Genomic DNA, 111616 nt, shown 5'->3' on the forward strand with positions numbered 1-111616 from the left:
CGCTGGAACATCGGCGCCGCCACCTTCTTCATTTTCGCCTGCGCCATGGCCGCCGGCTTTACCAGCATGCGGCGCGCCATGCCGGCGATGGTCGGGGTGATCCTGCTCGGCCTGCTGGCCTCGCTGCTGGTCGAAGGGAGACAGATGCGCTTCATGTTCCTGATGCCGCTCCTGACCATCAGCCTGCCGGTGGGCCTGGGCGCGATCATGGATGCGCGCCTGCGCCGTTCGCGCCAGGAGCTGCTGCGCAAGCAGGAAGAAGTCGAGCACATGGCCACCATCGCCGAACGCGAACGCATCTCGCGCGACCTGCACGACCTGCTGGGTCACTCGTTGTCGCTGATCGCGCTGAAGGCCGAACTGGCGGGCAAGCTGGCCGAACGCGATACGGTCGACACCAGGGCTGCCTGCCGGCGCGAGATCGCCGACATCGAGGCCGCCGCGCGCCGCGCGTTGGCCGAGGTGCGCACCGCCGTCACCGGCTACCGCGAGAGCGGCCTGGCCCATGCGCTGGCCAGCGCGCGCGCCAGCCTGGCTGCAGCCGAAGTGGAACTGTGCGAGCGGGTCGAACGCGTCGACCTGGCGCCGGCCGCCGAGCACGTGGTGGCGCTGGCCCTGCGCGAGGCGGTCACCAACGTCGTGCGCCATGCCGGCGCGCGTCGCTGCACGCTGTCGCTGGCGCTGGAAGACAACGAGGCGGTGCTACGCGTCAGCGACGACGGTGCGCGCCTGCGCGGCGCGGGCGACCTGCGCCACGGAAACGGCCTGAGCGGCATGCAGGAGCGGGCGGCCGCGCTGGGCGGCCGGCTGGCCCTGGCGGTCGGCGCCGGGCTGGCGCTGGAGCTGCGCGTGCCGGCGGGGGCGGGCGCATGATCCGCATCCTGCTGGCCGAGGACCAGGGCCTGGTGCGCGGCGCCCTGGCGGCGCTGCTCGGGCTGGAACCCGACCTCGAGGTGGTCGCCACCGCCGCCGACGGCGTCGAGGCGCTGGCGCTGTGCGAGCAGCACACCCCCGACATCGTGCTGACCGACATCGAGATGCCGCGCATGACCGGGCTGGAGCTGGCCGCGCAACTGGCGGCGCGCGGCGCGCCAGGCCGGGTGATGATCGTCACCACCTTCGGACGCAGCGGCTACCTGCGGCGCGCGCTGGCCGCCGGCGTGCGCGGCTTCCTGCTGAAGGATGCGCCGGCCGACGCGCTGGCGGCGGCGATCCGCACCGTGCATGGCGGCGGGCGCGCGATCGCGCCCGAGCTGGCCCTGGAGAGCTGGAGCGGCGCCCAGGACCCGCTCACCGAACGCGAGCGGCAGGTGCTGCGCCTGGCGGGCGAGGGCGCCACCAGCGCCGACATCGCGCGCCAGATCCACCTGTCCGAAGGCACGGTGCGCAACTACCTGTCGGAGGCGATCAGCAAGCTGAACGCGGGTAACCGGGTCGAGGCCTATCGCCTGGCACGCGATGCCGGTTGGTTGTAATCGAAGGCCCAGTTTCCTCTTTCGTCCTCGAACCGCCGAGCGATGCGCCATGCATCTTGCTTAGATGGCATTATTCGTCGGAACGGTTTGGAGGTGACAATGGCGTGGTGGGAACAAAGCTGGCTGACGATACAGCAGGAATTTTCGGACCTGGGCAATCCGGAGGACATCACGCGCATCGTGGTGCGCCTGCTGGTGGCCCTGGCCCTTGGCGCCGTGCTCGGCTACGAGCGCGAGTCGGTCGGCGCCTCGGCCGGCCTGCGCACCCACATGCTGGTGTCGCTGGGCTCGGCCCTGTTCGTGCTGATCCCGCTGCAGGCCGGCATGCAGATCGAGGACCTGTCGCGCGTGCTGCAGGGCATCACCGCCGGCATCGGCTTCCTCGGTGCCGGCGCCATCCTGAAGCAGACCGACAAGAACGACATCCGGGGATTGACCACGGCCGCCAGCGTCTGGCTGACCTCGGCGGTCGGCATCGCCGCCGGCATGGGGCGCGAAGCCACCGCCGTGGTGAGCGCGCTGTTCGGGCTGGTGGTCTTGGCGATCCTGCGCGGCGCCGAGAAACGCTGAACGCGTCGGCAGGCCCGGCTTGGATGCTCTCAGGCAAGCGGGCGCTACGTCATGCCTGGTTTGCTAGGATATTTCGCCTCGTAACAAGCGGTTGAGGCAAATTGATGTCAGGAAGTAAAAAAACGGACCCGCGGACCAACCCGGCCACGGCGGCCCACGTCGACGAGGCCTTGCGCCTGTGGCGCACGGACGGGGTCTGCCCGGCCTTCGAATTCATGCAGCTCGTCGGTGTGCCGAAGACGGTGGCGATGCGCCTGCTGTGTTCTCCGGGACAGCACCGCAAGACGGACCGGCGCCGTAGCGTGCGCTAGGAACACCTCAGCCCACACCATCCCTGGCTGGCGGAGGCAAACCGGGCTGGTCGGCGTCGCCTGGGCGACGCGGGGCGAGGAACCCGAAATCGAGCCGCGGGCGGTCGAATTCGACCACGGCTGCCGGTTCCAGCCCGCTGGTGGCATCGAAGCGGTCGACCTCGGCCTTGACCGCGGCGAGCGCCTGTCCGCCCTCGTCGCCGGCAAAGCCGATCTCCAGCCGCGCGCGGCCATGGGTGGCAACGGAGCTGATGTCGGACAAGCCCGGTAGCCGCGACAGCCGGCGTTCCAGCGGCGTCACCAAGCTCTCTTCGATATGTTCCGGCGACTGGCTGGCCACACGGTATTCGACGGCGACCACGGCCGGCGCCGCCTGCGTTTGCGCCGCACAGGCAAGGGGCAGCAGCGAGGCGGCCATCAGGAATCTGGAAGCTTGCGGCATGGTCGGTCCTGTCTGTTTGACTTTCGGTTAATCAGCCCCGATCCTGCCATGGCTTGCCGTCATCCACAAGGGCGCCGCGAGGCCCCTCAATGCGAAAAGCCCGCGCAGGCGGGCTTTCGTTGTTCCATCTACGCGGCCCCGCCCATGCTATCTGCGGGGTGCGCGCCGCATTGTCATCCAGCGATCAGATCGCGCGGATGTTCCCAGCTTTTTCGCCTTTTGGGCCGGTCGAGCGCTCGAACGAAACGCGCTGGTTTTCCGCGAGGCTCTTGAAACCTTGCGATTGAATGTCCTGGAAATGGGCGAATAAATCGCCACCGCCTGCGTCAGGGGTGATGAAGCCGAAGCCTTTCGAATCGTTGAACCATTTTACGGTGCCGGTTTGAGTAGTCATTTACATTCCTTTTAGATTTGCATGGGCAACAATACCCGATATGCACATTCGACCAAGAAAGGGTGTGACGGGAGGAAATCAAACAGGACCGCCGGAAGGCGAGACGAGAAAGAAAGACCAATAATTACAACAACTTGATGCAGTGCGAAACCGAAGATACAGGGGTTCTCCATATTCTCCTAATGATTTCGAATTTATTTTACTTTTGTGGGTTTTCCTCGTTCCGAAATTGAAGTAAGGAAATGACTGTTATTATGGACGACCCATTTTCGGCGATTCGTCGAATCGGGATATATAAAGGTTTCATGATAATGACGCAATACCAATTAGGACCCTTTATTTGCGACAATATGGAGCCGATCCTGCAGGCATGGGAGGACTTCGCACGCACGATCGAGCCGCCCGCGTTGACAATGAACGACACCGACTTGCGCGACCATGCTCGCCAGATGCTGCTGGCAATCTCGGCAGACCTGGCCACGCCGCAGACGGAACACGAGCGATGTGTGAAATCGCGCGGCCTTGGCAAGCGCGGCGAGGACGATACGGCCGCCGAGATCCATGCCGAGGCACGGCTGCTGTCGGGCTATACCGTGGTGCAGCTGGTCTCCGAGTACCGGGCCCTGCGTTCGAGCGTGCTCACCTTGTGGGCCGCCGGCATCGGTGGCGACTCCCACCCGGCCCACATGGACGATGTCACGCGCTTCAACGAAGCGGTCGACCAGGCGTTGGCAGAGTCGGTGGCGCGCTACGAGTTCATGATCAAGCAGACGCAGAACATGTTCCTGGCCATCCTCGGCCACGACCTGCGCAACCCACTGGGCACGGTCGTGACCGGATCGACCTTCCTGATGCAGGCGGACGATCTTGCGCCGAAATACGTGCTGGTCGCAACACGAATGTTCAACAGCGCGAGGCGCATGAGCAAACTGATCAACGACTTGCTCGACTTCACGCGCACCCATCTCGGCCCTGGCATGCCGATCCGGCTCAGGCAGGGCAGCCTGGTAGCCGTGTGCGAAGAGGTGGTCAATGAATTGCGCACCTTCCATGCGGAGCAACTGATCCAGCTCGAAGTGCCGCCCCATCTGGATGCGATTTTCGACGAGGGACGCATTGCCCAGGTACTATCCAACCTGATTGGCAATGCCATCCAGTACGGCCACCCGGATGCGCCGGTGGTGGTGCGCATGAGCGCCGGCGAAGCCGACGTCGTCATCTCGGTCACCAACCATGGGGAACCGGTCGCGCCGGACAAGCTCGCGGCCATCTTCGATCCGATGGTGCGCATCGCCGCCAGCGTCAAGAGCGACGGCGACGACTGCATCGAGCGCACCAGCCTGGGCATCGGCCTGTACATTTCGCGCGAAATCGTCCACGCGCACGGCGGCAGCATCGCACTCGCGTCGACCGTCGCCGACGGCACCACCTTCACGGTGACGATACCGCGCCTGCCCAAGGGATTCCAGGCTGCCGACGCGACCAGGCGTCCGCCAGCAGCGAAGGAGCCGCCATGCAGCTTGCAGTGAATGCCTCGCGCTGCGCCGGCAAGGGGCGCCCTTCCATCACAGGATTACCCGACGCGTTGCGGAAAGAGGCCGCACCGGCGGCTGGCCGCGTGCTGCGGAAAGTGCTGGCGGTCGACGACGAGCGCGATCTGGCCGACCTGGCCGAAGCATTGCTGTGCGGTCATGGGCTGGAAGCCAGGGCCGCGTACTCGGCCATGGAAGCCCTCCGGATCCTGGAGGACGATCCGGAAATCGATGCCGTCTTTACCGACGTGATGATGCCAGGGATGAACGGCTTGCAACTGGCGGAGACGGTCAGAAGCATGTTCCCGGCCATCAGTATCGTGCTGACCTCAGGATTCATCCCGCCCGCCTTGATGGAGAGGCATGGCCGGCCCTATCTGTACGTTGGCAAGCCCTACAGTATCGAGACGGTGATCAGGTTGCTCCAGTCCGGGCAAGCGCCTCCTGCCCGGGGCTGATCGACTCAATGCGCCATGCTCTTCGAAAACAGGTTAATCACCAGCACCCCCGCAATGATCAGCCCCAGGCCGAGCAGGGCCGGCAGGTCCAGGCTCTGCTTGTAGACGATCCAGCTGACGATCGAGATCAGCACGATCCCGACCCCCGACCAGATCGCGTAGGCGATCCCGGTCGGCAGCACCTTCAGGCTGAAGGTCAGCAGGTAGAACGAGGCGGCATAGCAGGCGACGGTCAGCAGGCTGGGCCACAGCCGGGTGAAGTTGTCGGTGGCCTTCAGCGCCGTGGTGCCGATCACCTCGACGACGATGGCGAGGGCGAGGAAGAGGTAGCTCTGGGTCAGGGTCATTGGGATTGCGAATAAAAAAGCGGCCCGCAGGCCGCTTCGGTTGGCATCTTCGTGTTTATTGCTGCTCGCGGTGCCAGACCTGCGAACGGCCGAACATCGGCGCGCCGATGTAGCCGCGCACCTCGAGCTTCTGGCCGCCGTCGCGCAGCGTCGCCTTGCTCTTGTAGACCTTGCCCTTGGCCGGGTCGAGGATCTCGCCGCCGGTGTACTCGTTGCCGTCCTTCTTCAGGCCCGACACGATGGTCATGCCGACGATCGGCTGGTTCTTGCGCGAATCGGTGCAGGCCACGCATTTCGGGTTCTGGTCTTCGTTCGGCTCGCGGAACAGCTTTTCGATCTTGCCTTCCAGCGCGCCGTTTTGCTCGGTGATGCGCACCAGGGCCTTCGGCTTGCCGGTTTCGTCGTCGACGGTCTTCCATAGCCCGACCGGCGAGGCGGTCTGCGCCCACGCGGCGGGCATCGCGAACATCATGGCAATCAGGCTTGCCTGCATCAACTTACGCATCTGGTGTCTCCTGGATTCATTATTGATAGCGCAGAGTGTAGCAAACAGTCTTCTCGACGGGGAAAGCGAATTGTGAGGAAATATTCCAATTTCCGTCCCCGGCATCCTGCAGGGCCAATGAAAAAACGCGGCCCGAGGCCGCGTTCCGAATGACCGGTCTGGCCGGATCAGGCCGGCAGCTTGGCCAGCTGTTCGCGCATCTTGTCGAGCGTCGCGGTGAAGTTCGCCAGGCGTTCCTTCTCCTGCGCCACCACGGCGGCCGGCGCGCGCGCAACAAAACTCTCGCTCGACAGCTTGCCGCTGGCCTTGGCGATCTCGCCCTCGACGCGCGCGATCTCCTTCGACAGGCGTTCGCGCTCGGCCTTGACGTCGATCTCGACCTTCAGCATCAGCTTGGTGGTGCCGACGATCGACACCGCGGCCGGCGATTCCGGCAGCGCGTCGACGATTTGCACCTCGGCCAACTTGCCGAGCGAAGCGATGTAGGGCGCGAACAGGGCCATGTTGGCGCGGTCGCCCTCGTTGCCCGGCTCGACGATCAGCGGCACGCGCAGCGACGGCGCGATCTTCATCTCGCCGCGCAGGTTGCGGGTCGCGTTGGTCAGGTCCTTCAGCTGGGCCATCCAGGCTTCGGCCGCTTCGTCGATCGCATCCGGGTTGGCGACCGGGTAGGGCTGCAGCATGATCGAGTCACCCGTTTTGCCGGCCAGCGGCGCGACCGCCTGCCACAGCGCCTCGGTCACGAACGGGATCACCGGATGCGCCAGGCGCAGGATCACTTCCAGCACGCGCAGCAGGGTGTGGCGGGTGGCGCGCTGTTGCGCTTCCGTGCCTTGCTGGACCTGGACCTTGGCCACTTCCAGGTACCAGTCGCAGTACTCGTCCCAGACGAACTTGTAGATGGCGTTGGCGATGTTGTCGAAGCGATAGTCCTCGAAGCCTTTCGCCACTTCCTGCTCGGCGCGGTTCATCAGCGAGATGATCCACTTATCGGCCTGCGACAAGTCGGCCGCATCCGGCTGGCCGCAGTCCTTGCCCTCGGTGTTCATCATCACGAAGCGCGTCGCGTTCCACAGCTTGTTGCAGAAGTTGCGGTAGCCTTCGGCGCGGCCGAGGTCGAAGTTGATGTTGCGGCCCAGCGAAGCGTAGCTCGCCATCGTGAAGCGCACGGCGTCGGTGCCGAAGGCCGCGATCCCGTCCGGGAATTCCTTGCGGGTGGCCTTGGCGATCTTCTCGGCGTCGCGCGGGTTCATCAGGCCGGTGGTGCGCTTGGCGACCAGGGTCTCGAGGTCGATGCCGTCGATCAGGTCGATCGGGTCGAGCGTGTTGCCCTTCGACTTGGACATCTTCTGGCCTTGCGAGTCGCGCACCAGGCCGTGCACGTAGACGGTCTCGAACGGCACTTTACCCGTGAAGTGCGCGGTCATCATGACCATGCGCGCGACCCAGAAGAAGATGATGTCGAAGCCGGTCACCAGCACCGACGACGGCAGGAACATCTTCATGTCCGGCGTCTCGTTCGGCCAGCCCATGGTCGAGAAGGGCACCAGCGCCGACGAGAACCAGGTGTCGAGCACGTCGTCGTCGCGGCGCAGCTCACCCGTGACGCCCTGCGCTGCGGCCTTGGCCTTGGCTTCTTCCTCGGTGCGGGCAACGACGATCTCGCCGTTCTCGCCGTACCAGGCCGGGATGCGGTGGCCCCACCACAGCTGGCGCGAGATGCACCAGTCCTGGATGTTGCCCAGCCACTGGTTATAGGTGGTGGTCCAGTTCTCCGGCACGAACTTGATCTCGCCGTTCGCGACCTTTTCCAGCGCCACTTCGGTGATCGACTTGCCCGGATTGAAGGTGCCTTCCGGCGCCGGTTTGGTCATGGCGACGAACCACTGGTCGGTCAGCATCGGCTCGATGACGACGCCGGTGCGGTCGCCGCGCGGGACCATCAGCTTGTGCGGCTTGACCTGCTCGAGGAAGCCCTGCGCCTCCAGGTCGGCGACGATCTGCTTGCGCGCGGCGAAGCGGTCCAGGCCCTGGTATTGGCTTGGTGCGTTTTCGTTGATCTTCGCGTCGAGGGTGAAGATATTGATCGGCTCGAGGCCGGCGCGCTGGCCGACGGCGTAGTCGTTGAAGTCGTGCGCCGGGGTGATCTTCACGCAGCCGGTGCCGAATTCCTTGTCGACGTAGCTGTCGGCGATGATCGGCACTTCGCGGCCCGTCAGCGGCAGTTTCAGGAGCTTGCCGTGCAGGTGGGTGTAGCGCTCGTCGGTCGGGTCCACGGCCACGGCGACGTCGCCCAGCATGGTCTCGGGACGGGTGGTGGCGACCGTCAGCTCGCCCGAACCGTCGGCCAGCGGATACTTGATGTACCACATCGAGCCGTCTTCTTCTTCCGACACCACTTCGAGGTCGGACACGGCCGTGCCCAGTTTCGGGTCCCAGTTGACCAGGCGCTTGCCGCGGTAGATCAGGCCCTGCTCGTACAGGCGCACGAAGACTTCGGCGACGACCTCGGAGCGGGTCTCGTCCATGGTGAAGTATTCGCGCTTCCAGTCGGCCGAGGCGCCCAGGCGGCGCATCTGGCCGGTGATGGTGTTGCCCGACTTTTCCTTCCACTCCCAGACCTTCTTGATGAATTCGTCGCGGCCGAGGTCGTGGCGCGAGATCTTCTGGGCGTCGAGCTGGCGTTCGACGACGATCTGGGTGGCGATGCCGGCGTGGTCGGTACCCGGCACCCAGGCGGTGTTATAGCCGCGCATGCGGTAGTAGCGCGTCAGGCCATCCATCACGGTCTGGTTGAACGCGTGGCCCATGTGCAGCGTGCCCGTCACGTTCGGCGGCGGCAGCTGGATGCTGAACGACGGCTTGTCGGCATCGAGGGTGGCGGTGAAGTAACCGCGCTGCTCCCACTCGGTGCGCCAGTATTGTTCGATGTCGGCTGGCTCGAAAGACTTGGCTAATTCCATGATTTGATGGCGTTTTGATTGGCGAAAAGGGTCATTATAGAGGAGGAGGGCGGGGCTGCGCGTGGGCAGTGACGGGATTTTCGGTCGGGATCGTGGCGCCGTTGCGTGAGCCGTTATTTTCGGGGTTTCGTATGAACTCGCCGTTAGCGGTGACCGTAGGGTGGGCTCTCGAGCCCACGCGGATTCCGAACACCACGAACGGCACACGCAACAGCGCCACTGACCTCGCCCATCCGCCCGCATATCGCATAAATTTTTCTTGCCAACGCCACAACACGGGCTATAATCCGCCCGCTGCTTCAACGCAGCAAAACGCTAGGGGTCCTGCCATCGAAACGATGCGCGGGTGAGAAATACCCTCTGAACCTGATCTGGATAATGCCAGCGAAGGGAAGCTTCCGAGATGCCGCGGTCGTGCGCCTGCACGCGCCTGCAAATCTCCGCCTCCTTTGCTGGCTCCTCACGCAAAGGAGCCACATGAATGCCCCGCTGAAATTCGACGCCGCCACCGCCCGGGTGGACAGCGCCGCCATCGAACCCTTCCCGAATTCGACCAAGGTCTACATCGAGGGCAGCCGCCCCGACATCCGCGTGCCGATGCGCGCGGTCGCGCAAAGCGACACACCGGCCAGCTTCGGCGGCGAGCCCAATCCGCCGGTCTTCGTCTACGACACCTCGGGCCCCTACACCGACCCCGCTGCGCAGATCGACATCCGGCGCGGCCTGCCTGCCCTGCGCCGCGGCTGGATCGACGCGCGCGGCGACACCGAGGAACTGCCTGGGCCGAGCTCGCGCTACGGCCAGGCACGCCTGGAAGACCGCGGCCTGGACGCGCTGCGCTTCGAGCTGACGCGCAAGCCGCGCCGCGCAAAAGAGGGCGCGAATGTCACCCAGATGCACTATGCGCGCCAAGGCATCGTCACGCCCGAGATGGAATTCATCGCCCTGCGCGAGAACCTGCGTCGCAAGGATTACCTGGCTTCGTTGGAGGCGAGCGGCCCGATGGGCAAGCGCACTGCCGAACTGCTCGGGCGCCAGCATCCGGGCCAATCCTTCGGCGCGTCCATCCCCCTTGAAATCACGCCGGAATTCGTGCGCGACGAGGTGGCGCGCGGACGCGCCATCATCCCCTGCAACATCAACCACCCTGAGAGCGAACCGATGATCATCGGCCGCAACTTCCTGGTGAAGATCAACGCCAACATCGGCAACTCGGCCGTGACGTCCTCGATCGGCGAGGAAGTCGAGAAGATGACCTGGGCCATCCGCTGGGGCGCCGACAACGTGATGGACCTCTCGACCGGCAAGCACATCCACGAGACGCGCGAATGGATCATCCGGAACAGCCCGGTCCCGATCGGCACCGTGCCGATCTACCAGGCGCTGGAAAAGGTCAACGGCAAGGCCGAAGACCTGACCTGGGAGATCTACCGCGACACCCTGATCGAGCAGGCCGAGCAGGGCGTCGACTATTTCACCATCCACGCCGGCGTGCGCCTGGCCTTCGTGCCGATGACGGCCAAACGCCTGACGGGCATCGTCTCGCGCGGCGGCTCGATCATGGCCAAGTGGTGCCTGGCCCACCACCGGGAATCCTTCCTGTACACGCATTTCGAGGAGATCTGCGACATCATGAAGCGGTACGACGTCGCCTTCAGCCTGGGCGATGGCCTGCGCCCCGGCTCGATCTACGACGCCAACGACGAAGCGCAACTGGCCGAACTGAAGACCCTGGGCGAACTCACGCAAATCGCCTGGAAGCACGACGTACAGGTGATGATCGAGGGCCCGGGCCACGTGCCGCTGCACCTGATTCGCGAGAACATGGACTTGCAACTGGCGCAGTGCCACGAGGCGCCGTTCTACACGCTGGGACCGCTCACCACCGACATCGCGCCCGGCTACGACCACATCACCTCGGGCATCGGCGCGGCCAACATCGGCTGGTACGGCACCGCCATGCTGTGCTACGTCACGCCCAAGGAGCACCTGGGCCTGCCCGACAAGCAGGACGTCAAGGACGGCATCATCACCTACAAGATCGCGGCCCACGCCGCCGACCTGGCGAAAGGCCACCCGGGCGCCCAGATCCGCGACAACGCCTTGTCGAAGGCGCGCTTCGAGTTCCGCTGGGAAGACCAGTTCAACCTCGGCCTGGACCCGGACAAGGCGCGCGCCTTCCACGACGAGACCCTGCCGAAGGAGTCGAGCAAGGTCGCCCACTTCTGCTCGATGTGCGGCCCGCATTTCTGTTCGATGAAGATCACCCAGGAAGTGCGCGAATACGCCGCAGCCAAGGGCGTCGGCGACGACCAGGCGCTGGCACGGGGCATGCAGGAAAAGGCGATCGAGTTCGTGCGCGGCGGCGCGAAACTGTACCGCGAGGTGTGAATGCTGGAGATCGAACTGAACGGAGAAGCGCGCCAGGTGCGGCCTGGCGCTTCGGTCGGCGACCTCGTCGAGCAGCTCGGCATCGCCAACCAGGCGGTGGCGCTGGCCGTCAACCGCCAGGTGGTGCCGCGCCAGCAGTGGAACGAACGCCTGCTGGCCCGGCAGGACAAAGTGGACATCGTGCGCGCCATCGGCGGCGGATAAGGACAAGACAATGAACGAAGACTTCCTCACCATCGCGGGCAAGCAGTACCGCTCGCGCCTGCTGGTCGGCAGCGGCAAGTACCGCGATCTCGATGAGACCCGCGAGGCCACGCTGGCGGCCGAAGCCGAGATCGTGACCGTGGCGATCCGCCGCGTGAACATCGGCCAGGACCCGAACGCGCCCAGCCTGCTCGACGTGCTGCCGCCATCGCGCTACACGATCCTGCCGAACACCGCCGGCTGCTACAACGCGAAGGATGCGGTGTACACCCTGCAAATGGCGCGCGAGCTGCTGGACGGGCACAAGCTGGTCAAGCTCGAAGTGCTGGGCGACGAACAGACCCTGTTCCCCCACATGCCCGAAACCCTGAAGGCCGCCGAGACCCTGGTGCGCGACGGTTTCGACGTCATGGTCTACTGCAGCGACGATCCGGTGCAGGCGAAAATCCTGCAGGAGATCGGTTGCGTGGCCGTGATGCCGCTGGCTTCCTTGATCGGCTCGGGCATGGGCATCCTCAATCCCTGGAACCTGTCGCTCATCATCGAGCAGGCATCGGTGCCGGTGCTGGTCGACGCCGGCGTCGGCACGGCGTCGGACGCCACCATCGCGATGGAGCTGGGCTGCGATGGCGTGCTGATGAACACCGCGATCGCCGCGGCGCGCGAGCCGGTGCGCATGGCGCGCGCGATGAAGCTGGCGGTGCAGGCCGGGCGCGAAGCGTATCTTGCCGGACGCATGCCGAAACGCTTCGCCGCTTCGCCGTCTTCGCCGCGCGAAGGGCGCATCACGTGAACGGTGCCGCAGTGCCGGCAGTGCTGGTCTTCGCCGGGCTCGACCCCGGCGGCGGGGCCGGCCTTGCCGCCGACGTGCTGGCCATCGCCGCGCAGGGCGCGCACGCGCTGCCGGTGGCGACCGCGCTGACCGTGCAGGACAACAACCGCGTGCATGCCGTGCAGCCGGTCGACGCCGGCTTCGTGCTGGCCCAGGCGCGGGCGCTGGTCGACACGGTCGATATCCGGGCCGTCAAACTCGGCATTCCGGGCAGCCGCGCCAACGCCCGCGCCATCGCCGGCCTGCTGCGCGAGCTGCGCGCGCGCGATCCGGCGCTGCCGGTGGTGCTCGATCCGGTGCTGGCCAGCGGCCACGGCGATGCGCTGGCCGAGGACGATCCGCTCGAGATCGTCGGCGAGCTGCTGGCGCTGGCCACCATCGCCTTGCCGAACGAGCCGGAGGCTTGCGCCATCGGCGAGTTTCCCTGCGAGCACCTGCTGCTCACCGGCGGCCATGGCGAGCGGCGTTTCGTCGAGAACCGCTGGAGCCGGCACGGGCGCCTGGTGCGGCGCTGGCGCTGGCCGCGCCTGCCCGGCGGCTTCCACGGCAGCGGCTGCACCCTGGCCGCCAGCCTGGCCGGGCGCCTGGCCCTCGGCGAATCCATGGAGCAGGCGCTGGGCGCGGCCCAGGCCTATTGCCACGACGCGCTGGCGCGCGCGTTCGCGATCGCGCCGGGCCAGCGCATCCCGCGCCGCTTCTTTCATCCCCCTATCTAAAGGAACACCATGCGAGGCCTGTATCTCGTCACCCCGAACTGGAACGACACCGAACGCCTGCTCGCCGGCACGGAAGCGGCGCTGCGCGGCGGCGCATCGCTCGTGCAGTACCGCCACAAGGAGGCTGGCGCCACCCTGCGCCTGGAGCAGGCGAGGGCGCTGCTGGCGCTGTGCCGGCGCCATGGACGTCCGCTCGTCATCAACGATCACCTGGACCTGTGCATGGAGCTCGACGCCGACGGCGTGCACCTGGGCGGCACCGACCTCGCCATCGAGCATGCGCGGCGCCTGCTCGGTCCGGACAAGATCGTCGGCGCCTCCTGCTACGGCCAGCTGGCGCTGGCGCGCACGGCCCAGCTGGCCGGCGCCAGCTACGCGGCCTTCGGCGGCTTCTATCCCTCCCTGGTGAAGAAATACGATTTCGTCACCGAGCCGGCGCTGCTCGACCAGGCGCGTCTCGAGCTGGCGCTGCCGCTGGTCGTCATCGGCGGCATGACGCCCGCGAACGCAGCGCCGCTGGTGGCGCGCGGCGCGCACATGGTGGCTGCGATCACGAGCGTGTACGGCGAGGCCGATCCGGAAGGCGCGGCGCGGCGTTTCGGGGCGCTGTTCGCGATGGACAGGGCATGAACGCCTCCGGGATCGCTTATGCGTTAGCCGTCGGCCCGGCCACGCTTAGTTGCAACAGCGAGACAGGGAACGACCTCGTTCCGTATTGCTGGTTTATTGCCGCAAGGCAAAAATATATAATGCGCGGAACTCTTCACTTATTTCGACTGGACCGCACATGGACACTACCTTGATGAGCGATGGCGTGCTCGAAGCACTGGCTTTCAAGCTTGGCAACGAAGAATACGGCATCAAGATTTTGAAAGTGCAGGAAATCCGCGGCTACGAATCGGTGACGCGCATCGCCAGCGCTCCCGAGCACGTCAAGGGCGTGGTCAACCTGCGCGGCACCATCGTGCCGATCGTCGACATGCGCATCAAGTTCAACCTCGGCACGCCGACCTACAACCAGTTCACCGTCGTGATCATCCTAAACATCCAGGACCGCGTGGTCGGCATGGTGGTCGACTCGGTCTCGGACGTGATCTCGCTGACCGCCGAGCAGATCAAGCCGGCGCCGGACATGGGCGGCGCCCTGAACACCGACTACCTGATCGGCCTGGGCACCGTGGACGAGCGCATGATCATCCTGGTCGACATCGACCGCCTGATGTCGGCCGACGAGATGGGCGTCATCGACAGCATCGCCGCCTGACGCGGCCCGAAAGGGGAGACGATGAAACAACTGAAGGTAGGGACCCGCCTCGCGCTGGGTTTCGCGCTGGTGCTCGTCATGCTCCTGGCCGTGATCGTGCTGGGCATCGCGAGGCTAGGCGCGCTCAACGACGGCACCAGGATGATGGCGCTTGACGCCTATCCCAAGGTGGTGGTGGCGCAGGACCTCGCCGACCGCGTCAACCGCACCGCGCGCACCGTGCGCGACCTGCTGCTGCTGGACGAGCCCGAGGCCAACAAGAAGAACCTGGCGGCGCTGGCCACCAGCCGCAGGGAAGCCGACGAGATGTTCGCCCAGCTCGACAAGCTGATCGTCTCCGAGAACGGCGTGAAGAACCTGCGCACCTACCGGGCCGCCTATGGGCAGTACATCGGCGCCATCGACGAGGTCCTTAAGCTGCATGCCGCCGGCGAACGCGAAGCGGCGGTCGCGCTGCTCCTGGGCCCGGCGCGCAAGCTGCAAAGCGCCGTCTTCATCGCTTCGAATGAAGTGATCGAGCACCAGGGCGGCACCATGCAGGCCACCTACGAAGAAGCGGAAGCAACCTATGGCGCCGCGCGCAACGCGATGCTGGCGCTCGGCGCGCTGGCGCTGCTGGGCGGCGCGGTGGCCGCGACGCTGATCACCCGCACCCTGCTGCGCCAGCTCGGCGGCGAACCGGCCTATGCGGCGCAGGTCGCGGGCGAGATCGCAGCCGGCAACCTGGCGGTCGCGATCGAGACGGGTGCCGGCGACCGCGCCAGCCTGCTGTACGCGATCCGCGGCATGCGCGACAGCCTGGCCGCCATCGTCGGCCAGGTGCGCAGCGGCACCGACGCCATCGCGGTTTCTTCCAGCGAGATCAACGCCGGCAACCAGGACCTGTCGCGCCGCACCGAACAGCAGGCTTCGTCGCTCGAGGAAACCGCCTCGTCGATGGAAGAGCTGACCTCGACCGTGCGCCAGAACGCCGACAACGCGCGCCAGGCCAACCAGCTGACGGCGGCCGCGTCCAGCGTGGCCGTGCGCGGCGGCGAGGTCGTGGCCCAGGTGGTCGAGACCATGGGCGCGATCAACGATTCATCGCGCCGCGTGGTCGACATCATCGGCGTCATCGACGGCATCGCCTTCCAGACGAATATCCTGGCGCTGAACGCGGCCGTGGAAGCGGCGCGCGCCGGCGAGCAGGGGCGCGGCTTCGCGGTCGTCGCCTCCGAGGTGCGCAGCCTGGCCCAGCGCTCGGCCGCGGCGGCCAGGGAAATCAAGGGCCTGATCGGCGACTCGGTCGAGCGGGTCGACGCCGGCAGCGTCCTGGTGGCCCAGGCCGGTGCGACGATGCAGGAAGTGGTCGAGAGCGTGCGCCGCGTGAGCGACGTGGTGGCCGAGATCAGCGCCGCGACCTCCGAGCAGGGCGAAGGCATCGAGCAGGTCAACGGCGCGATCGCGCAGATGGACCAGGTAACCCAGCAGAATTCGGCCCTGGTCGAGGAAGCCGCGGCCGCGGCCGAGGCCATGCAGGACCAGGCCGCGCGCCTGAACGCGCTGGTGGCGGTGTTCCGCCTGGGCGAGGGGCAGGGCGCCGTGGCGCCGGCGCACGCGGCCGCCGTGCCGCGGGGCCATGCGACGGCGCGCATCCAGCCGGCAACCGCCGTGCGCGGAACCGCCCCGCCGCCGGCCGCCGCGCCGCGCAGGGAACCGGTCATCGCCGCGGACGAGTGCTGAACCCTGGTCCGATTCCGTTCATCCGAACCCGCCCGCTACGGCGGGTTTTTTCTTGTCCTGCGCATCGTGCCCGGCCGGCACGGCGGTTTGCATACAATAGGCGCGTCTCCATGTTCACGAAGAGAAGCCGATGCGCCTGCTCCGCCTGCTTGTCCACACCCGGCGCCACCCGTCCGCCATCCTGCTGATGGCCCAGCTGCTGGGCATGCTGCTGTATCCCTTCCTGGAAAAGACCCAGTTCGGGCACGTCGCCTTCAATGCCTTCGGCATCGTCATCCTCACCTTCGCCACCAACATGGTGCGCCGCACGCCCGGCCACACCTGGATCAGCGTCACGATGGCGCTGCCGATCATCGCGCTCTTGAGCGCGCAGATGCTGTTCGGGCTCGCCTGGCTGCAGCCCTGGTCCTCGGCCCTGGAATCGCTGTTCTATTTCTACGCGGCCGCCAGCCTGATCGCCTACATGCTGGAAGACCGCAAGGTCACGCGCGACGAGCTGTTCGCCGCCGGCGCCACTTTTACCCTGCTGGCCTGGGGCTTCACCCACCTGTACATCGTGGTGCAGGCGCTGGTGCCGGGCTCGTTCGCCGCCGCGGTCAATCCCGAGCTGCCGCGCAGCTGGAGCGAACTGAATTACCTCAGCTTCGCGCTGCTGTCGAGCACCGGGATCGGCGACGTGATTCCGCTCACCGTGCATGCGCGCGCTCTGACCAGCATTGAGATGTTCGTCGGCGTCATGTACCTGGCGGCGGTGGTGGCGCGCCTGATCGGGCTGACGATGCAGCCGCATAAATGAAAAATGCCGCCCGGCGTGCACCGGGCGGCATTCCGTTCTCAAGCGATCCGCTTAGTTACCGCAGCCCAGCGACTTGATACGGTCGTAGGCCGCTTTTGCCTGCACCAGGCCGAAGCCGTACTTGGTGTCGCGGCCGGCGGTGCCCAGGTCGAGCGCGCTCTTGCCCAGCGAAGAGCGGATCTGGACGGCGGTGCAAGCCGGGAAGTAGCTCCAGACCAGTGCCGCGACGGCCGACACGTGCGGCGTGGCCATCGAGGTGCCGTCGTAGTAGGCGTAGTTCGAGGTCTTGATGCCGACCGTGGCGCTCTGGCCCAGCTGGGCTTTCATCGCCGCGCCGTCCACATCGGTGGCGGTGACCGACGGGATGTTGGTCACGGTGGTGCCCAGCGTGCCGCCGAAGGCGCCGGCCGCGTTGTTGTACACCACGGCGCCGACGCCGCCGCTGGCCTGGCAGTTCGAGACCTTGGTCGAGAAGTCGACCGTGCCGCGCTGGATCAGGCAGACCTTGCCCGATACGGCGGTGTTGACCTTGTCGCCGATGCCGAAATCGGCCAGCGGCGCGGTCGCGGTCTTCACCGGCGAACCTTCCATCGCGCCCGGCGCGTAGGTGCTCGAGCCGACCGTCAGGACGGCTTCCTGGCCGGCGCCCATCGGGACGGTCGACAGCACGCCGACGCCCGGGCCTGCCAGTTCGACCTTGCTGTTGTACTGCGAGAAGGTGGCCCACTGCTTGTTCTCGTCGACCGCGCCGACCGAGACCACGCTGGCGTAGCCGGCCGGGTAGGACGCGCGGGTGTTGCCGTCGTTGCCGGCGGCGGCGATGCTCAGGATGCCGGCCGCTTCCAGCGAGGCAAAGGTGTTCTTCTCGGTGTTGTTCGACACCGAGCCGCCCAGCGACATCGAGATGACGTTGGCGCCCGCGGCCTTGCACTTGTTGGCGGCCGAGGACAGGGTCGACGAGTAGGCCCAGGCATCATTGCCGAAGACCTTCACGATGTGCAGCTTGAGCTGTTTGTTGGCGTTGACGCCGACCACGCCGGTGCCGCTGTTGTTGATCCCGGCGATGGTGCCGGCGACGTGGGTGCCGTGGTGGTTCTCGTCGGTGTACCACCAGCCGGTGCCGCTGTCGTATTCGCCGGTGACGGTGTTGCCCGACAGGTCTTCGTGGCTGTTGTCGTAGCCGGAGTCGATGATGCAGACCTTGCGGTTGGCGGCGACGGAGTCGCTCAACTGGTCGGCCTGGACCATCTTGATGCCGTACGGGACCAGCTGGCCGGTGGCATACGGCGTGCCGGTGGAGGGGCTGGTCAGTGCCAGCGGATAGCGTTTCGCATCTTCCTCGACGTACTCGACGTTCGGGTTGTTCTGCAGACCCTTCAGGGCGGCGACCGGCACTTCGATGGCCATCGCGTTGGTGCCGAAGATCTCGTGTTTCACTGCGCCCTTGGCCGCGGTGACCGCGCCTTTCATGGCCGCTTTTGCGCCGGGCTTGAATGCGACGATGACGCGGGTGGTTTCTTCCTGGGCGGCACTGGCCGGGTTGCAGACCGTTGCGGCTGCCGCCGCAAGGATGCACAGGCTGAAGGTGCGTGATGCGCGGGTGAATCGTTGAACCATGTGACTTCTCCGTATGAAAGCCTATAGGAATGCCGCTTTCTCTATGGTCGCGTGCACGTTTGGTACAAACGTTGATTGCCGTAAAGACGGCTCAGCCAGTGTAGGCACGGAGGTATGTATGTGGCAATTGTGAACTCAAGCGTGCAGTACCCATGTTGCAATGTTGCGTCAGAGCACAATTGAAAACCGTATAAACCAAAAAACGGTGTTATATTTTTGCCCCTCTTCGATGTGCGGTTGCAGCATTTCCGGAGGCGGGCGGACGGCAAGGATCGTGCTGGCTTGGTATGATGGCAAATTCACCCATCTCATGTAGAGGAACCCACATGAAAACCAAGGCAGCGATTGCATGGAAGGCGGGTCAGCCGCTGACGATCGAAGAAGTCGACCTCGAAGGCCCGCGCGCCGGCGAAGTGCTGGTCGAAGTCAAGGCCACCGGCATTTGCCACACCGATTACTACACCCTGTCGGGCGCCGATCCGGAAGGCCTGTTCCCGGCCATTCTCGGCCACGAAGGCGCGGGCGTCGTGGTCGACGTCGGCCCGGGCGTCACCAGCGTCAAAAAGGATGACCACGTCATCCCGCTGTACACCCCCGAGTGCCGCCAGTGCAAGTTCTGCCTGTCGCAAAAGACCAACCTGTGCCAGGCGATCCGCTCCACCCAAGGCCGCGGCCTGATGCCCGACGCGACGTCGCGTTTCTCGCTCGACGGCAAGCCGATCTACCACTACATGGGCACCTCGACCTTCTCGAACTACATCGTGGTTCCGGAGATCGCGCTGGCCAAGGTCCGTTCCGACGCGCCTTTCGACAAGATCTGCTACATCGGCTGCGGCGTCACCACCGGCATCGGCGCCGTGATCTTCACGGCCAAGGTGGAAGCGGGCGCGAACGTGGTCGTGTTCGGCCTGGGCGGCATCGGCCTGAACGTGATCCAGGCGGCGAAGATGGTCGGCGCCGACAAGATCATCGGTGTCGACCTCAACCCGGCCCGTGAAGAGATGGCGCGCAAGTTCGGCATGACCCACTTCGTCAATCCGAAGGAAGTCGGCAACGTGGTCGACGCCATCGTGCAGCTGACCGATGGCGGTGCGGATTATTCGTTCGAGTGCATCGGCAACGTCAACACCATGCGCCAGGCGCTCGAGTGCTGCCACAAGGGCTGGGGCCAGTCGATCATCATCGGCGTGGCCGAAGCCGGCGCCGAGATCTCGACCCGTCCGTTCCAGCTGGTGACCGGCCGCGAATGGAAAGGTTCGGCGTTCGGCGGCGCACGCGGCCGCACCGACGTGCCGAAGATCGTCGACTGGTACATGGAAAACAAGATCAACATCGACGACCTGATCACCCACCACCTGCCGCTGGACCGCATCAACGAAGGTTTCGATTTGATGAAGTCGGGCGAGTCGATCCGCTCGGTCGTGGTCTACTAAGTTTCGCCCGTTTTGCCGCCTGTCCCGCGAATCGTGCCGTTCGTCGCACGGCGCGGGCAGGCGCCAGCTGCCTGTCCTATTCTTTCTCCATCGACAAACCGCCCATGGAGAAGATCATGCAGGACACCCGCTTTGCCTCCCCGTTTGCATCCCGCTCGCTGAAACGCCCATTGCTGCTGGCCGCCCTGGCCGCTGCCTGCGCGCTGCCGCTGCTGCCGGTCCAGGCTGGCGACGGCATCACCATCAACCGCACCATCCAGGCCGCCGACGGCGGCGAGCCCTACGCCCTGGTGCGCGGCGCGGATAGCGCGATCACCGGCGACGCCGTCGCGAGCAAGCGCGTCAAGGAACTCAAGCGCAGCGTGCAGGGCGACTTCCTCTGGTTCCGCGACGGCGGCAAGGAATACGTCGTGCAGGATGCGGCGGCCCTGAAGCGCGTCGGCGACGCCTGGGCCCCGATGGAGGCGATCGGCGCCCAGATGGGCGGGCAGGGTGCGGAGATGGGCCGCCACGGCGCCTCGATGGGCGCGCTCGGCGCGAAGATGGCGCTGGCCGCTGTCACCTTCAACGAAGAAAAGATGGAAGCCCTCGGCAAGCAGATGGAAGCCGCCGGCAAGCCGATGGAAGCGGCCGGCAAGAAGATGGAAGACCTGGGCAAGAAGATGGAACAGGAGCAGCGCAAGGCCGAGGCCGTCACGCGCGGCGTGATCCAGGAGTCGTTGCGTAACGGGACCGCCAGGCCGGTGGCGGTACGCGGCTGATTTTCATTACGTTGACCACAAGGGCCGGGCTGCATGCGCATCCCGGCCTTTATTTTTGACGACGGCGCATCCCGTAGGGTGGGCACGCAGTGCCCACGCGGAAGCGTGAACAGTGTTGACGGTTGATCTGTCGAGAATGACGCCGGTTGCCGACGTATCAAAAGCGTTTCGTTAGCGTGTCAGGTGATGTTCCGCGTTTCGGGCGACAACCCGCAGTCGCCGACTACGGATGCACACGTAACGCGTGGGCACAGGGTGCCCACCCTACGATTACCGCAACAATAAAAAAGCCGGGGGTGCGCAAGCATCCCCGGCCTTTCGTTTCACACCGTTCCAGCGCTTACTTGCCCATCACTTGCCCATCACTTGCGCATCGCCGGCACGAACTCCTCCATCACCGCCTTGCGCAGCAGCGTCGGCGGCACCAGGCCCTGGGCCAGCACGAAGTCGTTGAATTTCTGGCGGTCGAACTTGTCGCGCAGCGCGACCTCGGCGGCCTGGCGGGTTTCCATCAGGCGCTGGTAGCCGTAGAAGTAGGAGGTCGCCTGGCCCGGCGCGCGGAAGGTGTAGCGCTGCACTTCCTGGGTCGCCATGCCTTCGGACAGGCCGACGTCCTGCATCAGGAACTGCTTCACGCCATCCGGGGTGATCTCGCCCAGGTTGACCATCGGGTCGAGGAAGGCACGCGCGGCGCGCATGGCGCGCGCCTGCAGGGCGAACAGCTGGCCGTCGAGCGGCTCGTAGGGCTGCACCTCGGCCTCGGCATACAGGGCCCAGCCTTCGACGTTGACGCTGTTGAAGGCGAACACCGCGCGCGCGGTCGAGACGCCGGTCTCGATCATCTTGGCAAACTGCAGCTCGTGGCCGGGGCGCGCCTCGTGCGCCGTGATCGACCAGGTGCCGGCTTCGTGGGTGAAGTCGTCGAACACCATGCGCTTGCCCGAGGCGTCCGGCGGCATGCCGGTGGTCAGCACGAACTCACCATACTCGCCGGTGTTGCCGATCAGGCGCGGCGGGCTCATGTGCGGCGCCGGCTGCTGGGCGTTCTCGGCCATCGTCGCCAGGCGGATCACGGCCTTGCGCTCGGGCAGGGTGACGATGCGGTTCTGGCGCGTGGCCTGCTCGAGCGCGGCCAGGCGCTCGGCATAGATCGGCATCACCTTGTCGAGCGGGATCTGGTCCTTCTTCAGTTCGAGCATGACGGCGCGGTAGTCGGCGTCCTTGAAGCCGCGTTCCCTGGCGATCAGCTTGGCCGTGATCTGCATCTGGTTGCGGATCTCGGCGAACGAGGTCAGCGACTTGGCGATCAGCTCCTGCGGGCCGATGTCGACGCCGAATTCGCGCAGGTTGTTGGCATACACCTCGGCCGGCAGGCGGTGATCCGTACGGGCGCGCGGCAGCAGTTCCGTCTTCAGGCGCGCGTTATACGCGAGCAGCTGCTTTTCCAGCGTGTCGAAGCGCTGTTCCCAGCCTTGCAGGCCGCTCTTGGCCAGCAGCTCGCGCATGCCCTTGAGCAGGGTCGGGGCGTCGTTCAGCGACTGCTCGATCTCGCCCTTGTAGGGGCCGAGCAGGTTCTTGTTGGCCTTCAGGCGCTCCTGCAGGCGCTCGTGCGCCAGTTCGGTGACCGGGCGGTAGCCCTTGGCCAGGCCGGCATACTTGTCGAGGCGCACCAGCAACGCCTGCTGGCGCTCCTTCGGGATGCGCGGGTCGAGCGTCGAACGCATCACGCCGAACATCATGCCGGTCAGGTCGATGAAGGGCATGAAGTACTTGCGCTCCAGCGCGGCGGTGCGCAGCTGGTCGTTGGCCTTGTTGATCAGGATTTCCAGGTCCTGCTTCACCTTCGGGTCGGTCTCGACCTTCAGGCGCTTCTGGTACTCGGCGATTGCCGCGCGCAGGTCCTTGTTGGTGGCTTCGAACTGGTCGCGCGAGAGGTCGCTGATCTGTTCGTCGTAGCCGTTCACGCCCAGCGTGCTCGCGCTTTCCGGCGAATACTTGGCCAGGACGTTCAGCAGGACCTGGGCGTTCTCGTTGCTCTTGGTGACCCAGGCCGGCTCGGCGGCAAAGACAGGCGAGGCGAGGGCGGCGGCGAGCAGGCCGGCAAGGGCGGTACGGACCAGGGGACGGGTAGGCAGCATGACTTTCCTTTTCTACGTGGCGACTGCAAAAACGGCTGCACCACGCGATACGCCGCGCAGCCTGGACGGTATTTTTCGTGCAAGCGCCAGTATGCCCGTTTTTGAACGAGGCATTGCTCATATGCATGTACAAAAACACAAAAAGTTGCCTTTTGGGCAAATATGTTTCTGTGGTCTATCGAACATCGAAAAACGGCTCAGCTCCGTATAATCGGATCGATTACGGTAGGCGGTTCGCGGGCTCAGCGCATGATTTGCGGCCGCGTTCGCTTCGTAAGTTCCGCGTGCCGCTTCCGCGCGACATGCACACGTCGCGACGGACGAAACGCTGGACCAATTCGCCGCAAGAGATGGCTACTAAAATAGTTAGGATGATCAAATGACAAAGAATATCGCCATTGTAGGCGCTGGGTTTTCCGGAGCTGTCATTGCAAACCAGCTCGCACAAGCCGGCCACAAGGTCGAAGTATTTGAATCGCGTCCGCATATCGCGGGCAACTGCCATTCCGAACGTGACGCCGAGACCGGCGTCATGGTGCACGTCTACGGACCGCACATCTTCCACACCGATAACGAGCGTGCCTGGGAGTTCGTCAACCGCTACGCCGAGTTCAAACCATATGTGAACCGCGTCAAGGCCATCACCGGCAAGCGCGTCTTCACGCTGCCGATCAACCTGCTCACCATCAACCAGTTCTTCGGCAAGACCATGCGTCCGGCCGAGGCCCAGGAATTCCTGGCCGAGCTGGGCGACAAGTCGATCGAGAACCCGCAAACCTTCGAAGAGCAGGCCCTGCGCTTCGTCGGCCGCGAGCTCTACGAAGCCTTCTTCAAGACCTACACCGTCAAGCAGTGGGGCATGGAACCGTCGGAACTGCCGGCGAGCATCCTCAAGCGCCTGCCGGTGCGCTTCAACTACGACGACAACTACTTCAACCACAAGTACCAGGGCATGCCGGCCGAAGGCTATACCGCGCTGGTCGAGAAGATCCTGAAGGTCGACGGCGTCACCGTCCATCTGAACACCCGCTTCGACCCGGACCAGAAATCGCAGTACGACCACGTCTTCTACAGCGGTCCGATCGACGCCTGGTTCAAGCACGTCGAAGGCCGGCTGCCTTACCGCACCCTGGACTTCGAGATGTTCCGCGACAAGGGCGACTACCAGGGCAATGCCGTCGTCAACTACTGCGACAACGAGCAGCCCTACACCCGCATCACCGAGCACAAGCATTTCTCGCCCTGGGAACAGCACGAAGGCACGGTGCTCTACAAGGAATTCAGCCGCCAGTGCGGCGAGGACGACATCCCCTATTACCCGATCCGCATGGCGCGCGACAAGGAGCAGCTCGAGCGCTACATCAAGCTGGCGCAGGGGGAAAGCAACGTCACGTTCGTCGGCCGCCTGGGTACCTACCGCTACCTGGACATGGACGTCACCATCAACGAGGCGCTGATCACCTCCGACAAGTTCCTGGAAGCCGCACGCGGCGACGGGAAGATGCCGGCTTTCGTGATCGATCCGCTGGCGTGATGTCCAGCTGCCCGGCTTCCATGAGCAGCTGATTCAAGGAGAGGCCGCTACCTTGTCGGGGCAGCGGCCTCTTTGTTTTCGTGCCGCCTGCGCCCGAACGCGTTACATATGCCAGCGCATCGGCGAGACGATCCGGATGCCCGTCGCGTAGAACAGGACGAAGAAGGCGAGGCCGACGAGCAGGGCCACGAGCAGTGCCACGCCCACCTGCATCGGGCGGCTGACATCCGGCGCCTTGCGGCTGTACAGCCACGCGATCAGCACCCATTGAAGCAGCGTGAGCGGAAAACTCACCCGGGTATCGAGTGCATAGCTGACGACGTCCCTCGAATATTCCTGCCCCGCGAACAGGAGCGGATACATGGCCAGTACCGGTTTGTCGAATACCAGCATGAGGAGCCCGAGACCGACAGGCATGGTGAACACCGCGATCAGGTAATACACCGGGCCGGTCAAGGCGGCAACCAGCAACATCGATACAAATGCTTGCTTCTGGGGTGGACTCATAGGGGACGTCATCTCATGATAGTGGCGCTTGCCTGGGAACGGCAAAACCGCGCCTGAGTATGATGCAGTATTGACAGCATGGCAATCGCTTGATGTTGCTTAGGCAATATTTCTGTGTCAGCATGGGCGATCACTTTTCCGGGATTCCCTCCATGTTGCACCTCACCCGCATTGCATTGGCCATGTCGTTCGCCGGCGCCGCCACCTTCGCCTCGGCCCAGACGTCGCCGGCTCCCCAATCCGAGCGCCCGGCCACCACGTTTCCCTACACGCCAGGCCTGGACGTGAACTCGATGGACAAGAACGCCGACCCCTGCGTCGACTTCTACCAGTACGCCTGCGGCGGCTGGATGAAGAACAACCCGGTCCCGGCGGACCAGGCGCGCTGGTCGGTCTACGGCAAGCTGGCGCAGGACAACCAGCGCTACCTGTGGGGGATACTCGACGGGCTGGCGAAACAGAAGGAAGGCCGCAGCGCGACGCAGCAGAAGATCGGCGACTACTTCGGCGCCTGCATGGACGAGAGCGCGATCGCCAAGCGCGGCGCGGCGCCGCTGGCGCCCTGGTTCGATCGCATCGACGCGATGACATCGACCCGCGACCTGCCGGCGGTGCTGGCCGCGCTGCAACTGGCTTTGTCCGACGACGACTTCTTCTTCGGCTTCAGCGCGAACCAGGACTTCGGCGACTCGACCCGCGTGATCGCGTTTGCCAGCGGCGGCGGCCTGGGCCTGCCGGACCGCGACTACTACCTGAAGACGGATGCGCGCTCGAAAGAGATCCGCGCCAAATACGAAGCCCACCTGGCCACCATGTTCGGCCTGGCCGGTGAATCCCCCGAGGTGGCCAGGCGTTCGGCCACGACCGTGATGCGGATCGAGACCGCGCTGGCAAAGGCGTCGCTGACCCGCGTCGAGAAACGCGACCCCTATAAACTGTTCCACAAGATGGACCTCAAGGGCCTGCAGAAGACCACGCCGGGCTTCGACTGGAAAACCTACCTGGCCGCGCTCGGCCAACCGGAAGTGAACAGCTTCAATGTCACCGAGCCGGCCTTCTTCAAGGCTTTCAATAAACAGCTCGCCGCCGAGGACCTGGGTGCGATCAAGACCTATTTGCGCTGGCACGTGCTGGAAGCCTTGGCGCCGGCGCTGTCGCCGCAATTCGACGCGCCCCACTTTGCCTTCTTCATGCAGACCCTGCGCGGCGTCGAGCGCCAGCAGCCGCGCTGGAAGCGTTGCGTGCAGCTGGTCGACCGCCAGCTCGGCGAAGCCCTGGGCCAGGAATTCGTGGCGCGCGCTTTTTCTCCGGAACTGAAGGCCAAGGCCCTGCACATGACGCGCCAGATCGAGGAGGCGATGGCCAAGGACATCGCATCGCTGGAGTGGATGAGCGCCGACACCAAGCGGCGCGCGCAAGAGAAGCTCGACGCCATCGTCAACAAGATCGGCTATCCGGACACCTGGCGCGATTATTCCGCGTACGAGGTGCGCGCCGACGATTTCGCCGGCAACGTGGTGCGCGGCAAAGCCTTCGAAAACCGGCGCCAGCTGGCCAAGATCGGCAAGCCGCTCGACCGCGCCGAATGGCTGATGACGCCGCCGACGGTGAACGCCTATTTCAACCCGCAGATGAACGACATCAACTTCCCGGCCGGCGTGCTGCAGCCGCCGCTGTTCGACCCGAAGATGGACGACGCGCCGAACTACGGCAACACCGGCGGCACCATCGGCCACGAACTGACCCACGCCTTCGACGATGAAGGCCGCCAATTCGATGCCAAGGGCAATTTAAAGGACTGGTGGACGAAGAAGGACGGCAAGGCCTTCGAAGAACGCGCGGCGTGCATCGTCGAACAGTACGGCCAGTACACGGTGGTCGACGACATCAAGATCAACAGCAAGCTGACCCTGGGCGAGGACGTCGCCGACCTGGGCGGCCTGATCCTCGGCTGGATGGCCTGGAAGAACCAGATGGCGAGCATGCCGCAGCAGGCCCAGCCGCGCGACGGCCTGACGCCGGAGCAGCGCTTCTTCGTCGGCTTCGCCCAATGGGCCTGCGAGAACGATCGCCCGGAAAACCTGCGCGTCTCGGCCGCCACCGACCCACACTCGCCGGGCAAGTACCGCGTCAACGGCGTGGTCATCAACATGCCGCAGTTCGAAAAAGCCTTCAACTGCAAGCCGGGCCAGCCGATGGCGGCGGTGAAGCGCTGCCGGGTGTGGTGATCAAGAAACGGAGGGACGGAGACGTTTGACGTCGACCGGTAGCGATGACCCGTAGGGTGGGCACTCCGTGCCCACGCGTTACGCACAGGTCCGGAAGTCGTCAGCCAGGAGGCATTGCCCGCAAAGCCCGCGATGAACGGCGGCGTGGGTTTTGCTCGCTGTTGCGAGCGATATGTCGCCGCAACCGTAGAAAGGATGCGCATGCAACGCGTGGGCACGGGGTGCCCACCCTACGGAACGGCCAGCGGTATGTCGCCGTCTCCATGACCAGGATGCCCACGCGACGCATCGAGCAAAGCAATAAAAAAACGCCACCGCAAGGTGGCGTTCGTATGACAGGCAGCGGCCCCAGCTTAGTGCTGGTTGATCTTCCCGCGCCATGCGCCCGTTTCCGCACCACGCTTCTCGAGCATTTCCTTGAAGTTCTGCAGGTTGCCGCGTGCTTCCATGCGCACCGCACCGAACGCGTCGCCGATGGTCTCCAGCACGCCTTCGGGCGTGTAGTCCATCTGCAGGGTGACGCGGGTCACGTTGTCGGAAATCTTGTGGAAGGTGACGACGCCGCCGTTGCGCACGCCGCCGATGCTGCGCCAGGCGATGCGCTTGTCCGGGATCTGCTCGGTGATTTCGGCATCCCATTCCTTGTCCTCGCCGGCGACGTTGGCCTTCCAGTGCAGGCGCTTGTCGTCGAGCTGGCGGATTTCGTGGACGCTCTTCATGAACTGCGGGAAGTCCTCGAACTGCGTGAACTGGTTGTAGGCAGTGCGCACCGGCACGTTGACTTCGATCGATTCGATGATCGACGAGTCATTGCCCGAACCACGGTTTTTCTTCATTTGCTTCGACAGCATCATTCCGCCGACAGCGAGGGCGGCAACAGTAACCACGCGATTTAGCATGTGACTCTCCTTTGGCTTAAGCCGGCCGGCACGCAATGACAAGTTCAGCCCGACCCGAAAACGCGTGCACGGCCTTTCGGTGTAGAAATGGTTGGGTCGTAATGGGCCACGCGATGTGTTCGCGTCTTTGTTATTAAGTTAAGCGAATTCCGGAACAGGGGGCGCGCGGTAGATATATGCGCCGATATGGATGAGTTAAATGAAGTTGCCAGAAGATGTGTGCTTGAGGAATATTTTTGTAGAGAAAAATAGCCGGCAAACACTGAATGTCAAAGAGGAATGGAATGAAATAATATTTCATCAAGTGAGTGTTATTGAAATATTCTTTCAGTAAGAAACCGCTGATTTGCGCTCGGGCTGGATGGGCATACAGTAGATCCCGGCGGTATAATGGGCGCATGCAGAATCTCCTTCACAACCTCAATCCCGAACAACTCGCGGCCGTGACCCTGCCACCGCAGAGCGCGCTGATCCTGGCGGGGGCCGGCTCGGGCAAGACCCGCGTGCTGACCACGCGTATCGCCTGGCTGATCCAGACCGGGCAGGTGGGCCCGGCCGGCATCATGGCGGTCACGTTCACCAACAAGGCGGCGAAGGAGATGCTCACGCGCCTGTCCGCCATGCTGCCCGTGAACACGCGCGGCATGTGGATCGGCACTTTCCACGGCCTGTGCAACCGCCTGCTGCGCACGCACTACAAGGACGCCGCGCTGCCGCAGTCCTTCCAGATTCTCGATTCGCAAGACCAGCTGTCGATGATCAAGCGCCTGCTGAAAGCGGCGAACGTCGACGACGAGAAGTACCCGGCCAAGAACCTGATGTACTTCATCAACAATGCGAAGGAGCAGGGACTGCGCGCCGGCCAGGTCGAGGCCTATGACCCGATCGAGCGCAAGATGGTCGAGCTGTATGAACTCTACGACCAGCAATGCCAGCGCGAAGGCGTGGTCGACTTCGCCGAGCTGCTGCTGCGCTCGTACGAGCTGCTCGCGCGCAATGCGCCGCTACGCCAGCACTACCAGATGCGCTTCAAGCACGTGCTGGTCGACGAGTTCCAGGATACCAACGACCTGCAATACAACCTGCTCAAACTCCTGGCCGGCCACGGCGAGGGCAACGGCGGCGCCATCTTCGCCGTCGGCGACGACGACCAGAGCATCTACGCCTTCCGCGGCGCCAACGTCGGCAACATGAGCGCCTTCGAGCGCGAATTCCAGGTGCAGAACCTGATCAAGCTGGAGCAGAACTACCGCTCGCACGGCCACATCCTCGACAGCGCCAACTTCCTGATCGCGAACAACAAGAACCGCCTCGGCAAGAACCTGCGCACCGACGCCGGGCAGGGCGAGCCGGTACGCGTCTACGAGGCCTCGTCGGATCTCGAAGAAGCGCAGTGGATCATCGAGGAAGCGAAAAGCCTGATGGCCGACGGCATGCCGCGCAGCGAAATCGCCATCCTGTACCGCTCGAACGCGCAAAGCCGCGTCATCGAGCATGCGCTGTTCGCGGCCGGCCTGCCCTATACGGTCTACGGCGGCCTGCGCTACTTCCAGCGCGCCGAGGTCAAGCACGCCATCGCCTACCTGCAATTGATGGACAACCCGCACAACGACTCGGCCTTCCTGCGCGTGGTGAACTTCCCGACGCGCGGCATCGGCGTGCGCTCGATCGAACAATTGCAGATGGCGGCCGACACCTATGGCGTCTCGCTGTACGCGGCCGTGCCCTACATGACCGGCAAGGCCGGCAGCGCGCTGGGCAACTTCGTCAAGCTGATCGAAAGCGCGCGCTTCGAAACCCAGCAGCTGCCGCTGCCGGAAATGGTGCGCGTGGTGCTGGAGCGCAGCACCCTGCTGACCCACTACGCCAACGAAAAGGAAGGCGCCGACCGCATCGAAAACCTCGAGCAGATGGTCAACGCCGCCACCCAGTTCGTGCAGGAAGAAGGTTTTGGCCAGCAGGCGCCGGCCCACCTCGGCCCGCCATCGGCGGCCCAGGCCGGCGACGCGATCCTGAACCAGGACGGTCTCGAGATCCTCGACGCCGACGCGCCGCTGCCGTCCGTCATGTCGCCGCTGGCGGCCTTCCTCGCCCACGCTTCGCTGGAAGCGGGCGACGCCCAGGCCCAGGCCGGCCAGGACGCGATGCAGCTGATGACCGTGCACTCGGCCAAGGGCCTGGAATTCGACGCCGTGTTCATCACCGGCCTGGAAGAGGGCCTGTTCCCGCACGAGAGCAGCTCGCGCGAAATGGATGGCGTCGACGAAGAGCGGCGCCTGATGTACGTGGCGATCACGCGCGCCCGCAAGCGTCTCTACATGAGCTTTACCCAGCAGCGCATGCTGCACGGCCAGACCCGCTTCAACATGAAGTCGCGCTTCTTCGACGAATTGCCCGAGGAAGCGCTGAAGTGGCTGTCGCCGCGCGTGCAGAGCCACTGGTTCGCCAACAAGAAGGCGCCGACCGCCTGGGACGACGCGGCCTTCCGCAATGCCGGCAGCGACAACAAGATCGCCCAGCAGATCACCCAGAAGTCGGGCGGCGGCTCGGGCTGGCGCATTGGCGAAACGGTGGCGCACGCCAAGTTCGGCGAAGGCGTGATCGTGAACATCGAGGGCGGGGCGGGCGCGGCGCGGGCCCAGATCAACTTCGGCCCGTCCGGCATCAAGGTGCTCGACCTGTCGGTGGCCAAACTGGAGCGCGTGTCACGTTGATACCGCGTTGATATTGCGCTGAATGTGCGGCCCGGCCTGGTCTGCCCAGGCCGGGCAGGATCTTATTTCTGCAGATTGACCCGGGCGGCGCCGGTCTCGACCGGCTTGCCGAAGATGCGGCGGTAAGCCGCATACAGCGAGCACTGCAGCAGCAGGATGAACAGGAAGATCAGCCACATGATGGCGACCCGTGCCACGTTCGAGCCGCCCAGCAGCAGCGTGAACACGATGCACAGTCCGAACAGGATCGCGAACCAGGCCAGCAGCAGCACCACGAATACGCGCGCGCTCTTCCACACCGCGAAGAAGCTGTAGAAGGCAGCCTTGCCCGGTCCCATCTGCTGCCAGTACACCAGGGGCGCGGAAAACGACAGCGCAATCAGCACGCTCACGTTCAGCACGAAGACGCCGAATATCCTGAGCATGTCCCAGCCCGTCACCAGCGGCGGATTCTTCGGGTCGATCGGTTGCGAGAACTGTTGCCAGAAGTCGGGATCGATCGCGAAGCGCGCCAGGATCGTCAACAGCAGCGACACCGCCAGGTAGATCAGGCCGACCTTGCACAGCTGCGCCAGCACCGGCTTGCGAAAGCCCGTCAGCAGGACGGCGGGCGAGACGCGTTCGCCGTTGTCGATCATCAGGCAGGCCTTCATGAAGGCCATCGACAGCGAGGGAATCAGGACCACGGCGAGCATGGCGCCGACCAGCTGGAAGGCGCTGATCAGGAGGCTGATCAGGATGTTCGCGAAGAGCAGGGTGGTCAGGGCGGCGGGTTGTTTGCGGAACAGTCCGGCTCCTTCCTTGAGCCAGGTCCAGCCGGTCATTGCGGGCATGTTATTCATTGTTCAAAGGGGCAGTACCGGCGCCGGGCTGGCAAGCCGGTCGCGCAGGATGCGCTCGAAATGGGTTGGATCGTGGGGCGTCAGCATTTCGGCCGCGCGCGGCACGTGCAGGTCGTACAGTCGCGACAGCCAGAAGCGCAGGGCGGCGGCGCGCAACGTCGTCTGCCACGCCGCAATTTCCTCGGCGGTGAACGGCCGCACGGCGCGGTAAGCCGCCAGCAGCGCCTCCACGCGGGCGTGGTCCAGTTTGCCGCTGGCGAGGTCGATGCACCAGTCGTTGACGGTCACCGCCAGGTCGAACAGCCAGGTGTCGACGCCGGCGAAATAGAAATCGAAGCAGCCGGTCAGCTTTTCGCCAACGAACATCACGTTGTTGCGGAACAGGTCGGCATGCACGGGCCCGCGCGGCAGGCGCGCATACGCGTCGCTCGCGGCAAATGCTTCCTGCGCGGCGACTTCCTCGCGCAGCAGGCGCGCATTGTCCGGCGCCAGGTAAGGCAGCACGACCGGCGCGGTCGCGCTCCACCAGGCCAGGCCGCGCAGGTTGGGCTGGGACAGCGGGAAGTCCTGGGCCGCCAGGTGCATGCGCGCGAGCATCGTGCCCACTTCCGCGCAATGCACCGGCTGCGGATCCATCTGCGAGCTGCCGGCCAGCTTGGTGACGATCACCGCCGGCTTGCCCTGCAGCGGCACCACCAGTTCGCCGTCGTGATTGGCGACCGGCGCCGGCACCGGAATGCCGCGCTCGGCGAGGTGGCGCATCAGGCCGATATAGAAGGGCAGCTGCTCGAAATCCAGGTTCTCGAAGATGGTGAGCACATACTCGCCGCGTTCGACCGTCAGGAAAAAGTTACTGTTTTCGATGCCGGAGGCAATGCCGTCGAGGGCGAGTGCCTGGCCAAGGGGGAACTGCTTGATCCACTGGGTGAGCTCATCCAGTGTGACCGCGGTGAAAACTGCCATCGTGGGAGCAAGAATGAAAAGTCAAACGGCGGGGCGGTTCGCCCCGCGGCGGTCGGGTCAGCGCTGGTTCGTCGGCAAGGGCGGCGGCGGCGGAATGTCGGCCGGGGCCGTCATCGGGACGGTTGCCGTCGGCACCGTGCCGGCAGGCTTGCCGGTCGCCGGCGCACCCGCGGCAGCGGCGCCGGCGGTGCCGCGCGAACCCGCCGCGGCTGCCGGTGCGGTCGAGGCCTCGTCGGCCGCGGCCTGCTTCTTGGCGCCGATGTCGAATTCCATCACCTGCCACTGCGGCGCACGGAAGGCGCTGCTCTGGGCGTCGCCGGCCTGGGCGTTGCCGGCCGGGCTGTTCAGACGCATGATGTAGTGGCTCTTGCCGCTTTGGACTTCGATCTCGGTGACGGTGCCGTCGTTGGACCGCTTTTCGTTGATCTGCGTGCCGCGGCGCGGCGGAATATTCGTCGTCGGCACATCGCTGCCCGGCTCGATGCGTTCCGTCGGCGGTTGGGGCTGGGTCGTCGTCGTCGCCTGCTGCGCTCCGGCGAGGCCGGTCAGCAGGGCAAAGGGCAGGACGCTCAGGCGGAGAAATGTGCGCGGCATGATGGTCACCTTGTATGGATTAGACCATTGTAACAAACAGACACCCTTCCCTGTGAAATGCGTGATATTTGTTCTCGTCGCAGGCGATCGGGCTGGACCGTGTCGCGTTTGGCGCCTGATTTGGAAGGCGGTTCAGCCCGTGGCTTTTCCGTGCTCAACCGTGCTCGGGTATCCATTCGAGCAGGTCGGTGACGCCGACGTCGACGCCCGACTGCGACAACAGCGTCGTTGCCTGGCCACGGTGGTGCGTCTGGTGGTTGAACAGGTGGAGCAGCAGGCTGCCGAACTGCTTGCGGCACTCGCCACGCGAGTTCCTATATGTGAGCACTTGCGCCAGGTCGCTGTCCGTGACCTCCGTTGCGAAGGCATTGATGATCGCATCGAGCCGCTGGCGATGTGCCAGGAGCGTCTCGAGATCGTCGCTGTGGATATGCGCGAGACCGGCAGGCGCCGGAATGGCGGCCATGGCTTGCAACGCAGGGAAGTTCGACGGATGCCCCATGAAACGGCGCAGCCAGATCGTGTCGCCGGCGACGATGTGGTTCAGGGTGCCGATGAGCGAGCCGAAAAAGGCGCCGCGGTCGGCGAGCAGTACTTCTTTCGACAAGGTGGCTGCGGCCGCATACAGTCTCGTATTCATGGCAGCGTTATATGTCGCCAATAGAACGATGTCGTTCCGGTTTGGCATGCCTAATCGTCCCCTTGATGGAATTATTTTCGGAGCTGGATTGGCTGCGCCGAATGTCGACCCATTCCACGGAGAACGGTCTTCCGGGTAGACAAGCTGTGCATTGTTTTCCAGCATATGGCCGAGTCGTGTCGCGATCAGTCTCATCGCAAGAGACAATGCCTGCATCGAACCGTCTCCAAAAATATCCGGGTAACGCCCATCGACGCCTTCCAGCGCAGCCGGGCAGGCCCAGGTTCGCGTGTCAACTTGATACGGCTCGCCGATGCGGGCGTCTATCATCGTCTCGGTGCCGTCCGCGTGCAGCCACAGTATGGATTGGGAGGCGATAAATTTGGTTCATCGCACTTTGCCGGGGAACGCATCCTTGATTTTCAGGAAGAAGTAGGATGCGTCCCGAAAACCGTAGGCCATGCGCTTGATGACCTTGATGCGGTTGTTGACGCCTTCAAGGATCGATGAGCTCATCGGATAGATGGCTGATGCCAGGATGCCGCGGCGATATTTGGCCAGGCGTTTGGCAAACTGGATCAGCGGTGCGATCTGGCTTTGCAAGGCGAGCTTGAGCCAGGCTTTCCACCGCCGGGCACCGTCCCGGACTGATGGCGCATACCAGATTTCCTTCAGCTCGGTCTTGAGCAGGTAAACCGTTGCCAAGGGCTGGTTGGCAGCCAACAGCTCTTCGAGCTTGACGGCCTGCTCGGCCTTGAGGTTGTCACGATTGCGCAGTAACAGCCAGCGACTGCGCTTGATGACCTGGCGGGCTTTTGGTTCGGCACGCAAGGCATTGGCCTGGTCGACACGAACCCGGTCGACCACTTCGCGACCGAAGCGCGCCACCACATGAAACAGGTCGTAGACGACTTCTGCGTTTGGACATTGCTGGCGAACTTCGAGGTCCATGGCCGTGTTCATATCCATGGCAACGGCTTCGATCCGCTGGCAGCCTTCCTCTCCCAGCAACTCGAAGAACGGCCGAATCGCTTCCCGGCTATTGCCTTCTCCCACCCATAGCACCCGCATTCGTTCGGCATCCAGGGCGACAGTGGCGTACCGGTGCCCCTTGTGCAGGGCGAATTCGTCCATGACCAAGCGCCGTACGCCTTCTGCCGAGAAGCCACCATGCAGGTGCTGCAAGCGCCGATGATCGATGTCCTTGATGGTATGCCAGTGCAGGCCGGTCAACCGGGCCACATGGGCTATCGGAAGCAGCTGTGCCAGCGCCTCCACCCAGAGGCGCACGCGGTGCGTGATGCGCGCCCGGCGGTCGAGCCAAACAATGTGCTCGGCTACCCGTGCGTCGCAGTGATGGCAGTCCAGTCGCCGCACCGGCACATCGAGCCAGACACGCCTATCCAGAATGTCGCGGTCACGCACCTTACGCCTTCGGCACTCATGAACCAGAGCGCAAGGCTGGCGGCATGCCCCGCACAAAGCTTCGCTTGAAGGGCTGGTATCGAGAACGATTAACAGCGACCCGTCCTCTTGTTCGTGGACGGCATCGACAATATGGCCTTCCCAAAACGGGACAGACGGCATAGCATTGAGCATGGCGGTGGTTTGACAGACTGATTTGTTTGGCGACTATCAATCTACCAACATCAGACCTCCGCCACCACCTCCTGCTCAGTTCGTCAATCCCGTCTTCCCCCATTCCCCGCGAAGAACCATAAATTTGGGCGTATCGGTTCGCATTGCGATGTTTCCTTTCGCACATTGGCAGTAATCGGTACTTCCGTGCCTGGTCGATCTTTACTTGGGCCAGAACGAACTAGTCTACGCATTTTATTGTCCTCATGGCAAGTTCAACTTCCCTCAGCCGCCCTTGGTCCAGCCACGATTCTGCGCGAAGGCAGTTCAACCCATCGGTTTTGATTGCTGGCATTCGAAAGGTCCGCTATCGACCGTCCCGCGCCGCCACCAGCATGTCGATCAGCGCGCGCGACGCCGCCGACAAGCCACGGTGGGCCGGATAAACGACCGAGAACGCGCGCGTCCGTCCGCCCAGCTGCGGCAACACTTCCACCAGCCGTCCCGCCGCCAGGCTGGCTTCCGCAAACAGGCGCGGACACAGCGCGATTCCCATTCCCTGCTCGGCCAGCCAGATGACGCCCATCGCGTCGGTCGACACCGTCACCGACGCCGGCGGGATCCAATCGATGTCGCGCTCGCCATCGCGCAGCTGCCAGGGAAAGACCCGTCCGGTGTTGGGCCGGACGAAGGCGATGCATTGCTGGCGCGCCAGGTCGTCCAACGTCGCGAGCGGTCCGGCCGTCTCCAGGTAGGCCGGGGCAGCGAGCAGGCACAGCGGCGACGCTTCCAGGTGGCGCGACGCCATCGTACTGCTCGGCAGCGGGCCGGAGCGGATCGCCAGGTCGAAGCCCTCGGCCACCAGGTCGACGTTGCGGTTGGTGATGTCGACATCCAGTTCGACCAGCGGATAGGCGCGCGCGTAGGCGGCCAGCACCGGCGGCAGGCGCTGCAGGCCATACCCGGTGGACACGCTCATGCGTACCTTGCCGCTCAGTTGCGCCGTCGTGCTGCGCATTGCCTGCTCGGCCTGGCCGAGCCGGGCAAAGGCGTCGCGCGCCTCGTCGGCGTAGCGCTGGCCGGCATCGGTAAGGCTGAGGCTGCGCGTGGTCCGGCGCAACAATTGTGTGCCGAGCCGTGCCTCGAGCCGCGACACGGCCCGGCTCAGCACCGAAGGCGTGGTCGACAGCACGACCGCCGCCGCACTGAACGAACCGTGCTCGACGACGTTGAGAAACACCTCGACATCGGCCAGGTGATCGAACTTCCGCCCCATTTTGCTCCCTCAAGAACAAATCATTTGCCAGAATCGTAGTTTATCTATCTGTCGTGAAAAAATACAATAGCGCATCTTTAATTCGAAAGGACATCACATGGAATTGCTCGACAAGCTGAAATGGCGCTATGCCACCAAGGCAATGGACCCGACGCGCAAGGTGCCGCAGGACAAGCTCCACCGCATTATCGAAGCGGCGCGCCTGGCGCCGACGTCGTCCGGCCTGCAGCCGTATGAAATCCTGATCGTGAACAATCCGGCGTTGCGCGCCCAGATCCGCGAGGTCGCCTGGAACCAGGCGCAGGTGGTCGACGCCTCGCACCTGCTGGTGTTCGCCGCCTGGGACGACTACACGCCCGAGCGCATCAACCACATGTTCGACCTCACCAACGAGGTGCGCGGTTTCCGCAACGAAGGCTGGGAAGCCTACCGCCAGCAACTGCTATCGACCTACCCGGGCCGCGGCGCCCAGGTGAACTTCGAGCACGCCGCGCGCCAGGCCTACATCGGCTTCAGTGCGGCGATCGTCGCGGCCGCCTTCGAGGAAGTCGATTGCACGCCGATGGAAGGCTTCGATCCGGCCGCCGTCGACCGCATCCTGAACCTGGGCGAGCGCGGCCTGCGCAGCGCGGTCATGCTGCCGCTGGGCTACCGCAAGGCCGAGCAGGATTGGCTGGTCGACCTGCCGAAGGTGCGCCGCCCGCTCGGACAGTTCGTGAGCGAGATCGACTGATCGTCGTTCTGCCGGCAGTTCTGCCACCCCCGCTGGCCGGGATCGACGTCGCGCACGTGGCGCGCCATGATCTGATCTCCGGCAGCATCTCGAGCGCCAGCGCGCCCCGACATATCGTGGGCGCGCGGATTGCATTGGCCAACAGGTCGATGTCGAAGGCCTCCGGCGCTACCCGCGCCGAGCCGGCGACGTTGAGGTCCACCGCCGCGCTTCTCATGCTTTCAACATTCGTGGCTGATGGTCCGCCTCTGGCCAGTTGCGGACCTATCTGAACGTCTGCAACTGGCCGAAAGCAGACCTATTTTAGCGTCCGCTTACGACCCGAAGCGGACCTACCGGGAATCAACTTCTTCAGCGCGAAACAGTAGAGAGAGCCCCGTGCCCAGTCCGATGAAGAAGACGCTCCCGTATATGTAGAATCTGATCCAAGAAACGGAATTTTCCGAGTCCGTTAAGGCGGCCGCTGCGCATAGGAGCGCAGGCGCGATCACATCCCATTTCCCGATCCTCTGCAATCGCGTTTGCAGAGGAATGGATGGCCGGCTCAACAGCAACATTGACAACCCTACGATGGTAAGGACGGCAGCGAAAAACCGCTCTGCAGGAGGAGCGAAATATGCAGCAACCGCCGCCACAGCAGCGATCGCAACCGTAAACAGAAGCCGCTTTCCGAATTCAGAGATCATATTTGCGTAAGTAAGGTTCGCTTCTGGCCGGTTGCAGACGTTTGCAACGGCTCAGTGTACGCCCTTGTTGCTCTGATGATAAGGACAGGGTTTGTTAGGCGTTTTTAGCTTGGCGGCATTGCTTCCAGCGCGTGCGCCGCGGCCAGCACGCCATCCAGAACCTTGTCCGCTACCGCGGCTGAGAAGCCGTCCGGAAGCTCACTGCGGACCTTCTCGACGACGTCCGGCGTGCGGGCGATAAATTCCTGGAGCAGCAGCTCCGCGTTAGCGCCGTAGCCAACCTTTCTCGCGGTGCTGTTGAAGTGCCGTCGTTGGATGTCGCGCGCCAGGTAGTGCCGGTTCTTGCCGAGGAGGGCCATCGCCATTTTGACTTCGTATTCCGACCACTGGTTCGGGCCTGGGCCCATGACGGGATAGGCCGACATCACATCATAGATGGGCGTCAGCCTGAAGCGCCCCGTGCCGGCCAGCAGCTGGATACTGAAGTTCTTGGCGTGGCCGTCCGGCGCGCGCATCATCCAGAACAGCAGCTGCGACGCCATCAGCGTGCGCATGTCCTCTTTGGCCTGCTGCGACTGTTGGACCAGGGTGAAAATTTGCTTCAGGCCCGGGCCGCCTTCATTCTCGTACTTCACCAGAGGCGACACGCCGGTGGCCTGGCAAAAGTCTTCCTGGACGAGCCGGAACAGTTGCTGACCATTGGCCGCACGCACCCGGTCGAAGCGCTCGACGACGAGGACACGCTGCTTGCCGAAGGTAGCAATCTCGGCGTTCGCCGTCGGCAGGCCGAATTCCTTGAACAGTCGCAGGCAGAGCCACTCGTTGTCGACCGAGGTCGAGAAGTCAGCTTTGCGGCCGCCCACCAGCCCGATTGGAAGCTTGAAGATGTGCGTCGTCGGCGTGGCGCCGCGCGGCTTCATCCATTTGCCGTCCCACCACAGGAACGCGTCCTTCTCTTGCGCGCCGGCCAGAGAAATCCGGAAGTCGTCGTCTGGGTCCTGGGGACCGCCGCGGTGGTCTGGGCTCACCACGTCCAGGAGGTGGCGCTCGATGGCTTCGTCATCGACGACAGTGCCGGCCACGTGGTCAAGGCCCTCCGGCTGGGCGCCATCCGGCAGCAGCTGCAGGGCGCCTACGCAGTCCCGGCCGATGGCGGCCAGCAGGTCGAACGCGTCGATGGAGCCCGTCTTGAACCGGGCCGCAACCCGTTTGCGAATCGAATCGCTGTCGGGCAGCAGGCCGTCGAAGTAGTGGGCAACCCGGGCTCCCTTCAGCGGCTCATTGTGCAGGTTGAAGGGTAACGACAGCGAGATAGGGCGGCCGCGCGGAGAGGCGCACCAGCCGGCATCGTACTGCAGCTCCGAGTTTCCGGCGGCGTTGACCGTCCAGCGGCCGACATACTCGCCGTTGGCCCAGAGATTGAGGGTTTGGCTGTGCGAGCGACGTCCCATGATTACCACTCTGCCGAGCTGCTGGCCGCCGACGTGTCTCTCTCTCCGAGTTTGAGCTCCAGCTCTAGTGCCGAACACCAGCTGAGCAGCTGCTTAACGCTGATTTCCTCGGGGTGATTCTCGAGGTGCGAGAGGCGGTTCTGGCTGACCCCGACATAGACTGCCAGCGCAGCTTGCGTGATTTTGTGCCGTTTGCGCGTGGTCTTGAGGAGCTGACCGAGGTGAGACGCCGTAGAGAGCGTAAAGTAGCCGGGCGCGAAGGACATAGACGAATATCCGCTATTCAGATACGTTGATTTTATCCGAGTAACAGATAAAGTCAATATATCCGAATATCAGATAAATGGTATTTAGCCGATATTCAGATAAATAGCAACGCTGGGCCAAGCGGTCGAGCCAGCATAGCAAGTTGTCGAGCTGCAAAGTTGTCGGACTGTCGCTACCGGCAGGAATCCACCCGAAGCAGCCATTCGCCCGCACAGCTCAATCACCAGTTAGATCAATGTAGTTAGCCTCACGTATGCTCGGGACGACATTGCGCTCTCGAAAATCGGCAGGCACATCGACCGCGCTCCACGAGTGAATCGCCACGAGTTTTCTAGACACTCGCGAGCCGCTGGAAATACTGCTTTTCATATTCGACCGGCGACAAGTCATTGCTGAAGCTGTGCCGGCGCTTTGGATTGTAAAACATCTCGATGTAATCGAAGACATCCTGCCTTGCCTCTTCCCGGGTGCCGTAAGTCTTGCGTCGGATTCGTTCCCGTTTTAAGAGCTGGAAAAAGCTCTCGGCGACGGCGTTATCGTGGCAGTTCCCGCGTCGGCTCATGCTTTGCTGCAGATTGTGCTGGTCCAGGAAGTCGCGCCAGTCATAGCTGCTGAACTGACTGCCCTGATCGGAATGCACCATCACTGTATTCTTGGGCTGCCGCCTCCAGACGGCCATCAAGAGCGCATTCATCGCCAGCTCGCGATCGATTCGAGAACTCATCGACCAGCCAACCACCTGGCGCGAAAACAGGTCCAGTACGACAGCCAGATAGAGCCAGCCTTCGTAAGTGCGGATGTACGTAATGTCCGTCACCCAGACCCGATTCGGTTCCTGCACGTCGAACTGGCGCTGTAGATGGTTAGGTGCTACCAGCGAAGGGGCGCCGCCGCGTTTGTATTTCCGTTTGGCGTAGCCTGTTTGCGAACGAATCCCGGCCGACCTCATCAGACGGTGGACGCGATTGATACCGCATTGTTCACCGAGCTCGCGCAAATCGTCGCTGACTTTACGGTAACCGTACACGCTGCCGCTTTCCAGCCACGATTCCTTGATAGGAACCAGAAGGCGCTTGTCTTCCCTGGTGCGCTTACTTTCAGGGTTCAGGCGCCAGGCATAGAAGCCGCTCGGATGCACCTCGAGCACCTTGCACAGCCGGCGCACTGGAAATTGGTCCTGTAACTGAGCAATTAAGGTGTACCTTACCCGGACGTCTTGGCAAAGTACACCGCGGCCTTTTTCAATATGTCACGCTCCTCCGTGACGCGCTTGAGCTCGGCCTTCAGGCGCCGCATCTCCTCGGACTGGGCATCGACAGCCTTGCGCTCTGCCTCAGGCACGCCGTAACGCTTCGTCCAGGCGTACAGGCTATGGATACTTACCCCAAGTCGGGCCGCTACTTCGCTTGCTGGGTGACCGCCCTGCGCCACCTGCTTGGCCGCTGCAATCTTGAATTCCTCTGTGTACCGCTTACCGCTCATATCTTCTCCTTGTGCCCGACATTATGGCTCAGGAGTGTCTACGTTAGTCGTGGCGATTCACAGTCAAGAAGTAGCCCGACCCCGTGTACTCGTATTCTGCACTACCAGTGAAAGATGACAAACCATCCAACTGGTTTTTGTTGAGTGCCGAGTTCGCCAGCAACCGGATGACGTCAATTTCGAAGTCGCGTAGTGTGTGCATTGGGATTCCTGACGTACGTACTAGATCGCACGTTGATGCTTATCGACCGCTCCTGGCCGATTGCAGACCGCCTGTAGCGTCTGGTTCCGACCCGAAGCAGTCACTGAGTTTTCCGCTCGATAGCAGAATTTGCACAATTAGGTGGGATAAACCGCCGGCGCCCCTCGGCCTCATATTCCTCAAGGCTTTGCAGGCCAATAGCCAAACGTCGACGATTTACCAGCTGTCGATCATCGACCGGCTCAAGTACCAAATGGCAGCGATCCGTTTGCGAAAACTGGGTTCCATATTCTTGTGGACGACCCTCATTGGCAGCGATGCGGTCAGCAAGATAGGCAAGATCTTGCGGCGCCGCGATACCGGCTTTGACAGAGACTTCAAGAAGTCCTTTTGCGAGGCGTTGGAATGCAATGTCGCTGTCGGCATGCTGAGCCAACAACCACGCACTATGGCTGTCTTTGCTTGTTTTAGGCCAGCCGCAGGCTGTAACGATTTTTTTGAGCTGCGTCAGATTCTCATTATCGACAGTGCGCCATCGCTGTTGTAAAGCATCTCTCTGGGCAGCAGTCGTTTTGACGTCTTGCTCAAGCAAGTTCCACTCTTGTCGGACTTGTTGGTCCGCACTGGCCAGCTCGTTTAGACGGGCGCCAACACTCGTACAGTCGGTTTGCTGAGCCGCTGCGCTCAAGGAAAGAGCAAACAAGGCGCAAAAGACTAATTGTTTCTTCACCAACATCCTTCCACTATCCCTAAGTTGATGTCCGCTCTTGGCCGATTGCAGACATTGTGCAAGGCCCAGTCTACGCACTTTATTGCTCTTATGGCAAGTTCAACTTCCCTCAGCCGCCCTTGGTCCAGCCCGGATTCTGCGATAATGCCTGTCACTTTCGGCCACCCGGCCAGCTCCACTATTCATTCCCACTATGCAAAATACCCTGCTGCTCGTTGACGGCTCCAGTTACCTCTACCGCGCCTACCACGCGCTGCCCGACCTGCGCAGCCCCGACGGCTTCCCGACCGGGGCGATGCACGGCATGGTCAACATGCTGCGCCGCCTGCGCGCCGACTATCCGGCTGCCTACATCGCCTGCGTATTCGACGCCAAAGGCAAGACCTTCCGCGACGACATGTATCCCGAGTACAAGGCGACGCGCGCGTCGATGCCGGAAGACCTGGGCAAGCAGATCGGCCCGATCCACGAGGCGGTGCGCCACCTGGGCTGGCCGATCCTGATGGTCGAGGGCGTGGAGGCGGACGACGTGATCGGCACCCTGGCGGTGCAGGCCGCAGCGAAGGGCATGAACACCATCGTCTCGACCGGCGACAAGGACCTGGCCCAGCTGGTGAACGACAAGGTCACCCTGATCAACACGATGAGCAACGAGAAGCTCGACGAAGCCGGCGTGCTGGCCAAGTTCGGCGTGGCGCCGAACCGCATCATCGATTACCTGACCCTGATCGGCGACACCGTCGACAACGTGCCGGGCGTGAGCAAGTGCGGCCCGAAGACGGCCCTGAAATGGCTGACCCTGCATGGCTCGCTCGACGGCGTGATGGAAAACGCCCACAGCATTGGCGGCGCGGTCGGCGAGAACCTGCGCTCGGCGCTGGAGTGGCTGCCCAAGGGCCGCGAACTGATCACCGTCAAAACGGACTGCGACCTGGTGAACCACGTGGTGTCGATCGAGGAAAGCCTGGTCGGCCGGCCCGAAGACAAGGACGCGCTGCGGGAGTTCTTCCAGCGCTATGGCTTCAAGACCATGCTGCGCGAACTGTCGCAAGGTCCTGGCGTGGGCGCACCGGCGCTGAACTCCCCGGAAGGCGCGCAGGACACGCTGCCCGGCATGCCCATCATCAAGGGTGACTACGAACTGGTCACGACCTGGGAGCAGCTGGATAAATGGCTGGCCCTGGCCGACGCCGCCGAACTGACCTCGGTCGACACCGAGACCACCTCGCTCGACCCGATGACGGCGCAGATGGTGGGCATTTCGCTGTCGGTGGAAGCGGGCAAGGGCGCCTACATCCCGGTGGCGCACCGCTACGCCGGCGTGCCGGAGCAATTGCCGCGCGAAGAAGTGCTGGAGCGCATGCGCGGCTGGCTGGAGAATCCGGACAAGCCCAAGCTCGGCCAGAACCTGAAGTACGACATGCACATCTTTAACAACCATGGCGTGACGCTGAAAGGCATCGTGCACGACACGCTGCTGCAGTCCTACGTGTTCGAATCGCACAAGCCGCACGACATGGACACGATGGCGATGCGCCATCTCGGCTACACCACGATTCCCTTCGTGGACGTCTGCGGCAAGGGCGCCAACATGATCTGCTTCGACCAGGTCGAGCTGGAGCGCGCCAAGGAATACGCGGCCGAGGATTCCGACATCACGCTGCGCCTGCACCAGACCATGCTGCCGCACGTGGAAAAGGATGCGGGCCTGACCTTCATCTACAAGAACATCGAGCTGCCGACCCAGATCGTGCTGCAGAAGATCGAACGCAACGGCGTGCTGATCGACACCGCGAAGCTCGATGCGCAGTCGCGCGAGATCGGTGCGCGCCTCATGGAGCTGGAGCAGCAGGCGTATGAACTGGCCGGCGGCCAGTTCAACCTGGGTTCGCCCAAGCAGATCGGCGAGATCTTCTTCGGCAAACTGCAGCTCCCGGTGATCAAGAAGACCGCCACCGGCGCGCCCTCGACCGACGAAGAGGTGCTGCAGAAGCTGGCCGAGGACTTCCCGCTGCCGAAGGTCCTGCTCGAACACCGCGGCCTGGCCAAGCTGAAGTCGACCTATACCGACAAGCTCCCTAAAATGGTCAACCAGGACACCGGCCGCGTGCACACCAACTACGCGCAGGCCGTGGCGATCACCGGCCGCCTGGCCTCGAACGATCCGAACCTGCAGAACATCCCCGTGAGGACAAGCGAAGGCCGCCGCATCCGCGAAGCCTTCGTCGCGCCGCCGGGCAGCGTGATCGTCTCGGCCGACTACTCGCAGATCGAGCTGCGCATCATGGCCCACATCTCGGGCGACGAGGCGATGCTGAAGGCCTTCGCGGAAGGCGAGGACATCCACCGCGCCACCGCCGCCGAGATCTTCGGCATCGCGCCGGACGAGGTGCAGTCCGAGCAGCGCCGCTACGCCAAGGTCATCAACTTCGGCCTGATCTACGGCATGAGCGCCTTCGGCCTGGCCCAGAACCTGCAGATCGAACGCGCGGCGGCTGCCAACTACATCGAGCGCTACTTCGCGCGCTTCTCGGGCGTGAAGCAGTACATGGATGAGACGCGCATGGCGGCGAAAGCGCGCGGCTTTGTGGAGACCGTGTTCGGCCGCCGCTTGTGGCTGCCCGAGATCAATTCCGGCAACGGCCCGCGCCGCGCCGGCGCCGAACGCGCGGCGATCAACGCGCCGATGCAGGGCACCGCGGCCGACCTGATCAAGCTGGCGATGATCGCGGTGCAGGGCTGGCTCGAAGCCGAAAAGCTCGGCACGCGGATGGTCATGCAGGTGCACGACGAACTGGTGCTCGAAGTGCCGGAAGGCGAGCTGGAACTGGTCAAGCAGAAGCTGCCGGAACTGATGGCGGGCGTGGCCCAGCTGAAGGTGCCGCTGGTGGCCGAGACCGGCGTTGGCAGCAACTGGGAAGAAGCGCACTGACGCTTCTGCATCGGGGCAGGGCGGTTCGTTCGCGGCCGCCCGGCCTGTGCGTATCACCGCGTGGGCAGCGTGCGCGGTGCGGCAACTCATGTCGTTCGGTGGAGCTGCCCACCCTACGCTGGGCCGGCCGCGGACCGTAGGGTGGGCAGCTTCACCGCGAACGAAGCACAGCCGCACCGTCGGCGCTGCCCACGCGGCGATACGCGCCCCCGAACTACCCGCGCCCGCACTGCACCCATGAATACGCGCGCGTACAGCATGCGCCATCCGTTCATACCGCTGGTAAGATAGTCAACCTTACAACCAGCGACCGGAGGGATGCACATGAAGGATCTCGTACAAGACGGCGACAGCCTCGTTGCCAGCACGGCGTTCGAAGACGGCGTCGATCGCCGCGTGTTCTTGAAAGCGGCGGTCGGCAGCGGCTTCGCGGCCGCGACCCTGCCGGTCGTGGCGCAGTCGCTGATCCAGACCGACACCGCCGGCCTCTCCGCCGGCGACCACATCATCGTCATCGACGGCCAGGACGTGCCGGTCTACCGCGCCCAGCCCGAGGGCCGGACCAACCTGCCCGTGATCCTGGTGATCTCCGAGATCTTCGGCGTGCACGAACACATCAAGGACGTGGCGCGCCGCTTCGCCAAGGCCGGCTACCTGGCCATCGCGCCGGACCTGTTCGTGCGCCAGGGCGACGCCACCAAGGTCAGCAACATCGCCGACCTGATGAAGGACATCGTCTCGAAGACCCCGGATGCCCAGGTCATGTCCGACCTCGACACCGTCGTCACCTGGGCCAAGCAGCGCGGCGGCGACATCGAGCGGCTCGGCATCACCGGTTTCTGCTGGGGCGGCCGCATCACCTGGCTGTATGCTGCGCACAATCCGAAGGTCAAGGCCGGTGTGGCCTGGTACGGCCGCCTGACGGGCGACGCGACGCCGAACTCGCCCAAGCACCCGGTCGACGTGGCCCAGGGCCTGAAGGTGCCGGTGCTCGGCCTGTACGGCGCCAAGGACACCGGCATTCCGCTGGCCTCGGTCGAGCGCATGAAGGAGCAGCTCGGGAAGGGCAACAGCCGCTCGGAGTTCGTGGTCTACCCAAACTCCGGCCACGCCTTCCATGCGGACTACCGCCCGAGCTACAACGAAGCCGATGCGAAGGATGGCTGGAAGCGCGCGCTCAACTGGTTCGCGAAGCACGGCGTCGCCTGAGCCGAGCGTAAGCACGAGCGCCGCCGCACGTTTGGCAGCCGGGAAAGGTACAATGCCCGGCTTGCCAAGCGCAGCACGTCCAGAACAAGAGGCTTCAAATCGACCCGATCCTAATCTCCATCCTGCTGGCGACCCTCGTCGCCGGCGTCGTCAGCATCTCGGCCGCGGCATTATTCTCGTTCACGCTGCTCTCCAAAATGGTGGAGCGGCTGGTGAGCCTGTCCGTCGGCATCATGCTGTCGACGTCGCTGCTGCACGCGCTGCCCGAGGCCTTCGATTCCGGGGCGAGTCCGCAGAAGCTGTTTGCGACCCTGCTGGCCGGCCTGCTGACCTTCTTCCTGCTCGAGAAAGTGGCGCTGCTGCGCCACTCGCACCACCACGAGGGCGACGGCCACCACCATGCCCATGGCCATGACAAGCACGCGGCCGGCAAGTCGGGCTGGATGATCCTGATCGGCGACGGCATGCACAACTTCACCGACGGCATCCTGATCGCGGCGGCCTTCCTGGCCAACCCCGAGCTGGGCATCGTCACCGCGCTGGCGATCGTCGCGCACGAGATCCCGACCGAGATCGGCGACTTCATCGTGCTGCTCAACGCCGGCTTCTCGCGCCTGCGCGCCTACATCTTCAACCTGCTGTGCAGCCTGCTGGCGGTGGCGGGCGGCCTGCTCGGCTACTTCACCCTCGACCGCGCCAGCGGCCTGATTCCCTACGTGCTGGTGTTCGCCTCCTCGGGCTTCATCTACATCGCGGTGAGCGACCTGATGCCACAGATGCAGCGCCGCGCGACGGTCAAGGAATCGATCCCGCAGGTGCTGCTGATCTCCCTTGGCGTGATCATCGTCCTGTTCCTGACCGGACGCTGATGTTTCAGAGTGGGCCGCTCATATCGGCAAGGAGGCTGTCATGAAAAGCTATCGCTGGATACCGGAAGACGATCCGGGTATGGAGCACCTGGCGCTGCGCCAGGAAGACGACATGATCATCGCCCAGGGCGTGGTGATCGGCGGCCGCTTCGGCGCCGACTACGGCGCCAGCTATACCATTCGTTGCGACGCCGCCTGGCGCGTGCGCCATGCCCGCGTCGAGGTGGCCGGTGGAGGTGTGCTGGAATTGTTCGCCGACGGGCAGGGCGCCTGGCAGGGCGTTGACGGCGCGCCCATCGCGGAGCTGGCCGGCTGCATCGATATCGATCTCACCGCCAGCTGTTTCACGAACACCTTGCCGATCCGGCGCCTCGGCAAGGCGCTGGACGAACGCCAGGCAATCGATGTCGCCTATGTGCGTATTCCCGACCTGACGGTGGAAAAGGCGGAGCAGGCTTACAGCCGGCTTGGCGCGAACCGGTACCGCTACGAAGGCGTTGCGAACGGTTTCCAGGCCGAGCTGGAAGTCGATGAGGATGGGCTCGTGGTGCGTTATCCCGGCTTGTTCCGCCGCACCTGAATCCGGCGCGCCCGGTTTCCCGAATTGTTTGGTAGGGTGGGCACTTGTGCCCACGCGGTACGACGTTCGATTGGTCGAAACCTGTCCGTCGCTGCGCGGGTGCGGGTTGCAAGCGTACGACCGCCTGGGCTCGAGAGCCCACCCTACGGAGTATGACCTGTGATCGGGGGTGTAGGGTGGGGACTTGTCCCCACGCGGTACGACGCTCGATTAGTCGAAATCTGGCCGGTCGCTGCGCGGGGACGGTAGGGTTTGCAAGAATACGACCGCGTGGGCTCAAGAGCCCACCCTACGGAGTACGACCTGTGATCGGGGTTGTAGGGTGGGGACTTGTCCCCACGCGCTACGACGCTCGATTAGTCGAAATCTGGCCGGTCGCTGCGCGGGGAGGGTGGGGTATGCAAGAGTACGACCGCGTGGGCTCGAGAGCCCACCCTACGAACCCGTCGCCACCGGCCGCGCCGGATCGGCACTCCACTCGCTCCACGACCCCGGATACAGCGCCGCGCCCGGCATGCCCGCCACTTCCAGCGCCAGCAGGTTGTGGCAAGCCGTGACGCCCGACCCGCACTGCATGATCGCGTCCTGCGGGTCGCCAATCAGCGCCCCGAATTCCTCGCGCAGCTGCGCGGGCGCCTTGAAGCGGCCGTCGCCCTGCAGGTTGTCCTTGAAGAAGCGGTTCTTCGCGCCGGGGATGTGGCCGCCGACCGGGTCGACCGTCTCGTTCTCGCCGCGGAAGCGGTCGGCCGCGCGCGCGTCGACCACGGTGCGCTTCGCGCTCTCGATGTTCTCCAGCACCTCGGCCACCGTCACCGTCGGCACGAAGGGCGCGCGCGCCTCGATCGTGCCGCGCGGCCTGGCAACGACGTCGGTGACCACGGGCTGGCCCAGCGCCTGCCAGGCCGGCAGGCCGCCGTCGAGCACGGCCGAGGCTTCGTGGCCGAGCCAGCGCAGCAGCCACCACAGGCGCGCGGCATACATGCCGCCGTGGGCGTCGTAGGCCACCACCTGGGTGCGGTCGTTCACGCCCCAGGCCCGCAGGGTCTCGACCAGCGCCTCCTTGTCCGGCAGCGGGTGGCGGCCGCGGAACACGCCGTCCGCGCCGCGTTTGGCGCCCGATAGGTCGGTTTCCATGTCGGCGAACACGGCGCCCGGCAGGTGGCCGGCGGCATAGGCTTCGCGCCCGAAGGCGAGATTCACGAGGTCGTGCCGGCAGTCGACCACGACCCAGTCCGGGTGGTCGATGCTGGCGGCAAGGTCGGCGGCGGAGATCAGGGTCGTGTACATGGCGTCCTCACAGTTCGCTGGCGATGGGGTCGGTCTTTTCGGTGACGGCGCCGCGCGCCGTGCTCCTCGTATTGTAGAACGTCGCCGCGATGCCCGATGCCAGGATCACACCGACGCCGAGCCAGACGTGCCAGTCGAAGCGGTCGCCCCAGAGCAGCAGGCCCCACAGGCTGGAGAACACGATGCCGGTGTACTGCAGGTTGGCCACCACCAGCACCTTGCCGACGCGGTAGGCGCGCGTCATCGCCATCTGCGCCATCAGGGCGGCGAAGCCGATCCCGAGCAGCAGCAGGCCGCCGTAGAGCGTATGGCCGTGGAAGGGGAAGCCGCTTTCCGCACCGTCGCCACCGATCACGCCCGCCATGCCGGCCAGGGCGGTCGTCAGCGAAAAATAGAACACCACGCGGTATTCGGGCTCGCCCATCTGGCCGAGTTTGCGCACCTGCATGTAGGCCATCGCCGAGATCACCGACGAGCACACGCCGGCCAGGCCGCCCAGCCACTGGTTCGATGCGATCGCCGGCTGCAGCACCAGGGTGACGCCGAAGAAGCTGGCGCCGACCGCCAGCACCAGCGGCCACTCGGCGTGCTTGGTTTTCGTCCACCAGCCGAGCAGGAACATCCAGGCCGCGATCCAGATCGGCGCCATGTAGTTCAGGGTCATGGCGGTGGCCAGCGGCAGTTTCGAGATGGCGAAGAACCACAGCCACAGCGAGGTGACGCCGACGGCGCTCCTCCACAGGTGGGCTTTCGGGAAGGGCGTGCGGAAGGTGCCGCCCTGCTGGCGCACGATGGCCAGCAGGATGACCGAGCCGATGAGGCCACGGTAGAAGAGGAGTTCGGAGGTGGTATAGAACTCGGAAGCCAGCTTCACGCCCGCGCCCATGGCGGCAAACGCGAAGCTGGCGAACAGCATCCAGAGTGAAGGCATCAAATTCCTGCGTTGTTACAGCGGACCGTTACAGCTCGATCTTGCTGCGATACCACTCGTGGAAGTGCTGCATCCCGTCTTCCATCGGCGACTGGTAGGGGCCCACCTCGTTGACGCCGCGGTCCAGCAAAATCTTGCGGCCGGCATCCATGCGCTGGGCGATTTCGTCGTCCTCGACGCAGGTTTCCATGTAGGCGGCGCGCTCGGCCTCGACCAGCTCGCGCTCGAACAGGGCGATCTCTTCCGGGTAGTAGAACTCGACCACGTTGCGCGTCTTCTGAGGACCCAGCGGTAACAGGGTCGACACGACCAGCACGTTCGGATACCACTCGACCATGATGTTCGGGTAGAGCGTGAGCCAGATCGCGCCGTGCTTCGGCTCCTTGCCGCCGTTGAACTTCAGGACCGCTTCCTGCCACTTTTTATAAGCGGGCGAGCCGGCCTTCTGCAGGCCGCGGTTCACGCCGACGGTCTGCACGCTGTAGTCGCGGCCGAATTCCCACTTCAGGTCGTCGCAGGTGACGAAGTTGCCCAGGCCTGGATGGAAGGGCTCGACGTGGTAGTCCTCGAGGTAGACCTCGATGAAGGTCTTCCAGTTGTAGTCGCAGTCGTGGATCTCGACGTGGTCGAACAGGTAGCCCGAGAAATCCAGGTCCTTGGTGACCGAGAGTTCCTTGAGCTTTTCCATGACGTTGTAGCCGTTCTGCTCGAACAGCAGGCCGTTCCAGCTTTGCAGCGGCGACTTCGACAGGTTCAGGCAGGGCGTTTCCGCAAAATGCGGCGCGCCGATCAGTTCGCCCTTCAGGTCGTAGGTCCAGCGGTGCAGCGGGCAGACGATGTTCTTGGCGTTGCCGCGGCCATTGAACATCAGCGCCTGGCGGTGACGGCAGACGTTGGACAGCACCTCGATGCCATTGGCATTGCGCACCAGCATGCGGCCTTCGTTTTCCGATGCCAGCGTGGCAAAGTCGCCCACCTCCGGCACCATCAGCTCATGACCGACGTAGCGTGGCCCCTTCTGGAACAATTGCTGGATCTCACGCTGCAGCAGCGCATTGTCAAAATAAACATTTACCGGAAGCTGAGCGCACGAGCGCGCCAGCTTGGCGTGGGTAGCCAGATCGGACATCCCAACCCCCCTTTTATAAAAGCACCGAGCCGAGGGACCTCGAAAATCGCTTTTCGAGGACCCCAAAGAAGAGAAAGAATCCAAAGACCAGTATTTTGGATTTGGAAATACGGTATTTCGGACAGAACCGGAGATTATACCGTGTAACGAGCTCTACAGTCTCGGACCGGCGCGCGGCTGTGGCGCACAGAGGCAAAGAAATTGCCGGAATGGCATGGTTTTCATGGCGTTGAAGGCGCTTGCGCTAAAATATGAGCTTCCTGTCAAGATACTCAGCATCTGCGCGACCACCCCAAGGGTAAGGATTGTTCTAAAATACGCGATTAGACTCCCCCATGGCGCACAGGTTGCGTCATTCTCTGGGGTCGCTGCCCCAACACAACAAGTAACTATGGCAAACAATTCAAACGCGCAAGCGACTGCGCCGGCGTCCTTCGAGGCGGCCATGGCCGAACTGGCCCAGCTCGTCTCCCAGATGGAGGCGGGCCAACTGCCGCTGGAAGCCTCGGTCGCCGCCTATGCGCGCGGTTCCGAGCTGGTGAAGTATTGCGCCGCCCAGCTCGACAAAGTCGAGTCCCAGGTGAAAGTACTCGAAGGCGACATGCTCAAGCCCTTCAGCGCCGACGGCGCGGGCGAGGGCGGCCAATGAGCGCCGTGTCCTCCGTTTCATTTAGCGACTGGATGGCGGGCGTCCAGGCCGAGGTCGAAACCGCGCTGTCCGACTTCCTGCCGGCCGCCGGCGCGGAACCTGCCAAGCTGCACGACGCCATGCGCTACACGACGCTGGGCGGCGGCAAGCGCGTGCGTCCGCTGCTGGTGTACGCCAGCGGCGACCTGTTCGGGGCCGACCCGGCTGCGCTGGCGCGCGCCGCCTGCGCGCTCGAGATGATCCACGTGTATTCGCTGGTGCACGACGACATGCCCTGCATGGACGACGACGCCCTGCGCCGCGGCAAGCCGACCGTGCACGTGGCCTATGACGAAGCCACCGCGCTGCTGGTCGGCGACACGCTGCAGGCGCGCGCCTTCGAAACCCTGGCCGGCGCCGACACGCTGCCGCCGGCAAGGCTGGTCGGCATGCTGCGCCTGCTGGCCGAGGCGGCCGGCTCAAGCGGCATGTGCGGCGGCCAGGCCATCGACCTCGACAGCGTGGGCCTGGCACTCAACCTGGAGCAGCTCGAGCGCATGCACCAGCTCAAGACCGGCGCGCTGCTGCGCGCCTCGGTCCTGCTGGGCGCGCTGTGCGGCAAGGACCTGAACGCCGACGAACTCGGCGCCCTGCAAGCCTACTCGAAGGCGGTGGGGCTGGCCTTCCAGGTCGTCGACGACATCCTGGACGCCACCGCGGATTCGGCCACGCTCGGCAAGACGGCCGGCAAGGATGCCGCCGACAACAAGCCGACCTATGTGTCGATCCTCGGCCTGGCGCCTTCGCAGGCGCTGGCCGAACAATTGCGGCGCGAGGCGCACGATGCGCTGGCGCCATTTGGAGAACAAGCACTGCGGCTGCGCGAACTCGCGGACCTGATCGTGCAGCGGAAGGCCTAAATGAACCTGTTAGACAACATCAATGACCCGTCCGACCTGCGCAAGCTGCCGCGCACCCAGCTCACGCCGCTCGCGCACGAATTGCGCCAGTACCTGCTCGAGTCGGTCGCCAAGACGGGCGGACACCTGTCCTCGAACCTCGGCACCGTCGAGCTGACCATCGCGCTGCACTACGTGTTCGACACCCCGCACGACCGCATCGTGTGGGACGTCGGCCACCAGACCTATTCGCACAAGATCCTGACCGGCCGCCGCGAGCGCATGCCGACCCTGCGCCAGCTGAACGGCCTGTCGGGCTTCCCGAAGCGCGACGAAAGCATCTACGACACCTTCGGCACCGCCCACTCGTCGACCTCGATCTCGGCCGCCCTGGGCATGGCCGCGGCCGCCAAGCTGAAGGGCGAGCACCGCCACGCGATCGCCGTCATCGGCGACGGCTCGATGACCGCGGGCATGGCCTTCGAGGCCCTGAACAATGCCGGCGTCGAGGAAGACTGCAACCTGCTGGTGATCCTGAACGACAACGACATGTCGATCTCGCCGCCGGTGGGCGCCCTGAACCGCTACCTGGCGCGTTTGATGAGCGGCCAGTTCTACGCCGCGGCGAAGAACGTCGGCAAGACCGTGCTGCCGGCTCCCCTGCGCGAGCTGGCCAGCCGCCTGGAAGAACACGCGAAGGGCATGGTGGTCCCGGCCACGATGTTCGAGGAATTCGGCTTCAACTACATCGGCCCGATCGACGGCCATGACCTCGACTCGCTGATCCCGACGCTGGAAAACATCAAGAAGCTCAAGGGTCCGCAATTCCTGCACGTGGTGACCAAGAAGGGCCAGGGCTACAAGCTGGCCGAGGCCGAGCCGATCCTGTACCACGGCACCGGCAAGTTCAATCCGCTCGAAGGCATCAAGCCGGCGACCGCGCCGGCCAAGATCACCTACACCGAGGTGTTCGGCAACTGGCTGTGCGACATGGCGGCCGTCGACAGCCGCCTGGTCGGCATCACGCCGGCGATGCGCGAGGGCTCGGGCATGGTGCGCTTCCACGCCCAGTACCCGGAGCGCTATTTCGACGTCGGCATCGCCGAGCAGCACTCGGTGACCTTCGGCGCGGGCCTGGCGACCGAGGGCATGAAGCCGGTGGTGGCGATCTACTCTACTTTTCTCCAGCGCGCCTACGACCAGCTGATCCACGACGTGGCGCTGCAGAACCTGGACGTGACCTTCGCGCTGGACCGGGCCGGCCTGGTCGGCGCCGATGGCGCGACCCACGCCGGCAACTACGACCTGGCCTACCTGCGCTGCATCCCGAACATGGTCGTCATGGCCGCGTCCGACGAGAACGAGTGCCGGCAGATGCTGACCACGGCCTACCACTACCCGGGCCCGGCCGCAGTGCGCTATCCGCGCGGCGCCGGCGTCGGCGCCGCGATTTCTGAGGAGCTGACCAGCATCGAGATCGGCAAGGGCGAGATCAAGCGCCAGGGCGAGAAGGTCGCGATCCTGGCCTTCGGCTCGATGGTCGCTCCGAGCCTCGGTGCCGGTGCCGACCTGAACGCCACGGTCGCCAACATGCGCTTCGTGAAGCCGCTCGACGTCGAGCTGGTCAAGCAGCTGGCCGCCGAGCACGACTACCTGGTGACGGTGGAAGAGGGCGCCATGATGGGCGGCGCCGGCGCGGCCGTGGCCGAAGCGATGGCGGCAGCCGGCATCGTCAAGCCGCTGCTGATCCTCGGCCTGCCCGACAAGTTCATCGACCAGGGCGACCCGGCGGCGCTGCTGGCGTCGGTCGGCCTGGATGCGAAAGGCATCGCGGCCTCGATCCGCACGCGCTTCGGCATCGCGGACGAACCGCGGCTGGCGGTGGTCAAGAACTGAGCTGTTCGAGCTCCATAAGAAGCGGCGCCTCGTGCGCCGCTTTTTTTTTCGTCCATGGTGCGGTATGCAGCGGTGTGATCGCGTGGGTTCAAGAACCCACCCTACCAAACCGAAGTTACGTACTTCGGCAAGGGCGTAGGGTGGGTTCTTGAACCCACGCGGTATGGCACGCACGCATATCGCGACCTCTCAACTCTGCCAGCTGTGTTCCGCCTGTCTTTACAGGTAACTTTGCCGGAAACGCAACAAGAAGCCCACCCGAATTTCGCCGTCAGGAGAAATGCCGGCAGCCGCACGAGACGACGGCCGCCGCGTGTCGTACATCGTCTTCGACCAAGAGGAGAGATTGCATTGAAAAACAAGATCGGCCTGTTCCTGTTCGCCCTCGGCCTGAGTGCGTCCTATGCCTATGCGGGTGACGACTATATCGCCTGCTTCGAAAGCTGCTTCGCCAGGTACGACGCCTGCGTGGCGGGCGGCTACGGCGAGAACTTCTGCGGCTACCACCAGAGCCGCTGCCTGGCGATGTGCGACGGCTGGGACGGCAACGGCGACATTCCTTGACCGGACAGCAGTCCACTGTGCGGCGGCCGTACCGGACGGCGGCCGCCGCGCCTGTGCCAGCGTCCTTGACCACGAAGGGAGACTGCTTTGAAAAAGAAGATCGGCCTGTTCCTGTTCGCACTCGGCCTGAGTGCTTCCTATGCCTACGCCGAGGATGACACCGCGTGCATCATGGATTGCCACGCGAAGTACGTCGACTGCATGTCGCGCGGCTACTTCACCCCCAACTACTGCCAGGGCCGCATGAGCACCTGCTCGGCGATGTGCGACGGCTCGTACGGCGGCACCGGTCCGATTCCGTGACCGGCGATACGCCGCTGCCATCCCTGCGCAAGAAAAAGCCGGCGGCCGTACCAGACGGCGGCCGTCGTGCGCAGCACGCGTCTTGATCGACAAAAGGAGATTCGCATTGAAAACCAAGTTCCGCCTGTTTCTGTTTGCACTCGGCCTGAGCGCTTCCTATGCCTATGCCGCCGGTGACTATAACGCCTGCGTCGCGGATTGCCAGGCGACCTACGAGGCCTGCATGGAAAGCGGCCAATACCGGCCCAGCTACTGCGTGCCCCGCCTGAACTCTTGCGTGGCATGGTGCGACAGCTGGGATGGCGAGGGCCCGATTCCCTGACGACAGGGCGTCACGCGGACGGCGCGGCCGCTGAACCGCGGTCGCCGCCCATGCTGCAAGGTGGGCGCCACGCCCACCTTACGAAAACAGGTTTTCCGCCCGCTGGAACAGGATCCAGGACGTGGCGATGATCTTGTCCCCGCTCACCGGCACATGTCCCTTGTGCGTATGCGTGAAGCCGGCCGGCGCCACGATCAGGCGGCCCTTGCGCGCGTCGATCTTGCGGCCCTGGTAGAGGAATTCGGTCTCGCCGCCTTGCTCCACGTCGTTGAGATAAAACTGGAACAGCAGCACCCGGTGCAGCGACTCGCAGCTGGCGTTCTGCGGATAGATCTCGGAATGCCAGTGGTGGTAGCCGCCGCTGCCGCGCAGGTACTTCTGCAGGTTGATGGGGCCGCAGCGGTACAGCGCCTGCAGCAGGGGCTCGATGCGCGCCGCGGCGAGCTCGTCGAAATTCTCCAGCGTCAGCGGCGTCGGCGCGCCGGTCGTGGGGTGCGCCAGGGTCGGCGCCAGCGATCCGGTGACGAGGGCGCGGTAGCGGTCGATGTAGTCGCACAGGTGGCGCGCGACGGCGCGCGTCAGGAGCGCGTTGACGTCGTCCCACTCGCGATGCTGGGCGATGGTCAGGTCGTAGCTGTCCTTCTTCGTCACGTCCACGCCCTGGCCGGTGCGCCCGCGCACCACCTTGTCGCTGGCGTCGAAGCGCGCGGCGATGGCGTCGCATTGCTGGGGCGTCAGCGCGCCGTCGTAAATGCCGATGAAGTCGTCCAAGCCAGTTCCTTTGCGTCGAGTCGATCATGCCTTTTCAAGTGTAACCCGGCGCATCACTGGTGATATCGCGCACGGGTGCACAGCCAGACCGCGCCCGCCGTCACCAGGAAGCCCGCCAGCGCCAATGGGTCCAGGGTCTCGCCCAGCACCGCGAAGGCCATCAGCGCGGTGGCGCCGGGAATCAGGTAGAACAGGCTGGCCACCTTGCTCGCTTCGCCCTTGCGCATCAGGACGAACAGCAGGCTGGTCGCGCCGATCGAATTCACCACCGCCAGCCAGCCCGTGGCGAACAGCATGGTCGGCGTCCACTGCACCGCGAAACCCTCGAGGCCGAGCGACAGCGGCAGCGCCACCAGCGTGGCTACCGCCAGCTGGATGAAGCCGCCGGTGCGCAGGTCCATCCCGGCGCAGTATTTCTTCTGGTAGAGCGTGCCGAGCGTGACGCCAACCAGCGCCACCACGGCGGCGGCGTAGGCGCCCGGTCCCGCGCCGCCGGCCGCCTCCAGCTTGTGCCAGACCACCAGCAGCACGCCGAGCAGGCCGCCCGCCATCCCCAGCCACTGGCGCGCACCCGGCCGTTCGCCCAGCAGCAGCGCCGCCCCCAGCGCCGTACAAATCGGCATGGTGCCGACGATCAGCGCCGATTCGCCGGCCGACACGCCCAGCTTCAAGGCCGTGTACAGGCCGGCGAACTGCAGCGCCTGGATCAGGAGGCCGACCATCACCAGGTGCCCGAACTGGCGGCGATTCGCCGGCCAGGGCGCGCGCGCGGCCAGCGCCACCAGCAGCAGTACCAGCGCGCCCAGCCCGAAGCGCAGGCTCAGGAGCGTGAAGGGCGCGGCATAGGGCACGGCCAGCTTGCCGACCACATAGCCCGAACTCCACATCGCAATGAACAGCAGGGGCAGGGCGAGGCTGGCCAGGCCGGCAGCCGCGGGGATCGAGAGCCTGATCGTTGTCATCGTTTTCTCCAGTAGGGTGAGGCATCGAGCTTAAGCTGGATACTATTACGATACAATCCTGTCAACGAAAAACACATTGTTTCCAAGGGCGATACGATGGCCACGATGGAACCGCGCGACTTTTCCGATATCTGGGCCTTTGTCCGGGTCGTCGAGACCGGCTCGTTTTCCGAGGCGGCGCGCCGCATGGGCACCACCAAGGCCAACATCAGCAAGCAGGTGGCGCGCCTGGAAAAAGCGCTGCACGCCAAGCTCCTGAACCGCTCGACCCGCAAGCTCGGCCTGACCGAGGCCGGCAGCGCGATCTTCCAGCACGGGTTGCGCATGATCGAGGAGGCAAAGGCGCTCGAAGCGACCGCCGCCGGCCTGCAGGCGGGACCGGGCGGCACGCTGCGCGTGAGCGCCTCGGTGGCCTTCGGGACCAGCTGCCTGGCCGGACTGCTGCCGGTGTTCATGGAGCGCTATCCGGACATCCGCGTCGTGCTGAGCATGACCGACCGCTACGTCGACCTGGTCGAGGAAGGCATCGACGTCGCGCTGCGCCTGGCGCCGCGCATCGATACGGCGAGCCTGGTCGCGCGGCCGATCGCACCGATCCGCTACGTGCTGGCCGCCGCGCCCGCCTACCTCGACAAGCACGGCACGCCAACGCGCGTCGAGGACTTGCAGGCGCACCGCTGCCTCGGCTTCGGCAACGGCGGCGCGCCGCTCACCTGGGAGTTCGAGGGTGCCGGCGGCAAGGCGAGCGTCGGGCTCGACACGGCGCTGGCGGCCAACAGCAGCCTGGCCCTGAATGCCGCCATGCTGGGCGGCGCCGGCATCGCGCTGCTGCCGGCCTATGTGGTGGACGAGGACCTGCGCCGCGGCGCGGCCGTGCAGGTGCTGCCGGCACTGAGGCCGACAGGCTTTTCCGGCGACCGGGTGTATGCGGTCTACCTCGAGAACCGCTTCCTGCCGCCGAAGGTGAGGGTGTTCATCGATTACCTGCTCGAGACCATCGGGCCGCAGCAGCCGCCGCAGCAGGGCTGAGCGGCCGGCAACCGCCGGCGGCATGCGCCGGCAACGGCGTCCTCAGACAGCGAGGAAGCCGCCGTCCACGAAGAGTTCGTCGCCCGCAACGAAGCTGCTCTCCTCCGACGCGAGGAACAGGACCGCGCGTGCGACCTCGTCCGGGTCCCCGATGCGGCCGAAGGGCGTCATTTGCTTCAATCCGTCTTCAGCGCCTGGATTGGCATGCAGGTAGCTGCGCATTGCCGGAGTCAGGATCATGCCGGGAGAAACCACGTTCACGCGGATCCCTCGGTCCTTCAGGTCGGTGGTCCAGGTGCGTGCGAGCGAACGGATGGCCGCCTTGGTGGCGCTGTACATCGACAGGGCGGGAAAACCCTTGCTGCCCGCACCGGATCCGGCAAGGACGATACTGCCGCCAGCCTGCATGAGCGGCAAGGCCTTTTGCACGGTGAACACCGTGCCTTTGACATTCGTGTCGAACAGACGATCGATGTGCCCTGCCTCGATCCGGCCCAGGGGCGCCGACTCGGAAATGCCCGCATTGGCGAACACGACGTCGAGACGCCCATGGTCGTTCCCGATGCGTTGGTAGAGCCGATCAAGGTCTTGTTCGCTGCATACATTGCCCTGGATGCCGACCGCGCCGTGGCCGATCTCCGCGGCCGCCTCGTCCAGGCGGCCTTGCCGGCGCCCGGTGACATACACGTGCGCGCCTTCGGATGCGAAACGCTTTGCTGCGGCCAGGCCGATCCCATCGCTGCCGCCGGTAATGGCAACGACCTTGTTCTGGAATCTCGTCATCATGCGTCCTTTCGATATTAAGAACCTATCCCGGTAGGGAGTGAGTCGTTGCTGACGCGCCTGCCAAGCGGGTGCTGCGTTGCTCGTCGTTGCATGGCTCGCCATGCGGCCTTCTCGCGCCTTGCCCGCGCTTGCCATGCATCGCCGACGCGCATGTCGCCATCAACTTCCTCCTCCCTACTGGGATAGGTTCTAAGTGGAGGATTGCTCCACTTATAATATGGAGGTATCCTCCGTTTAGCAAGCAGATAGTGAAAGCGCATGATGGAAAAAGACACGCCACTTCGGGCCGATGCCCGGCAAAATCGCGAGCGCATTCTGGCGGCTGCCGAAGAAGTGTTCAAGGAGCAGGGGAGCGGGGCTTCGCTGGAAGCTGTCGCCAAACGCGCCGGCGTCGGCATCGGTACCCTTTATCGACGCTTCGCCACACGCGACGCTTTGCTGGCCGCGACCTACAGCGACCGGCTCCTGGCGTTTGCGCAGACCTGCCGTGAAGAAGCGGCGGCGCTCGATCATGGCAGTGCGCTACGCGCTTATGTCGAAGGGCTGGTCGTGCACATCAACGTCTACCGCGGGCTGGCGGCGTCGATCGGCATGGTGCTCCAGAGCGGCACGCCGGGCTGCGCGGCAATCGGCGAGGTGGGCGCAGCACTGCTTGCGCAAGCGCAGGCCAGCGGTGTCGTGCGCGCCGAGGTCTCGTTCGACGACCTCGTCTACCTGATCACCGCGGTGGCGCTGGCCGTCGAGAACGAAGGCGGATCGCCGTCGCGCATCGCACAACGCGTCGGCCTGTTTTTCGATGGCGTGTACAGCAGGTAGCCTGGCACGTCCCCCTACCGAACCTGCCTCATCCACGATCCTTGATATAGTTTTACTAATTTATCGGAGATCGATCATGGAGGAAGCTGTGAAAAACGTGGATGTGAAAGTCACCGTGGATGTGCGCGTCGATCCGCTCGGCGTCGCCGTGTTCTTTGCGTCGGTTGCTGCGACGCTGTTCTTCCTCAAGAAGAACGTCAAGAGCGTGCCGCAGACCTCGGCGTCATAAAGCGCGTCAATCCCGGAGGAGGCAAGCGGCCGGCAGCTCAGCGCAGACTGCCTTCCTCCACCATCGTCTCCTTGGCCACCTCGGCCACCTGCCTGTCGTCCTCGGTCAGCCGCACCGTCTTCCAGCTGCCGCGCGCAAACCACGCCACCGACACCAGCGCCACTGCGACGTTCGTCACCGGGAACGACCACCACAGTCCATCCGGTCCCAACGCAGTGTGCTTCGCCAGCACGTAGGCAAGCGGGAACTGGATCATCCATCGCGATGATCATCGCGCTCAGCATGTTGCCCGACGCGCGGAAGGCCGACACGATGCACAGCTGGATGCCGATCCCGCCCCAGGCCAGGCACATGATGCGGATGAAGTGGGCGCCGCCGGCGATCACCGCCGGGTCGTCCGGAATGAAGAAGCGCACCAGCCACGGCGCGCACAGCCAGGCGGCGCCGCCCAGCAGCGTCAGCAGGACGAAGCTGGCGCAGGTGCCGAGCCAGGTGATGCGCTCGGCACGCGCCGTATTCCCGGCGCCGATGTTCTGGCCGACCAGGGTCGCCACCGCCATCGCGATGCCCATCACCGGAATCGTGATCACCTGCAGGATGTTCGAACCGACGCCATACGTCGCTATCGCCAGCGTGCCGAAGCTGGCCACCAGGAAGGACATCACCATCAGGCCCAGCGCGCGCGTCGACAGCTCCACCGAACCGGGAAGGCCGAGGAAGAAGGCGCGTTTCAGGTATGCCGGATCGGGCCTGAACCCGCGCCACGCCAGGGCAATGCCATGCCGCCCACGCAGGAATACCAGCATGCCGAGGCCAGCGGCGAGGGCCTGCGTGACCAGGGTGGCGTAGGCCGCGCCCATCACGCCCTGGCCGGGGATCGGCCCCCAGCCGAAGATGAACAGCGGATCGAGCACGAAGTTCAGCAGCACCGTGCCGGCGACGATCATCAGCGGGATGCGGGTCTGGCCGACGCCGCGCATCAATGCCTGGAACATCGCGTACATGAAGACGAACAGGATGCCGACGAACGACACGCGCAGGAAACCCAGCGCGCCGCTGTAGACATCCGGCGCCACGCCGAGCAGATGCAGCAGGGTGGGTGCGAGCACGAAGCCGATCGCCCCGAACACGATCGAGGTGATCACGACCATCAGCATGGTCTGCGCCGCCACGTGGTTGACCATGTCCTGGCGCCCGGCGCCGATGTATTGGGCGGCCATGGTGGCGCCGGCCATCGCCAGGCCGGAGCCGAGCGCGATCACCAGGAAGGTGACGGGGAAGCTGACCGAAATCGCCGCCACCGCCGATGCGCCCAGGCGCCCGACCCAGAAGGCATCGGTCAGCTGGTAGCCGGTCTGCAGCAGGTTGGCGAGCATGATCGGGATCGCCAGCGTGACGAGGGCGCGCGGAATCGAGCCTTCGAGGAAGAGGGTCTTGCGGTCGGTTTTCATGACATCATGCTAAGAGCCTATCCCAGTAGCCAGGAGTCGCTCCTGACGCGCGTGGCAAGCATGGGCGGCGTTGCTCGTCGTTGCGTGACCCGCCACGCGGCCTCCTCGCGCCTTGCCCAAGCCTGCCATGCATCGTCATGAGCTTCCCCCTGTCTGCTGGGATAGACTCTAAGCCAACGCGGCCCGGCATGATGTACGGTAGCGCCCTCAACCTTGACGATGCTCCGGCACGTGGATCGAGCGCGCCAGCAGGTGTCCGGCCAGCCAGCCGCCGACCAGGCCGCCGATGTGGGCCGCGTTGTCGGTGTGCGGATAGATGAAGCCCATCCATAGGCTGAACAGCAGGAAGGGCAGCAGCGAGGCGCGCAGTTCCTTCACCACCGTCGGCGGCACGCCGCTGTTCTCGCGGCCGAGGAAGGCCAGCAGGCCGCCGATGATGCCGAAGATCGCGCCCGAGGCGCCGACGCTGTTCACCTGCGGGTTCCACAGCACGCTGGCGATGCTGCCGGCCAGGCCCGACAGCAGGTACAGGCCGGCGAAGCGCACGCTGCCGAAGATGCGCTCGGTCAGGCGCCCGACCTGCCACAGCGCCAGCATGTTGAAGCCCAGGTGCAGGATGCCGCCGTGCAGGAACATCGCGGTGAACAGGCGCCACCATTCGCCGCGCAAGGTGCGCCGGCCGAAGTTCGACCCCCATTCCACCAGCTGCTGCGCCTCCATGATCGAGGCCACGTTCGGCCGGATCTCGAACAACTGGCGCAGCGGGCCCTCCAGCGCGGCCTGGTAGCGCTGGCGCGCCAGCCACATCAGGAAGAAGATGCCGATGTTCGCGACCAGCAGCCCCCAGATCACCGGCGTCGACGGCGTCCAGTAGTCGATCCGGTCGTGGAAGACCTCGTTCTCGGCATGGGCCTGGGCAAAGGAGGCGGTCTGGCGCTTCGGCAGCAGGGCGACGATGCGGTCGGCAGTGGCGGCGTCCAGCACGCTGAACCCGACCGTCAGGTCTTCCTTTACGCCGAGCACGTCGAACCAGACGTCGCTGCCGCTGGCATAGGCGTTGACGATGTCGACCATGCGCAGGCGCTGTTCCTGGCGCTGCGGCAGCCGGAACGAGCGGTGGCGGCTGCCGCGCACGGTGACGAAGTCGGCGCCGATCTCGATCGTGCCTTTGCCGCGGAACTGGAAGGGATTGCTCGGCCAGTTGGACCCGGCCATGTAGAAACGAACCGCGAAAACGTGGGGACCCGCCATGCAGCAATCCTTAGCCGCGCTTGCGTTCGTGGTTCCACAGCACGTCGCTGCCGCCGGCAAAGCGGTTCAGCACGCGCGCCAGCACGAACATCAGGTCCGACAGGCGGTTCACGTACTGGCGCGGCTGCGGATTGATCGTGTCTTCCTTGGAGAGCGCGACGATGGCGCGTTCGGCGCGCCGGCACACGGTGCGGCAGACGTGGGCGGTGGAGGCGGCGCGCGAACCGGCCGGCAGGATGAACTCCTTCAGGATCGGCAGGTCGGCGTTGTACTTCTCGAGCAGGCCGTCCAGGCGCGCCACGTGTTCGTCCTTGATCATCTGGTAGCCGGGGATGCACAGCTCGCCGCCCAGGTCGAACAGGTCATGCTGGATCGAGACCAGTTCCTCGCGCATCTCGAGCGGCATGTCCTCGCACAGCAGCAGGCCCACGAAGGAATTGAGCTCGTCGACCTCGCCCAGCGCATGGATGCGCGCACTGTCCTTGCCGGTGCGGCTGCCGTCGCCGAGGCCGGTGCTGCCGTCGTCGCCGGTGCGTGTGGCGATTTTTGAAAGTCGATTGCCCATGATTATGTCCAGCCTATAAAAAAAGATAGCCCGAGGATACGACAAAACGATGTAATTGTGCTTACAATCGCAGGATGAGCGCCTCCCTCCAAGTTCCTGTCGAGCGCCGGCAGCAGGTCGCCGCCGCCCTGCGCGCGAAACTGCCGGACCGCGTGGTCCTGCACGACCCCGAAGATACCCGCCCCTACGAATGCGACGGCCTGGCGGCCTACCGCCAGTTGCCGATGATCGTCACGCTGCCGTCGAACGAGGCCGAAGTGCTGGCCATCCTGGACGTCTGCCGCGAACTGCAGGTGCCGATCGTGCCGCGCGGCGCCGGCACCGGCCTGTCGGGCGGCGCGCTGCCGATTCACGACGGCGTGGTGATCTCGACCGCGCGCCTGAACCGCATCGTCAAGGTCGATGCGTACTCGCGCACCGCGGTCGTGCAGCCGGGCGTGCGCAATCTCGCGATCTCCGAAGCGGCGGCGCAATACGGGCTGTACTACGCGCCCGATCCGTCCTCGCAGATCGCCTGCACCATCGGCGGCAACGTGGCCGAGAATTCCGGCGGCGTGCATTGCTTGAAATACGGCCTGACCGTGCACAACGTGCTGCGCGTACGCGTGGCCACCATCGACGGCGAGATCGTCGAACTCGGCGGCGAGGCCCTGGACGCGCCGGGCCTGGATTTGCTGGCCGTCTTCATCGGTTCCGAAGGCATGCTCGGGATCGTCCTCGAAGTCACGGTGAAACTGGTGCCGAAGCCGGCCGTGGCCCAGGTCATCATGGCGTCCTTCGGCGACGTCGTCACCGGCGGCAACGCGGTGGCGAGCGTGATCGCGGCCGGCATCATTCCCGCCGGCCTGGAAATGATGGACCGCACCTCCTCGCGCATGGTCGAGCCGTTCGTCCGCGCCGGCTACGATACCGACGCCGCCGCCATCCTCCTGTGCGAGGCCGACGGCACCGCGCTCGAAGTGGCCGAGGAGATCGGCCGCATGTCCGAAGTGCTGCAGGCGGCCGGCGCCAGCGCCATCGCGGTGTCGCAGAACGAGGCCGAGCGCCTGCGCTTCTGGTCCGGGCGCAAGAACGCCTTCCCGGCCGCGGGCCGCATCTCGCCCGACTACTATTGCATGGACGGCACCATTCCGCGCAAGCACCTGGCCCATGTGCTGACCAGCATCGAGCAGATGGAGACCACCTACGGCCTGCGCTGCGCCAACGTGTTCCACGCGGGCGACGGCAACATGCATCCGCTGATCCTGTTCGACGCCAACAAGCCGGGCGAATTCGAGCGCGCCGAGGCCTTCGGCGCGGCGATCCTGGCGCTGTGCGTGGAGGTGGGCGGCACCATCACCGGCGAGCACGGCGTCGGCATGGAGAAGATCGACTCGATGTGCGTGCAGTTCGGGCGCGCCGAGCTGGACGCCTTCTTCGCCGTCAAGCGCGCCTTCGACCCGCCCATGCTGCTCAATCCGGACAAGGCGATCCCGACCCCGCACCGCTGCGCCGAATTCGGCCGCATGCGCGTGAGCGGCGGCGTGCTGCCTTTCCCCGATATCCCGCGTTTCTAAGAACTCCAGAATCATGATCGAACAATTCAGGGACCGCGTGCGCGCGGCCGCGGCCAGCGGCGGCAAGCTGCGCATCCGCGGCGGCGGCACCAAGGACTGGCATGGCCAGTCGTTCGAGGGCGAGCTGCTCGATACGCGCGCTTATACCGGCATCGTCGACTACGAGCCGACCGAACTCGTGATCACCGCGCGCTGCGGCACGCCGCTGGCCGAGATCGAGGCCGTCCTGGCCGAGCGCAACCAGATGCTGGCCTTCGAGCCGCCGTATTTCGGCATTGGTGCGACCTTCGGCGGCGTCGTCGCCGCCGGATTGTCGGGCCCGCGCCGCGCCAACAGCGGCGCCGTGCGCGATTTCGTGCTGGGCGCGAAGCTCATGGACGGCAAGGGCGAGGTATTGGGCTTCGGCGGCCAGGTCATGAAGAACGTGGCCGGCTACGACGTCTCGCGCCTTCTGGCCGGCTCGCTCGGCACGCTGGGCCTGCTGCTGGAAATGTCGGTGAAGGTGCTGCCGCGCCCCTTTGCCGAGACCACGCTGCGCTTCGCCATGAGCGAGCCCGAGGCCATCCGCAAGCTGAACGAATGGGGCGGCCAGCCGCTGCCGCTTTCGGGCAGCTGCTGGGTCGACGGCGTGCTGGCGCTGCGCCTGTCCGGCGCCCAGGCGGCGGTGGACGCGGCCGTGAAGTCGCTGGGCGGCGAGCCGATGCCGGACGCCGACGGCTTCTGGGTCGGGGTGCGCGAGCAGCGCCATGCCTTCTTCGCCGGCGACGCGCCCTTGTGGCGGCTGTCGCTGCCGTCGGTCGCGGCCCCGCTGGCCTTCGGGAGCGGCCAGTTGATCGAATGGGGCGGGGCGCAGCGCTGGCTACGCGCGGATGCGGCCAGGGCAGGCGAGATCCGGCGCGCGGTGGCGGCGGCCGGCGGGCATGCGACCCTGTTCCGCGGCGGCGACAAGGCGGTCGGCGTGTTCCAGCCGCTGGCGCCGCCGGTGGCGCGCATCCACGAGCGCCTGAAGGCGGCCTTCGACCCTGCGCACATCTTCAATCCGGGACGGATGTACTGACATGCAAACCAATCTTGCCGATTTCATCAAGGGCACCCCGGACGGCGACGAGGCCGAAGCGATCCTGCGCGCCTGCGTGCACTGCGGCTTCTGCACCGCGACCTGCCCGACCTACCAGCTGCTGGGCGACGAGCTCGACGGTCCGCGCGGGCGCATCTACCTGATCAAGCAGGTGCTCGAGGGCGCCGAGCCGACTCGCAAGACCCAGCTGCACCTGGACCGCTGCCTGACCTGCCGCAACTGCGAGTCGACCTGTCCGTCGGGCGTGAAGTACGGCCGCCTGGCCGACATCGGCCGCCGCGTGGTCGAGGAGCGCGTGCCGCGCACCTTGAAGAACCGGATCAAGCGCGCCACGCTCAAGGAATTCCTGCCGCGGGCCGGCCTGTTCAAGCCGGCCTTCCGCGCCGGCAGCGCGCTGCGCGCGCTGCTGCCGAAGGATCTGCAGGACAAGCTGCAGCCGGCGCGCGCCGCGGGCCGCTGGCCGACCCGCACCCACGCCCGCAAGATGCTGGTGCTGGAAGGCTGCGTGCAGCCGGCGATGGCGCCCAGCATCAATGCCGCCACCGCGCGCGTGCTGGACGCGGTCGGCGTGCAGCTGCTGGTGGCGCCGCAGGCCGGCTGCTGCGGCGCGGTGCGCTACCACATGAACGACCAGGCCGGCGGCCTGGACGACATGCGACGCAACATCGACGCCTGGTGGCCCTACATTGAACAGGTCGAGGCGATCGTGATGACGGCTTCGGGCTGCGGCGTCACGGTCAAGGAGTACGGCCACCTGCTGGCCCACGATCCGCACTATGCGGCCAAGGCGGCGCGCATCTCGCTGCTGACGCGTGACCTGTCCGAGATCCTGCCGCAGTTCGAAGCGCAATTGGCGCTGCAGATGGCGGGGAAGGGCGCCCAGCGCGTGGCCTTCCACCCGCCCTGCACGCTGCAGCACGGCCAGCAGATCCGCGGCAAGGTCGAGGGCGTGCTGCGCGCGGTCGGCGTGGACGTGGTGCTGTGCCTTGATAGCCACCTGTGCTGCGGCTCGGCCGGCACCTATTCCGTGCTACACCCTGAGATCGCGCACGAACTGCGCGACCGCAAGCTGGCGAACCTGGCGGCCACCGGCGCCGGCGAGATCGTCTCGGCCAACATCGGCTGCGTGACGCACCTGCAGTCGGGCACCGCTACCCCGGTGACGCACTGGATCGAGCTGGTCGACAGGATGCTGGCGCCCGTCGCCCCGGGCTAAACCTTCCTCACGGCATGCCATGGCCGGGCGGTGCGCAGCCCGGCCGGACGGCTTGCGCGCCTGCACCTGCGCCACCCTCTGCCGCATCCTTGCCGCGTCCCTGCCGCATGGTGGCGACGCCACACGTTGTCTGTGGGCTCACCCAACACCAGCCGAATTTCCCCTTTTGTTAATAAATTAACGCCGAATTTAATTTGGCTCGTGATACTTCGCGTAATTTCGTTGTGGCAAATACACGACAAAAATCACGGAGATGGACAGTAAATGCCAAAAGTTTCTGTTTTGACTTTGCAACGCGGTAATGTTGTGCAACAGTATTTAACTGTCCTTGCGTAATCCGTAGCATGGAGCTGCGCTAGTGAATGGGTTATTAAAAAAAGTTTAACAAACTGGAGTCGTTTTGAAGCACAAAAGTACTTTGAGTAAGAGCACCATCGCGATGGCCCTGACGATGGCATTCCCTGCCTTCGCCATTGCGCAGCAAACGAGCACGCCTGAAGTCAAGATGCAGCGCGTGGAAGTCACCGGTAGTAGCATCAAGCGTACCGAAGCGGAAGCTGCCGGTTCGGTCCAGATCCTGAACCGCGACGATATCGAAAAGACCGGCGAAGCGACCGCCCTGGGCATCCTGACCTCGACGGCTTCGATCGACACCAGCATCAACTCGTCCAACAGCTCCTCGGGCAGCTTCGCGACCGGTTCCTCGGGCGTGAGCATGCGCGGCCTGGGCAAGGTCTCGACCCTGGTCCTGGTCAACGGCCGCCGCATCGCGCAGTACGGCCTGTCCGACGGCGCCCAGCAGAACTTCACCAACCTCGACGCCATCGCCAGCGATGCGATCGAGCGCATCGAGGTCCTGAAGGACGGCGCATCGGCCATCTACGGCTCGGACGCCGTGGCCGGCGTGATCAACATCATCCTGCGCAAGGACTTCCAGGGCGCCAAGATCCGCGGCCAATACAAGGAGCCTCAGCACTTCAAGGAAGACCGCAGCCGCAACGTATCGGCGATCTTCGGCTTCGGCGACATCGACGAAGACGGCTACAACACCTACATCACCGCCGAAGCCTACAAGCGCGACGGCTACTCCCAGGCCGACCTGGCGCGCCACTATCCGTCCTGGCACCGCCTGACCCCGGGCCGCTCGACCTACGACGCAAAGAGCGCGTACTCGCCGACCGGTAACTACTACCTGAGCAGCACCAACATCGTCGCTGCGCCTGGCTGCGCGCCGGAGGACATCGATCCGGTCGACCGCCTGTGCAAATTCGACACCAACCCGTACACCGGCCTGACCACCGACAGCAAGCGCAAGGCAATCGCCAGCAACACCAGCTTCCGTATCGGCAAGGACATCAACGCCAACTTCGAGGTGACCTACGCCGACGCGACCAACGAATACATCGTGGCGCCGTCGGCCCTGCAGCCGACCTCGAGCTCGAGCATCTGGTATGACGTGCGTGGCGGCAAGATGGTTGGCCCGTTCAACTATCCGAAACTGCCGGTCGGCCATGCGTCGAACCCGTACAACGTCCCGGTCGAGTTCCGCACCCGCCTGATGGATACCGGCGACGGCTTCAACTTCAACCGTACCGAGTCGGACCAGTGGCGCGTGATGCTGGCCCTGGACGGCACCATCGGCGACTGGGACTGGAAAGCCGCCGGCGGCTGGATGAAGTCCTCGGCAGTCAAGGGCACCCGTAACGCCAGCAAGGACGGCTACACCAACGCCATCGTGAACGGCACCTACAAGTTCGGCCAGCAGAACGACTACGCGCTGCTCGACTCGATGTTCCCGGTCCGTACCACCGAAGGCGCCGCCGACATCAAGTTCTTCGATGCCACCGTTTCGGGCACCCTGATGCAACTGCCGGCCGGTCCGCTGAACGTCGCATTCGGCACCGACATCCGCAGCAACGGCTACTGGATGAAGAGCTCGGAAAACGTCCTGCGCGGCGAGCTGATCGGCGTGTTCGGCCTGCAGGTCGACGACCGCGTCAACCAGTACGCCCTGTTCACCGAAGCCAACGTGCCGCTGACCAAGCGCCTGGAAATGTCGGCCGCCGTCCGCGCCGACAAGAGCGACAACGCCGACGCCCACCTGTCGCCGAAGCTCGGCCTGCGCTACACCGCCACCGACAGCCTGCTGCTGCGCGCCACCGCATCGGGCGGCTTCCGTGCGCCGAACATCGTCGAATCGGGTAACGGCCTGGGCCGCAGCTCGGTCGCTACCGGCGTCAACGACCCGCGTCGTTGCCCGATCGCGACCCAGCTGAACAACCTGGTGCAGAACGCCGCTGGCGTCACCACCGCCGACAAGGCGCAGGCGAACAGCTTCCGCAACTCGGAATGCTCGGCCAACCTGCCAAGCTTCGTGTCCTCGAACCCGGACCTGAAGCCGGAAACCTCGCGTTCGTTCACCGGCGGTATCGTCTGGGAGCCGATCAAGAACTGGACCACCGCGATCGACTACTACTTCATCGAGCGCCGTAACGAAATCGGTACCCGTTCGACCGTCGACATCCTGCGCGGCGAAGCCGACCTGCCGGCCGGCCAGCTGGTCCGTATCGACAACAGCGTCGCCGACAACGAGTTCCTGGCACTGGTCAACAAGTACGCGCCGGGCACCACCATCAACTACGGCGGCGTCGGCCAGCTGGGCATGGTGTACAACCCGTACGTCAACAGCGGCCGCACCCGCGTGTCGGGCCTGGACTTCGACGCATCGGGCCGCTTCAAGTACTCGGGCATGGACATCCGCCTGAAGCTGGACGGTACCTATGTCCTGAAATACCAGGACTTCAGCGTCACCGACAACGCCTACGGCCCGAACATCGTCGGCACCTGGGACTTCGGCGGCCGCATGGCAGTCAAGGCCCGCGCCTACGTGAAGAAGGGCGATTTCGACCACGGCATCACCTGGAACTACGCGAGCGGCTACAGCAACAACAGCATCTCGTCGCCGACCTACTGCGTGACCCAGAAGGTTGCTCCCGAGTACATGGGCGATTGCGCACGCGTTGGCCGCAACACCACCGTCGACTACTCGCTGGCTTACTCGGGCATCCCGAACGTGAAGCTGAACCTGTACGTCTACAACCTGTTCAACGAAACCCGTCCGGTCGCATGGCGCGATGGCTGGAACACCACCTCGCCGCAACTGCGTACCCTCGCCGTCGCAGCAAGCTACACGTTCTGATCGCTTGAACGCATGAGCCGGGACACCGGCTCGCGATAAGCGCAAAAGACCAGGCCTCGGCCTGGTCTTTTTTTGTACGGCGCCCGCGGCGGCGGCACGGCATGCGCGCCACGCCCCGGGCGCCGCCGTGATAGCATCCGTCCCATCCGTATTCAGCAAGAGTCAGTCATGAGTTTCGTATTCCGCCTCGTGCGCGAAGAGGGCGGTCCCGCCCCTGTCGTCGTGTTCGAGGATTCGACCAGTCCCGGTTTCGTGCCGCTGTGGGAAGAAGTCGGCGTCTACGACGCGCTGTACAACAGCGACGGCAAGCCGGCGCGCGACGTCTCGCGCAGCATCGCCTACGGCCTGGACCGCGTCAGCGAAGAGGCGGCGCTCGGCCGCCTGCTGCCGCCCAGCCTGTCGATGGGGGAGGCGATCCGCTTCCTCGAGGACGTGAACCGCGCCTGCGTCATCCACGGCAGCGCGCACATCGAGACGCGCTGACTGTAGAGCATCGCTTCAAGCGCCGTATCGCGGGCCGGCGCCGGCGTGTATGCTCCAGTTCCGTCTCCACTTCCACTTCGACCATGCCCATGACGCGACCGACCATCACCCTCACCGGCGAAACGCTGGACCGCGACCGCCTCGAACAGCTGCTGCTGGAAGACGCCAGCCTCGTCTTCGACGATTGCGATTTTTCCGGCGCCGACCTGTCGCGCCTGAACCTGCAGGAAGCGCAGTTTCGCCACTGCGCGCTGGCCGAGACCTCGTTCTACGCCGCCAACCTGGCGCGCACCCGCTGGCAGCGCTGCCGCGCCGGCCACGCCGATTTCGAATCATGCGACCTGGTCGACGCGCGCTTCGCCTCCTCGGACCTGAACAACACCTCGTGGCGCCGCGCCAAGCTGGCCGCGTGCGCCTATCAGGGCTGCAAGCTGACCGGCGCGAACTTCGAAGAGGTGAGCTACCTCGGCCTGTCCTTCGAGGACAGCCTGCTGGTCGGCGCCGACCTGCGCCGCATGTCCTTCCGCAAGATGACGCTGGTCGGGCTCGACTTCGCCGATGCCGACCTGTCCGGCTGCGACTTTCGCGACGCCGTGTTCGTGGGCGGCAGCCTGCGCGACGCCCACATCAAGGACACCCGCTTCGACGGCGCCGACCTGCGCGAGGCCGACCTGGGCGGCCTGAGGCTGGTCAATGCGAAGCTGTTTGCCGGCGCGACCATTTCGCCGCGCCAGGCGGCCGAGCTGGTGCGTGCCATGGGCCTGAACGTCGGTTGAGCGGCTGCAACAAGCCGTGCGGCAATAGTTGTTGCCATATCTGTAAGCAAATGCCAAGCTTGTAAGCGAATGTTAAATCGGTCAACAGACTGGAGGGTGGCCCCGTTGTCTGTCTAGTGCATCGCAATTTGTGCTGACATGACAACCAAATAGGAGCCGCATATGAAAAAGACCATTGCTACCCTGATCGCCGGCCTGTTCGCCAGCGCCGCCTTCGCACAAACCCCGGCAACGCCTGTCGCCAAGGCCAACACCGGCAAGATGGATGCGAACACTGCCGTGCTGGTGGACAACAAGGAAGTCAATTCGACCCTGAAGTCGGGCGCCCAGGACGGCCAGGCCGCCGCCAAGGCGGACACCAAGTCCGATAGCAAGAAGACTGCGAAGACCGAGAAGAGCGCCAAGTCGCAGCACAAGGAAACGAAGGCCGCGAAGAGCGGCACCCACGGCAGCACGCATGGCAGCACCCAGGCCGGCAGCAGCTCGTCGGCCGACACCGCATCGGGCTCGAGCGCGATGTCGACCACCGCGCAGGGCGACGGCGCCGTGCCGGCTACCCCGGCTACTCCCGCAACCGCAATGACCCCGGCTACCCCCGCAACCCCGGCCACCCCGGCAGCCCCGACCACGATGCAGTCCGACGTCGGCATCACCCCGGCCCCGGCATCGAACCCGGCGCCGACCCCGACCCCGATCGACACCCAGGCTGCACCGACCCCGGCCACGGGCGACATCAAGTAAGTCCAGGCTTGCCGCAGACCGAAGCCCGCGTTCGCGCGGGCTTTTTTGCGTGCCGCCGGCGGGCCACGGCCTGGTTCCCGATGGCAGGCCGATGTCGGAAGGGCAGAAGGAATACGACGCCTTCATGGCGTGGTTCGAACGGCCGTAAGGCCCGGCACTGCTTACGTGTCCAGCAGCGCTTCGATGTCCTTGGTGATGTCCTCAGGCTTGGTGGTCGGCGCATAGCGCTTTAGTACGCGGCCGTCGCGCCCGACCAGGAACTTGGTGAAGTTCCACTTGACCGCCTGCGTGCCGAGCACGCCGGGCGCTTCGCGCTTCAGGTGGCGGAACAGGGGATGGGCGTCGTCGCCGTTGACGTCGATCTTGGCGAACAGCGGGAAGCTGACGCCGAAGTTCTTCTCGCAAAAGGCGCCGATCTCGGCCTCGCCGCCCGGCTCCTGCTGGCGGAACTGGTTGCAGGGAAAGCCCAGCACTTCCAGGCCGCGTTCGTGGTAGTCACGGTAGAGCTGCTCCAGCCCCTTGTACTGCGGCGTGAAACCGCATTGGCTGGCCGTGTTGACGATGAGAAGCACCTTGCCGCGGTAGCGCGACAGGTCTACTAGCGTGCCGTCGAGGGCATTGGCGGAGAAGTCGAAGGTGTTCATGTCGGAATGATACCAATATCGCCGGCATGACCGGGAAAATGCCGGAGGACGTAGGGTGGGGTCGTTGAGGCTGGGGGCCTCAATGACGAGCGTGCCCACGCGTAAACGATGAGCCGACGCAGGGCTTTATAAACGCCAACGCGACGCAGACTTCACGCGTGGGCACGGGGCGCCCACCCTACGGGTCAAGCACACACGCCGCGGTGATTCAAACGAGCCCGAGGTGCTCGGTCCCGGCCGAAAAATCGCGGTTCTTCGCGTGCTTGCTGTTGAGCTTGATAGTCAGGCGCAGGTCGTTCACCGAGTCGGCATTGCGCAGCGCGTCCTCGTACGAAATTTTGTCCGCCTCGTACAGGTCGAACAGCGCCTGGTCGAAGGTCTGCATGCCCAGCTCGCGCGACTTCTTCATGATCTCCTTGATCTCGTGGACTTCGCCCTTGAAGATCAGGTCCGAGATCAGCGGCGAATTCAGCATGATCTCCATCGCCACCACGCGGCCCTTGTCTTCCTTCTTCGGGATCAGGCGCTGCGAGATCAGGCCGCGCAGGTTCAGCGACAAATCCATCAACAGCTGCTGGCGCCGCTCTTCGGGGAAGAAGTTGATGATGCGGTCCAAGGCTTGATTCGCGCTATTCGCGTGCAGGGTCGCCAGGCACAGGTGGCCGGTTTCGGCAAAGGCGATCGCATGCTCCATCGTTTCGCGGTCGCGGATCTCGCCGATCTGGATCACGTCCGGGGCCTGGCGCAGGGAGTTCTTCAGGGCCGCTTCGAAGCTGTCGGTGTCCACGCCCACTTCGCGCTGGGTGATCACGCAGTTCCTGTGCGGGTGGACGAATTCGACCGGGTCCTCGATGGTGATGATGTGGCCGTAGCTGTTCTCGTTGCGGTAGCCGACCATCGCCGCCAGCGTCGTCGATTTACCGGAGCCGGTGGCGCCGACCATGATCACGAGGCCGCGCTTGGACATGATCACGTCCTTCAGCACCTCGGGCAGGGCCAGGTCCTCGAACTTCGGGATCTGGGTAGTGATGGTCCGCAGCACCATGCCGACGCTGCTCATCTGGACGAAGGCGGAGACGCGGAAGCGTCCCAGGTCGCCGGGACTGATCGCGAAGTTCGCCTCTTTGGTCAGCTCGAAGCCGGCGGTCTGCTTGTCGTTCATGATGGCCCGCGCCAGGTCGGCCGTGTGGGCGGCGGTGAGGGGCTGGCTCGAGACCGGCGTCATCTTGCCGTCGATCTTGATCGCCGGCGGGAAGCCGGCGGTGATGAAGAGGTCCGAGCCGCCCTTGCTGACCATCAGGCGCAGCAGGTCGAACATGAATTTGGATGCCTGGTCGCGTTCCATTGCGGTTCTTTCTAATGGTTTAGGAGAGTCTCACAAAGCCCCCAGGGCAAGGCGCGGTCGTCGAAGACAGTACGTGAGTACGGCGAGACGACTGCAACGCAGCCATAGGGGATTTTTGAGGCTCTCTTAGCCTGGGAAGTTTTCTGGGATTTTTGCGGCTGCACGGGCCGCGGAACTGGAAATCACGTTGCGGCGCACCAGGTCGGTCAGGTTCTGGTCCAGGGTCTGCATGCCGACGTTGCTGCCGGTCTGGATCGCCGAATACATCTGCGCAATCTTCGCTTCGCGGATCAGGTTGCGGATCGCCGGGGTGCCGAGCATGATCTCGTGCGCCGCCACGCGGCCCGAGCCGTCCTTGGTCTTCAACAGGGTCTGGGAAATCACGGCCTGCAGCGACTCCGACAGCATCGCGCGCACCATCTCCTTCTCCTCGGCAGGGAACACGTCGACGATACGGTCGATGGTCTTCGCGGCCGACGAGGTGTGCAGGGTGCCGAACACCAGGTGGCCGGTTTCGGCGGCCGACAGCGCCAGGCGGATGGTCTCCAGGTCGCGCAGTTCGCCGACCAGGATCGCGTCCGGGTCTTCGCGCAGGGCCGAGCGCAGCGCGTTGTTGAAGGACAGGGTGTGCGGGCCGACTTCGCGCTGGTTGATCAGGCATTTTTTTGAGTCGTGCACGAATTCGATCGGGTCCTCGATGGTCAGGATGTGGCCGTACTCGTTTTCGTTCAGGTGGTTCACCATCGCGGCGAGGGTGGTCGACTTGCCCGAACCGGTGGGGCCGGTGACCAGCACCAGGCCGCGCGGCTTCAATGCCAGTTCGCCGAAGATGCGCGGGGCGTTGAGCTCTTCCAGGGTCAGGATCTTCGAGGGAATCGTGCGCAGCACGGCCGACGCGCCGCGCTCCTGGTTGAAGGCGTTGACCCGGAAGCGCGCCAGGCCGGGAATCGCGAACGAGAAGTCGCACTCGAGCACTTCTTCGTACTGCTTGCGCTGGCCGTCGTTCATGATGTCATAGATCATGGCGTGCACGTCCTTGTGCTCGAGCGGCGGCAGGTTGATGCGGCGCACGTCGCCATGGACGCGGATCATCGGCGGCAGGCCGGCCGAGAGGTGGAGGTCGGAGGCCTTGTTCTTGACCGAGAAGGCGAGTAATTCGGAGATGTCCATTTATAATCCCTGTGCCGTGAAGGGCGCGGCTTCGGCCAGCGCTCTCGCATCGACTCGAATATTGCCCATAGAAAATAATTATGTCCACAATCGCCGACAACTTGCAAGCTGTTGAAGCGACAATCGCCGCCGCCGTCCAGCAGGCCGGCAGGGCGCGTTCGATGGTCCAGTTGTTGGCCGTGTCCAAGACCTTCCCTGCGGAAGCGGTGCTGGAAGCCATCGCCGCCGGCCAGCGCGCCTTTGGCGAAAACTACCTGCAGGAAGGCGTCGAAAAAATCGCGGCCGTGGCGCGCGCGCAACCCGACGCTGCCGTCGAATGGCATTTCATCGGCCCGATCCAGAGCAACAAGACGCGGCCGATCGCGACCAACTTCGCCTGGGTGCACACGGTGGAGCGCCTGAAGATCGCGCAGCGCCTGTCGGAACAGCGTCCGCCGGAGCTGGGCCCGCTGAACATCTGCCTGCAGGTGAACATCAGCGGCGAGGCGACCAAGAGCGGCGCCACGCCCAATGAACTGCCCGAACTGGCGCGCGCGGTGGCGCAGCTGCCAAACCTGCGCCTGCGCGGCCTGATGGCGATCCCCGAGCCGCAGGCCGATCCGGCGCTGCAGCGCGCGGCCTTTGCGCAGCTGCGTCAACTCGGCGAAGCCCTGCGCGCGGACGGGATCCTGGTCGACACCCTGTCGATGGGCATGTCGGGCGACATGACGGCGGCGATTCTCGAGGGCGCGACCATCGTGCGCGTCGGCAGCGCCATCTTCGGCACACGCAACTATCACAAGGATTCGGAATGAAGATCGCTTTCATCGGCGGCGGAAACATGGCCACGGCGCTGATCGCCGGGCTGGCGAAAGAACTGGGCGCGGACCTGCAGGTGCACGTGGTCGACCCGAACGCCGAGGCGCTGGCCAGGCTGGCATCGCAGTACGGTGCCACCACGGCGCACGCCATCGACGCGGCCGTGGCAAGCTGCGAGGTCGTGGTGCTGGCCGTGAAGCCGCAGCAGATGCGCGACGTGGCGGCCGCGCTGGCGCCCCAGCTCGGCGCCGGGCCGCTGGTGCTGTCGATCGCCGCCGGCATCCGCAGCGCCGACCTGGCGCGCTGGCTGGGCGGCTACCGTTCAATCGTGCGCACCATGCCGAACACGCCGGCCCTGATCGGCATGGGCATCACCGGCATGGTGGCGACGAACGGCGTGAGCGAGGCCCAGCGCGCCGCGGCCGACAGCGTGATGCGCGCGGTCGGCAAGACGGTTTGGCTCGACAACGAACACCTGATCGATCCGGTGACGGCGGTCTCGGGCAGCGGGCCGGCCTACGTGTTCTACTTCCTGGAAGCGATGCAGGCGGCAGCCGTGGAAATGGGCTTGAGCGCGGAGCAGGGCAAGGCATTGGCGCTGGCCACCTTCGCCGGCGCGGCGGAACTGGCGGCGCAGTCGCCCGAGCCGCTCGAGGTGCTGCGCCAGCGCGTGACCTCGAAGGGCGGCACGACCTATGCGGCGATCACCAGCATGGAAGCGAGCGGGGTGAAGGCCGCGATCATGGAAGCGATGAAGGCGGCGGCGGCGCGTGGGCGCGAATTGGGCGAGGAGTTGGGGAAGGATTGATTGGCATCGGGTACGGGACGGTGGGTTCGAGAACCCACCCTACGAACCGTAGCCATTCACCGTAGGGTGGGTTCTCGAACCCACCGGTATGAACAGGAGCCCGGCGCGCGAACGCGTGCCAAGGCCGCTTACTGATACCGCCCGCTAATGCGCTCGCGCAGGATCGGCAACACCCGCTGCACCACCGGCATCAGGCTCGGCAAAACAGTCGGCAGTACGTTCTGCGCCATCTTCCACACCGAGACCCCGCCAGCGGCCAGCGCCAGCGTGCGCTTCGGCCGTGCGATCAGGAGTCCCAGCGCGACACCGGCGCCGGCAAGAAACGTCTTGCGGTGCTCCAGCAGGAAGGCGCCAACGCCGCCGATGTGCTCGACCGGCGCTTTCAACAGGTTGAGCTGGTCCGCCATGTCCCCGCGCTGCTGCGCGCACTGCGCAACGAGGTGTTCGCGGCGTACCGCCAGCGGCGTCTTTTCACTGTTCATTGGGAGCTCCCTTGATGAAGGCAAGGTCCTTGTCCAGTTCCGCCAGCGTCGCCGCCATCATGCGCGGCCCCGCGGCGAAGCGTGCGCGCACCTGCAGCAGGATGGCGCCGGCGGCCAGCGCGAACACGCCGGCCATGGCGCCGATCGCCAGCAGGCGGTGCGTGTCCCAGAACAGGACGATGACGAACAGGGCGATCAGCATCAGCGCGCCGGCGCCGAGGAAGGCGGCGAGCAGGGTCCAGGCCGCGTAGCCGAGGACCCGCTGCGCTTCCTCCTGCGCCTCGACGGCCGCCAGCTCCAGGCGCGTGCGCGCCATGGCGACCAGCGTCGTCGCTATCCGGCCGGCCGTCTCGGCGAGGGCCATTATTTACGGGCGATCAGCATGCCGATCACGACGCCGACAGCGGCGCCCAGGCCGACGGCCTTCCATGGGTTTTCCTTGACGTATTCGTCGGTGACACGGGCGGCAACCTTGGTCTTCTCGACGACTTCCAGGTTCACCAGGCCTTCCTTGGCCGCGCCCAGGGTGCGCTCGAACTTTTCCTTGGCCGCCTTCAGCTCGTCGCCGGTCAGCTGGCTGCCGTGGCGCAGCCAGGCTTCCGCGTCATGGATCACGGTCTTCAGGTCTGCCATCAGTTGGTCGCGGGCGCCGGTCTGGGTCGGGATTTTTTCCATCATTGTCGTACCTCGTTATGTGGAGTGGTTGGCCGCTGCCTTGTAAGCAGCAAGGGGTTGTGTATTTCGGACAATATTATCCTAATGCATAGTCTAACGCGACACCAGCGAAGAGGGCCGCACCCAACCAATTGTTGTGGCGGAAGGCGGCAAAGCAGCGCATGCGGTCGCGGTCGCGGATCAGGGTGTAGTGGTACAGCGCCATGCCGGCCGCCACCACCACGCCGCCGACGAACCACCAGCGCAGGCCGAGCAGCCAGCCGCAGACCAGGTCGATCGCCAGCGCCACGCCGTAGCACAGCATGACGGCCGCGACGTCGAAGCGGCCGAAGGTAATCGCCGAGGTGCGCATGCCGAGTTTGATGTCGTCGTCGCGGTCGACCATCGCGTATTCGGTGTCGTAGGCGACGGCCCAGAAGACGTTCGCCACCAGCAGCCACCAGGCCACCGCCGGCACCTGCCCCTGGATCGCGGCAAAGGCCATCGGGATGCCGAAGCCGAAGGCGATGCCGAGGTAGGCCTGGGGGATCGCGAAGAAGCGCTTGAAATAGGGATAGGTGCCTGCCACGACCAGCGCCACCACCGACAGCTGCTTGGTGAGCGTGTTGAGCGGCAGGATCAGCAGGAAGGAAATCAGGGCCAGCACGGCGGCCACCATCACCGCTTCCCAGGCCTTGATGCGGCCGCTGGTCACCGGACGGTCGACGGTGCGCTTGACGTGGCGGTCGAAATCGCGGTCGGCGTAGTCGTTGATGGCGCAGCCTGCCGAGCGCATCAGCGCGGTGCCGAGGACGAAGATCAGGACCACGTGCCAGTCGGGCGTGCCCCCGGCCGCCATCCACAGCGCCCACAGCGTGGGCCAGAGCAGGAGAAGAATGCCGATCGGCTTGTCAGCGCGGACCAGGCGGAAGTAGAGCGCCAGCTTGTTCATGAAATCGCGGTCTTGTCTTGCAAGAATATTGTGGACAAGACAGCGATTTTACTGTGTTTGGATCAGCGTCGCGGTGCTGGCTGTCAGCTAACGCGTGCCGGAGGGCGTAGGGTGGGCACCTGTGCCCACGCGGTGCTACGCTTGCATGTCGAGCCCGCAGATAGGAATGCGCAGCCTGCAAGTGGGCATTTGCGAAGCATGCCGCATTGTTGTTGAAGTCGCGTATGTTCCAAAGGTGAGACCGCGTGGGCACAAGTGCCCACCCTACGCGCTTCGATTCGCACCGCAATTAATCGGCGTCAACGGTTCCGATCAGGCCGCCGCTTCCAGCGCCATCCGCTCCACGCCCGGCAGGTCGCACTCCGTCACGGCATTGACGATCGCGTCAATCGCCGCCTTGCGGGTAAAGCTCTTGCGCCAGACGATGACCACGCGGCGCGACGGCGCGGGGTGCGAGAAGGGCACGAAGGTAAGCAGGCCGTTCGGGTCTTCCATGTCGCGCACCGAGGCGCGCGGCAGCACGGTCAGGCCAATGCCGCTGGCGACCATGTGGCGGATGGTCTCCAGCGAGGAACCCTCGAAGGTGCGCTGCATGCCGTTGCCGGGCGAGGAGAAACGCGCCATTTCCGGGCACACTTCCAATACCTGGTCGCGGAAGCAGTGGCCGCTGCCGAGCAGCAGCATGGTCTCGGCCTTCAGGTCGTCGGCCGCGATTTCCTTGCGCTTGGCCCAGGGATGGGTCTTCGGCATGGCGACCACGAAAGGCTCGTCGTACAAGGTCTGCATCTGCATGCCGTGGTCGGGCAGGGGCAGGGCCATGATGGCGGCGTCGAGCTCGCCCTGGCGCAGCAGCTCCAGCAGCTTGACCGTGAAGTTTTCCTGCAACACCAGCGGCATCTGCGGCACGTTGTCGATCAGGTTCTTGACCAGCGGCGGCAGCAGGTAGGGGCCGATGGTGTAGATCACGCCCAGGCGCAGCGGGCCGGCCAGCGGGTCCTTGTTCTGCTTGGCCAGCTCCTTGATCGCCGCGGTCTGTTCGAGCACGCGCTCGGCCTGGGCCACGATCTGGGCCCCGACCGGCGTCACCGAGACTTCCGAACCGCCGCGTTCGAACAGCGTCACGCCCAGCTCGTCCTCGAGCTTCTTGATGGCGACGGACAGCGTCGGCTGCGCGACGAAGCAGGACTCGGCGGCATGGCCGAAGTGTTTGGCGCGCGCGACGGCGACGATGTATTTGAGCTCGGTGAGTGTCATGGGCGTAAGGTCGTCGAATTGCAGGTGTGCAATGATTATCCTGCCGTAGCTGGGCCTGATAGGCCAAAAAAATAGTATTTTACAGTTAATCTTAGTCGATATAATTGCCCGACGGGCGGATATCGCCCCTAGCGTACTTATGAGATGTAAATACGCGACGATCAGAAAGGCAAGCATGTCCAGTTCCTTCGGCCCCGCCGATGCCCAGGCCTACATCCACAAGCTGCTCACGGTGATGCACCAGCAGGGTGGTTCCGACCTCTTCATTTCCGCAGATTTTTCGCCCAGCATGAAACACCAGGGCGCGATGAAGCCGATGAGCCAGCAGCGTCTCACCGGCGAAGTCACGCGGGCCCTGGCCCTGTCGCTGATGAACGAGCGCCAGCGTCTTGAGTTCGAGGCCGAGATGGAGTGCAATTTCGCGATCTCGCTGCCGAACGTCTGCCGCTTCCGCGTCAACGTCTTCGTGCAGCAGCAGAGCGTGGGCATGGTCGTGCGCACCATCGCCTCGGAGATCCCGACGTTCGAGAAGCTCGACCTGCCGGAGGTGCTGAAGGAGGTCGTGATGACCAAGCGCGGCCTGGTGCTGGTCGTCGGCGGCACGGGGTCGGGCAAGTCGACCACGCTGGCGGCGATGATCGACTACCGCAACAGCCATTCGGCCGGCCACATCATCACGGTCGAGGACCCGGTCGAGTACGTCCACAAGAACAAGAACTGCCTGGTGACGCACCGCGAAGTGGGCGTCGACACCCTGTCCTGGCACAACGCGCTGAAGAACACGCTGCGCCAGGCGCCGGACGTGATCCTGATCGGCGAGATCCGCGACACCGAAACCATGGAACATGCGATCGCCTTTGCCGAAACCGGCCACCTCTGCCTCGGCACGCTGCACGCGAACAACGCCAACCAGACCATGGACCGCATCATCAACTTCTTCCCGGAAGAGCGCCGGCCGCAGCTGCTGATGGACCTGTCGGCCAACCTGCGCGCCATCGTCTCGCAGCGCCTGGTGCGCACGGAAGATGGAAAAGGCCGCAAGGCCGCCATCGAGATCCTGCTGAACACCCCGACCATCAGCGAGATGATCCTGAAGGGGAACTTCCACAGCATCAAGGAGATCATGCAGAAGTCGCGCGAGCTCGGCATGTGCACCTTCGACCAGGCGCTGTACGAGCTGTATAACAAAGGCTACATCGGCTACGACGAAGCGATCCGCAACGCCGATTCCGCCAACGGCCTGCGCCTGCAGATCAAGCTCTCGGGCGACCGCCGCGAACCCGCCGAGGGCGGGGGCGCCACGTCTCCGTCGCTGTCGATGGCGCTGGAAGAAGACGAACCGCAAGACCCCGCAACACCTGTTTAACGCCGTACAAGCCTAACCTCATGCCGAATTTCGAAACCAAGATCTGCTCGCGCGCCGAGCTCCAGGCGCGCGTGGCCGCGCTGCCCAAACCCGTCGTCCTCACCAACGGCGTCTTCGACATCCTGCACCGCGGGCACGTCACCTACCTCGCGCAGGCGCGCGCGCTGGGCGCCTCGCTGGTGGTGGCCGCGAACACCGACGCGTCCGTCAAACGCCTGGGCAAGGGCGACGACCGTCCCCTGAACAGCCTGGCCGACCGCATGGCGGTGCTGGCGGCGCTGGAATCGGTCAGCCTGGTGGTGGAATTCGACGAGGACACGGCGCTCGACGTCGTGCTCGAAGCACGGCCCGACATCTACGCCAAGGGCGGCGACTACGACATGACGGCAATCCCGGAAGGGCAGGCCGTGCTGGCCTATGGCGGCCAGGTGGCGGCGATCGATTTCGAGCATGACCGGTCGACGACCAAGTTACTCAAGAAAGTGCGGGCCAGCTAAAGGCTTGGCGCCGTTTACTGCTGAGTTATAATCCGGCAAGGGTGATCATGCCGCCGGCATGACAGGATGCGCGATGGTCGGGCCGCCACGCGGGTTCGCGCGCGTCCATCATGCACAGCATTCGTCCACCCTGTTCCTTGCAGCGTCCCGGCTGCACATCACGCTCCTCCCGTCCTCCCGCTGTTCCCGGCCCATGCCGGCACAGGCCGCGTTCGTTCGCCATGCGATCGACGCCACGGCCGGGCGGACGGCCGACCTGATCCTTTGACGATATACCCATGCAAACTGCAGCTCCACTCGTGACAAACGACGCCGTCGTGCTCGGCCTCCTGGCGGCAACCCTCGGCCTGGTATTCTGGACTTCATCGCGGCCCAGCGGCTTCTGGAAGCGTTTCTATACCTATGTGCCGGCGCTCCTGCTGTGCTACCTGATTCCGGCCATCCTCAATACCTTGGGCGTGATCGACGGCAGCCTGTCGAAGCTGTACCCGGTGGCGCGCGACTACCTGCTGCCCAGCGCGCTGGTGCTGCTGTGCATTGCCATCGACTTCGGCGCCATCGTGCGCCTGGGGCCGAAGGCGATCGTCATGTTCCTGACCGGCACCGTCGGCATCATGCTCGGTGCGGTGGCGTCGTTCGAGATCATGCGCTTGATTCACCCCGAAACGGTGGCCGGCGAGACCTGGCGCGGCATGACCACGGTGACCGGCGCCTGGATCGGCGGCGGCGCCAATCAGGCGGCGATGAAGGAAGTGTTCGAGGTCGACGCCACCCTGTTCGGCCAGTTCGTCGCCGTCGACGTGCTGGTGGCCAACGTCTGGATGGCGGTGCTGCTGTTCCTGGCCAGCCGCGCCCAGGCCTTCGACCGCTGGACCGGGGCCGACCTGAGCGCCATCAACGCGCTCAAGGCGCGCATCGAGACCTACCAGGCCGAGCACGCGCGGACCATGAGCCTGACCGACCTGATGATCATCCTGGCGGTCGGCATCGGCGTCACCGGCCTGTCGCATGCGCTAACAAGCCCGACCGTCGGCTGGATCGCCAGCCTGCCCCAGGAATGGCGGCTGCAGGACTACAGCCTGACCTCGGGTTTCTTCTGGATCGTGGTGTTCGCCACCACCTTCGGCCTGCTGCTCAGCTTCACCCGGGCGCGCAGCCTGGAAGGGGCGGGCGCCTCGACCATCGGCTCGGCCATGCTCTACGTCTTGGTGGCGACCATCGGCATGCAGATGGACCTGAATGCGCTGCTCGACCGGCCCTGGCTGTTCCTGCTCGGCCTGATCTGGATCAGCGTGCACGGCGGCTTGCTGCTGCTCATGGCAAAATTGATCCGCGCGCCGCTGTTCTTCATGGCGGTCGGGTCCCAGGCCAACGTCGGCGGCGCGGCCTCGGCCCCGGTGGTCGCGAGTGCTTTCCACCCGGCGCTGGCGCCGGTCGGCGTGCTGCTGGCGGTGCTCGGCTACGCGCTTGGTACCTATGGCGCCTACCTGACCGGACTGATGTTGCGCGCGCTGGCGACGTAAGAGGAGCGCCGGCGTCCGCGAGCGAGGAGACGCATGCCGAGAACGCTGGCCTTTGCCGTGCTGTTTTGCCTGGGCGCCTACGCGGCGGCCTGCCTGGCGCTGTTCCTCGCCCAGCGCTCCTTCATCTATTACCCGCCGGCGGTGCCGATGTTCCCGGCGTCGACAACCTCGACGCTGGAGGTGCCCGGCGCCGTGCTGCGGGTCTCCGAACGGCCGCTCCCCGGGGAAAAAGCCGTCATCTACCTGGGCGGGAATGCCGAGGATGTGTCGGCCAGCCTGCCCATGCTGAACGTGGCCTTCCCCGACCGCGCACTCTACCTGTTGCACTATCGCGGCTACCTGGGCAGTTCGGGCAAGCCGAGCGAAGCCGCGCTGGTGGCCGATGCGCTGGCGCTGTTCGACCGCGTCGCCGCCGGGCACAGGCACATCGTGGTGATCGGGCGCAGCCTGGGCAGCGGCGTCGCGGTGCAGATGGCGAGCCAGCGGCCGGTGGAAAAGCTGGTACTGGTCACGCCTTTCGACAGCCTGCAGGCACTGGCCGCGCGACAATTTCCCTACTTCCCGGTGCGCTGGCTACTGAGAGACAAGTACGAATCCTGGCGCCATGCGCCGCAGGTGAGGTCGCCGACCCTGTTGCTCGTGGCCGAGCGCGACGAGATCGTCCCGATGGAGAGCAGCGAACGGTTGCTGGCGCGCTTCCCGGCCGGTGTAGCCACGATGAAGCTGATCGGCGGGGCGGGGCACAACACGATTGCGGAGTCGGCGGCCTATATTACGGCGCTGCAGTGGGCGAGGTGAAAGACGTCACGCCGCCGTGTGCACGTTCGGCGCCGCCGTGACGCGTGCAATGGTGTCGAGCAGCGCATCGGCCGGCACCGGCTTGACCAGGTGGGCGGCGAAACCGGCTTCGCGCGACATCCGGCGGTCCTGTTCCTGGCCGTAGCCGCTGACGGCGACCAGGGCGCTGGCGCCGCAGCAGGGCAGGCGCTTGAGGGCGCCGGCCAGCACGTGCCCGCTCATGTCGGGCAAGCCGATATCGAGCAGGATGACCTCGAACCGGTCGTGTTCGGAGCGCGCCAGCGCCGCCTGCGCCGAATGCTCGATCGTCACCGCGTGTCCGGCGCTCTCGAGCAGCAGGCCGAGGGTGCGCGCCGCGTCGACGTTGTCGTCGACCACCAGGATGCGCCTGGAGCGGGTATCGGTGGGAGAGTCCGAGGCTGCCGGCGCCGTGCCCGCGGCTTGCTGCGCAGGCAATAATGGCAGGCGCACGGTGAAGCTGCTGCCGTGGCCGAGCCCCGCGCTGTGCGCCTCGACGCTGCCGTGGTGCAGCTCGACCAGCTTTTTGACCAGGGCCAGGCCCAGCCCCAGGCCGCCCTGGGCGCGGTCCGGCGTGCGCTGCGCCTGGGTGAACAGGTCGAACACGACCGGCAGCAAATCGGCGCCGATGCCGATGCCGTTGTCGCGCACCTGCAGCACCGCCACGTCGTCGTGCCGCTGCAGGGAGACATGCAATTCGCCGCCATCGGGCGTGTACTTCGCCGCGTTGTTGAGCAGGTTGGCCGCCACTTGCACCAGGCGGGTGCGGTCGCCGCACACCGTCATCGGCTGCGCCGCGATGTCCAGCGCCAGGCGGTGCTTCCTGGCGTCGATCACGGGCTTGATCTGCTCCACCGCTTCGCGCAGCACGGCGCCCAGTTCGACGCTGCCCTGGTTGATCGTGACCAGCCCGCGCGTGACGCGCGAGACGTCGAGCAGGTCGTCGACCAGGTGCGTCATGTGCGCCACCTGGCGGCCGATCACGCCGCTGATCTCCTTGATGCGGGGCACGTCGGCAAACAGCACGCGCAGCAGCTGGGCGGCGCTGCTGATCGGCGCCAACGGATTGCGCAGCTCATGGGCGAGCATGGCCAGGAATTCGTCCTTGCGCTGGTGCTCGCGTTCCAGGCGTTCCTGCTGCCGGTGCAGGCCGTCGAGCATGCGGTTGATGGCGCGCGCCAGGGTGATCGTTTCGCTGCTGCCCGCCAGTTCCGCGCGCAGTTCGCCGATCCCTTCCTCGCCGAGCTTGCCGGCGAACTGCTCCAGCTTGCGCAGGTCCTGGGTCAGGCCGAGCGACAGGCGCGAGCCGAGCAGGAACACCAGGAGCGCCAGCAGCGCCGCGACGCCGCCGATCAGGCTGTATTGCGGCCAGGGCGTTTCCAGCTCGTCGCGGAAGGCGGCGGGGTCGGTTTCCAGGGTCAGGCCGAGATGGGCGAACTCGCCCGGCGCCCGCACCGGCACCGCGAGGCTGGCGCTCCCGTCCTGGGTCCGGCCCTGGCCGTTCCAGGCCAGGATGGTCGAGGGCGCGGGACGCAGGTCGCGCAGCCCGATCTTGTACACCAGGGCGCCTTCCGGCGTATTCGTGCGCGAATAGCGCAGCAGGCGCACGCCGACCAGTTCGGGGCCCTGGGGGCGGTCGAAGATCGCCGTCGTCTCCACGCCCTGGTCGATGCGCGCGCGCAGCCAGTCGAGCTGGCCGGCGTCGAAACGTTCCAGGCCGTTGCCCGAGATCGGCTTGCCTTCGAAATCGGTGAACAAGACCTGGACCGGAATGCCGTTGATCTGGCGCAGGCTGTTCAGGAAAGGTTCCAGATAGGTTTCCCGCCCCGCGCTGTCGACCAGGCCGGTTGCCAGGATGGGACTGTCGGCCACGTCCTTGATGCGCGAGGACAGAGTGGCGAGGGAATTGCTGACCGTCCTCGCGTTGAACGCGGTTTCGCTCTGGCGCAGCAGCGCCACCGCGGAGGCATGCTGGCGGTTGACCAGCCAGAGCGAGGCGGCGGCCACCAGCAGGACCGCCACGGCAGTCAGGATGGCGGAAGCGATCGCAAAGCGCCGCGTCAGGCTGCCCGACTGGAGTGGCGGCGACACCATGTCAGTCGGCGCTCGGCACCAGCACGCCGTCCTTGCGGTAGCGGGCGATCAGGAGTTCGCGCGCGCTCAGCGCCTCGTGGCGCGTGGGCGTGAACGGCGGCGCGTAGGTCTTGATCAGGCCGCGATATTCGCGCACCTTTTCCAGCGCGTCGCGCACCGCTTTCCGGTCGGTGCTGCCGGCCAGGTCGATGGCCTTGGCCAGGATGTGCATCAGGTCGTAGGCGTGGGCCACGCCTACCGGCCCCTCGATGTCCTCGATCCTGCGGATCGGCGACACCGCGGCGGCGGCGGCCATGAAGCGCGCCAGCCGTTGCTTGTCGGCCTGGAAGAAGGAAAAAGTCTGGATCACGGAAAAGTCGACCTGGTGCAGGGCCGGTCCCGCCTGCCGGGTGAACTCGCCGCCCGTCACGCCCCAATGGCTCAGGATCGGCAGCCGCTCGGCCTGCGGCAAGGCGGCCACCTCGCGCACCAGGACGGCGGCTTCGTCGTCGTTGGCGACCAGCACGATCGCCTGGGCGCCGGCATTGCGCAAGGCCTGGTACCTGGCCACCAGGGTCTGGTCGCGCCAGTTGTACCAGGCGGTCTGCACGATGCGGATGTCCTTGTTGGTCGCGGTAAACTTCTCGGCCGCGGCCAGGTTGCTGCGGCCCCAGGAGGTATTCGTCAGCAGCAGCCCGACACGGTGCAGGCCGCGCTTGCGCGCGGTGTCGAGCAGCTTGGGCATGGCCAGGCTGTCGCGCAGCGACAGGCGATAGACGTAATTCGGGTGCATGCCGTTGTCGACGATCATGTCTGCCGAGGACCACGTCGCCAGGAACAGCGTCTTCGTTGCTTTCAGGGTCGGCAGCTGCTCGATGATCACCGGGCTGAACCTGCCGCCGAACACGGCCACCAGGTCCGGCATGCGCGCGAATTCCTCGAGATTGCGGATGCCGCGGGCCGGCATCGAACGGTGGTCCTTCGTGACCAGCTCAACCGGCCGGCCGCCCAGCACGCCGCCGGCGCGGTTGATCTCGCCGATGGCGCTGCGCAGGCCCAGTTCCACCGCCTGGGCCGAGGTGCTGTTGTCCAGGCCGAACTCGGCATCGAGCCCGACCCGCACCGGCGCAGGTGCCGGTCCCGCGGCGCAGGCAGCCTGCGATGCGAACAGCATGATACTGGTCACCAGGCCAGCGAAGGCCTTGTTCAGACGGGAAGCGATCGGGGTCGGCATGACGATCCTGGGAAATGCGGTCCGATATTGTAATCGGTAAATATATGGAGGCTTGTTACTGTTGATGCCAACCGCGAACCGTCCCTGTTTGTTCAGGCCCCGCCCGCATACCCGTTCTGGCGCCACGCCTCGTACACCACCACCGCCACCGTGTTCGACAGGTTCAGGCTGCGGTTATCCGGCATCATCGGCAGGCGGATGCGCTGGGCTGGCGGGAAGCGTTCGCGCAGCGCCGGGTCCAGGCCGCGCGATTCGGCGCCGAACACGAACACGTCGCCCGGCTGGAAGGCGGCCTGCGCAAAGGGCGAGGAGCCGTGCGTCGTCAGCGCGAACATGCGCGCCGGGTCGGGTTGGGCCTCGAGCAGGAAGGCCTCCCAGTTCTTGTGCACCTTCATGGTTGCGTAGTCGTGGTAATCCAGCCCGGCGCGGCGCATCTTGGCGTCGTCCAGCGGAAAGCCGAGCGGTTCGATCAGGTGCAGTTGCACGCCGGTGTTGGCGCACAGGCGGATGACGTTGCCCGTGTTGGGCGGGATTTCGGGTTCGACCAGGACGACGTGAAACAAAAGCTTTTCCTCCAATTAATCAATGTGGCGGCGTGCGCGCGAACACCAGGTTCGACACGCGCGCCGCGCCGGCACGCTTGAGCGTGGCGGCGACTTCGTTCAGTGTGTGCCCGCTGGTCATGACGTCGTCGACGACGCCGACGTGGCGGCCAGCGACCAGCCCGAGCGCAGCGTCGGCGACGTCGAACGCGCCGCGGATGTTGTCCGCCCGCTCGCGCGGCGCCACGCTCGACTGCGCCTCGGTCTCGACCCTGCGCACCAGCAGGCGCGGCTCCAGGGCGACGCCGAGCGACAGCGCCAGCGGCCGGGCGATCTCGAGCGCCTGGTTGAATCCGCGCCCGGCCAGCCTTTGCGGCCCCAGCGGGACCGGACAGAGCAGCTCGGGCAGGGGCCAGCCGGGGTGGGCCGGCACGGCCTCGTGCAGCTGCTCCGCGAACCAGGGCGCCAGCGGCAGCTGGGCGCCGAACTTCAGGCGCAGCACCAGGGCGTCGAGCGGCGCCGCGTAGTCGACGGCGGCGATGGTGGCGTCGAAATCCGGCGGCTCGGCCAGGCAGGCGGCGCACTGTTGTCCGGCCGCCTCATGCACGCCGAGCGGATTGGCGCAGCAGGGGCAGCGCAGGGCGTCCGATCGCGCATACCGTTCCCGGCAGGGAGCACAGACGACGGTGGCGGCCAGTTCGCCGCACAGGGCGCAGGAGCAGGGCAGCAGGGTTCCGGCCAGCGTACGGGCCCAGGGATAGCTCCACAGTCGCAGGCGCCCAAGCATCGGCTTGACTCTCCACAAACATGTACACTCCCGCCATTATCTCATTTGAACGCACCAGAATCATGGCTTCTCCCCAATCCCCGTCGAAAATGAGCGCCCCGATCGACCAGGCGCGCGTGCGCGCACTGTTTGCCGATCCGCGCCGCGTGGCGCCGGCCGACTTCCTGCGCCGCGAGATCGCCGGCCGCATGCACGAGCGGCTGTCGCTGGTGAAGATCGTGCCGCAGCGCGTGCTCGACGCCGGCTGCGGCGCCGGGCCGGACCTGCCGCTGCTGCAGAAGACCTATCCGGCCGCGCACATCGTCGGGCTCGATGCCGCCCCGGGCATGCTGGCCGCGGCAGGAAGCCCTGCGCCGGCGCCGCGTTCGCTCGGCTCCATGCTCAGCCGTTTGATGCCGGCCAAGACCGGCGTCGACCTAGTGTGCGGCGACTTCGGCACCCTGCCGTTCGGCCCGAACTCGCTCGACCTGGTGTGGTCGAACCTGGCGCTGCACTGGCATCCCCAGCCCGACCGCGTGTTCGCGGAATGGCGCCGCGTGCTGCGCGTCGACGGCTTGTTGATGTTCTCGAACTTCGGTCCCGACACCTTCAAGGAGCTGCGCGCCGCTTTCGCGGCGATGGACGAAACGCCGCATACCCTGCCTTTCGTCGACATGCACGACTTCGGCGACCAGCTGGTCGAGGCCGGCTTCTCGACACCGGTGATGGACGTCGAACGCATCACGGTTACCTACGGCACGGTCGAAGCCTTGCTGGCGGACGTGCGCGCGATCGGCAGCAATCCGTTGGCGACGCGCCGGCGCGGCCTGGTCGGGCGCGCGGCCTGGCAACGGATGGTCGATGCGCTCGAGGCCCAGCGCGGGGCGGACGGCAAGATTCCCTTGAGCTTCGAGGTGATCTACGGGCATGCGTTCCGGCCGGTGCCGAAGACGACGGCGGCGGGGGAGGCGATTGTGCGGTTTCAGCCGCGCAGGCCGTGAGCCAGGAAGCATTCCGGGCATTATCAGGCGCGTCGGTAGGGGGTGTTTACAATCCAGCCAACACGGCGCTACGTTTACGCGTGGGCACGGGGTGCCCACCCTACCGCATCACATGCATGCGGCATGGCAAGGATTTTCCTTGAATAAAAATTAGCGATTTGAGTATAATCAATGACTATTTTTTCGTCTGTAGCGCCATAAACGCTGAAAAAACAGGCAAAACGGAAGAAAAAATAGAAAATTGAAAAGCAGCATCAGCAAGTTCCGCGCCCCGTCAGTGTGTTTTGCTTTGCTGGTGGCCGCGGTACGGCTAACGTCCGTCGCGTGCCATTTCCGCGTGCCGTCCGGGAGCCCTTGCGTAATGGTTTCGGAGCGGCGGCGGTTCGTTCATGGAAACGCTGACCGTTTAAAAATATTCTTATTTTGGGTGGTTGGGGACAACATGACATACGCAAAGCGACTTCACGCCTTGATGCTCGGTCTCGCCGTATCGGCCAGCATCCCGGCACTGGCAGCGCCGGAAATCACGGGGCGGCCGGTGGAACACCAGTTGAACATGCAGCCTCCCGTGACTGGCGTCGGCGCTGACATCTACAGCTTGCACAACTGGATGATGATCGTCTGCCTGGTCATCTTCATCGGCGTCTTCGGCGTCATGTTCTATTCGGTGTTCAAGCACCGCAAATCCCTGGGCCACAAGCCCGCCACCTTCCACGAATCAACCGCCGTCGAGATCGCCTGGACCGTCGTTCCCTTCCTGATCGTCATCGGCATGGCGCTGCCCGCCACCAAGACCGTGATCGCGCTGAAGGACACCTCGAACGCCGACATCACCATCAAGGCCACCGGCATGCAGTGGAAGTGGGGCTACGACTACCTGAAGGGCGAAGGCGAGGGCATCAGCTTCCTGTCGAACCTGGCTACCCCGCGCAGCCAGATCGGCGAGCCGGGCATCGCCGCCACCGAGGCGCGCGGCGAGAACTACCTGCTCGAAGTCGACAACGAGATGGTGGTCCCGGTCGGCAAGAAGATCCGCATGGTGTTCACCGCCAACGACGTGATCCACGCCTGGACCATTCCGGCCTTCGCCATCAAGCAGGACGCGATCCCGGGCTTCGTGCGCGACGGCTGGTTCAAGGCCGACAAGGTCGGCGTCTACCGCGGCAACTGCGTCGAGCTGTGCGGCAAGGATCACGCCTTCATGCCGATCGTGGTGCGCGTCGTCTCGGCGGAGGACTATACTGCCTGGGTCGCCGGCGAGAAGAAGAAAATGGCCGCGCTGGCCGACGATCCGAACAAGGTCTGGACCATCGACGAACTCAAGACCAAGGGTGAAGCCGTGTACGCCGCCAACTGCGTCGCCTGCCACCAGGCCAACGGCAAGGGCATGCCGAACGCCTTCGCGCCGCTCGACGGTTCGCAAGTCGTGAACGGCGAGAAGGGCCACCAGATCGACGTCCTGCTCAACGGCCAGGACACCCCGGCCTATCCGGGCGCGATGCCGCCGTGGAAGCAGCTGTCGGACTCGGACATCGCCGCCGTCATCACCTATACCCGCAATACCTGGTCGAACAAGGCCGCGGAAAACATCGTTCAACCGGCCGAGGTTCTGGCTGCACGTAGCAAGCAATAAGTTTCCCAGGATACTGACATGACTACTCGCACTCTCGACCACGCCCACGACGATCACCACGGCCATGCGCATGATCATGATCATGCGCACGATCATCCGACCGGCCTGCGCCGCTGGCTGTTCGCCACCAACCACAAGGACATCGGCACCCTCTATCTCTGGTTCTCGTTCGTCATGCTGCTCTCAGGCGGCGTGCTGGCGCTGATGATCCGCACCGAGCTGTTCCAGCCGGGCCTGCAGTTCTTCCGTCCCGAGTTCTTCAACCAGCTCACCACCATGCACGGCCTGGTGATGGTGTTCGGCGCCATCATGCCGGCTTTCGTCGGCTTCGCGAACTGGATGATCCCGCTGCAGGTGGGCGCCTCCGACATGGCCTTCGCGCGCATGAACAACTTCTCGTTCTGGCTGCTGCCGCCGGCCGCGATCCTGCTGGCCGGTTCCTTCCTGGCGCCGGGCGGCGCCACCGCTGCCGGTTGGACCTTGTATGCACCGCTGTCGACCCAGATGGGCCCGGGCATGGACATGGCGATCTTCGCCATGCACATCATGGGCGCGTCCTCGATCATGGGTTCGATCAACATCATCGTCACCATCCTGAACATGCGCGCGCCGGGCATGACCCTGATGAAGATGCCGATGTTCTGCTGGACCTGGCTGATCACCGCCTTCCTGCTGATCGCCGTGATGCCGGTGCTGGCGGGCGCCATCACCATGACCCTGACCGACCGCCACTTCGGCACCTCGTTCTTCAACGCCGCCGGCGGCGGCGACCCGGTCATGTACCAGCACATCTTCTGGTTCTTCGGCCACCCCGAGGTCTACATCATGATCCTGCCGGCCTTCGGCATCGTCTCGCAGATCATCCCGGCCTTCGCCCGCAAGCCGCTGTTCGGCTACGCCTCGATGGTCTACGCGACCGCCTCGATCGCCGTGCTCTCTTTCATCGTCTGGGCCCACCACATGTTCACCACCGGCATGCCGGTGACCAGCCAGCTGTTCTTCATGTACGCCACCATGCTGATCGCGGTGCCGACCGGCGTGAAGGTGTTCAACTGGGTCGCCACCATGTGGCGCGGCTCGATGACCTTCGAGACGCCGATGCTGTTCGCGGTCGGCTTCATCTTCGTCTTCACCATGGGCGGCTTCACCGGCCTGATCCTGGCCGTGACCCCGATCGACATCCAGGTCCACGACACCTATTATGTCGTGGCCCACTTCCACTACGTGCTGGTGGCCGGCTCGCTGTTCGCGCTGTTCGCCGGCTTCTACTACTGGGCGCCGAAGTGGACCGGCCACATGTATCCGGAAGGCCGCGGAAAGATGCACTTCTGGCTGTCGCTGATTACGTTCAACATCACCTTCTTCCCGATGCACTTCCTGGGCCTGGCCGGCATGCCGCGCCGCTACGCCGACTACGCGACCCAGTTCACCGACTTCAACATGATCGTCTCGGTGGGCGCCTTCGGCTTCGGCCTGTCGCAGGTCTACTTCCTGTTCGCGGTGGTGCTGCCGACCATCCGCGGCGGCGCCAAGGCCGAGGCGAAACCATGGGAAGGCGCGGAAGGCCTGGAGTGGACCGTGCCGAGCCCGGCGCCGTTCCACACCTTCGAAACCCCGCCGCTGGTGAAGTGATGAATGCGCAGCGCAAACCTCCGCACAAGGGCAATCTGAGGATCGCCCTGGTCCTGGTGGCGATCGCGGCGTTCTTCTTCGCCTCGGTGATCCTCAAGCGCCTCTGGCTGAGCTGACGTGGCCTACGACAACGACACCCGCCTGCGGCTGAACCGCTCCACCTTCACCAAGCTGGTGGTGGTGGCGGTGGCGATGTTCGGCTTCGGCTACGCGCTGGTGCCGGTCTACCGCCAGATTTGCGACGTGCTCGGCATTAACGTGCTGACCCAGCAGGACGGCACGGTCGAGCGCCCGGCGAATACCCAGGTCGACCTGACGCGCACCATCACGATCGAGCTGGACGGCAATTCCCAGGGGCCGTGGCGCTTCCGCCCGACCACCCGCAGCATCGAGGTCCATCCGGGCGAACTGGCGACCGTGGTCTACGAGGTCGTCAACACCCAGGGCAGGGCGGTCAAGGCCCAGGCGATCCCGAGCTATGCGCCGCAGTCGGCCACGCCGCACTTCAAGAAGGTCGAGTGCTTCTGCTTCCGCGAGCAGCTCATGAAGCCGAACGAAGCGCGCCAGATGCCGGTGGTATTCTTCATCGACCCGGCGCTGCCGAAGGAAGTGAAGAACATCACCCTGTCGTACACCTTCTTCGAGATCGCCGGCGCGGTCGCGGCCAACTGATGGACAGCCAGCCGCCACAGGAGCGCAAGTCGAGCTTCGGCGCCTCGATGAAGGCCGTGTTCTGGTCCTTCTTCGGGGTGCGCAAGCGCCGCGACTACGACCGCGACGCGGCCAACCTGCATCCGGTGCACGTGATCCTCGCCGGGCTGCTGGGGGCGCTGATCTTCATCGGCGTGCTGATCCTGGTGGTGCAGCTGGTGGTGCCTTAGGCGGTGCAGTAAAAAAGACAAACGAGTTTCAAAGCAATCCAATTCAACGCATCAGAAGATTGATCTAGGAGATGAAGATGAGTGTGTCAAAAACCGCGCCGCACTATTTCGTGCCCGGCCCTTCCATGTGGCCGATGGCCGGCGGCATCTCGATGCTGGTGACGATGGCCGGCGCCTCGGGCTGGGTCAACAGCGCAGCGTGGGGTCCGGCCGTCTGCCTGGTCGGCATCGTCGCGATGCTGACCGTGCTGTATTTCTGGTTCGGCGACGCCATCGGCGAATCCGAAGCGGGTCAGTACAGCGCCCGCATCGACAGCTCCTACCGCTGGTCGATGAGCTGGTTCATCTTCTCCGAGGTGATGTTCTTCGCCGCCTTCTTCGGCGCCCTGTTCTATGCCCGCGCGATCACCATGCCCTGGCTGGCCGACCTCGACCACAAGATCCTATGGCCCGACTTCGCCGGCCAGTGGGGCAACACCGGCCCGGCCGGCGTGGTCGAGAGCTTCAACACCATGGGGCCGTTCCCGATCCCGACGATCAACACCGCGCTGCTGCTGCTGTCCGGCGTGACGCTGACCATCGCCCACCACGCGCTGCGCGCCGGCCACCGCCGCAACACCGCCGTGTTCCTGTTCGCCACCATCCTGCTGGGCGCGATCTTCATGGGCTTCCAGGCCTACGAATACATCCACGCCTACCAGGAACTGAACCTCAAGATGACCTCGGGCATCTACGGCTCGACCTTCTTCATGCTGACCGGCTTCCACGGCTTCCACGTGACCATGGGCGCGATCATGCTGTCGGTGATCCTGTACCGCGTGCTGCGCGGCCACTTCACGGCGGATAACCACTTCGGTTTCGAAGGCGCGGCCTGGTACTGGCACTTCGTCGACGTCGTGTGGCTCGGTCTGTACGTCGTCGTCTACTGGCTGTAGTGGTGGGGCCCCGATAAACCTACTGCGCGTCGGATCTTTGGCCTGCGATGCTCGCTGTACGCTTGTACAGCTGCGCTTCTCGGCCAAACCTCCTTCCGCTCGCTACGGTTTCTCGAGGCCCTTTGGCGTTAGTTGTGTGCGAGGGACAGCAATTGGCTGTCCCTTGTCATATAGGAGGTGTGGCGATCAGCGGATGCCGGTCGGGGTGATCCAGCCCAGCTTGTAAGATGCGAGCACGAACAGGAACAGGGTGATCGACAGGCCGACCCGCATCGCCAGCGCCTGCACCGTACGGTTGCTGCGGCCCTTGTCGCGCATCAGGAAGAACAGGGCCGAGCCGAGGCTGGCGATGATCAGGATGAAGGCGATGGCTACGAAGATTTTCATGGTCGCACCGAGGAATCGGGAAGGGATTCATTGTAATGCGTTTGCGGTTCCGGTTTAGGGGTATTCCGTTTTTGGCAACGGTGGTTCTCGTGGCGCTGGGGATTGCGTTGGGGAATTGGCAGTTGCGCAGGGCGCACGAGAAAGAAGCGATTGCGGCGGCGATGCTGGAGCGTGGCCGCTTGCCGCCGGTGGTGCTGGGGAGCAGCAGTGGTGTGCACGAGTACGACCGCGTGGGCACGAGTGCCCACCCTACAGAATACCGCCGGGTGCGGCTCACCGGCGAATTCGTCGCGGGCTGGCCGGTCTTCCTCGATAACCGGCCATACCAGGGGCGGGCCGGGTTCTATCTGGCAATGCCGTTTAAAATAGCGGGTTCGGCCAAACATGTGCTGGTGTTGCGCGGCTGGTTGCCGCGCGATCCGCGCGAATATACGCGTCTGCCGAAGTACGAGACGCCGCGCGGCCGGACGACGATCGACGGGGTCCTGGTCGCGTCGGCCGGGCATGTGCTGCAGCTCGGCGGCGCCGTGCCGTTGAAACCCGGTGCGCTGGTCCAGAACCTGGAAGTGGCCGACCTGGCGCGCGCCAGCGGCCTGACGCTGGAACCCTTGCTGGTCCAGCAGACCGGGCCGCGGGCAGACGGCGAGGTCCTGGTGCGCGACTGGCCGGCCCCGGATACGGGCATCGACAAGCACCGCGGCTACGCCGTCCAGTGGTATGCGCTGGCGGCGATGGCGGCCTTATTTTTTGTGATTACGGGATTTCGAAGTGGAAGAAAACAAGCTGAGTGAACGCGCTCCCGCCACCGACGAGCGCCAGCGCGATGCCAAGCGTCGCGGACGCTGGAAGCTGCTGGCCGTGCTGCTGGTGTGCGCCGCGCCGATCATCGCCTCCTACCTGAGCTACTACGTCATCAAGCCGGAAGGGCGCACCAACTACGGCACCCTCATCGACCAGGCCAGCCATCCGATGCCGAAGCTCTCGAGCACCACGCTCGACGGCCGCCCGGAAACGCTGGAGAACTACGCCGGCAAGTGGATCATGGTAAAGGTCGGCGGCGGCGACTGCGACCAGGCTTGCCAGGACCAGCTGTACGCGATGCGCCAGCTGCGCACCATGCAGGGCAAGAACATGGACCGCGTCGAGCGCGTCTGGCTGGTTACCGACGAGCAGCCGATCGACACCATGCTGATCCGCATGTACGACGACATGCACATCCTGCGCGTGAAGCCGGCCGAACTGGCCCGGTGGCTGCCGCTGGAGCAGGGCGGCAAGCTGGAAGACCACATCTTCCTGGTCGACCCGCGCAGCAACCTGATGATGCGCTTCCCGAAGAACCCCGAGCCGCAACGTGTGCATAAAGACATCGCCAAGCTGCTCAAGGCCTCGGCGATCGGATAAGCCATGCACCCGTCCACCCTGTTCCAGTTGGCCCTGATGGGCCTGCTCGTGGCCAGCATTCCGCTGACCATGGTCTGGCTGTCGTCAAGCGTCAACAAATACCGCAAGCTCGTGTGGGTGATGGCCTTCCTCACCTTCGACCTGATCGTGTTCGGCGGCTTTACCCGCCTGACCGACTCCGGCCTGGGCTGCCCGGACTGGCCGGGCTGCTACGGCGCCGCCAATCCCTTCATCGCCCACGAACACATCGCGGCGGCCGAGGCCTTGATGCCGACCGGCCCGGTGACGAAAGTGAAAGCCTGGATCGAGATGATCCACCGCTACCTGGCGATGGGCATCGGCGTGCTGATCATGGCGCTGATGTTCCAGGCCTTCCGCCAATGGAAGAAGACGAAGCTCGACGCCTTCAAGCCGGCCATGCCGGTGGCGCTGTTCCTGTTCGTCTGCGTGCAGGGCGCCTTCGGCGCCTGGACCGTGACCCTGAAGCTGCAGCCGGTGATCGTCACCATCCACCTGCTGCTCGGCATGGCGCTGCTGGCGATGCTGGTCTGGCTGGGCGGGCGCGAGGATTACCTGATGAAGCCGCCCTCGCCGGTGCGCGACCTCGCCGGCTTGCGTTCCTTGCGTACGCTGGCCCTGGTCGCCGCCGTGGTGCTGGTCGTGCAAATCGCGCTCGGCGGGTGGGTAAGCACTAACTACGCGACCCTGGCCTGCGACGAATTCCCGCTCTGCGACGGCAAGCTGGTGCCGGAAATGGACTTCGAGCACGGCTTCACGCTGTGGCGCGAACTCGGCAAGACCGCCGCCGGCCACTACCTGCAGTTCTCGGCGCTGGTGGCGATCCACTGGGTGCACCGCAATTTCGCGATCATCGTCACCGTCGTGCTGGGCCTGGCGGCCTGGCGCGCGATGGGCGAGGCGCAGCTGCGCAAGACCGGCAAGATGCTGGGCGCCGTACTGCTCGTCCAACTGTTCACGGGCGTGGCGACGGTGTACTTCGATTTCCCTCTTGCCATTGCCGTGTTGCATAACGCCGGGGCCGCTCTGCTCGTACTGACGGTGACCATGTTAAACTACAAGGTCAAGTATCTTCTCGAAGTGTCGCAGCGCACGCCCGCGAATGCGGACGTTCCTGTGAATTCGTATCGATGACCACCCAGACCGCACTCCAACCGACCAGCCGCTTCGCCCAATACTGGACGCTGACCAAGCCCCGGGTAACCCAGCTGGCCGTATTTTGCGCCGTCATCGGCATGTTCCTGGCCACCGACGGCTTTCCCGGCTGGCGCGCGCTGATCGCCGGCACCGCCGGCATCTGGCTGCTGGCCGGCGCCGCCTTTGCCGTGAACTGCCTGATCGAGGCCGAGATCGACGCGCGCATGGCCCGCACCGCGCGCCGCGCCACCGCGCGCGGCGAACTGACGCGCAACCAGACCCTTGTCTTCTCCGCCATCATCGGCGGCCTCGGCATGTGGATCCTGTACGCGCTCGTCAATCCGCTGACCATGTGGCTGACCTTCGTGACCTTCGTCGGTTATGCGGTCGTCTACACCATCTACCTGAAGCCGGCCACGCCGCAGAACATCGTCATCGGCGGCCTGTCGGGCGCGATGCCGCCTGCGCTGGGCTGGGCCGCGGTCGCCAACGAGGTGCCGATGCAGGCCTGGCTGCTGGTCCTGATCATTTTTGTGTGGACCCCGCCGCACTTCTGGGCATTGGCCATGTACCGGCGCGAGGACTACGCGCGCTCGGGCCTGCCGATGCTGCCGATCACCCACGGCATGGCCTACACCGGCCAGCAGGTCTGGCTGTACTCGCTGGCCCTGGCGGCCACGACCATCCTGCCTTTCGCCGTGCGCATGAGCGGCCTGATCTACCTGGCCGCGGCCATCGTCCTGAACGCCATCTTCCTGCGCCACGCCTGGCGCGTCCACAAGCACTACAGCGACCAGGTGGCGCGCAAGGCCTTTGCCTACTCGGTCCTCTACCTGTCGCTGCTGTTTGCGGCGCTGCTGGTCGACCATTACTTCAGGTTCTGACGATGAAAAAACTCCTGACCGCGGCGCTGCTTGGCGTCGCGCTGCTGGCCGCCGGCTGCGACAAACTGTCGTCGCGCCCCGCCGTATTCCAGAACACCGACCTGACCGGGCTCGATTACGCCAAGGGCTTCTCGCTGACCGACCATACCGGCAAGCCGCGCACCCTGGCCGATTTCCGCGGCAAGCTGGTGGTGCTGTTCTTCGGCTACACCCAGTGCCCCGACGTCTGCCCGACCACGATGGCCGAGATGGCCGCCGTGATGAAGGAGCTCGGCCCCTCGAGCAAGGACGTGCAGGTGCTGTTCGTCACCCTCGACCCGGAGCGCGATACCCAGGAAGTGCTGGCCCACTACGTGCCGGCCTTCCACCCGTCCTTCATCGGCCTGCGCGGCACGCTTGAACAGACGGCGCAGACCGCCAAGGAATTCAAGGTGTTCGTCGCTAAGGTGCCAGGCAGCAGCGCCGACAACTACACGGTCGACCACACGGCCGGCAGCTACGTCTTCGACAAGGAAGGCAAGCTGCGCCTGTTCATCCGCCACGGCGGCGGACCGGCCCCGATTGTCCACGACTTGCGCCAGCTGCTATGATGTAATGGTGTAAACACCATCGTTTCAAGGACGGCATGGACGTACGCCCAGGCAGAAACTACACCCGCATCGCCACCGTCGTCCTGCTCACGCTGGGCTGCCTGTACGTCCTGAAGCCCTTCCTGCCGGCGATCCTGTTCGCCGCCGCCGTCGTCATCTCTTCCTGGCCTTTGTACCTGCGCCTGCTGGCCGCGATGCAGGGCCGGCGCACCCTGGCGGCGCTGACGATGACGCTGTCGCTGACCCTGCTGGTCATCATCCCGCTGGCGATCGTTACCTACAACCTGGCCGACGACGTCGCCACCACCTTCGGCCAGATGCGCTACGCGCTCGAGCACGGCGAACTGCTGCCGCCCAGCTGGGTCAAGGACTTGCCCTTTCTCGGCGAAACCGTCGACACCTACCTGCGCCAGCTGGTCGCCAGCCGCGAAGAGATGCTGGCTCTGGCCCAGCGCATGCTCGAGCCGGCGCGGCACTGGCTGATGGCCGGCGGCCTGATGCTCGGCACCGGCGTCGTGCAGATGAGCCTGGCGGCCTTTGTCAGCTTCTTCCTCTACCGCGACGGCAAGTCCCTGATCGTCGTGATCGCCGTCGCCATGGCCAAGGTGATGGGCGAGGGCGCCGACTCGGTGTCCGACACCGTCAGCCAGACCGTGCGCGGCGTCATGTACGGCCTGCTCGGCACCGCCCTGGCGCAGGCCCTGGTGGCCGCGATCGGCTTCTTCGTCGCCGGCGTGCCGGCGGTGCCGCTGCTGTCGGTGCTGGTGTTCCTGATGTCGTTGATCCCGGTGGGCCCGCCGCTGGTCTGGGGCAGCGCGGCGGTGTGGCTGTTCTCCCAGGGCGAGACCGGCTGGGGCATCTTCATGGTGGTCTGGGGCACCTTCCTGATCAGTGGCGTCGACAACGTCGTGCGCCCGATGCTGATCAGCCGCGGCACCAGCCTGCCTTTCCTGCTCACCCTGCTCGGGGTGCTGGGCGGCGTGATCGCCTTCGGCTTCGTCGGCATGTTCATCGGCCCGGTGCTGCTGGCGGTGGGCTACTCCCTGATGAGCGAGTGGACCGAAACGCGCGACCCCATCGTGCGCCAGAATAACGAGGAAGTCGCCGGCCGCTAGGTCGCTCCCACTGCAAAAGAGTGGCCCCCGCCTGGCCGCTGCCCGCATGCGCCGCCGAACGCGGACCGTTTGTCGACCGCTTCTCGTGTCTCATTACTTCATCATCGGCGCCGCGCCTGTTCTGGATGCACGCTACGGCATTATCCCTTCGCCTGCGACAAATGCTTTCGCAGTGTTTTATCGACCGAGATTTTGTTGGTTTTTTGAGTCGATGAATAGGTAGGAATAAAAGATATGCATCAATTAACGCCGTGAATGCATTAAAATTTCTAGAAGGAAATTTTATTTCCGTTTCATGAAACAGATGCGTTTTGTCGATGACAATTGTTCCGCCTAGTCCGGAATTAGCGTGAAAGCGCGCCGCGCAAACGCCCGTCGCATTCCTTGCCACTCAACTGGATATGAACCAAGAAATTCAACAACAGAACAGTTTCACGCCGCCGCCTTATGAACTGCGCACTCCGCGCATCACGCTGGCGGACGATGTCATCCTGGCGGCAGAAACCCGGCGCATGTTCGAGGAGGCGATCGGCGCCCTGCGCCACCACAAGACCATCTATTCGGACTGGGGTTTCGGCGCAGTCGATCCGGCAGGCCGCAACATGATCTTGAACCTTTACGGACCACCCGGAACCGGAAAGACGCTGGCTGCGGAAGCCCTCGCAGGGACGCTGAAACGTTCTTACATCCATATCGGTATTGCCGAGATCGAAAGCAAATATGTGGGCGACACGGCGAAAAACATTTCCGCCGCTTTTGCCTGCGCAGCGGCCGAAGGCGCCGTCCTGTTTTTCGATGAAGCCGATACCCTGCTGGGCGCACGCCTGTCGTCGGTGACGCAGGGAATCGATAACGAAATTAATGCCATGCGTTCGACGTTGCTGATCGAGCTGGAGCGTTTCGAAGGCATCGTCGTCTTTGCCACCAATTTCGCCAGGAATTACGACACCGCGTTCGTGAGCCGCATCCGCTATCACATCGAATTCAAGCTTCCCGATCTCGCGTGCCGGCAAGGGCTGTGGGAACGGATGCTGGTACCGGGCGTTCCGCTGGCGGAAGAGCGTGGCTTGTTGATCGCCCGCTGCGCCCAGGCATCCGAAGGATTGTCGGGGCGCGAGATCCGCACCGTTCTTCGCACCGCATTCCCCCGCGCCATCGTCGAGGCGCCGGATGCGCCGGTAGTGCACTGGAAGCATCTCGACACCGCCATTGCCGATATCCGTGCCGCGCACCGCAACGTCGGCAAGGCGCGCCGCGAAGCCGCCAGCAATGACGGCGGCGCCGAAGGCGGACGGCGGCTGCTGGGCTTGTCCGAATAATTTTTTAACTAATAACATCAAAACAGGGAAATGACATGGGTTTGTTTAGCAGCTTGAAGAGTTTCGCCAGTTCAGCGGTGCGTGTTGCAAGCTCGGCCTTGAATACCGCCAAGGAATGGGCGGGCAAGGCCATCGGCTGGATGGCCGAGAAGGCGGAGGGTTTCGTCGACGGCGTCAAGAAAGCCTGGCAGGCGGTCAAGCCGTATGTCGGTGTGATTCGCCTGGCATTGCAGAACGCGGCGAAAGCCATGCCCATCCCCTGGGTGCGCACGGCCCTGGTCGCGCTCGACACGGCCCTCGGTGCATTGACCGCCTTCGAAAACTCGCCGATCGCCAAGAAGATCGATGCCGCCATCAAGTGGTCCATCGAATTGGCAAAGCGTTGGCAGGCGGCCCGCAAGGATGCCGAAACGGCGGCGCAGGACCAGATGCAGGAGCAGGCCGCCGCCGACGTGCTCGGCGAGGAGGAGCTGGATCTGGCGAAGCGGCACCAGGAAACCTTCCGGTTCGCCGAGCGCGAAGTGGTAGCGGAAGAACAGCGCCACCACGTGGCGCTGGCGTCCGCGATCAACGATTTCGAGATCGCCAAGGCCGATATGGCCAAGGCTGTCGATGCCGACCCCGTCGATTTCGAGCACTACCTGCGTCTGCGTGCCACGCAAAAACTGTTGAACATGGCGGACAAGACGTTCCGCGCCGCGCAAAGCATGGAAGACCTGAGCGCCGACGACTTGTTCATGGTGCGTATCGCGTCCGACCTGATCAAGGACAACCCGGAACTGAGCGCGCAAGCCGCTGCGCGCCTCGACCGGCTGCTGACCGAACGCTATGGGAAGGCGCTGCAGCCCTTCGTCTTCGAAGAGCTGGTCGCCTCCTGGGCCAAGCGTGCCGAAGTGCTCGAAAAACAGTGGGAACTGGACAATCGCGCCCACGCCAAGGACAGCATGCTGCTCAAGAATCTCAGCCTGGCAAAAGAAATCCAGAGCGAACTGTCGGCCGACGAAGCGTCGATGTTGAGCGAGCTCGAACACAAGGTCCCGCAGGCCAAGCGCAGTCTCGATGCGCTGGCGCAGAGCCAGCGCGACATCCAGCGCTACGTCGGCGCCGCCGAGGGCTTCCTGCAGTTGCTGGAAAAGACACCCGAGCAGCTCGAGGAAGAAGAGCGCGACTTCCTGCTCGATGACGGCCCACGCGTGGGCAAATTGCTGATCGAATGCGCCGAAAGGAATCTGCCGTTCAGCGAGCTGGACGGCGAGGACAAGACCTTGGTGAACGACTTCGCGAACGCCTTCCGCAAGGAGGCGAAAAACCGCATGAAAGACCTGCTGGAAGTGACCGCATGAATCCGAGCGAGATCCTGAGTTTCCTGACGCCGCAATTCGGCGACAGCCTGCAGCTGGCATTCTTTGCCATCATCCTGTTCATGACCGGCTTCACGGTCGTTAGCGCGCACCGCACCGCGCGTCCGGCATCGTGGGAGCACAAGTGGAACCGCGGCACGCCCGACGATACGACCGACGACCTGGACATCGAGCACGGCAGCGTCACCGATCTTTGGCACGCCGTCGCGACGGCGCCGGAAAAGCTGGCCGAGATCATGCCCGGCATGCTGCTGGTCGTCGGCCTGCTGGGCACCTTCCTGGGGTTGGGCCTGGCGCTGAACCATGCATCGAGCATCCTGGGTCAGGCCGACCTGGCAAGCGCCGGCGCCGCCGCCGACAGCATGCAAAACCTGCTGGGTCTGCTGCAAGGGCTGGGCACGAAGTTCAAGACCTCGACCTGGGGCATCCTCGGCTTCGTGTTACTGAAGATCTGGAGCGAAGTCACGCGCTTCGAAGAAAAGCGCCTGGCCTGGGTGATCGGCAAAGTGAAGGCCGAGCTGGAAAACCGCAAGCGCGCCCAGGCAGCGGCAGAAAAAGCCAGGGAGGACGCGCTGTTCGCCAACATCGGCCGTGCCGCTGCCGGCATCGTCGACGGCATCGGCCCGCATTTCGTTGCCTTGATCAAGAGCAACGAAACCATGCAATTGCAAACCCTGCAGCACTTGCACGCACTGGATGGGAGCACGCAGGGGTTGCGCAACGCCCTCGACACGGTGGCCAGCGAAACCGCGGCGACCCGCAGCGCCATGGTCGAGTTCACCGAAGGCACGCAGCACGTCGTCGCCGGCATGGAGCAGGCGGCGCAGCGCATGGCTGACGGCGCCGGCAAGGTCGGTTCCGGCGCGGAACAGCTGGTCGGCGCGATCAGGACCTTCGAAAGCCAGTTCACCGAGGTGCTCGACAATGTGCGCGGAGACCTGGGCAAGGCGATCCAGGACATGAGTGCCCAGGCCAGCGAGACCCTGGAGCGTGGCAGCACCCAGCTCGGCTCGGCAACGCGCGAGATTTCGACGGCGCTCGGCGAATTGTCCGCGGACACGAGGGAAACGATGAACGAGGTCAAGAGTTCGATCGGGAAGTCGCTCCAGATCCAGGAAAAGGCTTCGATCGCGTTCACGACGTCGAGCCGGGCACTGAACGAGAATATTGCCGAGACGACGGGCATTGTCAACGCAATGACCAGCTCGATCACGGAGGGCCTGGAATCGATCGGCAGCGCCACTTCGCAAATCAAGAAAGTCGCGGAGGCGTCGAAAAAATCGTCCGAAGGCCTGGAACGGGTCGTGGCCGAATTGCAGGGACTGCCGTCTGTCCTGGCGCCGTTGCAAAGCCTGCTCGCTGAACAGAAGATGCTCGTCTACTCACTCCAGCCGTTGCCCGAGATCGTGCAAGTCCAGCGCGCAACCGTCGCCTTGCTGCAGGCTATGCAGGCCGAGCAGCAGACGCCGCCGGCGCCCACCGGCACGTCCGCGTCCGCGATCGCGTAAGCAGGAAGGACCATGAAAGACAAACCGAGCGAATGGGTGGCCATTTCCGACCTGATGGCCGGGGTGATGGCGGTCGTGATGCTGTTGCTGGTGGTGGCTGTCCTGCAGAAGGGCGTGAGCGAGTTGCGCTATCAGGAAGAGCTGGCCAAGGCCAAGGGGACCAAGGACGAGGCGGTGGCCAAGGTGACGCAAGTCGTCAGCGAGATGATCGGCAAGCGCGGCGCCGCCGGCTTGATGAGCTTCGATGCGCACACCAATCGCCTGGTCCTGCGCGATGGCGTGTTCGAGCGCGGCAGCGCCTGCCTCAAGTTCGAGGTGAAGGCCGAGGTGGCGAAGGTGCAGGCGGATATCGCCCGCTTCCTGGCCGATAACCCGACGGCACGGATCCTGGTCGAGGGCTATACCGACAACGTGCAGGTACGCGACGTGGTCAAGGATCGGGAACGCTTCTGTGCCGTTTACGACGACAATTACACGCTATCCGCCGCACGCGCCCGGGAAGCGCGCAGCGCCCTGATCGGCACGCTCGACAAGGTAGTGGCGCGCCGCGTCGTGGTGGCGGGATATGGCGATTCGCGCCTATTGCCCGGAATCGATCCCGCGGACGCCAGGAATCGCCGGGTGGAAGTTCAGTTTCTGATTGAAACCGACGATGCGCAGGAGCCCCGGTCCCTGACAGCGGTCGCCGGCGCCAGCCGCGGCTGAAGCGGCCTGCCCGCACGCGGCGGGCGTTCAGGCCGGGTTCAACCGGCGCGGCGCGGCCAGCAGGGCGCGCAGGCGCTCGAAGTCGATCGGCTTGGTCAGATGGTGATCGAAGCCGGCCTCGAAGGCCAGCTGGCGGTCGCTCTCCTGGCCCCAGCCGGTGGCGGCGACCAGCAGGATGTCGGTCCCGCCCGGCAGCGCCCGGATGCGGCGCGCCAGGTCGTAGCCGGTCATGTCGGGCAAGCCGATGTCGAGCAGGGCGACCTGGGGCCGGAAAGTTTCCAGCAAGTCCAGCGCCGCCTGCGCCGTGTGCACCGTGCGCGCCGCGCAGCCGCTCATGTCCAGGAACATCGCCAGCATCTCGGCGGCGTCGACGTTGTCGTCGACCACCAGCACGGAGGTCGACGCCACCGCCTCTTCGATCCGGGCCGGCGCGTCCGGCATACTCTGCACCGGCGCCAGCGGCAGGCGCACGGTGAAGGTGCTGCCCCGGCCGGTGCCCTCGCTCGCGGCCTCGACGCTGCCGCCGTGCAGGGCGACGATGCCGCGCACCAGGGCCAGGCCGATCCCGAGCCCGCCTTTCGCGCGCCGCAGCGCCGGTTCCAGCTGCGAGAACATGCCGAAGATCGTGGCCAGCGCCTCGGGCGGGATGCCGATGCCGTTGTCGCGCACCGCGATCACGGCCTGCTCGCCCTCCTGGCGCAGGCTCAGGGAAACGAGGCCGCCGTCCGGCGTGTACTTGCAGGCATTCGTCAGCAGGTTGACCAGCACCTGGGACAGCCGCGTCGGGTCGGCGTCGACCACCGCGCCGGACGCCTCGATGGTCACGCTGAAATCGTGGCGCGCGGCGCGCATCATCGGCGCCACGTCCTCCACGGCGCTGTGCACGATGTCGGCCAGCGCCACCGGGGCGCGCCGCAGCTCCATGCGGTTCTGCGTGATGCGCGACATTTCCATCAGGTCGTCGACCAGGTGGGTCAGGTGGCCGAGCTGGCGGTCGAAGACGTCGAGCAGCTTCGCTTCGCTGGCCGGTCGCGCCTTGTCGAGCTTGAGCACCTCCAGCACGCCGCGCATCGGCGCCAACGGATTGCGCAGCTCGTGCGACAGGGTGGCGAGGAATTCGTCCTTGCGGCGGTCGGCGTCCGACAGTTCGCCGTTCAGGTCGCGCAACTGCGTTTCCGCCTCCAGCCGCGCTTCCAGCGCCTGCTCGGCGGTCTTGCGCGCGGCCAGCAGTTCGCGCTCGTAGGAGCGGCGCTCGTTCATCGCCGCCAGCGACCACTCGTCGAAGGTGCGGCCGTCGACCGTCCGGCGCACGATGTTGACCAGCACCGGCATGCGCTGGCCGCCGCTGTCGCGGATCTCCATCTGCAGCTGGCCGACCGAGCCCTGCACCTGCAGGATCGGCAGGCAGTGGGTCTGGTGGAAGATGCGGGCGCCGACCGGCAGCCGGTCCTGGATGCGCAGCTTGCCCACCAGCGCCGCCTGCGAGTAGCCGAGCCAGCGGCACAGGGTGGCGTTGGCGCGCAGGATCAGGCCGGCAGCGTCGGTGACCAGCAGGCCGCAGGGGGCCTGCTGGTAGAGCGTGGCGTCGTCCGGCAGGCCGTTCACCTGCGCCGCTCCAGCGCCAGCGCATCCAGGAAGGACAGCGCAGCGCGCGCGCTGTCCTCGGGGGCGCTCATGTGGGGGCAATGGCCGATGTTGTCGATCACCTGCAGGCGGCTGCCCGGGATCTGGCGCTGCAGGTAGTCGCCGACCGCGAGCGGGGCGATCAGGTCGTCGCTGCATTGCACGATCAGGGTCGGCACGCTCACGCGCAGCAAATCGGCGCGGTGATCCGACAGAAAGGTGACGCGCGCGAAGTGGCGCGCGATGTCGGGATCGTTGCGGCAGAATTTATTGTTCAGTTCGGCCGCCAGCGCGGGCGCGTTCGGCGCGCCCATGATCAGCGGCGCGACGTTGCTCGACCAGCCGAGGTAGTTGGCGTCCATGGTGTCGAGCAGCTCGTCGATGTCGCCGCGGGTGAAGCCGCCGACGTAGCCGTCTTCGTTGATGTAGCAGGGCGAGGGTGCCAGCATGACCTGGGCCAGGAAGCGTTCGGGCGCGCGGATCGAGGCCAGCATGCCGATCATGGCGCTGACCGAGTGGCCGACGTGGATCACCGGGCCGTCGCCGAACTCGTCGATGATGTCCAGCAGGTCGTCGGCATAGCCGTGCAGGCTGGCGTAGCGGGCGCGGTCGTAGGCGGCGAGGTCGGAGCCGCCGCTGCCGACCAGGTCGAAGGCGACGATGCGGTAGCGTTCCTCGAAGGCGGGGGAGATGAAGCGCCAAACGGCCTGGTCGCAACCGAAGCCGTGGGCGAAGACCACGGTGGCCGGGCCATTCCCGTAGACGGAGACATTGTTGCGGTCACGCACACTCATGGGTTCTCCGGGCATTTGCTGACGTTCTATTGGGCAAATTATAACGTCGGGAACGGGCCGGCGGACACCTTGCGGCGAAATATGCGGCCCGGGAACAGATCGTTGCGAGGCTGATTGCGCAGCCAGCCGCGCAATCAGCTTCGCTGTTAACCCAGCTCGTCCTCGTCGCCGCCGCGTTCCAGCTGCGGGATGACTTTCACCAGCAGGATGCGCGGACCGTTGGTCTTCTTGACCACCACGTCGAACTTCGGGAACTCGATGCGCTGGCCCTGCTTCGGGATGTCGCCCAGCTTGGCCATCAAGAGGCCGCCGACCGATTCGACGTCGTCCAGGCCCATCTCTTCGTTGTCGATGTCGATCCCGAGCAGGCGTTCGAGCGAGAAGATCGGCAGGCTGGCCTTGCCGATCCAGGTGCCGTCGGCCTGCGGCAGCCAGTCGTTCTCGTTCATGCGGAATTCGTCGCGGATCTCGCCGACCATCGCGCCGAGCAGGTTGTCGAGCGTGATGAAGCCGACCGGGCGCTTGCCCTTTTCGCCGATCAGGGCGAAGTGGGGCGCGCCCGTGCGGAAGCGGCGGAAGATGTCCTGGGCCGGGGTGCGCGCCGAGATCGTCTCGACCGGGCGCAGGAATTGCGTCAGGTCGCTGATGTCCTTGCCCGACTGCAGGGCGAAGAACAGGTCCTTCAGGTGGATCACGCCCAGCACCTCCTCGCCTTCGGCGTCGAAGTAGGGGTAGCGCGAGAAGCGGTTGCGGCGCACCGTGTCGAGGTTTTCCTCGATCGACAGGTCTTCGTGCAGGGCGATCACTTCGTTAATCGGGCGCATCAGGTCGGACACGGCCATGTCGGCGAACTCGAGCGACTGCGCCAGGATATGGCGCTCGTCGTGGGTGAACTTCTCCTTGCCGGTGCTGGTGTTGGTGCGCAGGATGAGTTTCAGTTCCTCGGTCGAGTAATGGGTGTCGTGGCCGCCGGCGCCGGACAGGCCGGCCACGCGCAGCACCATGTTGGCGCTGGCGTTGAGCACCGCGATGAAGGGATACATGGCCCAGTAGAAGCCGTACAGCGGCAGCGCGCACCACAGCGCGACCGACTCGGGAATGCGGATCGCGAGCGACTTGGGCGCCAGCTCGCCGACCACGATGTGCAGGAAAGAGATCACGCTGAACGCGACCACGAAGGAAACGCCGTGGATCACCTGTTCCGAGGTGACCCCAAGCAGGGCGAAGAGCGGTTCGAGCAGGCTGGCAAAGGCCGGTTCGCCGACCCAGCCCAGGCCGAGCGATGCGAGGGTGATGCCGAGCTGGCAGGCCGACAGGTAGGCGTCGAGCTGGCCGTGGACCTTGGCCAGGATGCGTCCGCGCAGGCCGGAGGTCTTGGCAATGGCGCGGACACGGGTTTTACGCAGCGTGACGATGCCGAATTCGGCCGCCACGAAGAAGCCGTTCAGTGCGACAAGAAAGAGCGCGAGAACGACAAATAAAAGATTTTCCATATAAAAGATGAGTTGATAAAAGGCGTAGCCGATAGGCATTGTACAACTCAAGCGGCGCCGAGCATTCCTTCATGTACCGCGGCCAGGATCGCTTCCACTGCCGGATGCTGGATCTTGCGCTCGTTCGAGATCGCGTAGAACTGTTCGCGCACTTCCGGCACCCGCCCCACGACCTCGGCCTGCAGCTGCTCGGCCAGGTCGGTGGCCAGCGCCGCCGGCGCGAAGAACAGCCCGAGGCCGCGCCGCCCGAAGGTATTGAGCAGGGCGTTGTCCTCGAATTCGCCGACCACGTCCGGGTGCACGCCGTTCACCTCGAGCCAGTCGTCGATCTTGGCGCGCAATGCATTATTGCGCGCGGGCAGCAACAGGGGCGCGCCTTTCAATCCTTTCGGGAAATTCTTGCCCCATTTCTGCGCCAGTTCGCGGCTGCCGACGACCAGCATCTCGCTCTCGAACAGCAGGTGGCTGAACACGCGCAGGGTGCTGCCGGCAGCCAGGGTGCGGTCGCTCAGCACCACGTCGAGCTTGTGCAGGGCGAGCTCGGCCAGCAGGGCCTCGTGCTGGTCCTCGAAGCAGACCAGGCGCACCGGGGTGGGCAGCTGGGTCGTCACCTCGAGCAGGCGGAACGCGGTCAGCTTGGGCAGGGAATCGGAAATGCCGACCGTCAGGCGGGTGCGCAGGTTGCCGGCCTGGTCGAGCGCTTCCTGCATCTGTTCGCCGAGGAGAAAAATCTGGTCGGCATAGGTCAAGGCCAGGCGCCCGGCCTCGGTCAGGCTCAGGCGCCGTCCCTGCTGGGTGAACAGGGCCTTGCCGACCGCCTGCTCGAGCAGGGTGATCTGGCTGCTGACGGTCTGGACGGCCAAGCCGAGACGCTCGGCCGCGCGGGTAATGCTACCCTCCTTGGCCACGACCCAGAAGTAGTGCAGGTGGCGGAAATTCGGGATCGCGTGTTTCATATCTTCCGTTTTTTCGAAGTAATGCTTCGATTATCTTCGCTTTTTCGATAGTTCGCAAAGCTCTAAACTTCCGTGCATCAACTTTCACATAGAAGGGATAACAACATGAAGCACTTCAGAGGATCCTTCCTCGTCACCATCATCTGTATGGGCCTGGCCGGCTGGTGGGGCTATGACCACGGCGGCGTCTCCGGCATGATGACCGCGATCGGTATCGCGGCCATCCTGTCGATCATGGAGGTGTCGCTGTCGTTCGACAACGCCGTGGTCAACGCCTCGGTCCTGAAGGGCTGGGACGAATTCTGGCTCAAGCTGTTCCTGGGCCTGGGCATGATCATCGCCGTGTTCGGCATGCGGCTCGTGTTCCCGCTGGTCATCGTCGCCGTGGCGGCCGACCTGGGCCTGACCGAGGTCTGGAACCTGGCGCTGACCGATCCGAAGTCGTTCTCGGGTCACCTGACGGCGCACCACGCGGAAGTGGCGGCCTTTGGCGGCATGTTCCTGCTGCTGGTCTTCCTGAACTTCCTGCTCGACGATGAGAAAGAAACCCACTGGCTGGGCAACTTCGAGAAGAAGCTCGGTTCGCTGGGCAAGGTGTCCTCGATCGCGGTGATGGTGGCGCTTGCGTCGCTGCTGTTCGCGTCGACCTTCGTTGACGCCGGCC

Annotated in this window: 109 protein-coding genes and 1 riboswitch (2 of these 110 running past the window's edge); of the genes, 64 read left to right on the forward strand and 45 right to left on the reverse strand. The window is 64.9% G+C overall.

Annotated features, from left to right (window positions below):
• From ACFOPH_RS22520 to ACFOPH_RS22535, 4 genes are all read left to right on the forward strand, one after another.
• On the forward strand, window positions 1-873 hold the 3' portion of the coding sequence (locus ACFOPH_RS22520) for a sensor histidine kinase (protein ID WP_379737346.1). It extends 255 nt beyond the left edge of the window; 873 of the gene's 1128 nt are visible here — the last part of the coding sequence; its start codon lies beyond the left edge, outside the window; it ends in the stop codon at window positions 871-873.
• Window positions 870-1475: a response regulator transcription factor gene (locus ACFOPH_RS22525; protein WP_379737348.1), complete on the forward strand. Its 606-nt coding sequence runs from the start codon at window positions 870-872 to the stop codon at window positions 1473-1475. Before ACFOPH_RS22520 ends, ACFOPH_RS22525 begins: the two co-directional genes overlap by 4 nt.
• A 99-nt stretch (window positions 1476-1574) precedes the next feature.
• Window positions 1575-2045, forward strand: coding sequence for an MgtC/SapB family protein (locus ACFOPH_RS22530; RefSeq protein WP_312551995.1), 471 nt, complete (start codon window positions 1575-1577; stop codon window positions 2043-2045).
• A gap of 104 nt (window positions 2046-2149) precedes the next feature.
• Complete coding sequence (locus tag ACFOPH_RS22535) at window positions 2150-2356, forward strand: hypothetical protein (protein ID WP_312551996.1); 207 nt, start codon at window positions 2150-2152, stop codon at window positions 2354-2356.
• A 7-nt stretch (window positions 2357-2363) separates the two neighbouring features.
• On the opposite strand, the gene ACFOPH_RS22540 is transcribed toward ACFOPH_RS22535, so the two are convergent.
• Window positions 2364-2798 (reverse strand): efflux RND transporter permease subunit, encoded by a 435-nt coding sequence (locus ACFOPH_RS22540; RefSeq protein ID WP_312551997.1) that lies wholly within the window; start codon window positions 2796-2798, stop codon window positions 2364-2366.
• 184 nt (window positions 2799-2982) lie between these two features.
• Window positions 2983-3192 (reverse strand): cold-shock protein, encoded by a 210-nt coding sequence (locus ACFOPH_RS22545; protein ID WP_312551998.1) that lies wholly within the window; start codon window positions 3190-3192, stop codon window positions 2983-2985.
• A gap of 413 nt (window positions 3193-3605) precedes the next feature.
• Here ACFOPH_RS22545 and ACFOPH_RS22550 point away from each other — a divergent pair, with 413 nt between their 5' ends.
• Together ACFOPH_RS22550 and ACFOPH_RS22555 are read left to right on the forward strand one after the other, a co-directional pair.
• The gene (locus ACFOPH_RS22550; RefSeq protein WP_379737351.1) at window positions 3606-4721 is read left to right on the forward strand and encodes a sensor histidine kinase; all 1116 of its coding nucleotides are present in this window, start codon (window positions 3606-3608) and stop codon (window positions 4719-4721) included.
• Entirely contained in the window at window positions 4706-5182 is a 477-nt protein-coding gene (locus ACFOPH_RS22555; protein ID WP_312552000.1) for a response regulator, read from the forward strand. The genes ACFOPH_RS22550 and ACFOPH_RS22555 overlap by 16 nt, the downstream gene beginning before the upstream one ends.
• Before the next feature lie 5 nt (window positions 5183-5187).
• Here the strand turns inward: ACFOPH_RS22555 and ACFOPH_RS22560 are convergent, their stop codons facing one another.
• The 3 genes from ACFOPH_RS22560 to ACFOPH_RS22570 form a co-directional block, all read right to left on the reverse strand.
• Window positions 5188-5529: an SMR family transporter gene (locus ACFOPH_RS22560; RefSeq protein ID WP_312552001.1), complete on the reverse strand. Its 342-nt coding sequence runs from the start codon at window positions 5527-5529 to the stop codon at window positions 5188-5190.
• Between the two features lie 55 nt (window positions 5530-5584).
• Window positions 5585-6034: a DUF2147 domain-containing protein gene (locus tag ACFOPH_RS22565; protein WP_312552002.1), complete on the reverse strand. Its 450-nt coding sequence runs from the start codon at window positions 6032-6034 to the stop codon at window positions 5585-5587.
• A 167-nt stretch (window positions 6035-6201) separates the two neighbouring features.
• Complete coding sequence (locus ACFOPH_RS22570) at window positions 6202-8997, reverse strand: valine--tRNA ligase (RefSeq protein ID WP_312552004.1); 2796 nt, start codon at window positions 8995-8997, stop codon at window positions 6202-6204.
• A 307-nt stretch (window positions 8998-9304) separates the two neighbouring features.
• A riboswitch (TPP riboswitch) is annotated at window positions 9305-9407 on the forward strand.
• A gap of 67 nt (window positions 9408-9474) precedes the next feature.
• Here ACFOPH_RS22570 and thiC point away from each other — a divergent pair.
• The 8 genes from thiC to ACFOPH_RS22610 all read left to right on the forward strand — a co-directional run bounded on the left by thiC (window position 9475) and on the right by ACFOPH_RS22610 (window position 16922).
• Window positions 9475-11388, forward strand: coding sequence for a phosphomethylpyrimidine synthase ThiC (gene thiC / locus ACFOPH_RS22575; protein ID WP_312552005.1), 1914 nt, complete (start codon window positions 9475-9477; stop codon window positions 11386-11388).
• Window positions 11389-11592 carry a sulfur carrier protein ThiS gene (gene thiS, locus ACFOPH_RS22580; RefSeq protein ID WP_312552006.1) on the forward strand — a complete coding sequence of 68 codons (204 nt, stop codon included), beginning with the start codon at window positions 11389-11391 and terminating at the stop codon, window positions 11590-11592. It begins immediately after the preceding gene.
• Window positions 11593-11602: 10 nt separating this feature from the next.
• Window positions 11603-12385: a thiazole synthase gene (locus ACFOPH_RS22585; protein ID WP_312552007.1), complete on the forward strand. Its 783-nt coding sequence runs from the start codon at window positions 11603-11605 to the stop codon at window positions 12383-12385.
• Window positions 12382-13140, forward strand: coding sequence for a bifunctional hydroxymethylpyrimidine kinase/phosphomethylpyrimidine kinase (gene thiD / locus ACFOPH_RS22590; protein ID WP_379737355.1), 759 nt, complete (start codon window positions 12382-12384; stop codon window positions 13138-13140). The genes ACFOPH_RS22585 and thiD overlap by 4 nt, the downstream gene beginning before the upstream one ends.
• 9 nt (window positions 13141-13149) lie before the next feature.
• Window positions 13150-13770 (forward strand): thiamine phosphate synthase, encoded by a 621-nt coding sequence (gene thiE, locus ACFOPH_RS22595; RefSeq protein ID WP_312554076.1) that lies wholly within the window; start codon window positions 13150-13152, stop codon window positions 13768-13770.
• Window positions 13771-13927: 157 nt separating this feature from the next.
• Window positions 13928-14404 (forward strand): chemotaxis protein CheW, encoded by a 477-nt coding sequence (locus ACFOPH_RS22600; protein WP_312554078.1) that lies wholly within the window; start codon window positions 13928-13930, stop codon window positions 14402-14404.
• 21 nt (window positions 14405-14425) lie between these two features.
• Window positions 14426-16126: a methyl-accepting chemotaxis protein gene (locus ACFOPH_RS22605; protein ID WP_379737357.1), complete on the forward strand. Its 1701-nt coding sequence runs from the start codon at window positions 14426-14428 to the stop codon at window positions 16124-16126.
• A gap of 130 nt (window positions 16127-16256) precedes the next feature.
• Window positions 16257-16922, forward strand: a complete 666-nt coding sequence (locus tag ACFOPH_RS22610) for an ion channel (RefSeq protein WP_312554183.1) — start codon at window positions 16257-16259, stop codon at window positions 16920-16922.
• A 51-nt stretch (window positions 16923-16973) separates the two neighbouring features.
• Here ACFOPH_RS22610 and ACFOPH_RS22615 read toward each other — a convergent pair whose 3' ends face one another.
• Window positions 16974-18539 (reverse strand): S8 family serine peptidase, encoded by a 1566-nt coding sequence (locus ACFOPH_RS22615; protein ID WP_379737360.1) that lies wholly within the window; start codon window positions 18537-18539, stop codon window positions 16974-16976.
• A gap of 326 nt (window positions 18540-18865) precedes the next feature.
• On the opposite strand from ACFOPH_RS22615, the gene ACFOPH_RS22620 reads away from it, so the two are divergent.
• Both ACFOPH_RS22620 and ACFOPH_RS22625 read left to right on the forward strand, forming a co-directional pair.
• Entirely contained in the window at window positions 18866-19972 is a 1107-nt protein-coding gene (locus ACFOPH_RS22620) for an S-(hydroxymethyl)glutathione dehydrogenase/class III alcohol dehydrogenase (RefSeq protein WP_379737362.1), read from the forward strand.
• Between the two features lie 116 nt (window positions 19973-20088).
• A complete protein-coding gene (locus ACFOPH_RS22625; protein ID WP_312551822.1) occupies window positions 20089-20733 on the forward strand; it encodes a hypothetical protein in 645 nt (214 codons plus the stop codon).
• Between the two features lie 362 nt (window positions 20734-21095).
• Here ACFOPH_RS22625 and ACFOPH_RS22630 read toward each other — a convergent pair whose 3' ends face one another.
• A complete protein-coding gene (locus tag ACFOPH_RS22630; protein ID WP_312551821.1) occupies window positions 21096-22871 on the reverse strand; it encodes a DUF885 domain-containing protein in 1776 nt (591 codons plus the stop codon).
• Between ACFOPH_RS22630 and ACFOPH_RS22635 the strand changes: the two genes are divergently transcribed.
• Entirely contained in the window at window positions 22870-23082 is a 213-nt protein-coding gene (locus ACFOPH_RS22635; protein ID WP_379737365.1) for a hypothetical protein, read from the forward strand. The two genes, ACFOPH_RS22630 and ACFOPH_RS22635, sit on opposite strands and share 2 nt — an antisense overlap.
• Window positions 23083-23250: 168 nt before the next feature.
• The gene (glf, locus tag ACFOPH_RS22640) at window positions 23251-24405 is read left to right on the forward strand and encodes a UDP-galactopyranose mutase (protein WP_312551819.1); all 1155 of its coding nucleotides are present in this window, start codon (window positions 23251-23253) and stop codon (window positions 24403-24405) included.
• 102 nt (window positions 24406-24507) lie between these two features.
• Here glf and ACFOPH_RS22645 read toward each other — a convergent pair whose 3' ends face one another.
• The gene (locus tag ACFOPH_RS22645; protein ID WP_379737368.1) at window positions 24508-24879 is read right to left on the reverse strand and encodes a hypothetical protein; all 372 of its coding nucleotides are present in this window, start codon (window positions 24877-24879) and stop codon (window positions 24508-24510) included.
• A gap of 185 nt (window positions 24880-25064) precedes the next feature.
• Between ACFOPH_RS22645 and ACFOPH_RS22650 the strand changes: the two genes are divergently transcribed.
• Complete coding sequence (locus tag ACFOPH_RS22650) at window positions 25065-27140, forward strand: M13 family metallopeptidase (RefSeq protein ID WP_312551815.1); 2076 nt, start codon at window positions 25065-25067, stop codon at window positions 27138-27140.
• A gap of 353 nt (window positions 27141-27493) precedes the next feature.
• On the opposite strand, the gene ACFOPH_RS22655 is transcribed toward ACFOPH_RS22650, so the two are convergent.
• Window positions 27494-27976 (reverse strand): SRPBCC family protein, encoded by a 483-nt coding sequence (locus ACFOPH_RS22655; RefSeq protein ID WP_312551813.1) that lies wholly within the window; start codon window positions 27974-27976, stop codon window positions 27494-27496.
• Window positions 27977-28437: 461 nt separating this feature from the next.
• Here ACFOPH_RS22655 and ACFOPH_RS22660 point away from each other — a divergent pair, with 461 nt between their 5' ends.
• Complete coding sequence (locus tag ACFOPH_RS22660) at window positions 28438-30753, forward strand: UvrD-helicase domain-containing protein (RefSeq protein WP_379737371.1); 2316 nt, start codon at window positions 28438-28440, stop codon at window positions 30751-30753.
• Between the two features lie 62 nt (window positions 30754-30815).
• Here the strand turns inward: ACFOPH_RS22660 and ACFOPH_RS22665 are convergent, their stop codons facing one another.
• From ACFOPH_RS22665 to ACFOPH_RS22690, 6 genes are all read right to left on the reverse strand, one after another.
• Entirely contained in the window at window positions 30816-31586 is a 771-nt protein-coding gene (locus ACFOPH_RS22665) for a BPSS1780 family membrane protein (protein ID WP_312551809.1), read from the reverse strand.
• A 12-nt stretch (window positions 31587-31598) separates the two neighbouring features.
• Entirely contained in the window at window positions 31599-32558 is a 960-nt protein-coding gene (locus tag ACFOPH_RS22670; protein ID WP_379737373.1) for a homoserine kinase, read from the reverse strand.
• A gap of 57 nt (window positions 32559-32615) precedes the next feature.
• Window positions 32616-33152: a hypothetical protein gene (locus tag ACFOPH_RS22675; protein WP_379737375.1), complete on the reverse strand. Its 537-nt coding sequence runs from the start codon at window positions 33150-33152 to the stop codon at window positions 32616-32618.
• Window positions 33153-33306: 154 nt separating this feature from the next.
• Window positions 33307-34170, reverse strand: coding sequence for a DinB family protein (locus ACFOPH_RS22680; RefSeq protein ID WP_379737987.1), 864 nt, complete (start codon window positions 34168-34170; stop codon window positions 33307-33309).
• Window positions 34171-34179: 9 nt separating this feature from the next.
• Complete coding sequence (locus ACFOPH_RS22685) at window positions 34180-35391, reverse strand: ISL3 family transposase (protein ID WP_379733102.1); 1212 nt, start codon at window positions 35389-35391, stop codon at window positions 34180-34182.
• Window positions 35392-35737: 346 nt separating this feature from the next.
• Window positions 35738-36646: a LysR family transcriptional regulator gene (locus ACFOPH_RS22690; RefSeq protein ID WP_379737377.1), complete on the reverse strand. Its 909-nt coding sequence runs from the start codon at window positions 36644-36646 to the stop codon at window positions 35738-35740.
• A gap of 97 nt (window positions 36647-36743) precedes the next feature.
• Between ACFOPH_RS22690 and ACFOPH_RS22695 the strand changes: the two genes are divergently transcribed.
• Window positions 36744-37379, forward strand: a complete 636-nt coding sequence (locus ACFOPH_RS22695) for an NAD(P)H-dependent oxidoreductase (protein ID WP_379737379.1) — start codon at window positions 36744-36746, stop codon at window positions 37377-37379.
• Window positions 37380-38169: 790 nt separating this feature from the next.
• Here the strand turns inward: ACFOPH_RS22695 and ACFOPH_RS22700 are convergent.
• From ACFOPH_RS22700 to ACFOPH_RS22715, 4 genes are all read right to left on the reverse strand, one after another.
• A complete protein-coding gene (locus ACFOPH_RS22700; protein WP_312551771.1) occupies window positions 38170-39516 on the reverse strand; it encodes a type II toxin-antitoxin system HipA family toxin in 1347 nt (448 codons plus the stop codon).
• A 2-nt stretch (window positions 39517-39518) separates the two neighbouring features.
• Window positions 39519-39782 carry a helix-turn-helix domain-containing protein gene (locus tag ACFOPH_RS22705; protein WP_312551770.1) on the reverse strand — a complete coding sequence of 88 codons (264 nt, stop codon included), beginning with the start codon at window positions 39780-39782 and terminating at the stop codon, window positions 39519-39521.
• Between the two features lie 332 nt (window positions 39783-40114).
• A protein-coding gene (locus tag ACFOPH_RS22710) for an IS3 family transposase (protein WP_379733106.1) occupies window positions 40115-41265 on the reverse strand; the annotation gives its coding sequence in 2 pieces (ribosomal slippage) (window positions 40115-41025 and window positions 41025-41265; 1152 coding nt in all).
• Between the two features lie 302 nt (window positions 41266-41567).
• Window positions 41568-42197 carry a DUF6624 domain-containing protein gene (locus ACFOPH_RS22715; protein ID WP_312549722.1) on the reverse strand — a complete coding sequence of 210 codons (630 nt, stop codon included), beginning with the start codon at window positions 42195-42197 and terminating at the stop codon, window positions 41568-41570.
• Window positions 42198-42390: 193 nt separating this feature from the next.
• Here ACFOPH_RS22715 and polA point away from each other — a divergent pair, with 193 nt between their 5' ends.
• The 4 genes from polA (at window position 42391) to ACFOPH_RS22735 (ending at window position 47787) form a co-directional block, all read left to right on the forward strand.
• A complete protein-coding gene (gene polA / locus ACFOPH_RS22720) occupies window positions 42391-45129 on the forward strand; it encodes a DNA polymerase I (protein WP_312549721.1) in 2739 nt (912 codons plus the stop codon).
• A 324-nt stretch (window positions 45130-45453) separates the two neighbouring features.
• Complete coding sequence (locus ACFOPH_RS22725; protein ID WP_312549719.1) at window positions 45454-46338, forward strand: dienelactone hydrolase family protein; 885 nt, start codon at window positions 45454-45456, stop codon at window positions 46336-46338.
• 122 nt (window positions 46339-46460) lie between these two features.
• The gene (locus ACFOPH_RS22730; protein ID WP_312549725.1) at window positions 46461-47207 is read left to right on the forward strand and encodes a ZIP family metal transporter; all 747 of its coding nucleotides are present in this window, start codon (window positions 46461-46463) and stop codon (window positions 47205-47207) included.
• A gap of 40 nt (window positions 47208-47247) precedes the next feature.
• The gene (locus ACFOPH_RS22735) at window positions 47248-47787 is read left to right on the forward strand and encodes a putative glycolipid-binding domain-containing protein (RefSeq protein ID WP_312549718.1); all 540 of its coding nucleotides are present in this window, start codon (window positions 47248-47250) and stop codon (window positions 47785-47787) included.
• A 435-nt stretch (window positions 47788-48222) separates the two neighbouring features.
• Here ACFOPH_RS22735 and ACFOPH_RS22740 read toward each other — a convergent pair whose 3' ends face one another.
• From ACFOPH_RS22740 to ACFOPH_RS22750, 3 genes are read right to left on the reverse strand one after another with little or no spacing between them, the layout of a single operon-like run.
• Entirely contained in the window at window positions 48223-49074 is an 852-nt protein-coding gene (locus tag ACFOPH_RS22740; protein WP_312549717.1) for a sulfurtransferase, read from the reverse strand.
• Between the two features lie 7 nt (window positions 49075-49081).
• Complete coding sequence (locus ACFOPH_RS22745) at window positions 49082-50005, reverse strand: DMT family transporter (protein WP_312549716.1); 924 nt, start codon at window positions 50003-50005, stop codon at window positions 49082-49084.
• A gap of 28 nt (window positions 50006-50033) precedes the next feature.
• On the reverse strand, window positions 50034-51134 hold the full coding sequence (locus ACFOPH_RS22750; RefSeq protein WP_379737383.1) for an aromatic ring-hydroxylating oxygenase subunit alpha: 1101 nt from the start codon (window positions 51132-51134) through the stop codon (window positions 50034-50036).
• 391 nt (window positions 51135-51525) lie between these two features.
• On the opposite strand from ACFOPH_RS22750, the gene ACFOPH_RS22755 reads away from it, so the two are divergent.
• From ACFOPH_RS22755 to ACFOPH_RS22780, 6 genes are all read left to right on the forward strand, one after another.
• Entirely contained in the window at window positions 51526-51783 is a 258-nt protein-coding gene (locus ACFOPH_RS22755) for an exodeoxyribonuclease VII small subunit (protein ID WP_312549714.1), read from the forward strand.
• Window positions 51780-52682 (forward strand): polyprenyl synthetase family protein, encoded by a 903-nt coding sequence (locus ACFOPH_RS22760; protein WP_312549713.1) that lies wholly within the window; start codon window positions 51780-51782, stop codon window positions 52680-52682. The genes ACFOPH_RS22755 and ACFOPH_RS22760 overlap by 4 nt, the downstream gene beginning before the upstream one ends.
• A complete protein-coding gene (gene dxs / locus ACFOPH_RS22765) occupies window positions 52683-54557 on the forward strand; it encodes a 1-deoxy-D-xylulose-5-phosphate synthase (protein WP_379737386.1) in 1875 nt (624 codons plus the stop codon). It abuts the gene before it with no gap.
• 351 nt (window positions 54558-54908) lie between these two features.
• Window positions 54909-55121, forward strand: coding sequence for a hypothetical protein (locus ACFOPH_RS22770; protein WP_312549710.1), 213 nt, complete (start codon window positions 54909-54911; stop codon window positions 55119-55121).
• Window positions 55122-55208: 87 nt separating this feature from the next.
• A complete protein-coding gene (locus tag ACFOPH_RS22775; RefSeq protein ID WP_312549708.1) occupies window positions 55209-55424 on the forward strand; it encodes a hypothetical protein in 216 nt (71 codons plus the stop codon).
• Window positions 55425-55530: 106 nt separating this feature from the next.
• A complete protein-coding gene (locus tag ACFOPH_RS22780) occupies window positions 55531-55746 on the forward strand; it encodes a hypothetical protein (protein WP_312549707.1) in 216 nt (71 codons plus the stop codon).
• Between the two features lie 78 nt (window positions 55747-55824).
• Here ACFOPH_RS22780 and ACFOPH_RS22785 read toward each other — a convergent pair whose 3' ends face one another.
• Window positions 55825-56517: a 2OG-Fe(II) oxygenase gene (locus tag ACFOPH_RS22785; RefSeq protein ID WP_312549705.1), complete on the reverse strand. Its 693-nt coding sequence runs from the start codon at window positions 56515-56517 to the stop codon at window positions 55825-55827.
• Between the two features lie 53 nt (window positions 56518-56570).
• Window positions 56571-57479, reverse strand: coding sequence for a DMT family transporter (locus ACFOPH_RS22790; protein ID WP_312549704.1), 909 nt, complete (start codon window positions 57477-57479; stop codon window positions 56571-56573).
• Between the two features lie 96 nt (window positions 57480-57575).
• Between ACFOPH_RS22790 and ACFOPH_RS22795 the strand changes: the two genes are divergently transcribed.
• Window positions 57576-58508, forward strand: coding sequence for a LysR family transcriptional regulator (locus ACFOPH_RS22795; protein WP_379737389.1), 933 nt, complete (start codon window positions 57576-57578; stop codon window positions 58506-58508).
• A gap of 42 nt (window positions 58509-58550) precedes the next feature.
• Here the strand turns inward: ACFOPH_RS22795 and ACFOPH_RS22800 are convergent, their stop codons facing one another.
• Window positions 58551-59294 (reverse strand): SDR family NAD(P)-dependent oxidoreductase, encoded by a 744-nt coding sequence (locus tag ACFOPH_RS22800; protein ID WP_312549723.1) that lies wholly within the window; start codon window positions 59292-59294, stop codon window positions 58551-58553.
• A 258-nt stretch (window positions 59295-59552) separates the two neighbouring features.
• Between ACFOPH_RS22800 and ACFOPH_RS22805 the strand changes: the two genes are divergently transcribed.
• Window positions 59553-60110 (forward strand): TetR/AcrR family transcriptional regulator, encoded by a 558-nt coding sequence (locus ACFOPH_RS22805; protein ID WP_312549701.1) that lies wholly within the window; start codon window positions 59553-59555, stop codon window positions 60108-60110.
• A 60-nt stretch (window positions 60111-60170) separates the two neighbouring features.
• Here ACFOPH_RS22805 and ACFOPH_RS22810 read toward each other — a convergent pair whose 3' ends face one another.
• The 3 genes from ACFOPH_RS22810 to ACFOPH_RS22820 all read right to left on the reverse strand — a co-directional run bounded on the left by ACFOPH_RS22810 (window position 60171) and on the right by ACFOPH_RS22820 (window position 63606).
• On the reverse strand, window positions 60171-61790 hold the full coding sequence (locus ACFOPH_RS22810) for an MATE family efflux transporter (RefSeq protein WP_379737391.1): 1620 nt from the start codon (window positions 61788-61790) through the stop codon (window positions 60171-60173).
• Between the two features lie 207 nt (window positions 61791-61997).
• A complete protein-coding gene (locus ACFOPH_RS22815) occupies window positions 61998-63041 on the reverse strand; it encodes a rhomboid family intramembrane serine protease (RefSeq protein ID WP_312549696.1) in 1044 nt (347 codons plus the stop codon).
• Window positions 63042-63051: 10 nt separating this feature from the next.
• Complete coding sequence (locus tag ACFOPH_RS22820) at window positions 63052-63606, reverse strand: cob(I)yrinic acid a,c-diamide adenosyltransferase (protein WP_312549695.1); 555 nt, start codon at window positions 63604-63606, stop codon at window positions 63052-63054.
• A gap of 74 nt (window positions 63607-63680) precedes the next feature.
• Here ACFOPH_RS22820 and ACFOPH_RS22825 point away from each other — a divergent pair, with 74 nt between their 5' ends.
• The 7 genes from ACFOPH_RS22825 (at window position 63681) to ACFOPH_RS22855 (ending at window position 72655) form a co-directional block, all read left to right on the forward strand.
• On the forward strand, window positions 63681-65162 hold the full coding sequence (locus ACFOPH_RS22825) for an FAD-linked oxidase C-terminal domain-containing protein (protein ID WP_312549694.1): 1482 nt from the start codon (window positions 63681-63683) through the stop codon (window positions 65160-65162).
• A 13-nt stretch (window positions 65163-65175) separates the two neighbouring features.
• Entirely contained in the window at window positions 65176-66219 is a 1044-nt protein-coding gene (glcE, locus tag ACFOPH_RS22830) for a glycolate oxidase subunit GlcE (RefSeq protein WP_312549692.1), read from the forward strand.
• Window position 66220: 1 nt separating this feature from the next.
• Window positions 66221-67456, forward strand: a complete 1236-nt coding sequence (gene glcF, locus ACFOPH_RS22835) for a glycolate oxidase subunit GlcF (protein ID WP_379737394.1) — start codon at window positions 66221-66223, stop codon at window positions 67454-67456.
• Between the two features lie 418 nt (window positions 67457-67874).
• Window positions 67875-70655: a TonB-dependent receptor plug domain-containing protein gene (locus tag ACFOPH_RS22840; protein ID WP_312549689.1), complete on the forward strand. Its 2781-nt coding sequence runs from the start codon at window positions 67875-67877 to the stop codon at window positions 70653-70655.
• Between the two features lie 168 nt (window positions 70656-70823).
• Window positions 70824-71138 carry a hypothetical protein gene (locus ACFOPH_RS22845; RefSeq protein WP_379737396.1) on the forward strand — a complete coding sequence of 105 codons (315 nt, stop codon included), beginning with the start codon at window positions 70824-70826 and terminating at the stop codon, window positions 71136-71138.
• Between the two features lie 83 nt (window positions 71139-71221).
• The gene (locus tag ACFOPH_RS22850; protein WP_379737398.1) at window positions 71222-71914 is read left to right on the forward strand and encodes a pentapeptide repeat-containing protein; all 693 of its coding nucleotides are present in this window, start codon (window positions 71222-71224) and stop codon (window positions 71912-71914) included.
• Between the two features lie 162 nt (window positions 71915-72076).
• The gene (locus ACFOPH_RS22855; RefSeq protein WP_312548347.1) at window positions 72077-72655 is read left to right on the forward strand and encodes a hypothetical protein; all 579 of its coding nucleotides are present in this window, start codon (window positions 72077-72079) and stop codon (window positions 72653-72655) included.
• A 161-nt stretch (window positions 72656-72816) separates the two neighbouring features.
• Here ACFOPH_RS22855 and ACFOPH_RS22860 read toward each other — a convergent pair whose 3' ends face one another.
• The 3 genes from ACFOPH_RS22860 to ACFOPH_RS22870 form a co-directional block, all read right to left on the reverse strand.
• Window positions 72817-73299 carry a glutathione peroxidase gene (locus ACFOPH_RS22860; RefSeq protein ID WP_379737400.1) on the reverse strand — a complete coding sequence of 161 codons (483 nt, stop codon included), beginning with the start codon at window positions 73297-73299 and terminating at the stop codon, window positions 72817-72819.
• Window positions 73300-73507: 208 nt separating this feature from the next.
• Window positions 73508-74644, reverse strand: a complete 1137-nt coding sequence (locus ACFOPH_RS22865) for a PilT/PilU family type 4a pilus ATPase (RefSeq protein WP_379737402.1) — start codon at window positions 74642-74644, stop codon at window positions 73508-73510.
• Between the two features lie 126 nt (window positions 74645-74770).
• Window positions 74771-75814 (reverse strand): type IV pilus twitching motility protein PilT, encoded by a 1044-nt coding sequence (locus ACFOPH_RS22870; RefSeq protein WP_379737404.1) that lies wholly within the window; start codon window positions 75812-75814, stop codon window positions 74771-74773.
• An 80-nt stretch (window positions 75815-75894) separates the two neighbouring features.
• Between ACFOPH_RS22870 and ACFOPH_RS22875 the strand changes: the two genes are divergently transcribed.
• Both ACFOPH_RS22875 and proC read left to right on the forward strand, forming a co-directional pair.
• Window positions 75895-76608, forward strand: a complete 714-nt coding sequence (locus tag ACFOPH_RS22875; RefSeq protein WP_379737406.1) for a YggS family pyridoxal phosphate-dependent enzyme — start codon at window positions 75895-75897, stop codon at window positions 76606-76608.
• Window positions 76605-77420 (forward strand): pyrroline-5-carboxylate reductase, encoded by an 816-nt coding sequence (gene proC / locus ACFOPH_RS22880; RefSeq protein ID WP_379737408.1) that lies wholly within the window; start codon window positions 76605-76607, stop codon window positions 77418-77420. The genes ACFOPH_RS22875 and proC overlap by 4 nt, the downstream gene beginning before the upstream one ends.
• Before the next feature lie 128 nt (window positions 77421-77548).
• Here proC and ACFOPH_RS22885 read toward each other — a convergent pair whose 3' ends face one another.
• From ACFOPH_RS22885 to ACFOPH_RS22905, 5 genes are all read right to left on the reverse strand, one after another.
• Window positions 77549-77902: a YqjK family protein gene (locus tag ACFOPH_RS22885; protein WP_312548356.1), complete on the reverse strand. Its 354-nt coding sequence runs from the start codon at window positions 77900-77902 to the stop codon at window positions 77549-77551.
• Entirely contained in the window at window positions 77892-78266 is a 375-nt protein-coding gene (locus ACFOPH_RS22890) for a phage holin family protein (RefSeq protein WP_312548357.1), read from the reverse strand. The genes ACFOPH_RS22885 and ACFOPH_RS22890 overlap by 11 nt, the downstream gene beginning before the upstream one ends.
• Window positions 78266-78580 carry a DUF883 family protein gene (locus ACFOPH_RS22895; protein WP_312548358.1) on the reverse strand — a complete coding sequence of 105 codons (315 nt, stop codon included), beginning with the start codon at window positions 78578-78580 and terminating at the stop codon, window positions 78266-78268. Before ACFOPH_RS22895 ends, ACFOPH_RS22890 begins: the two co-directional genes overlap by 1 nt.
• 73 nt (window positions 78581-78653) lie before the next feature.
• On the reverse strand, window positions 78654-79508 hold the full coding sequence (gene ubiA / locus ACFOPH_RS22900; RefSeq protein ID WP_379737411.1) for a 4-hydroxybenzoate octaprenyltransferase: 855 nt from the start codon (window positions 79506-79508) through the stop codon (window positions 78654-78656).
• 312 nt (window positions 79509-79820) lie between these two features.
• Entirely contained in the window at window positions 79821-80762 is a 942-nt protein-coding gene (locus tag ACFOPH_RS22905; protein ID WP_312548361.1) for a hydrogen peroxide-inducible genes activator, read from the reverse strand.
• A 175-nt stretch (window positions 80763-80937) separates the two neighbouring features.
• Between ACFOPH_RS22905 and ACFOPH_RS22910 the strand changes: the two genes are divergently transcribed.
• The 4 genes from ACFOPH_RS22910 (at window position 80938) to ACFOPH_RS22925 (ending at window position 84946) form a co-directional block, all read left to right on the forward strand.
• The gene (locus tag ACFOPH_RS22910) at window positions 80938-82128 is read left to right on the forward strand and encodes a PilT/PilU family type 4a pilus ATPase (RefSeq protein WP_379737413.1); all 1191 of its coding nucleotides are present in this window, start codon (window positions 80938-80940) and stop codon (window positions 82126-82128) included.
• 20 nt (window positions 82129-82148) lie between these two features.
• Window positions 82149-82625: a D-glycero-beta-D-manno-heptose 1-phosphate adenylyltransferase gene (gene rfaE2 / locus ACFOPH_RS22915; RefSeq protein WP_379737415.1), complete on the forward strand. Its 477-nt coding sequence runs from the start codon at window positions 82149-82151 to the stop codon at window positions 82623-82625.
• 278 nt (window positions 82626-82903) lie between these two features.
• Window positions 82904-84148 carry a DUF819 family protein gene (locus ACFOPH_RS22920; protein WP_379737417.1) on the forward strand — a complete coding sequence of 415 codons (1245 nt, stop codon included), beginning with the start codon at window positions 82904-82906 and terminating at the stop codon, window positions 84146-84148.
• Between the two features lie 33 nt (window positions 84149-84181).
• Window positions 84182-84946: an alpha/beta hydrolase gene (locus ACFOPH_RS22925; RefSeq protein WP_312548369.1), complete on the forward strand. Its 765-nt coding sequence runs from the start codon at window positions 84182-84184 to the stop codon at window positions 84944-84946.
• Window positions 84947-84952: 6 nt separating this feature from the next.
• Here ACFOPH_RS22925 and ACFOPH_RS22930 read toward each other — a convergent pair whose 3' ends face one another.
• The 4 genes from ACFOPH_RS22930 to ACFOPH_RS22945 all read right to left on the reverse strand — a co-directional run bounded on the left by ACFOPH_RS22930 (window position 84953) and on the right by ACFOPH_RS22945 (window position 89600).
• Window positions 84953-87058, reverse strand: coding sequence for a hybrid sensor histidine kinase/response regulator (locus tag ACFOPH_RS22930; protein ID WP_312548370.1), 2106 nt, complete (start codon window positions 87056-87058; stop codon window positions 84953-84955).
• A gap of 1 nt (window position 87059) precedes the next feature.
• Entirely contained in the window at window positions 87060-88271 is a 1212-nt protein-coding gene (locus ACFOPH_RS22935; protein WP_312548371.1) for an ABC transporter substrate-binding protein, read from the reverse strand.
• A 92-nt stretch (window positions 88272-88363) separates the two neighbouring features.
• Window positions 88364-88834: a tRNA (uridine(34)/cytosine(34)/5-carboxymethylaminomethyluridine(34)-2'-O)-methyltransferase TrmL gene (gene trmL, locus ACFOPH_RS22940; RefSeq protein ID WP_312548372.1), complete on the reverse strand. Its 471-nt coding sequence runs from the start codon at window positions 88832-88834 to the stop codon at window positions 88364-88366.
• A gap of 19 nt (window positions 88835-88853) precedes the next feature.
• Window positions 88854-89600 (reverse strand): phosphoribosyltransferase family protein, encoded by a 747-nt coding sequence (locus ACFOPH_RS22945; protein WP_379737420.1) that lies wholly within the window; start codon window positions 89598-89600, stop codon window positions 88854-88856.
• Between the two features lie 62 nt (window positions 89601-89662).
• Here ACFOPH_RS22945 and ACFOPH_RS22950 point away from each other — a divergent pair, with 62 nt between their 5' ends.
• The 7 genes from ACFOPH_RS22950 to ACFOPH_RS22980 all read left to right on the forward strand — a co-directional run bounded on the left by ACFOPH_RS22950 (window position 89663) and on the right by ACFOPH_RS22980 (window position 95661).
• The gene (locus tag ACFOPH_RS22950) at window positions 89663-90580 is read left to right on the forward strand and encodes a methyltransferase domain-containing protein (protein ID WP_312548374.1); all 918 of its coding nucleotides are present in this window, start codon (window positions 89663-89665) and stop codon (window positions 90578-90580) included.
• Window positions 90581-91022: 442 nt separating this feature from the next.
• On the forward strand, window positions 91023-92213 hold the full coding sequence (gene coxB, locus ACFOPH_RS22955; protein WP_312548376.1) for a cytochrome c oxidase subunit II: 1191 nt from the start codon (window positions 91023-91025) through the stop codon (window positions 92211-92213).
• Between the two features lie 18 nt (window positions 92214-92231).
• Entirely contained in the window at window positions 92232-93845 is a 1614-nt protein-coding gene (gene ctaD, locus ACFOPH_RS22960) for a cytochrome c oxidase subunit I (RefSeq protein WP_312548378.1), read from the forward strand.
• Window positions 93845-93961: a cytochrome oxidase small assembly protein gene (locus ACFOPH_RS22965; protein ID WP_312548379.1), complete on the forward strand. Its 117-nt coding sequence runs from the start codon at window positions 93845-93847 to the stop codon at window positions 93959-93961. Before ctaD ends, ACFOPH_RS22965 begins: the two co-directional genes overlap by 1 nt.
• A 1-nt stretch (window position 93962) precedes the next feature.
• Window positions 93963-94517, forward strand: a complete 555-nt coding sequence (locus tag ACFOPH_RS22970) for a cytochrome c oxidase assembly protein (protein ID WP_312548380.1) — start codon at window positions 93963-93965, stop codon at window positions 94515-94517.
• Window positions 94517-94726: a DUF2970 domain-containing protein gene (locus ACFOPH_RS22975; protein WP_312548381.1), complete on the forward strand. Its 210-nt coding sequence runs from the start codon at window positions 94517-94519 to the stop codon at window positions 94724-94726. Before ACFOPH_RS22970 ends, ACFOPH_RS22975 begins: the two co-directional genes overlap by 1 nt.
• A 77-nt stretch (window positions 94727-94803) precedes the next feature.
• Complete coding sequence (locus ACFOPH_RS22980; RefSeq protein ID WP_312548383.1) at window positions 94804-95661, forward strand: cytochrome c oxidase subunit 3; 858 nt, start codon at window positions 94804-94806, stop codon at window positions 95659-95661.
• 186 nt (window positions 95662-95847) lie between these two features.
• Here ACFOPH_RS22980 and ACFOPH_RS22985 read toward each other — a convergent pair whose 3' ends face one another.
• Complete coding sequence (locus ACFOPH_RS22985; RefSeq protein WP_379737423.1) at window positions 95848-96048, reverse strand: twin transmembrane helix small protein; 201 nt, start codon at window positions 96046-96048, stop codon at window positions 95848-95850.
• A gap of 35 nt (window positions 96049-96083) precedes the next feature.
• Between ACFOPH_RS22985 and ACFOPH_RS22990 the strand changes: the two genes are divergently transcribed.
• The 10 genes from ACFOPH_RS22990 to ACFOPH_RS23035 all read left to right on the forward strand — a co-directional run bounded on the left by ACFOPH_RS22990 (window position 96084) and on the right by ACFOPH_RS23035 (window position 106086).
• On the forward strand, window positions 96084-96839 hold the full coding sequence (locus ACFOPH_RS22990) for an SURF1 family protein (RefSeq protein ID WP_379737425.1): 756 nt from the start codon (window positions 96084-96086) through the stop codon (window positions 96837-96839).
• Complete coding sequence (locus ACFOPH_RS22995) at window positions 96817-97449, forward strand: SCO family protein (RefSeq protein WP_312548386.1); 633 nt, start codon at window positions 96817-96819, stop codon at window positions 97447-97449. Before ACFOPH_RS22990 ends, ACFOPH_RS22995 begins: the two co-directional genes overlap by 23 nt.
• 3 nt (window positions 97450-97452) lie before the next feature.
• Entirely contained in the window at window positions 97453-98601 is a 1149-nt protein-coding gene (locus ACFOPH_RS23000) for a COX15/CtaA family protein (RefSeq protein ID WP_379737427.1), read from the forward strand.
• On the forward strand, window positions 98598-99488 hold the full coding sequence (gene cyoE / locus ACFOPH_RS23005; protein ID WP_312548388.1) for a heme o synthase: 891 nt from the start codon (window positions 98598-98600) through the stop codon (window positions 99486-99488). The genes ACFOPH_RS23000 and cyoE overlap by 4 nt, the downstream gene beginning before the upstream one ends.
• A 2-nt stretch (window positions 99489-99490) precedes the next feature.
• On the forward strand, window positions 99491-100078 hold the full coding sequence (locus tag ACFOPH_RS23010) for an SCO family protein (RefSeq protein ID WP_312548389.1): 588 nt from the start codon (window positions 99491-99493) through the stop codon (window positions 100076-100078).
• Window positions 100079-100113: 35 nt separating this feature from the next.
• Entirely contained in the window at window positions 100114-101193 is a 1080-nt protein-coding gene (locus ACFOPH_RS23015) for an AI-2E family transporter (RefSeq protein WP_312548390.1), read from the forward strand.
• 401 nt (window positions 101194-101594) lie between these two features.
• On the forward strand, window positions 101595-102512 hold the full coding sequence (locus tag ACFOPH_RS23020; RefSeq protein WP_312548391.1) for an ATP-binding protein: 918 nt from the start codon (window positions 101595-101597) through the stop codon (window positions 102510-102512).
• A 98-nt stretch (window positions 102513-102610) separates the two neighbouring features.
• Window positions 102611-103855 carry a hypothetical protein gene (locus ACFOPH_RS23025; protein ID WP_379737430.1) on the forward strand — a complete coding sequence of 415 codons (1245 nt, stop codon included), beginning with the start codon at window positions 102611-102613 and terminating at the stop codon, window positions 103853-103855.
• Window positions 103852-105381 (forward strand): hypothetical protein, encoded by a 1530-nt coding sequence (locus ACFOPH_RS23030; RefSeq protein ID WP_379737432.1) that lies wholly within the window; start codon window positions 103852-103854, stop codon window positions 105379-105381. Before ACFOPH_RS23025 ends, ACFOPH_RS23030 begins: the two co-directional genes overlap by 4 nt.
• 12 nt (window positions 105382-105393) lie before the next feature.
• Window positions 105394-106086: an OmpA family protein gene (locus ACFOPH_RS23035; RefSeq protein WP_312548395.1), complete on the forward strand. Its 693-nt coding sequence runs from the start codon at window positions 105394-105396 to the stop codon at window positions 106084-106086.
• 27 nt (window positions 106087-106113) lie between these two features.
• Here the strand turns inward: ACFOPH_RS23035 and ACFOPH_RS23040 are convergent, their stop codons facing one another.
• From ACFOPH_RS23040 to nhaR, 4 genes are all read right to left on the reverse strand, one after another.
• Window positions 106114-107691, reverse strand: coding sequence for a hybrid sensor histidine kinase/response regulator (locus ACFOPH_RS23040; RefSeq protein WP_312548397.1), 1578 nt, complete (start codon window positions 107689-107691; stop codon window positions 106114-106116).
• On the reverse strand, window positions 107688-108503 hold the full coding sequence (locus tag ACFOPH_RS23045; protein ID WP_312548399.1) for an alpha/beta fold hydrolase: 816 nt from the start codon (window positions 108501-108503) through the stop codon (window positions 107688-107690). Before ACFOPH_RS23045 ends, ACFOPH_RS23040 begins: the two co-directional genes overlap by 4 nt.
• A gap of 146 nt (window positions 108504-108649) precedes the next feature.
• Complete coding sequence (locus ACFOPH_RS23050) at window positions 108650-109996, reverse strand: hemolysin family protein (RefSeq protein ID WP_312548401.1); 1347 nt, start codon at window positions 109994-109996, stop codon at window positions 108650-108652.
• Between the two features lie 47 nt (window positions 109997-110043).
• A complete protein-coding gene (gene nhaR / locus ACFOPH_RS23055) occupies window positions 110044-110952 on the reverse strand; it encodes a transcriptional activator NhaR (protein ID WP_312548403.1) in 909 nt (302 codons plus the stop codon).
• A gap of 105 nt (window positions 110953-111057) precedes the next feature.
• Here nhaR and ACFOPH_RS23060 point away from each other — a divergent pair, with 105 nt between their 5' ends.
• Window positions 111058-111616: the 5' portion of a DUF475 domain-containing protein gene (locus tag ACFOPH_RS23060; protein WP_312548404.1), read on the forward strand. It continues 509 nt past the right edge of the window; only the first 559 of its 1068 coding nucleotides appear in the window; it begins with the start codon at window positions 111058-111060; its stop codon lies beyond the right edge, outside the window.

Origin of the sequence: Massilia haematophila, from assembly GCF_042647645.1 — a bacterium.
GTDB lineage: Bacteria > Pseudomonadota > Gammaproteobacteria > Burkholderiales > Burkholderiaceae_D > Telluria > Telluria haematophila.

Excerpts from the sequence above, each read along its gene's own strand:
- ACFOPH_RS22860 (WP_379737400.1), bottom strand. The coding sequence starts at position 73,299 with ATGAACACCTTCGACTTCTCCGCCAATGCCCTCGACGGCACGCTAGTA.
- ubiA (WP_379737411.1), bottom strand. The coding sequence starts at position 79,508 with ATGAACAAGCTGGCGCTCTACTTCCGCCTGGTCCGCGCTGACAAGCCG.
- ACFOPH_RS22800 (WP_312549723.1), bottom strand. The coding sequence starts at position 59,294 with ATGATGACGAGATTCCAGAACAAGGTCGTTGCCATTACCGGCGGCAGC.
- ACFOPH_RS22910 (WP_379737413.1), top strand. The coding sequence starts at position 80,938 with ATGTCCAGTTCCTTCGGCCCCGCCGATGCCCAGGCCTACATCCACAAG.
- ACFOPH_RS22690 (WP_379737377.1), bottom strand. The coding sequence starts at position 36,646 with ATGGGGCGGAAGTTCGATCACCTGGCCGATGTCGAGGTGTTTCTCAAC.
- ACFOPH_RS22535 (WP_312551996.1), top strand. The coding sequence starts at position 2,150 with ATGTCAGGAAGTAAAAAAACGGACCCGCGGACCAACCCGGCCACGGCG.
- ACFOPH_RS23050 (WP_312548401.1), bottom strand. The coding sequence starts at position 109,996 with ATGGAAAATCTTTTATTTGTCGTTCTCGCGCTCTTTCTTGTCGCACTG.
- ACFOPH_RS23000 (WP_379737427.1), top strand. The coding sequence starts at position 97,453 with ATGCACCCGTCCACCCTGTTCCAGTTGGCCCTGATGGGCCTGCTCGTG.
- ACFOPH_RS22975 (WP_312548381.1), top strand. The coding sequence starts at position 94,517 with ATGGACAGCCAGCCGCCACAGGAGCGCAAGTCGAGCTTCGGCGCCTCG.
- thiS (WP_312552006.1), top strand. The coding sequence starts at position 11,389 with ATGCTGGAGATCGAACTGAACGGAGAAGCGCGCCAGGTGCGGCCTGGC.
- ACFOPH_RS22735 (WP_312549718.1), top strand. The coding sequence starts at position 47,248 with ATGAAAAGCTATCGCTGGATACCGGAAGACGATCCGGGTATGGAGCAC.
- ACFOPH_RS22745 (WP_312549716.1), bottom strand. The coding sequence starts at position 50,005 with ATGCCTTCACTCTGGATGCTGTTCGCCAGCTTCGCGTTTGCCGCCATG.
- nhaR (WP_312548403.1), bottom strand. The coding sequence starts at position 110,952 with ATGAAACACGCGATCCCGAATTTCCGCCACCTGCACTACTTCTGGGTC.
- ACFOPH_RS22685 (WP_379733102.1), bottom strand. The coding sequence starts at position 35,391 with ATGCTCAATGCTATGCCGTCTGTCCCGTTTTGGGAAGGCCATATTGTC.
- ACFOPH_RS22890 (WP_312548357.1), bottom strand. The coding sequence starts at position 78,266 with ATGGCCCTCGCCGAGACGGCCGGCCGGATAGCGACGACGCTGGTCGCC.
- ACFOPH_RS23045 (WP_312548399.1), bottom strand. The coding sequence starts at position 108,503 with ATGAGTGTGCGTGACCGCAACAATGTCTCCGTCTACGGGAATGGCCCG.
- ACFOPH_RS22950 (WP_312548374.1), top strand. The coding sequence starts at position 89,663 with ATGGCTTCTCCCCAATCCCCGTCGAAAATGAGCGCCCCGATCGACCAG.
- ACFOPH_RS22610 (WP_312554183.1), top strand. The coding sequence starts at position 16,257 with ATGCGCCTGCTCCGCCTGCTTGTCCACACCCGGCGCCACCCGTCCGCC.
- ACFOPH_RS22740 (WP_312549717.1), bottom strand. The coding sequence starts at position 49,074 with ATGTACACGACCCTGATCTCCGCCGCCGACCTTGCCGCCAGCATCGAC.
- ACFOPH_RS22755 (WP_312549714.1), top strand. The coding sequence starts at position 51,526 with ATGGCAAACAATTCAAACGCGCAAGCGACTGCGCCGGCGTCCTTCGAG.
- ACFOPH_RS22820 (WP_312549695.1), bottom strand. The coding sequence starts at position 63,606 with ATGGGCAATCGACTTTCAAAAATCGCCACACGCACCGGCGACGACGGC.
- ACFOPH_RS22645 (WP_379737368.1), bottom strand. The coding sequence starts at position 24,879 with ATGTTGCTGGTTGCCGCCTTGACCGGCCCGGTGTATTACCTGATCGCG.
- proC (WP_379737408.1), top strand. The coding sequence starts at position 76,605 with ATGAAGATCGCTTTCATCGGCGGCGGAAACATGGCCACGGCGCTGATC.
- ACFOPH_RS22980 (WP_312548383.1), top strand. The coding sequence starts at position 94,804 with ATGAGTGTGTCAAAAACCGCGCCGCACTATTTCGTGCCCGGCCCTTCC.
- ACFOPH_RS22620 (WP_379737362.1), top strand. The coding sequence starts at position 18,866 with ATGAAAACCAAGGCAGCGATTGCATGGAAGGCGGGTCAGCCGCTGACG.
- ACFOPH_RS22805 (WP_312549701.1), top strand. The coding sequence starts at position 59,553 with ATGATGGAAAAAGACACGCCACTTCGGGCCGATGCCCGGCAAAATCGC.
- glcF (WP_379737394.1), top strand. The coding sequence starts at position 66,221 with ATGCAAACCAATCTTGCCGATTTCATCAAGGGCACCCCGGACGGCGAC.
- ctaD (WP_312548378.1), top strand. The coding sequence starts at position 92,232 with ATGACTACTCGCACTCTCGACCACGCCCACGACGATCACCACGGCCAT.
- glcE (WP_312549692.1), top strand. The coding sequence starts at position 65,176 with ATGATCGAACAATTCAGGGACCGCGTGCGCGCGGCCGCGGCCAGCGGC.
- ACFOPH_RS22570 (WP_312552004.1), bottom strand. The coding sequence starts at position 8,997 with ATGGAATTAGCCAAGTCTTTCGAGCCAGCCGACATCGAACAATACTGG.
- ACFOPH_RS22845 (WP_379737396.1), top strand. The coding sequence starts at position 70,824 with ATGAGTTTCGTATTCCGCCTCGTGCGCGAAGAGGGCGGTCCCGCCCCT.
- ACFOPH_RS22925 (WP_312548369.1), top strand. The coding sequence starts at position 84,182 with ATGCCGAGAACGCTGGCCTTTGCCGTGCTGTTTTGCCTGGGCGCCTAC.
- ACFOPH_RS22850 (WP_379737398.1), top strand. The coding sequence starts at position 71,222 with ATGCCCATGACGCGACCGACCATCACCCTCACCGGCGAAACGCTGGAC.
- ACFOPH_RS22670 (WP_379737373.1), bottom strand. The coding sequence starts at position 32,558 with ATGGCAGTTTTCACCGCGGTCACACTGGATGAGCTCACCCAGTGGATC.
- ACFOPH_RS23010 (WP_312548389.1), top strand. The coding sequence starts at position 99,491 with ATGAAAAAACTCCTGACCGCGGCGCTGCTTGGCGTCGCGCTGCTGGCC.
- ACFOPH_RS22825 (WP_312549694.1), top strand. The coding sequence starts at position 63,681 with ATGAGCGCCTCCCTCCAAGTTCCTGTCGAGCGCCGGCAGCAGGTCGCC.
- cyoE (WP_312548388.1), top strand. The coding sequence starts at position 98,598 with ATGACCACCCAGACCGCACTCCAACCGACCAGCCGCTTCGCCCAATAC.
- ACFOPH_RS22810 (WP_379737391.1), bottom strand. The coding sequence starts at position 61,790 with ATGAAAACCGACCGCAAGACCCTCTTCCTCGAAGGCTCGATTCCGCGC.
- ACFOPH_RS22675 (WP_379737375.1), bottom strand. The coding sequence starts at position 33,152 with ATGCCGCGCACATTTCTCCGCCTGAGCGTCCTGCCCTTTGCCCTGCTG.
- ACFOPH_RS22885 (WP_312548356.1), bottom strand. The coding sequence starts at position 77,902 with ATGAACAGTGAAAAGACGCCGCTGGCGGTACGCCGCGAACACCTCGTT.
- ACFOPH_RS22930 (WP_312548370.1), bottom strand. The coding sequence starts at position 87,058 with ATGGTGTCGCCGCCACTCCAGTCGGGCAGCCTGACGCGGCGCTTTGCG.
- ACFOPH_RS23035 (WP_312548395.1), top strand. The coding sequence starts at position 105,394 with ATGAAAGACAAACCGAGCGAATGGGTGGCCATTTCCGACCTGATGGCC.
- ACFOPH_RS22565 (WP_312552002.1), bottom strand. The coding sequence starts at position 6,034 with ATGCGTAAGTTGATGCAGGCAAGCCTGATTGCCATGATGTTCGCGATG.
- ACFOPH_RS22705 (WP_312551770.1), bottom strand. The coding sequence starts at position 39,782 with ATGTCCTTCGCGCCCGGCTACTTTACGCTCTCTACGGCGTCTCACCTC.
- ACFOPH_RS22635 (WP_379737365.1), top strand. The coding sequence starts at position 22,870 with ATGACTTTCCTTTTCTACGTGGCGACTGCAAAAACGGCTGCACCACGC.
- dxs (WP_379737386.1), top strand. The coding sequence starts at position 52,683 with ATGAACCTGTTAGACAACATCAATGACCCGTCCGACCTGCGCAAGCTG.
- ACFOPH_RS22905 (WP_312548361.1), bottom strand. The coding sequence starts at position 80,762 with ATGACACTCACCGAGCTCAAATACATCGTCGCCGTCGCGCGCGCCAAA.
- ACFOPH_RS22625 (WP_312551822.1), top strand. The coding sequence starts at position 20,089 with ATGCAGGACACCCGCTTTGCCTCCCCGTTTGCATCCCGCTCGCTGAAA.
- ACFOPH_RS22920 (WP_379737417.1), top strand. The coding sequence starts at position 82,904 with ATGCAAACTGCAGCTCCACTCGTGACAAACGACGCCGTCGTGCTCGGC.
- ACFOPH_RS22760 (WP_312549713.1), top strand. The coding sequence starts at position 51,780 with ATGAGCGCCGTGTCCTCCGTTTCATTTAGCGACTGGATGGCGGGCGTC.
- ACFOPH_RS22660 (WP_379737371.1), top strand. The coding sequence starts at position 28,438 with ATGCAGAATCTCCTTCACAACCTCAATCCCGAACAACTCGCGGCCGTG.
- rfaE2 (WP_379737415.1), top strand. The coding sequence starts at position 82,149 with ATGCCGAATTTCGAAACCAAGATCTGCTCGCGCGCCGAGCTCCAGGCG.
- ACFOPH_RS22945 (WP_379737420.1), bottom strand. The coding sequence starts at position 89,600 with ATGCTTGGGCGCCTGCGACTGTGGAGCTATCCCTGGGCCCGTACGCTG.
- ACFOPH_RS22895 (WP_312548358.1), bottom strand. The coding sequence starts at position 78,580 with ATGATGGAAAAAATCCCGACCCAGACCGGCGCCCGCGACCAACTGATG.
- ACFOPH_RS22790 (WP_312549704.1), bottom strand. The coding sequence starts at position 57,479 with ATGACAACGATCAGGCTCTCGATCCCCGCGGCTGCCGGCCTGGCCAGC.
- ACFOPH_RS22865 (WP_379737402.1), bottom strand. The coding sequence starts at position 74,644 with ATGGAACGCGACCAGGCATCCAAATTCATGTTCGACCTGCTGCGCCTG.
- ACFOPH_RS22965 (WP_312548379.1), top strand. The coding sequence starts at position 93,845 with ATGAATGCGCAGCGCAAACCTCCGCACAAGGGCAATCTGAGGATCGCC.
- ACFOPH_RS22525 (WP_379737348.1), top strand. The coding sequence starts at position 870 with ATGATCCGCATCCTGCTGGCCGAGGACCAGGGCCTGGTGCGCGGCGCC.
- ACFOPH_RS22870 (WP_379737404.1), bottom strand. The coding sequence starts at position 75,814 with ATGGACATCTCCGAATTACTCGCCTTCTCGGTCAAGAACAAGGCCTCC.
- ACFOPH_RS22540 (WP_312551997.1), bottom strand. The coding sequence starts at position 2,798 with ATGCCGCAAGCTTCCAGATTCCTGATGGCCGCCTCGCTGCTGCCCCTT.
- ACFOPH_RS22555 (WP_312552000.1), top strand. The coding sequence starts at position 4,706 with ATGCAGCTTGCAGTGAATGCCTCGCGCTGCGCCGGCAAGGGGCGCCCT.
- ACFOPH_RS22875 (WP_379737406.1), top strand. The coding sequence starts at position 75,895 with ATGTCCACAATCGCCGACAACTTGCAAGCTGTTGAAGCGACAATCGCC.
- ACFOPH_RS22560 (WP_312552001.1), bottom strand. The coding sequence starts at position 5,529 with ATGACCCTGACCCAGAGCTACCTCTTCCTCGCCCTCGCCATCGTCGTC.
- ACFOPH_RS22600 (WP_312554078.1), top strand. The coding sequence starts at position 13,928 with ATGGACACTACCTTGATGAGCGATGGCGTGCTCGAAGCACTGGCTTTC.
- ACFOPH_RS23015 (WP_312548390.1), top strand. The coding sequence starts at position 100,114 with ATGGACGTACGCCCAGGCAGAAACTACACCCGCATCGCCACCGTCGTC.
- ACFOPH_RS22530 (WP_312551995.1), top strand. The coding sequence starts at position 1,575 with ATGGCGTGGTGGGAACAAAGCTGGCTGACGATACAGCAGGAATTTTCG.
- ACFOPH_RS22725 (WP_312549719.1), top strand. The coding sequence starts at position 45,454 with ATGAAGGATCTCGTACAAGACGGCGACAGCCTCGTTGCCAGCACGGCG.
- ACFOPH_RS22545 (WP_312551998.1), bottom strand. The coding sequence starts at position 3,192 with ATGACTACTCAAACCGGCACCGTAAAATGGTTCAACGATTCGAAAGGC.
- ACFOPH_RS22650 (WP_312551815.1), top strand. The coding sequence starts at position 25,065 with ATGTTGCACCTCACCCGCATTGCATTGGCCATGTCGTTCGCCGGCGCC.
- ACFOPH_RS22985 (WP_379737423.1), bottom strand. The coding sequence starts at position 96,048 with ATGAAAATCTTCGTAGCCATCGCCTTCATCCTGATCATCGCCAGCCTC.
- ACFOPH_RS22550 (WP_379737351.1), top strand. The coding sequence starts at position 3,606 with ATGAACGACACCGACTTGCGCGACCATGCTCGCCAGATGCTGCTGGCA.
- ACFOPH_RS22750 (WP_379737383.1), bottom strand. The coding sequence starts at position 51,134 with ATGTCCGATCTGGCTACCCACGCCAAGCTGGCGCGCTCGTGCGCTCAG.
- ACFOPH_RS22695 (WP_379737379.1), top strand. The coding sequence starts at position 36,744 with ATGGAATTGCTCGACAAGCTGAAATGGCGCTATGCCACCAAGGCAATG.
- thiE (WP_312554076.1), top strand. The coding sequence starts at position 13,150 with ATGCGAGGCCTGTATCTCGTCACCCCGAACTGGAACGACACCGAACGC.
- thiC (WP_312552005.1), top strand. The coding sequence starts at position 9,475 with ATGAATGCCCCGCTGAAATTCGACGCCGCCACCGCCCGGGTGGACAGC.
- ACFOPH_RS22855 (WP_312548347.1), top strand. The coding sequence starts at position 72,077 with ATGAAAAAGACCATTGCTACCCTGATCGCCGGCCTGTTCGCCAGCGCC.
- coxB (WP_312548376.1), top strand. The coding sequence starts at position 91,023 with ATGACATACGCAAAGCGACTTCACGCCTTGATGCTCGGTCTCGCCGTA.
- ACFOPH_RS22935 (WP_312548371.1), bottom strand. The coding sequence starts at position 88,271 with ATGCCGACCCCGATCGCTTCCCGTCTGAACAAGGCCTTCGCTGGCCTG.
- ACFOPH_RS22655 (WP_312551813.1), bottom strand. The coding sequence starts at position 27,976 with ATGAAGAAAAACCGTGGTTCGGGCAATGACTCGTCGATCATCGAATCG.
- ACFOPH_RS23030 (WP_379737432.1), top strand. The coding sequence starts at position 103,852 with ATGAATCCGAGCGAGATCCTGAGTTTCCTGACGCCGCAATTCGGCGAC.
- polA (WP_312549721.1), top strand. The coding sequence starts at position 42,391 with ATGCAAAATACCCTGCTGCTCGTTGACGGCTCCAGTTACCTCTACCGC.
- ACFOPH_RS22700 (WP_312551771.1), bottom strand. The coding sequence starts at position 39,516 with ATGGGACGTCGCTCGCACAGCCAAACCCTCAATCTCTGGGCCAACGGC.
- ACFOPH_RS22585 (WP_312552007.1), top strand. The coding sequence starts at position 11,603 with ATGAACGAAGACTTCCTCACCATCGCGGGCAAGCAGTACCGCTCGCGC.
- ACFOPH_RS22630 (WP_312551821.1), bottom strand. The coding sequence starts at position 22,871 with ATGCTGCCTACCCGTCCCCTGGTCCGTACCGCCCTTGCCGGCCTGCTC.
- ACFOPH_RS23020 (WP_312548391.1), top strand. The coding sequence starts at position 101,595 with ATGAACCAAGAAATTCAACAACAGAACAGTTTCACGCCGCCGCCTTAT.
- ACFOPH_RS22605 (WP_379737357.1), top strand. The coding sequence starts at position 14,426 with ATGAAACAACTGAAGGTAGGGACCCGCCTCGCGCTGGGTTTCGCGCTG.
- ACFOPH_RS22665 (WP_312551809.1), bottom strand. The coding sequence starts at position 31,586 with ATGCCCGCAATGACCGGCTGGACCTGGCTCAAGGAAGGAGCCGGACTG.
- ACFOPH_RS22795 (WP_379737389.1), top strand. The coding sequence starts at position 57,576 with ATGGCCACGATGGAACCGCGCGACTTTTCCGATATCTGGGCCTTTGTC.
- ACFOPH_RS22990 (WP_379737425.1), top strand. The coding sequence starts at position 96,084 with ATGCGTTTGCGGTTCCGGTTTAGGGGTATTCCGTTTTTGGCAACGGTG.
- ACFOPH_RS22615 (WP_379737360.1), bottom strand. The coding sequence starts at position 18,539 with ATGGTTCAACGATTCACCCGCGCATCACGCACCTTCAGCCTGTGCATC.
- ACFOPH_RS22815 (WP_312549696.1), bottom strand. The coding sequence starts at position 63,041 with ATGGCGGGTCCCCACGTTTTCGCGGTTCGTTTCTACATGGCCGGGTCC.
- glf (WP_312551819.1), top strand. The coding sequence starts at position 23,251 with ATGACAAAGAATATCGCCATTGTAGGCGCTGGGTTTTCCGGAGCTGTC.